The sequence below is a fragment of the Nonomuraea sp. NPDC003707 genome, from assembly GCF_053587055.1.
The window spans coordinates 1-110334 of sequence record NZ_JBSFNK010000009.1 but is presented as its reverse complement, the minus strand read 5'-3'; the positions used below and the strand labels follow the sequence as shown (position 1 = coordinate 110334).

Genomic DNA, 110334 nt, shown 5'->3' with positions numbered 1-110334 from the left:
GTGACGTTCGGGCCGTAGGCGGTCTTGGCCGTGACCTGGATGATGTTCTGCGACATCGACAGGTGGGCGTTGGTGCAGCCGGCGTCGCAGACGACACCCTGGGAGCCCGCCTGGGGCAGGTACACGGAGTTGTTGCGGAACACGGTGCCGAACACGGGTCCGTTCGGGTCGGGGTCCTCCCCGGGCTCCTGCGGGCCGCGGGTGACGAGGGCCGCGCCGGTCTTGGGGCCGGTGATCACGTTGTACTCGAAGACGTTGCCCGAGGTGCCGTCGGGGTCCTCGGGGTCGCCGTTCTCGTCGACGCCGTGGCTGGTGCCGAGCTCGGTGAAGGTCTCGTTGTCCACCGAGATGTTGTGGTGGATGCGGTTGTCAGAGCCGAGGAAGATCTCCACTGCCGCGCCGTCCAACCCGTAGTCGTAGCTGGTCGCGATCGAGCCGCGGAACTCGTTCCAGCCGATGTCGGAGTTGTCACCCTGGACGAGGATCGCGAACGCGCCCGAGTCGTCGTTGCCCGGCTCCTCGGTGTTCTTGCTCATGAAGTTGTTGTCGATGAAATCGTTGGCCGTCACCGCGTTACGCTGCGCCTTCGGCGCGATGTAGACCCCGGCCGCGGCGCCCGTGATGTAGTTGCGCTCGACGACGTTGTCGTTGCCCGTCACCTTGACGCCGGCCCACGAACAGCGGCCGTCGTCCTGAGGCACTCCCACCTGGAGGTTGTAGACCTCGATGTGGTCGCCGTCCAGGCTCACGCACGCCTCGTTGTCCCCGGAGACGATCGGTCTGGCGCTGCTCGTGCCGTAGGTGTCCACGACGATCGGGGCCGCCGCCGTGCCCGACTCGGTGATCGCGAGTTGCTGCCCCTTCCACCTGCTGCCGCGCTTCAAGAACAGCTTGGCGCCTTCGGGCAGATTCGCCGCCGTCGCCTTGGTGAGGGTCTTCCACGCGGTGGCCTCCGAGGTGCCCAAGGCGGAGTCGTTGCCGTTGACGGAGTCCACGTAGAAGACGGCGGCGTCCGCCGATGCGGTACCCGTGGCCACGGTCGTGGCGAGCGTGGTGGTGACGAGCGCGAGCGCTGCCGTCGACGCGCCGGTCCGCAAGTTCCAGCCTGACATTTCAGCCTCCAGAACTGCCGGGGCTCCGTCACGCAACGAAGATCATCCCCGGCTTGCGGCTGACACATTAACCGGATTTAGTCGGAAAGTCCCGATTTTTCCTGACTCAAATCGGAGGTTTAGGTCCCGGCCCTGATCGGCACCACGTTGCCGGGCGCCCCGCTCCGCGGCAGCGCGAACCAGGTGGCCTTGCCCACGAGATCGGGGTGGGTGACGTAGCGCTGGGGATGGCAGCCGTAGAACCCGTCGGAGAGCCTGGCGATGATCCGCAGCCCCCGCCCGTGTTCGGCCCGCTCGTCCGGCGGGGCGGGCTCCGGCAGCAGCGGACTGCTGTCCACGACCACGCACATGATCTCTTTTGCGTCGATGTGCAGGGCCAGTTCGTACGGGCCGTCACCGTACATCAGAGCATTGGTGATCAATTCGCTCACCATGAGGACGGCGTCGTCAACGAGATCCGAACAAAGGGAGAGTGCCGACAATTCTTCGCGGATGATCGCCCGTGCGTGGCCGACCGTCCGGACGTCCTCGCGCAGCGGCCACACGTACTGCATCCGGCTCCGACGAGCTGATCGCAGCGTGGTCATGGCATCTCTTTCCTGTGTTTGCCGGGCTTCCGGGACAGAGGGGCAGCGAATGCGCGTTTCACTCAACAAGAGAGCCTGCCTTTGGGTCGACGTACATGGCCGTCGAAACCTGTACGCACGGGGAGGCCTTTTGGGTCGAATCTTCGGTGAGAAATCGCAATTCTTTTTAACCGCCGCCCGAAACGACGGGTATGGGCCCGGGTATGGGCCCTGCCATGAGCACTGACGAGAACACACCCGAGATCGACTCCCAGCCCCCCGCCGCCGCCCGGCGGCCGGGCCGGCGTGGAGAGCCGCCGCCGAAGCCCAAGCCCGCGGGGATGCAAGCGCTGGAGCAGGCGCTGTCGCGGGCGGGCAAGGAGTTGAAGGACATCCTGTGGGTCCGGCCATGACCACTGGCTCCTGAGGGCCCTGTTCGCGTCGCCGCTGCCGAGGCCCGGCGACGCGACCGGCTCACGAGGTCTCGGCCACCCCCGCGAGCAGGGACCAGAGCGAGTACGGGGTCAAGGGGACGTCGGTGATCCGGCCGGCGATCTCCGGGAGGGCGGCGGCCACGGCGTTGGCGATGGCGGCCGGAGGGCCGATCGTGCCCGACTCCCCCACCCCCTTCATCCCGCCGGGCGTCAGCGGCGACGGCGTCTCCAGCATCACGACCTCGATGTCCGGCACCTCCCGCGTCGTCGGCAGGAAGTAGTCGGTGATGGGCTGGCCTTCGGGGGTGTAGACGATCTCCTCGGTGAGCGCCTGCCCGATCCCCTGGACCACGCCGCCGCGGATCTGGCCCTCCACGACGGCCGGGTTGACCAGCACCCCGGCGTCGTTGACGACCCAGTAGCGCTCCACCTCGACGGCCCCGGTCTCCGGGTCCACGGCCACGGCGGCCGCATGGGCCCCGTAGGCGAACGTGTAGGCGTCCGGGTCGTAGCTGACCCGTTCCTCCAGGCCCGGCTCGACCCCGTCGGGGAGGTCCCAGCCGCGCCACGCCGACGTGGCCAGCTCCCGCAGCGTGAGGGACGCCGCCGGGTCGCCCTTCACCCGCACCACGCCGTCGGCGATCTCCAGGTCGTCAGGGGCCGCCTCCAGGCGGTGCGCGGCCAGGGCCACGAGCTTGCCGCGCAGCCGCTCCGCGGCCCGGGTGAGCGCCCCGCCGCCGACCACGAGCGAGCGGCTGGCGATCGACCCGACCGACGAGTACGGCGTGGCCGCCGTGTCCCCCAGCACCACCCGTACCCGCTCGATCGGCACCCCGACCCGGTCGGCCGCGAGCTGGGCCAGCGCCGTCTCGATGCCCTGCCCTATCGACACCACCCCCGACGACACGACCACGGACGCGTCCTGCTCCATGCGCAGGAACACCGACTCGTAGCCGCCCGCCTGGATGCCGGCGTCCCTGAACTCCTTCGAGGGACCCATGCCGGTGGTCTCCACATGGCAGGAGTAGCCGATGCCGCGCCTGCGCCCGTCGGCCTTCTCGACCGGAGTGACCAGGTCGCGCAAAGTACGCAGGGCGTGCGGGTAGTCGCCGGAGTCGTAGCGCTGGTAGACGCGGTTCGTGTACGGCAGTTCGCCGGGCCCCAGCATGTTGCGCAGCCGCAGCTCGACCCGGTCGATCCCCAGCCTGCGGGCCGCCTCGTCGATCAGCCGCTCCCTGGTCAGGCTGCCCTCCGGCTGCCCGAACCCGCGGTAGGAGCCGGTCGGCGTGGTGTTCGTGACGACGCCGCGCACGCGTACCGCCACCCGGTCGAACCGGTACGGCCCCGGCAGCAGGGTGGCCGTCACCGCGAAGGTCGAGGCGCCCACGTTCGAGGGGTGCGCGCCGATGTCGCCGACCAGGTCCACGTACATCGCCACGAAGCGCCCGTCCCCGTCGAGCGCCAGCCGCCCCCGGTGCACGGCGGCCCGCGCCGGCAGCGTGGCGACCAACCGGTCGCCCGGCGACTCCGACCAGCTCACCGGCCGGCCCAGGCGCATCGAGGCCAGGCAGATGAGCGCCTCGTCCGGGTAGACGTGCTCCTTGCCGCCGAACCCGCCGCCCGTGTCGCGGCTGATGACGCGTACCCGGTCGTGGGAGAGCCCGAACGCCTCCGCCAGGTGCTCGCGCACCTGGTGCGGCGCCTGCGAGGAGGTGTGCACGGTCAGCTCGTCGTCGGCGTACGAGGCCACCACGCCGCGCGGCTCCATGGGGTGCGGCGAGACGCGGCCCATCGTGAACGTCAGCTCCACGACGTGCGCGGCCCCCTCGACGAAGGCGGCGCAGTCCTCGTCGCCCATCGTGAAGTCGGTGAGCACGTTCGTGCCCCACTCCGGATACAGCAGCGGGGCCCCGTCCCGCATCGCCCGCTCCGTCCCGACCACCGCCGGCAGCTCGTCCAGCGAGAGGTCGACGAGCTCGGCGGCGTCCCTGGCGGCCTCAGGGGTGCGGGCGACGACGAGCGCGAGCGGCTGGCCCGCGTACCTGATGGCGTCGTCCAGCACCCGGTAGGACTGCAGCCGCTGGCCGGGGGACAGGTGGACGCAGGGCAGGCGCAGGTCGGGGGCGTCGCCGGGGGTGATGACGTCGAGCACGCCCTCGACCGCCCAGGCCGCCTTGGCGTCGCAGCCGAGCAGCCGCCCGTGGGCGATGGGGCTGCGGACCACGTACGCGTGGACCGTTCCCGGCAGCCGCACCGCCCCGACGTACCTGCCTCGACCGGTCAGCAACCTGGCGTCTTCCCGCCGCGGCGTCCTGGCGCCGACATAAGGCTCACCCATGGTCCCGATTCTGAGCGCGCCCGCCCCGACTGTCGATGACCCCACCCCCTCCCGGTGGACCGCCGCGGGGTCATACCACCTCGAAAGCCGCCATCATCGCCATGTCCTCGTGTTCGAGGTTGTGGCAGTGCAGCACGTACCGCCCCCGATAGTCGGTGAACCTGGTGACGATCTCCACGGTCTGCGCCTCGCGCAGCTCGACGGTGTCCTTCCACTCGGGCGGCCCCTGAGGTCGCTCCCCGTTCACCGTCAGCACCTGGAAGTGGTCGAGATGCAGGTGCACGGGATGGGCGACGTCGCTGGTCAGCCGCCAGACCTCGATGTCCCCGAGCCTGGGCCTGGCCTCCATGCGCTTGGGGTCGAACGGCTTGCCGTTGATCAGCCACCCCATCCCCCCGCTGCTGAACTCGAACTCCCGCGTCACCTTCGCCTTCCCGGGATCGAGCGCCTCCACCGTGGACAGCCGCTCCGGCACGGACGACTCGTCCTTCTCGTCCCGATCCACGGCGAACCGCATGACCCTCGCCTGCGCGCCCTCCCCCGCCAGGTTCCGCAGCTCGACCTGCTGGCCCACCTTGTACGCGGAGAAGTCGACCACCACGTCGGCCCGCTCGCCGGGAGCCAGCCGGAGCTGCCGCACGGTACGCGGCTGAGCCAGCAGCCCGCCGTCGGAGCCGATCCGGACCAGCGGCCCGCCGGTCGCCAGCTCGTACGTCCGGGCGTTGGAGGCGTTGCACAGCCGCAGCCGGTATCGGGCCCTGGCCACCCGCAGCTCGGGCCACGGCGCCCCGTTCACCAGGATCACATCCCCGAGCACGCCCCCCATGTACGCCTCCCGCACCCCGGGCCGGCCCTCCAGCGCCGGATACAGCATCGTGCCGTCGGCGGCGAACGACCGGTCGCAGATCAGCAGCGGCAGGTCCCGTTCCCCGGCGGGCAGCGGCAGCGCCTCCTCCTCCGCGTCCCGCACCAGGAACATCCCGGCCAGCCCGCGCCAGACCTGCGGCCCCGTGTAGTCCATGCGATGGTCGTGGTACCAGAGCGTGGCGGCCCGCTGCTCCAGCGGGAACACGTACTCGCGGGACGCCCCCGGCGCCACCAGGTCGGTGGGGAAGCCGTCGGACTCGGGCGGGGTGTGTCCGCCGTGCAGGTGCAGGACGGTCGGCTCGCCGAGCTGGTTGACCAGCTTCACGACGGTCCGCCGCCCGGCGCGCGCCTCGATGGTCGGGCCGGGGAACGTGCCCCCGTACCCCCAGATCCCGGTACGCAGGCCCGGCAGCACCTCCACCTCGGCCGCCCGCTCGGTCAGCTCGTAGAAGTCGGCCCCGCCCGCGCTGCGCACCGGCTTGGCCGTCTCCGGGACCGGCAGCGGCACCGCGTACGGCCTGGGCAGCGGCGCCGCGCTCGTCAGGAGCTGTGGCTGCGGGGTTCCGGCGATCAGCGAGCAGCCCGGCACCCCGGCCACCGCCACCGCACCCAGTCCCAGCAGCCGCAGCACGTCGCGTCGTGTGGATGTCATCGCCGCGAGGTGACCCTGGCGAGCTGGGCGACCCCGCCGCCGAACATCATCACCCCGAGCGGCACATGCACGGCCTTCACGTGGGCCGCGCCGAGGATCGCCGCCACCACCGTGGCCACCAGCAGCGCCACGGCCGGAGCGATGAACTTCGCGGTCCCCCCGCCCGGCCACCGGACGAGGATCGCCACGACGACGTGCGCGAGCCCGACGGCGAGCAGGGCGATCGCCGAGGCCATGTGCAGCGCCCGGCCGCCGGGCATGGAGAGCAGCAGGCCCGCCGTCACCGCCTGCACCAGCAGCGCGACGACGTGCAGGCCCGCCACGGCCGTCAGCGCCCGCATGGGCCAGGTCACGGGCCGGACGGCAAGGGTGTGTTGCGCGGTCATGATCCATCTCCCGAGAGTGCTCGCGCGGGGAGGGCGTCCCCGTGCCCTGAGGCGGTGATCAAGGTCTCCATGCGTTCCATGGCCGAGGCGGCGCCGAACGCGCAGAGCCGTACCAGGTCCGCGTCCGGCCGCGAGCCGCGCCAGGCGGCCACGTCGGCGTCGGTCACCCGGTACGGCGCGAGCGCGGCGAGCAGGGCCAGCCGCGCCCCGGCGCGCTCCCCCGCCGGAACCTCGGCGAGCGGCGCGTCCAGCCAGGCGCCGCCCATGGGCGGGTGCTCCCCGTCCCAGGCCGCCACCGTGTCCGCCACGGCGGCGCCGGCGGCGTCCCCGAGCAGTTCCCCACCGGCGGCTCCGGCGGCCCGCAGCGCGGCGTAGGCGGCGCCGACGGCCTCGCCGGCGCCCCAGGCGGGCTCCGGCCGCGCGGGCAGGTCCGCGACCAGGGGCAGGCTCGCGCCCGGTGTCAGCCGCCTGCGCACGGTACGGGCCATCACCCGGCCGCCCACGCTCCTGACCAGGCGCGATTTCTGGAGGTTCGCGGGCAGGAGGTTCTCGGTGAGCAGCGCCGAGGCCATGCGGTTGATGAAGTGGAAGGTCAGCGCCGTGCCGATGTGCTCCGGTCCGATCTCCACCGCGCCGCGCCGCGACGTGGCCCAGGCCAGCAGCGCGGCGTGCTCGGGGTCGTCGGGGGTGCCGCCGGCGGCGATGGTCTCCGCCAGCCGGTGGTCGCCGGTCGCGTGCAGCAGCGTCGTGTGCGCGGCCACGCAGAACGGGCACCGGTTCGCCAACGACACGCCCAGCGCCACGACCTCCTTCCCGGTCCTGGACGCGGTCCCGGCCAGCAGCGACTCGCGCAGCGCGGCCCAGGTCGCGGCGAGCACGTCCGGCGCGGGCGACAGCGTCAGGAAGACCGCCATGCGCGCCATGCCGAAGTCGTCCGCGAGTTGCGCGTAGACCTGGGCCACCCGGCCGGTCGCCGCCTGCGGCTGCACCGGCGTGACATAACGGAACTGTGTCTCCATAGCCGGATATCGTGGTATTTCTCATGCCTCGTGGCGTCGTGCCGTGGTTGACTCATGCACCTACCGCCCCGGAAGCACCTTCGTGCGGAGTACTTCGCCGGGAGTAGTCCGGAATTACATCCAGGCGGCGAGGATTGTGCCCTGGTCAACGCTCTAATGTGCAGAGATGACCTTTCTGCGCGGATGGCACCCGCTCGCCGTGGACAGCGCGCTCGCCGCCGTCGTGGCCGTCATGCTGGCCGCCACCGTGCTGGTCACGCCGCAGGCGGGCGCCCTGGACCTGGCCGCCGTCCTGGCCGGCTCGCTCTCCCTCGTCGCGTGGCGCCGCGCGCCCCTGGTGCCGCTGGTCGTCGGCACGGTCAGCATGCTCGTCTTCTCCGTGCACGCCCAGCCGGGCCCGCCCGCCGCCTTCCCCGTGCTGATGGCGGTCTTCGCCGCGGTATGGGCCGGACACCGGCTGCTGCCCGCGCTGGCGAGCGCGGTGTTCCTGGGCGTCAGCCTGGCGATCAACCTGGCCACCGCGACCGGGCAGAGCCCCAAGGACATCGTCCAGGGAACGACGCTGCTGCTCGGCTGGTTCCTGGCGTCGGGGGTGACGGCGACGGTCACCCGGCAGCGGCAGGCGTACCTGGAGCAGGTCGAGCAGCGGGCCGTGGAGGCCGAGCGCACCCGCGAGGAGGTCGCGCGCCGGCGCGCGGGCGAGGAGCGGCTCAGGATCGCCAGGGAGCTGCACGACTCGCTCACGCACAGCATCTCGGTCATCAAGGTGCAGGCGGGCGTGGCTGTGCACCTGGCCCGCAAGCGCGGCGAGGACGTGCCAGGGGCGCTGCTGGCCATCCAGGAGGCCAGCGGGGACGCCATGCGCGAGCTGCGCGCCACGCTGGAGGTGCTGCGCGACACCGACGCCCCGGACGGCTCCGGCGCGCAGGACAGCCGGCTCGACCGGCTCGACGACCTGGTGGAGCGGGCCCGCTCGACCGGGCTGGCCGCCACGGTGACGATCTCGGGGGTACGGCACGAGCTGCCGCCCGAGGTCGACCGGGCCGCGTACCGGATCGTCCAGGAGGCGCTCACCAACGTCTCCAGGCACGCGGGCGGGGCGGCGGCGTCCGTACGCGTCGACTTCGGCGGCGACGAACTGGTCGTGCAGGTGGACGACGACGGCCTGGCGAGCAGGGACGCGCCGACCGTGCCCGGCGTGGGCCTGCTCGGCATGCGCGAGCGGGTCACGGCGCTCGGCGGCCGGCTGCGGGCCGAGCCCCGCCCGGAGGGCGGCTTCACCGTACGCGCAGAGCTTCCACTGGGGGAACCGACGTGATCCGCGTGCTGCTCGTGGACGACCAGGCACTCATCCGCGGCGGCTTCCGCGCCCTGCTGGAGGCCGAGGACGACATCGAGGTCGTGGCCGAGGCCGCCAACGGCGAGCAGGCCCTCGCCCTCGCCCTCGAACACCTGCCCGACGTGGCGCTCGTCGACGTCCAGATGCCGGTGATGGACGGCATCGAGGCGACCCGGCGCATCGCGGCCGACGAGCGGCTGAGCGAGGTCCACGTCGTGATCCTCACCAACTACGGCCTCGACGAGTACGTCGTCAACGCGCTCAGGGCGGGCGCGAGCGGGTTCCTGGTCAAGGACACCGAGCCCGCCGACCTGCTGCAGGGCGTCAGGGTCGCGGCCCGCGGCGACGCGCTGCTGTCCCCCGCCATCACCCGCCGCCTCATCGGCGAGTACGTGGCCCGCCGCCCCGAGCCGGACCCGCAGGGCCTGGAGGTGCTCACCAACCGCGAGCGCGAGGTGACCGCGCTGGTCGCCCGCGGCATGTCCAACGACGAGATCGCCGCGCACATGGTGATCAGCCCGACCACCGCGAAGACGCACGTCAGCAGGGCCATGACCAAGCTGCGGGCACGCGATCGGGCACAGCTCGTGGTCTTCGCGTACGAGTCGGGCCTGGTGACACCGCGTCAGAGCTGATCGCGTGATGAAATGAGGCGTGAACATCATTTCGCGCGGTTTCCGCGGACGGCACCGGCCGGACGGCGACCGGGTGCCGCCGGGGCAGTACCTCGTCGACGACTTCCCCGTGCTGTCGGCCGGGCCGACGCCGCGGGTGCCGCTGGACCGGTGGGAGTTCGCCATCGACACCGAGGCGGAGCAGACCCACCGCTGGTCGTGGCAGGAGTTCATGGCGCTGCCCAGTGAGACTCCCATGGTCGACATCCACTGCGTGACCAAGTGGACCAAGCTGGACACCACCTGGGAGGGCGTCTCGCTCGACGTGCTCTTCGAGGACGTCGAGACCGCCGCCGAATACGCGCTCATCTACTCGTACGGCGGCTACACCACGAACCTCCCGCTCGAGGACCTCCTCGACGGCAAGGCGTGGATCGTGCACCGCTTCGACGGCGAGGAGCTGGAGCCGCGGCACGGCGGCCCGGCCCGGCTGATCGTGCCGCACCTGTACTTCTGGAAGTCGGCCAAGTGGGTACGCGGCATCCGGCTGCTGAACGAGGACTGGCCCGGCTTCTGGGAGACCGCCGGCTACCACAACTACGGCGACCCGTGGCGCGAGCAGCGCTACGAGGGCGACTGAGGTGCGCCGCCTGGCCTGGCGGGCGGCCGAGCTCGCCGAGATCGTCACCGAGACCGCGACCGCGCGCACGCTGCGGTTCCGGGTGCCCGAATGGCCGGGGCACCTGGCGGGGCAGCACGTGGACGTGCGGCTGACGGCCGAGGACGGCTACACCGCGCAGCGCAGCTACTCGCTGGCCGGCCCCGCCGACGGCGACCTCGTCGATCTGACCGTGGAGACCGCCCCGGACGGCGAGGTGTCGCCGTACCTGACCGAGGTCATCGAGGTCGGCGACCAGGTCGAGCTGCGCGGCCCGGTGGGCGGCTGGTTCGTCTGGCGGCCGGAGAGCAAGGCGCCGGTCGTGCTGGTGGCCGGCGGGTCGGGGATCGTGCCGCTGATGGCGATGATCAGGGCGCGCAGGCAGGTGGGCAGCCGGGTGCCGTTCCGCCTGCTCTACTCGCTGCGCGACCCGGACCGCCGCTACTACGCCGAGGAGCTGCGCCGCCCCGACCCGGGGCTCGACATCTCCTACCTCTACACCAGGTCCGCGCCGTCCGGCGTGTCCCGCCCGGCGGGGCGGATCATGCTGGACGACCTGGCCGAGGGCGGCTGGCCCGCGACCTTCGAGCCCGACTGCTACGTGTGCGGGCCGACGGGGTTCGTGGAGGCGGCGGCCGACCTGCTGCTCGCGCTGGGGCACGCGCCCGAGCGCATCCGTACCGAACGCTTCGGATAGGGGGAGCTCACATGACCGCAGAACACCTCGACGGCAACGCGCTGGCGGGCCCGCTCGGAGAGATCTTCGCCGTGGACGTCACCGCCGCCACCGGCCGCTGCGCGAGCTGCGGCCTCGCGGGCCCGGTCGCCTCGCTCCGCGTGTACGGCCCCGACCCCGGGCTGGTGGCCCGGTGTCCCGGCTGCGAGGAGGTGATCCTCCGCCTGGTACGCGGCCCGGGCACGGCCTGGCTCGACCTGCGCGGCACGGTTTCACTGCGCGTTAACCTGCCCGACTGACGACGTTGGGGACAGATCGTTCCTCATGAAGGTGCCCGACTGAGTACACTCGGGCAGGTTCAACCGGCCGAGATCTGTACGGCGAGGCTCTTGGCCATGGGCGGCGACCCGCGGCCCCGTCCCTCTGGAGTCACGTGAGCAGCGGGCTAGTCGACGCGCCCCCGTCCGAACCGAGCGCGCCACCCCGGCGGCGGCGCCGCTGGCTGCGCTGGACGATCGCGGTCGCCGTGACCGTGGTCCTCCTGGTCGCGGGCGTGGCCGTCGGCGTCTACGCGAAGCTGACCGGCAACGTCAAGCACATCGACGTCACCGCCGACGACCTCGGCGCCACCCGGCCGCCCAAGGTCGCGGGCACCGCCATGAACGTCCTGGTCGTCGGATCGGACCAGCGCGACGGCAAGAACGCCAAGTACGGTCACCACATCGCGGGTGAGCGCACCGACACGATCATGCTCGTGCACGTGTCGTCCAAGCGCGACAACGCGATGGTCGTCAGCTTCCCGCGCGACTCGCTCGTCCAGCTCCCCGCCTGCCGCGCCACCGGCGGCCTGCCCGGCCAGCGGCCGCACCTGGGCATGATCAACGAGTCGTTCAACTCCGGCGGCATCGCCTGCACCTGGAAGACGATCGAGACGCTCACCCACATCCGCATCGACCACTTCGTGAAGGTCGACTTCACCGGCTTCAAGAGCATGGTCAACGCCATCGGCGGCGTCGAGATCTGCCTGCCCGAGCCGGTGAACGACAAGAAGGCCCTGCTCCACCTGCCCGCCGGGCGGCAGACGCTCACCGGCGAGCAGGCGCTCGGCTACGTACGCGCCCGCTACAGCATGGGCGACGGCTCGGACATCGGGCGCATCCAGCGGCAGCAGATGTTCATCGCGTCGATGGTCAAGAAGGTCATGAGCGGCGAGACGCTCACCGACCCCGCCAAGCTGCTGGGCATCCTCGACGCCGGCACCAAGGCGGTGACCACCGACCGCGGCCTGAACTTCGGCGTCATGAAGGACCTCGCGACCAGCCTCCAGGGCCTGAACGCCGGGCAGATCCGCTTCATCACCACCCCCTGGCACTACTCCCTCACCCAGCCCGGCCGGGTCGAGTGGGTGCAGCCGCAGGCCGGCCACCTGTTCCAGATCGTGGCCAAGGACCAGAGCGTCCAGGGCGTCAAGGGCGGCCAGGCCAAGGTGGGCCGTACCAAGATCCAGATCGAGCTCCGCAACGGCACCTGGCGCGGCGGCCTCGGCACCCAGGTGGCCGCCGCCCTGGAGCAGCGCGGCTACCACATCACCAAGATCGGCGACTCCGCCCGCAAGCCGCAGGCCAAGACCACCCTCCTGTACGGGCCCAACGGCGAGACCCGCGTCCCCACCCTCACCAACGACCTCCAGAACTCCACGCTGCGGAAGGTGGCGGGGGCGCAGACGAACCGGCTGGTGCTGGTGATCGGCTCGGACTGGACGGGGCTGAAGCCGTTGCGCGCGGACGACACGGAGTCGATCAAGGGCTTCGACGCCACCCACGACACCTGCGCCACCTGACCCCCCGCCCCACCCGGCACCGGGGACGGCGTCCCGCGCGTCGGCCCCAGGGGGCGCATCCCCGGCGCGCCACCGCACAAGAGCGCCAGGCCCCACCGCACCACGTCCCGCCGACGCGGCGCGCCAAGGGACCAGCGCCACCGCACGGCCGCCAAGCGCGCATTCGCCGACCTCGGCCCACACCCTCCGGCGCCGGGTCGGCGGGACGGTGGGCGGCGGCGCAATGCGCACGACGGCACCCGGGCGGCGATCAGCGCTGCGGGTGGGGCGTGTGGCGGGGCCGGGAGCGGAGGCGGTTCGCGGGTGGCCGGGTGTGTGGTGGGGGTCAGAGGGCGTCGGAGAGGCCGCCGCCGTCGATGGCGGTGAAGCCGGCGTCCTCGATCAGCGGCACCACCGCCTTCTTGGCCGCCTCGTCGTCCCCCCAGTAGGGCATGTCGGCCCGCGACCCGCCCCGCTGCCCCGCCGTCCCCAGCGTCAGCAGTTCCTTCGAGTACTTCGTGTTGAACGTCCGCACCAGCCGGACCTCCGCCCCGAGCACGTGCTGCTGGTACTGCGGGCTGGTGAGCCCGCCGGGGACGGCGACCACCACGGACAGGCCGTCCCGTTCGGCGATCGGGTTGCTGGGGTCGACGACGATCTTGCCGGAGAGCGCGCCGTCGAGTTCCGCCGACACGGCGCGGAACGCCTCCCACCCCACCGCCAGCACGATGACCTCGCCGAACCGCGCGGCCTCGCTCGGCGTGCCGCCTTGGGCCTGCCCGCCGGTCGCCGCCGTGGCCGCCTCCACGCGGCCGGGGTCGGCGTCGCTGAAGAACACCTCGTGTCCGCCCGTCGACAGCAGGCGGCCAAGAGGCACGCCGAGTCTTCCAGAACCCACGATTGACACACGCATGTCTTGATCACCTCGTCACCGAAAGGAACCCACCAGACCCCGCCGGTGACATTCCTCCCCAGGTCAGAGGCTTGCTACGCGATGAGCGACGAGAGAGCGGCGAGGGAATCGACGACCTGCCGGGCATTGGGCGTGGCGGCCGGGTCGAGCAGCCACTGCAGCAGCAGCCCGTCGGTGATGGCCACCAGCACCGACACGAGCACCTCGGGCGCCACCGGCAGCTCGATGTCGAACTGGGCGACGGCCCGGCGCACCATGTCGGCGCCCGCACGGCGGCAGCGGGCGTACGACTCGGCCAGCCGTTCCCGCAGCACGCTCTCGCGCAGCGCCGCCGGGTAGCCCTCGACGAAGACCACGAGCTGCGGCCGCAGCTCCTCGAACCTGTCGACCAGCTCCGTCATGGCGCGCTCCAGCATCTCCCGCGCGCTGCCCGGCTCCGAGCTGAACATCGCCCGCTCGACCTGGGCGATCCACTGGTCGAAGAACTCGGCGAGAGCCTCGTTCAGCAGCGCGTCCTTGCCGCCGAAGTGGTAGCCGATGGAGGCCAGGTTGGTGCCTGAGGCGGCTACCAGGTCCCGGGCCGTCGTACGGGCATAGCCCTTCTCCTGCAGGCAGCTCACCGCTCCCGCCAGCAGTCTCTCCCGGTATCCACCGGCCTCTGTTCGTGCCACGTGATCCATGCTACAGATATATACAAGCGTCTATGACGGACGTACGTATACAAGAAAAGGTCGGAAATGATTCCTCCAGGGCCGAGACTTCCCTCGGCGGTGCAGACGGCGTGGTTCATCCGGGACGCGCCCGGCATGCTCACCAGGCTCCGGCGCAAGTACGGGCCGATCTTCACGGTCCGCTTCACCGGCCTCCCGCCGGAGGTCTACGTGACCACCGGGGAGCTGGCCGAGCAGGTCTTCCGGACCGACCACGGCGGCGGGCGCGCGGGCGAGGCGAGACGCGAGTTCCTCGCGCACCTGGTGGGCGAGCACTCCGTCCTCACGCTCGACGGCGACCCGTGGTGGCGGCACCGCAAGCTGCTCAACCCGCCGCTGCGCGCCAAGCAGGTCGCCGGCTACCGCGACGACATCGCGGCCATAGCGGCGGAGCGGATCGCGACCTGGCCGCTGGGCAGGCCGTTCGCGCTGCGCGACCGCATGCAGGACATCACGCTGGAGATCATCATCCGGTTGATCTTCGGCATCCGGGACGCCGGGCGCGTCAGCCGGCTCCGCGCGCTGCTGCCCCACCTGATCGAGACCGGCGGGTCCCCGCTGATCCCCATGCTCCCGGAGAAGTTCCGCAGGATCCCGTTCGGGCCCTACCCCCGGTTCGTACGGGTGAGCGCCGAGGTGGACGCGATCCTGTTCGACGAGATCCGCCGCCGCCGGGCCGCGCCAGGAGGCACCGACGTGCTCGGCCGCCTGCTGGACACCGAGCTGGGCGACCATGAGATCCGCGACGAACTGATCACCATGCTCCTCGCCGGGCACGAGACCACCGCCACCGGCCTCGCCTGGGCCTTCGAACGGCTCCTGCGCATGCCCGAGATCCTCGACCGGCTCCCCGACGACGAGACCTACCTCGACGCGGTGGTCAAGGAGGTGCTGCGGGTCAGGCCGGTCGTCTACGAGGCGCCGAGAATGCTCGACGCCCCGCTACGGCTCGGCGAGTACGAGATCCCCGCCGGATGGTACGCCGGACCGTTCATCCCGCTCGTGCACCACGACCCCGCCGCCTTCCCCGAACCCGACGAGTTCCGCCCGGAGCGCTTCCTCGACGGGCCCCAGAGCAGGGCCTGGATGCCGTTCGGCGGCGGGCGGCGCTTCTGCGTCGGCGCGCAGCTGGCGCTGCTGGAGATGCGCGTCATCATCCGCGAGGTACTGCACCGCCTGGAGCTCACGGCACCCGATCAGGCACCGGAGGCCAGGCGGCTGAAGAACGTCACGCTCGCACCCGCGAACCTGACCCGCGTCACTGCGCGCGCTCGGACTCCTGCTCGGACGCCGTAGGCGGATAGATCTCCTCGCTACGCGCATCGGCTCCCAACTCCTCGCGAAGCCGGTCATAGTCGATGCTGTGGTTGGTGTACTTCAGCTGGCGAGCGACCTTCGTCTGCTTCGCCTTGGCTCTTCCTCGGCCCATGGCTACTCCCTAGTCCCCGCTGTCATGCTATCCAACAACGTTACGACTTGAAGAATTATGCAACTGCGCTGGATTAGTCTGGGCTATATGCACGTGGAGGTCCACCAGGCCAAGGCCGACTTCTTCAGAACGCTCGGCCACCCCGCTCGCATCCGAGTGTTGGAGCTACTCCAGGAAGGGCCGCTTCCCGTCCGGGATCTGCTGGCCCAGATCGACATCGAGGCCTCGAGCCTCTCCCAGCAGCTCGCCGTCCTGCGCAGAGCGGGGATCGTGAGCGCGATTCGCGAGGGCAGCACCGTCGTCTACACGCTGGCCACACCCGAGCTGGCCGACCTGCTCGGGGCTGCCCGCAGGATTCTCACCGACATGCTCGCCGACCAGGGCGAGCTGCTCGCGGAGCTGCGAGCGGAGGTCACTTAGCCGGCGCCTGCCGCACGCGCTTGGGATACCAGGCCGTGAAGACGGCGGGCAGAACGAATGTGAGCACCTTGATGGCGATGACGAGCGTCGTCGCGTGAGGTGAGACGGAAAGCACGAGCGTCAGGGAGGCCGCGGCGACGGTGAAGGCCGCCGCCCAGACCATGGTGATCAACGCGTTGACGCGGTAGAACCGCGGGGTCTCCCAGGCCTCCTTCGGCGCCATCGTGCGCGCGATGCCGAGCGTGAAGGGCCTGCGGATCGCCAGCGAGCCCCAGGCGGTGCCCGCCAGCCAGACGTTGACCAGCGCGGGGCCGTACGGAGTGAGCGGCGAGTGCGGGGCCACCAGCGACAGCGCCGTGAGGCAGGCGAAGAACAGCGCCGCGCTGCTCTCGATCACCATCTCGTCCCAGGCCTTGCCCGCCCTGCGGTCGATGACGACGAGGCCGAGGGCGATGACGAGCCCGGTGATGGCGCCCCAGCGCCACTCGTCGCTGGTCGCGATGACCGCGTAGACGATCCAGGGCAGGAAGCCGAGCAGGCCGCGCATGGTGGGGTGTCCTTCCACATTCCTAAAGTGACATGTCGAAGCTAGAACCTCCTGCGCTGATATGTCAACATAGGAATATGAGCCTTCGACACGCCGTGCTGGGACTGCTCTCCGAGGGGCCCGCGAGCGGATACGACCTGATGAAGATGTTCGACATCTCGTTGTCGAACGTGTGGCCCGCCACGCAGAGCCAGCTCTACGCGGAGCTGGGCAAACTGGCCGACGCGGGACTCGTGGACGTGTCGGCCGAGGGCCCGCGCGGCCGCAAGGAGTACGCGGTCACCGAAGCGGGCCTGGCCGAGCTGCGCCACTGGATCACCGAGGTCGAGCCGACCCGGGTCCTGCGCAGCGACATGCTGCTCCGCGTGTTCTTCCTGGCCCAGGTCGCGCCCGAGCAGGCCCGCGAATACCTCCGCCACCAGGCCGAACGCGTCCGCAAGCACGTGGAGCACCTGGAGGGCCTCCGCGAGTTCCTCGAGAACCGCGAGGACAACCTCTCGGCGTACGGCCGGATCAGCCTCGAATACGGCCTGCGACTGGGCAAGGCCCAGCAGGAGTGGGCCGAATGGGCCGAAGGTCAGATCCGTTAGGCTCTGGCGCATGGTCTCCGAGCTGTTCGATCCCAAGGCGTGGCAGGCGGTCGAGGGATTCGACTTCACCGACATCACCTACCACCGGGCAGTCGACCAGGGCACGGTGCGGATCGCGTTCAACCGCCCCGAGGTGCGCAACGCGTTCCGCCCACAGACCGTGGACGAGCTCTACCGCGCGCTCGACCACGCCAGGCAGACCACCGACGTCGGCTGCGTGCTGCTCACCGGCAACGGCCCCTCGCCCAAGGACGGCGGGTGGGCCTTCTGCTCCGGCGGCGACCAGCGCATCAGGGGCAAGGATGGCTACCAGTACGCCGACGGCTCGGCGGCCACCGGGCGGCTGCACATCCTGGAGGTGCAGCGGCTCATCCGGTTCATGCCCAAGATCGTGATCTGCGTGGTGCCCGGCTGGGCCGCGGGCGGCGGCCACAGCCTGCACGTCGTGGCGGATCTCACCCTGGCCAGCGCCGAGCACGCCCGCTTCAAGCAGACCGACGCCGACGTGGCCAGCTTCGACGGCGGCTTCGGCTCGGCCTACCTCGCGCGACAGGTCGGGCAGAAGTTCGCCCGCGAGATCTTCTTCCTCGGCGACACCTACACGGCGGCCGACGCGCACCGCATGGGCATGGTCAACGCCGTCGTCCCGCACGAGGAGCTGGAGCGCACAGCCCTGGAGTGGGGCCGCAAGATCAACGGCAAGTCGCCGACGGCGCAGCGCATGCTCAAGTTCGCCTTCAACGCGATCGACGACGGGCTCGTCGGGCAGCAGGTGTTCGCCGGTGAGGCGACGCGGCTGGCGTACATGACGGAGGAGGCCGCCGAGGGGCGCGACTCCTTCCTGCAGAAGCGCGAGCCCGACTGGTCGCCGTACCCCTGGCACTTCTGAACCGGCGTCCCCGGGCAGACTGGGGGCATGAAGATCAGGGTGCCGGAGGCGTTGACCGAGTCCCACGTGAAATGGGACGGGGAGGCCGGTCGCGCCTGGTCCGCGGGGCTGCCCGCGCTGGCCGAGCGTTACCTGGAGGAGTGGGCGCTGCGGCTGGACGGGGAGTCCAGGCACGGGGTGGTGTCCCTCGTGCTGCCCGTCGTACGCGAGGACGGCACGAAGGCGGCGCTCAAGCTCCAGCCCGTCAACGACGAGAACGCCACCGAGGCCCCCGGCCTGCGCACCTGGGCCGGTGACGCGTCGGTGCTGCTGCTCGACTCCGACCCCGGGACCGGCACCCTGCTGCTCGAACGGCTGGAGGCCGACCGCTCCCTGTCCGGCATGCCGGACGACATGAAGGCCCTGGGCATCCTTGCGGACCTCCTGGCCCGCCTGGTGTCCTACCGGGCGCCCGAGGGGATGCGCCGGTTGGGCGACATCGCCCGGGCCATGCTGGACGACGTGGACGGCGCCGTGGCGAAGCTGCCGCGCGAGAGCGACCGCCACTGGGTGCGCTACTGCGCGGGCGCCGTCGGCGAGCTCGTCCCCGAGCCGGGCGACCGGCTGCTGCACTGGGACCTGCACTACGACAACGTGCTGGCCGCCGACCGGGAGCCGTGGTTGAGCATCGACCCCAAGCCGCTGGCGGGCGACCCGGGGTTCGACCTGCTGCCCGCCCTGCACAACCGCTGGGACGACGTGGTCGCGACCGGCGACGTGCGGCGGGCCGTGCTGCGCCGCTTCGACCTCATGGTGGACCGGCTCGGCCTCGACCCCCGGCGGGCTGCCGGGTGGACGCTCGGCCGGGTGCTCCAGAACGCGCTGTGGGACGTCAAGGACGGGGAGACCGAGCTCAACGAGATCGGCCTCGCCGTCGCCGAGGCCGTACGTCAGCGGATCTGAAGGACGATCTTGCCCTGGCCGTGGCCGGTCTCGATCTCCCGGTGCGCCTCCGCCGCGTCCTCCAGCGGATACGTCCTGCGTACCGGGAACGTGAAGGCGCCCTCGGCGTACAGGCGGGCGTAGCGCCCGAGCCGCTCGGCGGAGCGCTGCCCCTGCACCACCCGGACGCCCAGCTCGGCCGCCTTGCCGTGCTCGACCAGCGTGACGATCCGGGCGCGGTCCTTGACCAGCTCGATCGAGACCTCCAGCGCGTGACCTCCGGCCCCGTCGAGCGCGGCGTCCACACCGTCCGGGGCGAGCGCGCGTACCCGGTCGGCGAGCCCCTCGCCGTAGACCACCGGGATGGCGCCGAGATCGCGCAGGTAGTCGTGGTTGGCCTCGCGGGCCGTGCCGATCACGGTGGCCCCGCGCCGCCGGGCGATCTGCACGGCCGCCGTGCCCACGGACCCGGCCGCGCCGTGTACGAGCAGCGTCTCGCCCTCCGCGAGGCCGAGCCCGTCGATCGCCAGCTCGGCGGTCTGCACGCCCGAGGTCAGCCCGCCGGCCACCTCCCACGGCACCCCCGCCGGCTTGGGCGCCACGTCCGTCCCCGGCACCACGATGTACTCGGCATAGGCGTACAGCGCCGAGAACCCGAGCACCTCGTCCCCCGCGGACACCCCGGTCACCCCGTCGCCCACCTGGTCCACCACGCCCGCGAACTCGTTGCCCGGAATGCGCGGGTAGGGGGCGGGTCCCATGTACGGCGGCAACCACCCCGCCCGTACGGCCGTGTCGAACGGCTGCACGCCGGCCGCGCGCACCCGCACCCTGACCTGGCCGGGACCCGCCTGCGGCGCGGGCAGCTCCATCACCTTCAGGACCTCCGGGCCGCCGGGCTCGGCGAAGGCCGCGGCTCTCATCACGTCAGTCATGAGCCCAACCCTGCAACCTCAACCTAAGTGGAGGTCAAGTAGGGAAAAGTCACCAGACTTTTCGGGAACTTTCCGCTTTAGTCGTGCTTTATCTGTATATAGTCCGTCAGGACATCAACGGGGGATGGGCACACGGGGCGGGATGATCGAGTTCTTAGACACCGTACTGAGCTTTCCGACTGTCATTTTCACTTTCCTTCTCGTGGTGGTCATCGGCTATTGGCTGACCGTGATCACCGGGCTGTTCGAACTGGAAGATGACGCCACCTGGTTGGGCCTCGGGGGAGTCCCGGCCGGGATCGTGCTTTCGCTGTTGATTGCCCTGGCCTGGTTGCTCTGCCTGATAGGCAGCGTGGTGGCGAGTGGCGGCCTGCTGATCGCCGTCCCCTTCGCCGCACCGGTCGGGGCCTGGCTGGCCATCCGTGGCCTGCTGGGTCCGCTACGCAGGCTGTTCCCTGCCGGGGACCGGCATTCGCGTGGTGATTTCGTCGGCCAGATGTGCGTGATCCGTACCGGCGCGGCCACCCCTGACTTCGGCCAGGCCGAGGTCACGGCCGCCGACGGCTCGTCCGCGATCGTGCAGGTACGCACGACCGGCGAGGACCGCCTCGCCCGCGGCGACGACGCACTCATCTTCGAATACGACAAAGACGGCGAATTCTTCTGGGTCATGCCCTACGAAAGTGAGCACTGATGGACGTCATCTCCACCGGCTTCGGCGTATTTCTCGCCGTCATCCTGGTCATCGTGATTGGCCTGCTCGTCGTCATCGGCCGCCTTTTCCGCAAGGTGGATCAGGGCAAGGCACTGATCATCTCCAAGGTCAACAAAGTGGACGTGACGTTCACCGGCGCCGTCGTCTTACCGGTCGTCCACAAGGCCGAGACCATGGACATCTCGGTCAAGACCATCGAGATCGAGCGGACCGGCCGCGAAGGGCTCATCTGCCAGGACAACATCAGGGCCGACATCAAGATCACGTTCTTCGTCCGCGTGAACAAGACCGCCGAGGACGTCATCAAGGTCGCCCAGGCCATCGGCACCGTCCGAGCCAGTGACGAGTCGACGCTGCAGGAGCTGTTCAGCGCGAAGTTCTCCGAGGCGCTCAAGACGGCCGGCAAGCAGCTCGACTTCGTGGACCTCTACACCAAGCGCGACGAGTTCAGGGACCAGATCATCCGGCTCATCGGCACGGACCTGAACGGCTACAGCCTCGAGGACGCCGCCATCGACTACCTCGAGCAGACCTCGCTCATGCAGCTCGACAAGAGCAACATCCTCGACGCGCAGGGCATCCGCAAGATCACCGAGCTGACGGCGATCGAGCACGTGCGCACGAACGAGTTCCAGCGCAACGAGGAGAAGGAGATCACCCGCCAGAACGTCGACGCCCGCGAGGCCATCCTGGAGCTGCAGCGCCGCCAGGCCGACGCCGAGCTCAAGCAGCGACGGGAGATCGAGACCGTCAAGGCCCGCGAGGAGGCGGAGATCGCCCGCGTGCAGGCCGAGGAGCGGCTGCGCGCCCAGAGCGCGAACATCAAGGCCGACGAGCAGCTCGGCGTGCAGAACGAGAACCGCGCCCGTGAGATCGCGGTCGCCGAGAAGAACCGCGAGCGCGTGATCGCGATCGAGTCCGAGCGGATCGAGAAGGACCGCGTGCTGGAGGTCATCGCCCGCGAGCGGGAGACCGAGCTGTCGCGCATCGCCAAGGACAAAGAGGTCGAGACCGAGAAGCGGACCATCGCCGAGGTCATCCGCGAGCGCATCGCGGTCGACAAGACCGTGGCCGAGCAGGAGGAGAGCATCAAGCGGCTGCGCGTGGTCGAGGAGGCCGAGCGCACCCGCCAGACCGTGATCATCGCCGCCGAGGCCGAGGCCCAGGAGAACCTGGTCAAGGACATCAAGGCGGCCGAGGCCGCGGAGGCCGCGTCCAAGTTCAAGGCCCGCGAGGAGCTGGTGCTCGCCGAGGCCAGGCAGCAGGCGGCCGAGCTGGAGACCAGGGCCAAGATCCGGCTGGCCGAGGGCATCCAGGCCGAGTCGGCCGCGGCCGGGCTGGCGGAGGTGCAGGTCAAGGAGCGCGACGCCGAGGCCATCGAGAAAGTGGGCCGCGCGGAGGCGCTGGTGCTGAAGGAGCGGCTGGCCGCCGAGGCCGACGGCGCCAGGTCCATGGCGCTGGTCGAGGGCGACCGGCTCAAGGCGCAGGCCGAGGGTGAGCAGGCGATGGCGCTGGCCGGGGCGGCCGCGGTCGGCGAGAAGCTCAAGGCCGAGGCCGAGGGTCTCACGCAGAAGGCGGCCGCGATGGCGGCGCTGGACGAGGCCAGCAGGGCGCACGAGGAGTACCGCCTGCGCCTGGAGGCCGACAAGGAGATCAGGCTCAAGCACATCGACGTGTCGCGGCAGGTGGCGGAGTCGCAGGCCAGCGTGCTGGCCGCCGGTCTCGCCAAGGCGAACATCGACATCGTCGGCGGCGACACGATGTTCTTCGACAAGGTGGTCGGCTCCATCACCGCGGGCAAGGTGGTCGACGGGTTCGTGGACCACTCGGAGGTCGCGGGGGCGCTGGTCTCGCCGTACGTGAACGGCTCGGCCAGCCTGGCGACCGACCTGGCGAACGTGATCGGCGGCGTGCGTACCGAGGACATCAAGAACCTGACCGTCTCCGCCCTCCTCCTGCGGCTCATCCAGGATGGTGGCCCGCAGGCGACGGCGCTCGGCGAGCTGCTGGAGACGGCCCGCAGGCTCGGCGTGGCCGACTCCCCCGTGGCGGCGCTCGCCGGGGCCGCTCGGTGACCCAGGTGACCCAGCTGGAGGCGGGGACTTACGAGGTCCTCAGGAACAGGCTCCAGGCCCAGGCCAAGACCCTGACGGCGGCGGCCGAGGCGCTCAACGGGGCGCGGCTGAAGGTGTTCGGGGGCGCGGAGCTGCGCCTGCTGGGCACCGAGCGGATCCGCACGGAGAACAACTGCGTCCCCAGGGACATCGTCTCCCTGGGCGACGTGATGCTCTTCGGCTACAACGTCTTCATCGGGCTGAAGCCGGAGACGGCGGTGGCGGACGTGTTCGCGGTGCACCGGTTCTCCAGGGACGGTGACGCGTTCAGGTTCGACGCCGACAAGCTGGAGACGCTGGACGATCCGGCGTTCAAGAAGGACTTCGCCGAGCTGTACCGGTACTACAAGGAGACCAGGCTGCAGCAGCTGCGGCGGGTCGAGGGCAAGCTGCTGGCGGTGTTCCAGACGGGGCCGGCGGACCTGCGGGTGCTGCGGTGGACGGTCGACAACGGCGGAGTCCCGAAATATGTGGACAACCGGGGGGAGCGGGATCACACCTTCCCCCCGTCCCACGACTTCGAGTGGACGCCGACCACGCGCGACGACCACGTGCTCGGACGGCACCCGCACATCTCGATCGAGGGCGAGGTGTTCGTCGAGACGGTCGGCGGCGACCTGACCATCAAGATCGAGAACAACACGGAGACCGGCGCCGGCATCTACGCCGAGCCGGTCGCCGAACCGCTGCAGAGCCTGGCGGACGCCGACGTCGAGTACGCCAGGGTCGGGCCGCTCGTCCTCATGCGGATCAGGCCGTACAAGGAGACCGAGTGGCGCCACCTGGTCTTCAACACCCGCACCAAGGCCGTCATCAGGCTCGACGGTCTCGGCCAGGCGTGCCAGCGCCTGCCCGAGGACCAGGGGCTGATCTTCCCCGGCGGCTACTACCTGGCGACCGGGGCCAGCAAGACGTTCGACACGGACGTGACGGACCTGGAGTTCGAACGGGTGGTCCGCTCGCCCAACGGCGAGGACGTCCTGTACGTCTTCCACGCCAGGGGTGACGGGCGCTCGCTGCTGCTGCCGTACAACGTGATCAGGAAGGAGGTCGCCAACCCCATCGTCTGTCACGGCTACTCGCTGTTCGACGACGGCACGATGGTGGTCTTCCGCGCGACCTCCGACGAGCCCACCCGGGTGCACCCGATGCAGGTCTGGCAGACGCCGTACGTCTCCGACACGTACGCCGCCGCCCAGCCCGCCGGGACGGGGCCCCTGGAGCGCATCGGCAACGCGGAGCTGGTGCGCGGCATCTCCGACTGCCTGTCCGTGTCGCGGATGGTCGAGGAGATGGCGGCGTCCGCGGGGACGTTCGAGGGGCTGATCGCGGCCTGCACGCGGACGTTCGACTCCTATCACTGGCTCGAGGAGCACGGCCTGAGCGGGCCGCTCGCCGACGTGCGCGCCACGGCCGAGCAGGTGCTGGACGAGTACGAGAACGTCGAGCAGCTCACCCGCCAGGCCGCCGAGGCCCTCGCCACCGCCTCCGAGGAGATCACCCACCTGGTACGCGAGGCGCGGGCGGACAGTCCCGTCACCGCGGACGCCTGGGTCGACACGCTGGCCACGCTGCGGCGGGCCCAGGGTCGCCTGGTGACGCTGCGCGAGACCCGCTACATCGACCTGACCGGCCTGGACGCGCTGTCCTCCTCCGTGACGGAGGAGCTGGCGTCCGTCGGCAGGCGGGCGGTCGAGTTCCTACAAGGTGTGGACGCGTTCACCGCCTACCACGCGGCCGTCGAGGAGCTCGCCGCCGGGGCGGCCGCGATCGGCACGGTCGCGGAGGCCGCCCCCGTGGCGGACCGGCTGGCCGCGCAGGCGGAAGGGCTGGAGGTGGTGACGGAGGTCGTCGGCTCGCTGGACATCGCCGACGCGACCGTACGCACCTCCATCCTGGGCCGGATCGCCGAGGTCCTCGGCGGGGTGAACCGGGCGCGCGCCATCCTGGACGGGCGTCGGCGCGAGCTGCTCGGGACGGAGGGGCGGGCCGCGTTCGCCGCCGAGTTCGCCCTGCTCGGCCAGGCCATCACGGGCGCGCTGGCGATGGCGGACACCCCGGCCAAGTGCGACGAACAGCTCGGGCGGCTGATGCTGCAGCTGGAGACCCTGGAGTCGCGATTCGGCGAGTTCGACGACTTCGCGGCGCAGCTGTCGGCCAAGCGGGAGGACGTCTACGAGGCGTTCTCGGCCCGCAAGCAGACCCAGCTCGACGACCTCGCCCGGCGCGCCGACCGCGTCTTCTCCTCCGCCGAACGCATCCTGGGCAGCATCACCCGCCGCCTCGGCGCCCTCGCCTCCCTGGACGATGTCAACACGTACTTCGCCACCGACCCGATGGTGGCCAAGGTCCGCTCGGCCGCCGTCGAGCTGCGCTCGCTCGGGGACGCCGTACGGGCCGAGGAGCTGGACGGGCGCGTCAAGTCCGCCCAGCAGGAGGCCGGCCGGGCCCTCCGGGATCGCCTCGACCTCTTCTCCGACGGCGGGGAGACGCTCCGGCTCGGCCGCCACCGCTTCGCCGTCAACACCCAGCCCATCGACCTGACGCTGGTGCCGCACGGAAGCGGCCGTGAGCATGAGCGCGTGTCCATGCACTTCGCGATCACCGGGACCGACTACCGCTCGCCGGTGCCCGCCTCCTTCGCCGACACCCGGCCCTTCTGGGACCAGCTGCTGGTGTCGGAGACGCCTGAGGTGTACCGGGGCGAGCACCTGGCCGCCTCGCTCCTGGACTCCCTCTCCCCCGGGGCCGCTCTTGAGGACGCGGTGCGGCAGGCGGTGGAGTCGCGCTATGACGAGGGGTACGAGCGCGGGGTCCACGACCACGACGCCGCTGCCATCCTGGACGTGCTGGTACGGCTGCGGTCGGGGGCGGGGTTGCTGCGGTACCCGGCCGAGGTGCGGGCGGCGGCGCAGCTGTTCTGGGCCTTCGGGTTGGACGAGGTTTCACGTAAAACATTCACCACGCGCGCCGTGTCGCTCGTCCGCGCCCGCGCCGTCTTCGGCCCCACCCCTGCCCTGGACTCGCTGGCGGTCGAGCTGGAGACGTTGATCGCGGACTTCGTCGGCGGCCTCCGCCCGAACCCGCCGGGCGCGCTGGCAGCGGGCCTCCGCACGCCGGCGCCCGACCCTACCGTCACGGGGGCCGGGCTTGCGGGGGAGTATCTCGTCGAGGAGCTGGGCAGCGGCCCGTTCGGGTTCGTGACCGGCAAGGCGGCGCGCGACCTCCTCGACGGCTTCCGCCAGACCCTGGGCCCGGCCAAGCTCCGGGAGTTCGAGGACGAGCTCAAGAGCGTCCCGCTCCCCGAGCGCCTGCAACTGGCCCACGCCTGGATGGCCGCCTACCACCAGGGTCCCGAGGTGGCGGAGGCCATCGCGGTGCAGCTGTGCGACGTCCCCCGCCACGACTCCAGCGCCGCCGTCCAGGAGACCGTGGACGGCCTCCTGGGCGCCCACCCCCGCATCAGGGACCGCAAACTCGACATCCGGCTGGACGAGCTCCTCACCAGAACACGTCGCTTCCGCCAGGAGCGCGTCCCGGCGTACCGGGCCTACCAGCGGCGCAGGAGCGAGCTGGTCGAGGCCGAGCGCCACCGCCTGCGCCTGGACGAGTACAGGCCCAAGGTCATGAGCGCCTTCGTGCGCAACCGCCTGCTCGACGAGGTGTACCTGCCGCTGATCGGCGACAACCTGGCCAAGCAGCTCGGCGCGGCGGGCGCGGGCAAGCGTACCGACCAGATGGGCCTCCTCCTGCTCATCTCACCGCCCGGCTACGGCAAGACGACCCTGATGGAGTACGTGGCCAGCCGCCTGGGCCTGGTGTTCGTCAAGGTGAACGGCCCGGCCCTGGGCCACGAGGTGACCTCGCTGGACCCGGCGGACGCGCCCGACGCGACGGCCAGGCAGGAGGTGGAGAAGATCTCGTTCGCGCTGGAGACGGGCAACAACACGCTGCTCTACCTCGACGACATCCAGCACACCTCGCCGGAGCTGCTGCAGAAGTTCATCTCGCTCTGTGACGCCCAGCGGCGCATCGAGGGCGTGTGGAACGGCCGCACCCGCACGTACGACCTGCGTGGCAAGCGGTTCGCAGTGTGCATGGCGGGCAACCCGTACACCGAGTCCGGGCAGCGTTTCCGCATTCCCGACATGCTGGCCAACCGCGCCGACGTCTGGAACCTGGGCGACGTCCTGTCGGGCAAGGACGACCTGTTCGCGCTGAGCTATGTGGATAACGCGCTGACCTCCAACCCGGTGCTCGCGCCGCTCTCCGGCCGCGACCGCGCGGACGTCGAGCTCCTCGTACGGCTCGCCAGGGGTGACACGACCGTCCAGCCCGACCAGCTCCGTCACCCGTACAGCAAGCCGGAGCTGGATCAGATCCTCAGCGTGCTGGCCAAGCTCGTACGCGTCCAGGAGGTCGTGCTGGCCAACAACCAGGCCTACATCGCCTCGGCCGCCCAGTCCGACGCGGCCCGCACCGAGCCCCCGTACCGGCTGCAGGGCTCGTACCGCAACATGAACAAGCTGGCCGAGCGCATCGTCCCCGCCATGAACGACGCCGAGCTGGAAGCGGTGATCGACGACCACTACCTGGGAGAGGCCCAGACCCTGACCACGGACGCCGAGGCCAACCTGCTCAAGTTAGCCGAACTGCGCGGCCGCCTCACCCCGGCCCAGGCCGGACGCTGGGCGGAGATCAAGACCGCCTACCTCAAGGCCAAGGCCCTGGGCGGCGCCGACGACGACCCGATGGCCCGGGCTGTGGGCGCCCTCGGCCTGCTGGCCGACCGCGTGAGCGAGGTCGGCACCGCCATCCGCGAAGCCGACCGCGTGGGCGAGGTGGACACGACCGTTCGCGAAGCCGACCGCTAGGCCACCAGCCCCGGCTCGCTCGCTCTGGTGCGGCGGCCCGTGATCCCACCCACCGGCCGCCGCACACCGCACCGGAGGCTGCGGGGCTATGTCGTCAGGTCGCGGGTGGCCGCGCGTTGGAGGGCCGTGGCGCGGGTGACGTAGTCGAGGATCAGCTCCAGCTCGTCATCCGTGTACCGCGCGTACAGCTCCCCCAACGCCGCCACGAACGGCTCGAACAGCTCGCTGAACCCGGCCAGCCGCTCGTAGTTGATCTCCACGATGACCCGCCGCCGGTCCCGCGTGTCGCGCACCCGCCGCACCAGCCACTTCGACTCCAGCCGGTCGATCAGCCCGCTGACGGTCGCCGGCGCCAGCCCCGCGTGCTGGCCGATCTCCCCCGCCGTCAGCGGCCCCATGCGCTGCAGCAGGTCGAGCGTCTTCTCCTCGGTCATGCCGAGCCCCAGCCGCTCGCCCATGGCGGTGTGGTACATCACGGCGGCGTTGCTGTTGTCCCGCCCCGCCATGCCGAGGGCCTCCAGCAAATTATTTCGCCGCTCCGAAATATCTCTGGACACAGGTAAAGCCTCCGCATATATTTCGTTCGACCGAACGAAAGGTTATCACTATGAAGGCTCTGATCATAGGCTGCGGCATCGCCGGACCCGTCACGGCGATGGCCCTGCGCGAAGTGGGTGTGGACGCCGAGATCTTCGAGGCGTACGGGCAGGGCGCGGAGGACGTGGGCTCGTTCCTGAACGTCGCCTCCAACGGCCTGGCCGCGCTCCGCGTGCTGGGCGCGCACCACAACGTATTGTCCCAGGCCATCCCCACCCCGCGCATGGTCATGTGGAGCGGATCGGGCAAGCGGCTGGGCGAGGTGGCCAACGGGCTGCGGCTCGACGACGGCACGGTGAGCCACACCGTCCTGCGCTCCGACCTCTACCGGACCATGCGTGACGAGGCCGCCCGGCGCGGCATCGAGGTCACGTACGGCAAGCGCCTGGTCTCCTACGACGAAAGCGCAAGGCAGGTGACGGCGAGGTTCGCGGACGGCACGGAGGCGACGGGCGACCTGCTGATCGCGTGCGACGGCGTGCACTCGAGCACCCGCACGATCCTCGACCCGCAGGCTCCCGCCGCCCGCTACAGCGGCCTCTACAGCTTCGGCGGGATCGTCAAGGACGCCGACTTCCCCGGCGAGCCGGGCGTCTACAACATGGTCTTCGGCAAGCGCGCGTTCTTTGGTTACGCGGTACCGGAGTCGGGCGAGACCTGGTGGTTCGCGAACCTGCCCAGGCGGCTCGGCGACGTTCCGAAGGACTGGAAGCCGGTGCTGGTCAGGGCGTTCGAGGACGACGCGAACTTCTCCGCCGAGCTCATCCGGCGCAGCGACGTTGAGCCGGGGTCGCCGATCTACGACCTGCCGCCGGTGCCCGTGTGGCACCGCGGCCGGGTCCTGCTGATCGGGGACGCCGCGCACGCCACCTCACCCAGCTCCGGCCAGGGCGCCTCGCTGGCCATCGAGGACGCGGTCGTGCTGGCCAGGTGCCTGCGCGACAGCGGGAGCCACACGAAGGCGTTCGAGCGCTTCGAGGCCGAACGGCGGCCCAGGGCGGAGCGGGTGGTGGCGTACTCGAGGACGATCAGCAACAGCAAGGCCGCGAGCCCGGTCGCCCGGGTCTTCCGCGACCTGATGCTGCCGTTCTTCCTGAAGAAGAGCGCGAGCCAGGAGTCACTCGCCTGGATGTACCGCTACCAGGCGAGCCTGTGAGACCGCCGCCTCCCCGGCCGGGACCAGCGGCAACCGCACGTCCGGAGTCGGGATCAGGCCCTGGGCGTGCAGCACTCCCTTGATCACGGTGGGGTTCGGCTCGGCGAAGAGCGCGGCCGAGAGCCTGGCCAGCCGGTGCCCGAGCGCCCTCGCCCTGGCCGCGTCGCCCGCGTTCCAGGCGTCCACCAGCTCGACGTAGCCGCGGGTCTGCAGATGCGCCGAGGCGAGGATCCCGCCGACGGCGCCCAGCGCGAGCAGCGGCGAGATGAACGCGTCGTCGCCCCCCACCACCTCGAACCCCTCGGGCAGATCCCCCAGCAGGTCCACCGCGTCCTGGTCGATCCCGCCCGCCGCGTACTTCATGCCCGCGATCATCGGGTGCGCGCCCAGGTGCCGGAAGGTCGCGGCGCCGACCGCCTGACCCGTCCGGTACGGGATGTGGTAGATCACCAGCGGCACCGGCGTCGCCTCCGCCAGCGCCTCGAAGTGCGCGATCACCCCGCGCTCGCCCGGCCGCAGGAAGTACGGCACCGTCACCAGCGCGGCGCCGACCTCCGAGGGCAGGCCCTGCAGGGCCCGGGCCGTCGAACGCGTGTCGTTCCCCGTCACCCCCACCGTCAGCAGCGCCTGCCGCTCCGCGCACACCCGCGCGCACGCCTCGATCACCAGCTCCCGCTCGCCGGGGTCGAGCGCGGCCACCTCGCCGGTCGTCCCCAGCGCGACCAGCCCGGCGGCGCCCTGGTCGAGGTAGTCCGACGCGAGCTTCTCGATCGCGTCCACGGCCACCTCTCCCGACGAGGTGAACGGGGTGACCAGCGGTACGTGTAGTCCTCTCAGCATGGTTCGAGCCTGTCCTGCCCGGACCCGTTAGGTCCAGCGCGGATTTCTTCGTTTGAGATTAAGCTCAGCTTATGCTCGACCCGCGCAAGCTCCACCTCCTCCGCGAACTCGCCCGGCGCGGCACCATCGCCGCGGTCGCGGAGGCGGTGACGTTCACGCCTTCGGCCGTCTCCCAGCAGCTCAGCGCGCTGGAGCGGGAGGCGGGCGTGCCGCTGCTGGAGCGCACCGGCCGTACGGTGGCGCTGACGCCCGCCGGGCACCTGCTGGTCGAGCACGCTCACGCCGTGCTGGAGCAGCTCGAACGCGCGTCGGCGGCGCTCGCCGCCGCACGTGGCGGGCCTTCGGGGCCGCTGCGGATCGGCGCGTTCCCGACGGCGGCCCGCGTGCTCCTGCCCCCGGCGCTCGTCGAGCTGACCGGGGCGCATCCCGGGCTGGTGCCGATGGTCTCCGAGATCGACCCCGCCGACGTCTCGGCCGCGCTGCGGGCGGGCGAGCTGGACGTGGCGCTCGTGCACGAGTACGACTTCGTGCCGCCCGTGACGGACGCGTCCATCGAGACGGAGCCGCTGTACAGCGAGCCCATGTACCTGACCGACCGGCCCTCCGTGGCCGACGCCCGCGCCGACGCGTGGATCACCGACAGGCCGGGCACCCTCTGCCACACCATGGCGATCCGGGCGTGCCAGGCGGCGGGGTTCGAGCCGCTCGTACGGCACCACATCGACGACTTCGACACCGTGCTCGCCTTCGTCGCCGCCGGGCAGGGGGTCGCGCTCGTACCGCACCTGGCGGCGATCGACCCGCCGGCCGGGGTGACGCTCACCCGCCTGCCGCTGAGCCGCCGCACGCTCGCGGCGTTCAGGAAGGGGAACGGCGGGCACCCGGCGATCAGGGCGGCCGTCGCCGCCTTCCACGCGGCGATCCCCCACCTGCCCCTCTAACGCAGCAGCCCTCTGACCAGGTCGGCGAAGCCGGCGGCGAGCCGTTCGTGCTGCCCGGCCCGCAGCTGGCTCGCGATCGGCTCCATGTGCAGCGTGCCGAGCAGCATGTGGGCGATCTGCTCGGCGTCCACGTCGGACCGCCCTTCGGCGATCAGCCGGGACACGTGCCGGTGCCAGGACCGGTAGATCGGGTTCTCCTCCCTGCGCTGCTCGCCGTGGGCCTTCGTGGTGACCCTGGCGTGCTCGATGGCGCTGACGAGGTTCCCGTTGCGCGCCGCCAGCACGGCCACGTCCGCGAAGAACGCGACCAGCCGCTCGACCGGCTCCGCGCCCGGCCCCAGCGGCGGCGGCCCCTCGGTGAACGCCTGCTCGAACTCGCGCGCCCGCTCGCTCATCAGCTCCAGCATGAGCCCCGTGCGGCTCCCGAACCGGTGGAACACCGTCCCCTTGCCCACGCCGGCGGCGACCGCCACCCGCTCGACCGAGACCTGCTCGGGCGGGTGCCGCCGCAGCAGCTCCTCGGCCGCCCGCAGGATGGCCTGCCTGTTGCGCGCGGCGTCGGCCCGCTCTCGACGTTCCATCCGGTCATTCTTTCCCATGGACAAACTTGACCAGTGGTCCATATATTAACTGGACCATCGGTTCAGTTAAAGGAGTTCAGGCATGCGCGCGATCGTCCTGTCGGAAAAGGGCGGCCCCGAACGGCTCGAAGTCACGGACCTGCCGCGCCCCGGCCCTGGCGAGGGCCAGGTCCTCATCCGCACCCAGGCCGTCGGCGTCAGCTACGCCGAGACGCAGATCCGGGCGGGGACGCTGCCGTTCCCGCTGCCGCTGCCCGCCGTGATCGGCGCGGAGGCGGCCGGCGAGGTGGTCGAGGTCGGCGAGGGGGTGGACGCGAAGCTGCTCGGGAGCACGGTCGTGGGGGTCACCGGCGGGCTCGGCTCGTACGCCGAGTACGCCGTGCTCCCGGCCGCTCTGACGGCCCCGGTGCCGGACGGCGTGCAGCCGGACCAGGCGCTGGCCGCGGGGGCGCCCGGCGCGCTGGCCCTCGCCCTGCTGCACAAGGCACGCCTCGCCGGCGGGGAGACCGTGCTGGTCGAGGCGGGCAGCAGCTCGGTGGGGACGTACCTGGTGCGGCACGCGAAGGAGTTCGGGGCCGGGCGGGTGATCGCCACCGCCGGCTCGGCCGCCAAGCGGGACCGGACCGCCGAGCTGGGCGCCGACCTCGTGCTCGACCACGGCCCGGCCGACTGGCCCGACGAGCTGCCCGAGGTGGACGTGGTGTTCGAGTCCATCGGCGGCACCACGGCCAGGCGGGTGCTCGACCACCTCACCCCCGGCACCGGCCGGATGCTGTTCTACGGGATGCTGACCGGGGAGCCCGCCGCCGTCACGGCCGCCGACCTCATGGAACGCGGGGTGACGCTCACCGGGTGCAGCGGGCCCGGCTGGGCCGGGGAGGTGTTCGGGACGCACTATCCGGCGATGCTCGACCGGCTCGCCTCCGGACGCAGCGTCGCCTACATCGACCGTACGCTGCCGCTGGAGGAGGCCGCACAGGCCCACCGCCTCCTGGAGAGCCGCGCGGTCACCGGCCGGATCCTGCTCATTCCGTAAGGAACCCTCAGGAGGCGAGGACCGCTTCGAGCACGGCCTTGGAGCTGTCCCCGCTCTGGTCGTAGTCGCCGGCCGTCAACGCCACGACCAGCTCCTCCTCGGGCAGGACGAGCAGGTGCTGACCGCCGTTCCCGAGGCCGCCGACCCAGTGACGGTCCTTGGTGTTCACGTACCACTGGTAGCCGTACTCGAACCCGTCCTCGATCACCACCCGCGACCGCACCAGCTCCTGGAGCCACTCGGCGGGCACGATGCCCCGGCCGCCGTCGAGCACCAGCTGCCCGACGGCGGCCAGGTCGACCGGCCGCAGCCGAAGGCCGGCCGCGGCGCTCACCGTGTCGTGGAATCCCTTGGACCACTCGAACGCGTCGATCCCGAGCGGGCGGAAGAGCGCGGTCGCGGCGTACTCCTCCAGCGGCCTGCCGGCCCCACGGGCGATCAGGCCGCCGAGCAGGGCGCTGGCTCCGCCGCAGTAGTGCCAGAGCTTTCCCGCCTCCTCGACGACGGGCCGCTCCAGCAGGTACCGGTACCGGTCGGGCGCCAGCTCCATCGCGATCTCGCTGTTGGCCGCGCTGGTGTAGGGGGCGCTCTCGTCCCATTCGAGGCCGAGGGTCATGGTCAGCGCGTGCTCGACGGTCAGATGAGCGCGCGCCGGATCCGCCACCAGATCCTGATATTCCGGAAACTGGGCTACCAAGGGCGCACTCGGCTCCGGCACGAGCCCTTCGCCCAGCGCGATGCCGTACAGCAGCGCCACCATGCTCTTGGACACGGAGCGCAGGTCATGCAGCGTGTCCCGGTCGAACTCGACGTGCCCCAGCGAGTCGCCCAGCCGGTGGTCCGGCCCCGCGCCGTAACGCTCCAGCACGATCTCCCCGCCCCGCATCACCACGAGACCATGGAAGTTCGGCGCCTTGCCCGTGCCCAGGATCTCATCGACCCGCTCAGCCATTGCCACGATGTTCCTCCTGAAAGTCGGCACATCCTGGCATACCGCCTCACACAGTGTCAGGTGCAAGCCCTCAAGACAGCTCCGACAGCGCGCGTTCCCAGGGGAAGCGGTGGGCGCCGGCGTCCGGCTCGTCCGTGGCGACCTGCCGTGGCAGGCCGAACACGACCCGGACGCCTTCGGCGCGCAGCTCGTCGATGCTGCGCAGGAAGGGCCGGCGGGCGGCCAGGGCGCTGTTGACGAAGGGCAGCACGACGACGGGGATGCCGAGCCCGGGCGCCTCGGCCAGCAGGCCCAGGGCATAGGTGTCGGCGATGCCCCCGGCGAACTTGTTGACCGTGTTGTACGTGGCCGGCGCGACGATGATCGCGCCCGGTCGAGGGGGTTTGGGCTCGTGCGGCTTGCGATAGCGGCTGCGGACTGGCCGGCCGGTCTGGGCTTCCAGGGTGGCCACGTCGATGAAGTCGAGAGCCGACGGAGTGGCGACGACCTGGACGGCCCAGCCCCGCTCCTGCGCCATGGCGACCAGCCGGCCGACGTCCGGGGCCGGCCCGGCGGCGCACACGATGATGTAGAGCTCGTCGCCCTGCGGTTCGGCCACGCGTCGGCTCCCGGGGGGTTCGGCGGTGCCGCGGCTGCCGGGCAGCCGCGGCCGTCTCCTCGTCAGTCGGTGCCGGACTCCATCGCGGCGTGGTCGAGCAGTTCGTCGTCGCCGGGGATCTCGCCGCGCTCGCCACGGTTGGCGATCGCCTCGGCGCCGCCCTCGGGCATCTCGCCGATCAGCTCGGTCGAGGCCGTCTGCGGCACGTCGGTCAGCATCGGGTGCTGGGGGCCGACGATGCCGAGCCCGGCGTACTGCTCCAGCTTGGCACGGGTGTCGGCGATGTCGAGGTTGCGCATGGTCAGCTGGCCGATGCGGTCGACCGGCCCGAAGGCGGAGTCCTCGGTGCGCTCCATGGACAGCTTGTCCGGGTGGTAGCTGAACGCCGGCCCGGACGTGTCCAGGATGGAGTAGTCCTCGCCGCGCCGCAGCCGCAGGGTCACCTCGCCGGTGACCGCCGTGCCGACCCAGCGCTGCAGCGACTCGCGCAGCATCAGCGCCTGCGGGTCCAGCCAGCGGCCCTCGTACAGCAGCCGGCCCAGCCGCCGCCCCTCGGCGTGGTAGTTGGCCAGGGTGTCCTCGTTGTGGATCGCGTTGACCAGCCGCTCGTAGGCGGCGTGCAGCAACGCCATGCCCGGCGCCTCGTAGATGCCCCGGCTCTTGGCCTCGATGATCCGGTTCTCGATCTGGTCGGACATGCCCATGCCGTGCCGGCCGCCGATGGCGTTGGCCTCCAGGACCAGGTCGACGGCAGAGGGGAACTCCTTGCCGTTGATGGTCACCGGCCGGCCCTGGTCGAAGCCGATCGTGACGTCCTCGGCGGCGATCTCGACGTCGGGGTCCCAGAACCGCACGCCCATGATCGGCTCGACGATCTCGATGCCCGCGTCGAGGTGCTCCAGCGCCTTGGCCTCGTGGGTCGCGCCCCAGATGTTCGCGTCGGTGGAGTACGCCTTCTCCGTGCTGTCCCGGTAGGGCAGCCTGTTGGCGAGCAGCCACTCGGACATCTCCTTGCGGCCGCCGAGCTCCGTGACGAAGTCGGCGTCCAGCCACGGCTTGTATATCCGCAGGGAGGGGTTGGCGAGCAGGCCGTAGCGGTAGAACCGCTCGATGTCGTTGCCCTTGAAGGTGGAGCCGTCTCCCCAGATCAGCACGTTGTCGTCGAGCATCGCGCGGACGAGCAGGGTGCCCGTGACGGCCCGCCCGAGGGGCGTGGTGTTGAAGTAGGTGCGCCCGCCGGAGCGGATGTGGAACGCCCCGCAGGCCAGGGCCGCGAGCCCCTCCTCCACGAGCGCCGCCCGGCAGTCGACCAGCCGGGCGACCTCGGCGCCGTACGCCGTGGCGCGGCCGGGCACCGAGGCGATGTCAGGCTCGTCGTACTGGCCGATGTCGGCGGTGTAGGTGCACGGCACCGCGCCCTTCTCGCGCATCCACGCGACCGCGACCGAGGTGTCGAGGCCACCGGAGAAGGCGATCCCGACACGTTCACCGACAGGCAGAGAGGTGAGCATCTTAGACACGAGTCGAAGTATATACACACCTATGCATGACCATGCAAACCCCCTCGCCGGATTTCCGCCGCGATGTGCATCGCCGGCTCAGGCCGCGGGTTTCCTGACCTCCAGGATGCCGGTGCTGAACCACGGTCCGCCGTACCAGAACCGCCAGCCCGCGTCGCGCCGCCGCACGTCCACCACGCCGAGCGAGCGCAGCGTGTCCTCGTACGCGGCCGTGTGCTGGAAGTCGGCGATCAGCATCAACCCTCCGGGCCGCAGCACCCGGTGCGCCTCGCGCACGGCCTGCGCGCGCCCTTCGGCGTCGGGGATGTTGTGGATGGCCAGGCTCGACACGATCGCGTCGAACGCGCCGTCGCCGAACGGCAGGTCGCGCATGTCGCCCGTCACCAGCTCGACGCGGTCGGCGACGCCCTCGGCGGCGGCGTTCGCCCTGGTCCTGGTCTCCCGGTTGCCCGACTGGTCCTTCGACTGCCACAGGTCGATGCCGGTCGCCTTGCCGTGTTCCAGCCGCCGGGCCGCCATCAGCAGCACCGCGCCCCGGCCGCAGCCGAGGTCGAGCAGGAGCTCGTCGCCGTTCAGCCGCTCGAGCTCACCGGCCCAGACCGCGAACTTGCCGCGCCGCGTCGTATAGAGGTAGCTGGCCGCGCTGGCCAGCGTGTAGAGCCCACCGAGCAGGAACGCGATGCCCGCCAGGAGGATGTCGAGCAGGAACGAGACCGACGCCAGGGCCAGGAGCACGAGCGCTCCGAACAACAAGCCGACCAGCGCCCAGGGAGCGTCGAATCCGTAGCTTCCGTGTCGCTTGCGCACACTCACGTTATATCTCAAGGTGGTCTTGACATGGAATTGACCTGACCCGTCCCTTCCTACCGTCTTTCCCGCACAGCGCATTACTAAGGTGGCGTGGATGGGCGCGCAAATGGGGGTTTGACCAGGCATGACGGAGAAAGAGCGGGGATTCGGCCTGGGGGCGAGCATGGCCCTGACACTGGCATCGTCCTTGTTGTGGGGAGTGGCACATCTGGCCGCGGAGCGCCGTAAGACGGGCTTGGCGCTCATGTTCGGATATGTCGTGATGCTGGCCGGCATCCTCATGGTGTTCACGGCGTACAGCACTCACCTGCTGTCGCTGGCGGTGCAGCCCCGCTGGCTCGTCGGGTTCACCGTGGTGCTGGTGGCGATCGCGATCGCCTGGACCGGCGTGGTCGTCTGGTCCTTCGTCCTGGTGCGCCCGCCGAGCTCCGACAGGATCGGCCGCTTCCTGACCACGGCGCTGACGCTCGCGCTCTGCGCGCTCATCATGACCCCGACGGTGTACGCCACCAGGCTCGCGTACCTGTCACGCGACGTCGTGAACACCCTGTTCCCCAGCACCACCGCCACCGCGCCCATCATGGCCCAGGACCCGTGGAACGGCGCCCGCCGGGTCAACTTCCTGCTCCTGGGCGGCGACGCCGCGCCGAACCGGCCCGGCGTGCGTACCGACAGCATGACCGTGGCCAGCGTGGACACCGAGACCGGCGCGACCACCCTGTTCGGCCTGCCGCGCAACCTCCAGCGCGTCGAATTTCGCGCGGGCCCGGCCAGGGACCAGTTCCCCTACGGCTTCACCGGCACCGGCCCCGACACGCCCGGCCTGCTCAACGAGATCTTCCAGTACGCCGAGGAGCACCCCGAGGTGGTGCCGGGCGTGGAGCGGCGCCAGCGCGGGCCGGCACTGATCAAACAGACGATCGGCGACATCCTCGGCCTCAACGTGGACTACTACGCCCTGGTGGACATGAAGGGGTTCGCGGAGATCATCGACGCCATGGGCGGCGTGAAGGTCACCATCAAGGAGCCCATCGTGTACGGCAAGTACCGCGAGGGCCTGCTGCCGGCCGGCACCCGCAGGCTGTCCGGCGAGGAGGCGCTCTGGTACGGCCGCTCGCGCACCGACAGCGACGACTACGTCCGCATGGGACGCCAGAAGTGCCTGCTCAACGCGCTCGCCAAGCAGGCCGACCCGATGACCGTGATCAACAGCTTCGAGCGGCTGGCCGTGGCGACCAAGCGGGCCATCTCCACCGACCTCCCGCAGGACCTGCTGCCGGCCGTCATCGACCTCGCGCAGCGGGTCAAGGACGCCAAGATCCGCAGCCTCAGCTTCGTGCCGCCGCTGATCAACACGGCGTACCCCGACTGGTCGTTCATCCGCCGCAAGGTCGCCGAGACCCTGGAGGCCGGTCCCGTGACCAGGGCCGGCACCGCCGCCGAGCGGACACCGGACCCGGAGAGCCCGGTCAACCTCGACGCCACCTGCACCTGAATCGCCCGCCCGAAAAGGCCACGTGGAAACCCGTCCACGTGGCCTTTTCGCGTTGCCCGCACACGCCCCGCACGGAGTGTGGCATGATGACAACGGAAACGGTTTTCATATCCACCTGGAGGGGCCGTGCGAGTGGCGTTCGTCGGAAAGGGCGGCAGTGGCAAGACGACGATGTCCGCGCTGTTCGCCAGACATGTGGCGAGCCAGGGCGGGCCGGTGGTGGCCGTGGACGCCGACATCAACCAGCACCTGGCCATGGTGCTCGGCCTCGACCGGCAGCCCGAGCCGCTCGGCGCCCACCTGACCGAGATCAAGGAGCGGCTGCGCGGCGACAACCCCCGCATCCCCTCCGCCGACGCCATGGTCAAGACCACCCCGCCCGGCCGGGGCTCCCGGCTGCTGAGCTTCGAGGACCTGGCCGCCGACCCGTACGCGCTGACCACCCTCGACGGGCTGCGCCTCCTCGCGACCGGCCCGTTCAGCGAGGACGACCTCGGCGTGGCCTGCTACCACTCGAAGGTCGGCGCGGTGGAGCTGCTGCTCAACCACCTCATCGACAGCCCCGGTGAGTACGTCGTGGTGGACATGACAGCGGGCGCCGACTCCTTCGCCTCGGGGCTGTTCACCCGGTTCGACCTGACGTTCCTCGTCGCGGAGCCGACCAGGCAGGGCGTGAGCGTCTACCGGCAGTACCGCGAGTACGCCGCCGCGTACGACGTCGCGCTGGCCGTCGTCGGCAACAAGGTCCACGGCCCGTCCGACGTCGACTTCCTGCGCGAGCACGTGGGCGACGACCTGCTCACCTGGATGGAGCACTCCGCCGCCGTCCGCGCCATGGAGCAGGGCCGCCACTTCACGCTCGACGACCTGGAGCCGGTCAACGCCGACGCGCTGGCCGTGCTCCGCAAGACCCTCGACGAGCAGGAGAAGGACTGGGCGCGCTTCGGCCGCCAGACCGTGGACTTCCACCTGCGCAACGCCCACGCGTGGGGCAACGACCGGACCGGGTCCGACCTGGCCTCACAGATAGACCCGGATTTCGTGTTCGGCCCCTGAGTGCCCCCCTCCAGGCATCTGGAGCGATCACGAATCCCCACCTAGCGTCAGATTGATCCCATTCGAGAGGAGACAGCATGTCGCTGACCGTTCCGAACGAACTGCTCGACCAGGCCAGAGCCGGTGAGGTGGACGACGCGGCCTTCATCGCGTGCGTCCGCGACTCGCTGCCGTACGCGTGGTCGCTGATCAGCGGGCTGGCCGAACAGCGCGAGCAGACCGGAGCCGAGTTCGCCGACAACCAGGTGCCACCGCCGTCCGAGGAAGCCCGCGGCCAGCTCCTTCGCTGCCTGGCGAGCGACGCGATGCGCGGAGCGCTGGAGCGCCACTTCGGAGTACGGCTGGCCTTCCAGAACTGCCACCGGGTCGCCGTCTTCGACCCGACGGCGACCAAGGCCCTGCACGAGTTCGTCACCCCGAGGGCCCAGATCCTCAACCAGAAGCCGGAGCTGGTCGACTGCTGACCGGCCGGCCCGGTGACCCGGCTCTGCCCGGGTCACCGGGCCCGCAGCAGCGGCAGCACCTCCGCCCCGAACCGCCGCACGTTCTCCACCGTCCGCCGGTGCTCGCCCAGCCCCTCGACCAGCAGGATGAACCGCTCGATCCCGGTGTTCTCGGCGGTACGCAGGATCGTCGCGGCACAATGCTCGGCCGACCCGACCGGATGAATCCGGGCCAACAAATCCACATATGCCGGGATATTTCGCATAGGTCGGGGGCGATCGTCCACCGGCACGTACCCCGCCAGCCCCGGCTCCAGCCACCGGGGCAGCGACTCCTTGATCTCCCGCACCGCCCCCGCCGTGGAGTCGGCCACGTAGGCCACCCCCGCCGCCACGTGATCGGTGGCGGTCCCGCCCCGGGCGACGTAGTCCTCGACCAGGGCGGCCTTCTCGGCGTCCCCGATGTGCATCCCGAGCAGCATCGGCAGCCCCCGCTCCGCCGCCACCCCCACGGTCGCCTCGGAGGTGCACGCGACCACCGGCCGCATGCTCGCGCCCGGCACCACCCGGACCTCCCTGAACCGGAAGAACTCCCCGTCACCGGCGACGGGACCGCCGGAGAGGCCGTCGAGCAGGAGGTCGAGCGACTCCCCGAACCCCCGCTCGAACCGCTCGGCCCCCGTCCCGAACACCTCCAGGTCCACCCACGGCCCGCCCCTGCCGACCCCCAGCGTGAACCGCCCGCCGGACAGATGGTGCAGCATGGCCGCCTGCTCGGCCAGCGCCACGGGATGCTGCGTGGACAGCACGCTGACGGCCGTGCCGAGCCCGATCCGCGAGGTCCTGCCGAGCGCGACCGCCGCCAGGGTGGTCGCGGAGGGGCACACGCCGTAGGACATGAAGTGATGCTCGGTGACCCACGCGTCGTCGAACCCCGCCTGCTCGGCGGCCACGATCACTTCGACGGCATCGGCCAGCACCTGCCCGGCCTCCTGGCCGGGGAACTGCGCCGCGATGACGAAGACGCCGATTCGCACCCATCCGATGATGCCCGATGGCCCTCGTTCAGCCGAACAGGCTGGCCTGGCCCTCTCCCACGAGCGGGTCCCGGTGGTGCTTGAGGTGCCGCCATCGAGGGAGGTCGTCCAGGTAGGACCACGAGAGCCGGTGGTGGGGCGTGGGGCCGAGCCGGGCCAGGGTCTCCTGGTGGAGGGGTGAGGGGTAGCCGGCGTTGTCGGCGAAGCCGTACTCCTCGCAGCCGATCGTCCCCATGTACGCGTCGCGCCGGACCTTGGCCAGGACGGACGCCGCCGCGACCGAAATGCTGGCCGCGTCGCCCTTGACCTCCAGGCGTACCGGCCAGGGCGGGCCGATGTAGTCGTGCTTGCCGTCGAGGATCACCGCGTCCGGGCGCACCGGCAGCGCCTCCAGCGCCCGCCTGGCGGCCCGGCGCAGGGCCTCGGTCATGCCCAGCTCGTCGATCTCCGTGTGGGTGGCCTCGCCGAAGCCGATGCCGGCCGCCCACGAGGTCAGCTCCTCGGCGAGCGGGGTGCGCCTGGCCGCCGAAACCTGCTTGGAGTCCGTGAGGCCGGACGGCGGCTCGGACAGGTCGGTGACGACGGCGCAGACCGTTACCGGCCCCGCCCACGCGCCACGGCCCACCTCGTCGATGCCCGCGACCGTGCAGGTGCTCGGCTGGGAGAGCAGGAGGTGCTCGATGTCGTACGTCGGCGCCATAACGGCAGACGCTATCGCCTCACCGGGCCGTTCACTGGGCCGTTCACTGGGCCGTTCACTGGGCCGCCTCGTCATCTTCCAGCGGATCGCCGGGCGGGCGGCGGTCCGCCGGACGCACCGGATCCAGGTCGGCGGCGAGGTAGCGGGCGGCCACGTGGATCGCGCGGAGCGTCACCGACACCGACGGCCGGTTGACGCTCGAGTTGCGGGCGACCGCGTGCACGTCGCGCCCCACCGGGTTTCCCGGGAACTGGCGCACCGCCAGCCCCCGCACCCCTGCCGCCAGCGCGAGCGCGGGCACGGCGGCGATGCCGATCCCCTTCGCCACCAGAGAAAGGATCGTTCCCAGCCCTTCGAACTCCCACGGCGTGGGCCGGGTCCCGCCCACGTCCACCAGGAGCCGGTCCACCGCCAGCCGGGACGGCTCCCCGTCGGGCGTCGCCATCCACGGCTCGTCGCGCAGCTCCCGCAGGTCCACCGGCACGTCGGGGTCGGCCAGACGGTGCTTGCGCGGCACCACCAGCACGAGGGGGTCGCGCAGCAGCGGGAACACCCGCAGGCTCTCGTTGTCGCGCACCCGCCCGTACCAGTCGTCCACGAGCGCGATGTCCACCTCCCCCGACTGCACCTCGCGCATGCCCCGGCCCGACCTGCTCTGCCCCAGCCGGAGCGTCAGCTCGGTGTGGCGGCGCAGCGAGCGGGCGAGCGCCGGGGCGAACGCGACCGCGGCCGTCGGGAAGGCGGTGACCACGACCCGCCCCGCGGGGGTCCCCGCATGGGCGGACAGGTCCGACTCCGCCTCCTCGACCATGGACAGGATGCGCTCCGCGTGCGCCACCAGCCGCCGCCCCGCGTCGGTCAGCTCGGCGCTGCGCGCGGTCCTGTCGATGAGGACCGTTCCGGTCTCACGTTCGAGCGCGACGAGTTGCTGCGACACGGCCGAAGGACTGTACCCCAGCGATGCTGCCGTCGCAGCGATACTTCCGCGACGAGCGAACTCGCAGATCAGGACCAAACGCCGCAATTCAAGCATCACTCTTCCTTATGCCTACCCACGAAAAGCCTCGCTTGTGCTGATGCCTTCATCAAACCACCCTGGGAACGTGACAAACATGACGGTGACGTTGTCCGCCACATTGGCGGCAAACGAGGACATCGACCGAAGACGGCACGCCGGGGAGCGAGTGCTTCACCTGGCCTTCGGCGAGGCAGGGCTGCCCGTCCACCCGGCACTGCGCGACAGGCTGGCCGGCGCGGCCGAGCGCAACGGCTACGGGCCGGTCGCGGGAGCGTCCGAGCTCAGGACGGCGGCGGCGGGCTACTGGACACGACGCGGGCTCCCCACCGACCCCGGGCTCGTCGTCTGCGGGCCTGGCAGCAAGTCCCTGCTGTACGGCCTCCTCCTGGCGATCGGCGGGGACATCGTCCTGCCCATGCCCAGCTGGGTCAGCTACGCCGCCCAGGCCGAGCTGGTCGGCTCCCGCCCCATCCTGGTGCCCGCACCGCCAGGAGGGGGCGGAGTGCCCGACCCCGACCTCGTGACCGGCGCGGTGCTCCGGGCCAGGGCCCAGGGCAGGACGGTCAACTCGCTGCTGGTGACGCTGCCCGACAACCCGACGGGCCGCCTGGCCGGTCCGGAGACCATCGCGCGGCTGGTGGAGATCGCCCGCGAGCTCGATCTGATGATCATCTCGGACGAGATCTACCGCGACGTCGTGCACGACCCTGCCCTGCCGTTCACCTCCCCCGCCGACCTCGCCCCCGAGCGCACGATCATCACCACCGGGCTGAGCAAGAGCCTGGCACTGGGCGGCTGGCGGATCGGTGTGGCCAGGCTGCCCGCGGGCAGCCACGCGCTGCACAGGAGCCTGCTCGCGGTGGCCAGCGAGATCTGGTCGGCGCCCGCGGCCCCGGTGCAGGAGGCGGCGGCGTACGCCTTCGACGAGCCCCAGGAGCTGCTGGCCCGCATCGAGCTCGCCCGGCGGCTGCACGGCACGGTCGCCAGGGCCGTGCACGAGAGGTTCACCGAGATCGGAGCCGACGTGCCCGTCCCGCAGGGCGGCTTCTACCTCTATCCCGATCTGAGCCACCTCCGGCTCGGCGGCTCCGCCGAGATCACCAAGATCCTGCTGGAGGAACATGGCATCGGCGTCCTGCCCGGACACGCCTTCGGCGACGACCCGGCGGCGGCGAGGGTGCGGGTCGCGGTGAGCCTCCTCTACGGCGAGACCGCCGAAGAGCGACTGACCGCTCTGAACAGCCCGAACCCCCTCCAACTCCCCTGGATCGCCGACAATCTGGACTATCTGTCGAAGGGTCTGAACGAGCTGGCCTCGGTGTCGCACGAAGCGGTGCGTGAACGGCGTCCCGCGCTCGTCCCGACACCATGTCACAGTTAGGCGAATCTTTCCCCAAGAGCGGGTTTACCATCGCTCAAAAGGGGCCGCTGACCTGCAGGAACACCCTGTCTGCAGAAAGCTGCAAAAGATCTTCCTAACTGCATGGTTACGTGCGCCCCCGCTTCCCCTCATCATGTGCTCATGCCCGCTCTTGTCACCTTGTCCGGGCGCTCCGTGCGCCTGGAACCTCTCAGCCTCGCGGCGATCGACGACCTCGTCGCCGCGGCGAGTGAAGACCGTTGCACTTACGCCTTCACTCGCGTCCCGGAAAGCCGGGACGAGATGGTCTCCTATGTGGAGGCCGCCATGGCTGAGCAGGCGGAGGGCCGCTCCATGCCCTTCGCCATCCGGTGGCTGAACACCGACCGCGTGGTCGGTGCCACCCGTCTCATGCACCTGGAGTACTGGCAGGGCCCCATGCCCTGGCCTCCGGGTACACGGGGTGCGGTGGGCGAGATCCCGTCCGTGGCGGACATCGGTTACACCTGGCTGGCCGCCAGTGCCCAGGGCACGGGTGTCAACCGTGAGAGCAAGTTCCTGATGCTCTCGCTCGCCTTCGAGACATGGAACGTCCACCGCATCACCCTCAAAGCAGATGTACGTAACACCAAGTCCCGGGCCGCCATCGAGGCCCTCGGCGCACACTTCGACGGGGTGCGGCGAGCGGATAGCCGAGGCGCCGACAACACGGTCCGAGATACCGCGTTCTACTCGATCCTGAGCTCCGAATGGCCGCTCGTACGCGAGCGGCTCGCCCTGCGGCTCGGACTGGTCGAGGCGGCCTGAGAACCTGTCCACCACGGCCCCGCCCCAAGAAAGTTTGGGCGGGGCCGTATTTTTTCCTGCCTACGAGTGCTCTACATGACACGCCCCCGCGGTGTGAGTCATGCCTAGCCGACCATCAGCATCCAGGGGCACGCTCAACACCGGATCAAAGACGGATCAACGGCACATTTAACGATCAGTCCGGAGTCTAGGTGACAAAGGACGTTGGATCTATCATTTGGTAACAAAACGATCCATTGGCTGGGAGACATTCGGCATGGCTGGTCAGAGCGTCGAGGGCGGGCTGAGGTTCGCCGTGCTCGGTCCTGTCCGCGCCTGGCGTGACGGCCAGGAGCTCGATCTGGGCACTCCGCTGCAGCGTTCCATCCTGGGCATGCTGCTGCTGCGTGAAGGCCATGCGGTCACCCCCAACGAGATGATCGACGCGGTCTGGGGAGAGGACGCGCCCCCGCGGGCCCTGGGCGCCCTGCGCACCTACGTCTCCCGGCTGCGTACGGTGCTGGAGCCGGACCGGCCCGCCCGTTCCCGCCCGGAGCTGCTGACGTCCATCGGGAGGGGCTACGCGCTGCGGCTGCCCGACGGCTCGCTCGACCTGGTCCGCTTCGAACGCGGCGTCCAGGACTCCGAGAGCGCGCGCAAGAGCGGCCGGCTGCGCGAGGCCGCCGAAGGGCTGCGCGAGGCGCTGTCGCTCTTCGAGGGCGAGCCGCTGGCCGGGACCGTCGGCCCCTACTCCGAGCACCAGCGCGACCGGCTGGTCGAGCGCCGCATCAGCGTCGTCGAGACGCTCATGGACGTGGACCTGGAGCTGGGCGACCACGCGAAGGTCGTCTCCGAGCTGATCGCGCTGACCGCCGACCACCCGCTGCGCGAGAAGCTGCGCGCCCAGCTCATGCTGGCCTACTACCGGTGCGGGCGGCAGGGCGACGCCCTCAACGTGTTCACCGAGACGCGCGAGGCCCTCGTCGAGGAGCTCGGCATCGAGCCGGGCCCCGAGCTGGCCGCGCTGCACCAGCGCATCCTGGCCGCCGACCCCACGCTGGCCGCCGCCGAGGTGCCCGCCGAGGAGCCGGTGGAGGAGCCGGTGGAGGAGCCGGAGCAGCGCCAGGCCCCGCAGTTGCCGCGCCCCGCGCAGCTCCCCGCCGCCGTCAACGACTTCACCGGCCGCAAGGAGGTCGCCGTACGGCTCCGCACGCTGCTGTCGGCCCAGTCGTCGGCGCAGTCGTCGGCCGAGGGCGTGCCCGTGATCGCGGTCTCCGGCATCGGCGGCGTGGGCAAGACCGCGCTGGCCGTGCACGTCGCGCACCTGGCCGAGGACCTGTTCCCCGACGGCCAGCTCTATGCCGACCTGCGCGGCTACACCGACGAGGCGACCGTGCCCGAGTCGGCGCTCGGCGGGTTCCTGCGGGCGCTCGGCATCCCGCCGGACATCGTCCCGGACGGGCTGCCGGAACGCGCCGCGCTCTACCGGTCGATCCTCGCCGACCGCCGCATCCTCGTGCTGCTCGACAACGCCCGCGACGCCGAGCAGGTCAGCCAGCTGCTGCCGGGTTCGCCCGGGTGCGCGGCCATCGTGACGAGCCGCGGCAAGCTGGCCGACCTGCCCTCCGCACGGCTCATCGACCTCGACGTGATGGAGCCGGGCGAGGCGCTGTCGCTGTTCGCGTCGGTGGCCGGGGCCGAGCGCGTGTCGGCCGAGCACGGCGCGGCCATGGACGTGGTGGCCGCCTGCGGGTTCCTGCCGCTGGCGGTACGCATCGTGGCCGCCAGGCTGGCCGCGCGCCCCTCCTGGACGGTCGCCTCGCTCGTGCCCAGGCTGGCCGACGAGCAGCGCCGCCTCGACGAGCTGCGTGTGGGCAACCTGGCCGTCGAGGCCACGTTCGCGCTCGGGTACGGCCAGCTCGCGCCGGCCCAGGCGCGTGCCTTCCGCCTGCTCTCGCTGTCCAAGGGGCCCGACATCTCCACGGGGGCGGCGGCCGCCGTGCTGTCGGTGAGCCAGTTCGAGGCGGAGTCCGTACTGGAGTCCCTTGTGGACGCGAGCCTGCTCGAGGCGCCCGCGCCCGGCCGCTACCGCTTCCACGACCTGCTCAAGCTGTTCGCCAGGCGCCAGCTGGACAAGACCGAGCCGCCCGAGGCCAAGGCGCGGGCGCTGCACCGGCTGCTCGGCTTCTACCTGGCCTCGGCCCAGTCCGCGCACAGCCTGGCCTACGAGGGCAGCATGATCCCGGCCAACATCGTGACGATCAGCGAGGGGCTGTCGTTCACCAGCGTGGACGAGGCCGTGGCCTGGCTGATCGCCGAGGGCGACTCGCTGTTCGCGGCCATCAACCAGGCCGCCGCGTCGGCCGTCGCCGGCGAGCAGCTGCTGCCCGCCGGAGACCTGCTGGTGGCGATGGAGCCGCTGCTGGAGGCGGGCACGCACACGCGGGAGTTCGCCCAGGGCACGCGCGCCGTGCTGAGCGCCGCGCAGCGGCTCGGCGACCAGGGCAGCGAGCTGCGCAGCCGGTACGTGCTCGGCCGGGTGCTGTTCGCCGACAACCAGCTGAAGGCGGCCGAGGGCCACTTCAGGGTCGTCCACGAGCTGTCCACGGCCCGCGGCGAGAAGATCGTCACCGGCGAGGTGCTGAACGCCCTGGCCGTCGTCGTCGGCAGGCAGCGCCGCCACATCGAGGCGCTGGAGCTGTTCGACGCGGCGATGCGGTTCTACCGGGCGAACGACGTGCCGGCCGGCGAGGCGCTGGTGCTCAGCTACTCGGCCCGCGACCACCTGGGGCTCGGCCGGCCCGCGGACGCGATCGCGGCGGCGGAGAAGGGCCTGGCCCTGTTCACCGAGATCGGCAGCGGCGCCGGGACCGCCCGCGCCCGCTACCACCTCGGCATCGTGCTGTCCCGGGTCGGCCGGCTCACCGAGGCCGTCCACCACCACGCCGAGTGCCTGGCCTTCTTCCGGGCCAGCAAGCAGCGCGTCTGGGAGCAGCGGGTCTGCTCCAGGCTGGCCGAGACGTTCATCGCCGCCGGACGCCACCCCGAGGCCGTGCGCCACGCGGAACAGGCGCTGGTGGTCTCCCGCGAGATCGGCCACCCGTACGGCGAGGCGCTGTCCCTCACGGTGCTCGGCAAGGCGCTGCGCGGTCTGGGCAGCACGACCAGGAGCCTGGAATGTCTACGGCAGGCGTTCGAGATCTTCTCCCGGCTCGGCGCCCCTGAGGCCGGGGACCTCAAGGCCCTGATCGATGCCATCCCCGCCGAAGGGGCCGTCGTCGAGTCCTGAGTACAGCTCATCGTCCAGACGTGTCATCCACACATGGTTGATCAAGGCTGTCCTTAGGCCGTCACGAATATGTCGTGATGCAGCCCGGCCGGTCATCTGTCGCCACCACGCGTCGCTAGGGGGCCCGGTTATCCGGATGCTCCGCGTAGTGGCTAGCCGCCTCACCTTAGACGACCGGCCGGACCTGACACGGCCCTCGAACCCCCCGGGGTCCGTGTCTTGGCCATGAGCCTCCACCCGGGCGCTCAACGTCCAATTGACGGGCGATTAAAGCAGGAAGTAACCCTCCGCGATCAGCGGCCTGACCGCGTCGGAGTCGAGGATCTCACCGTCGCCGACCAGCTCGGCGATCACGTTGAGCAGGGGGCCGAGCGCCAGCTCGCCGTCGCAGACCCCGGCCAGCGCGGCCTCCACCGTGCCGACCTCCCTGCTGCGGCGCAGGCCCTGCGTCTGGCGCAGCACGATGCGGATGGGGTCCTCCGCGCCCGGCAGGCCGATGCGCTCGTCGAGCAGGCCGTCAGCGGTGCGCAGGAGCGCCGTGTCCAGCTCCTTGACGCGGTGCGCGGTGGCGACGGCGTCGAGCACGGAGTCCACGTAGTCGCCGACCGGGAGCGAGACCAGGTGGTCCAGGTGCTCGACGCGGACGACCGGGTCGAGCGTGCCGGAGTTGCGCATGGTGATCCAGCCGAACCCGATGCCCTCGACCTTCCGCTCGTCGAACCAGGCCAGCCAGCGGTCGTAGTGCTCGGCGTACGCCTTCGTGCCCTGCTCGGCGGCGTCCCTGAGCCAGAGCTCGACGTACTCGGCCGGGTCCTGCACGTCGCGCTGGACCACCCAGGCGTCGCAGCCGGTCTCGCGCAGCCAGCCGCCCACGCGGTCGTGCCAGTCCTCGCCCTCGACGTGCAGCCAGTTGGCCAGGAAGTGGGCCTGGCCGCCGGGGTTGAGGTGGCCGGGCGTGCGGCGTACGAGGTCGCGGCAGAAGCCGTCGCCGCCGGCCTCGCGGTAGGTCAGGCCGTCCCCGGGGCCGATGACGAACGGGGGGTTGCTCACGATCAGGTCGAACAGCTCGTCCTCGACCGGCTCGAACATCGACCCCGTACGTGCCTCCACGCTGGAGATGCCGGACAGCTCCCAGCTAAGCCTGGCCAGCTCGACGGCCCGCGGGTTCACGTCGGTGGCCACGATGTGCTCGGCCCGCCCGGCCAGGTGCAGCACCTGCACGCCGCAGCCGGTGCCGAGGTCGAGCGCGCGCCCCACCGGGCGGCGGGTGGCGAGCTGGGCCAGGTTGGCCGAGGCGCCGCCGGCCCCGACCACGTGGTCAGGACGCAGCGCCGGGTCGCCGGGGCGCACCTTGCGGTCGGAGACGAGGTAGCCGCCGGTCTCCCAGGGCTGCAGGTGCACGGTCGCGCTCACCTGGTCGCCGTCGGCCCTGACCAGCCCCGAGTCGAAGACCTCCGGGGCGAGGGACGCGGCGGGGACGGGAACGCCCAGCCACCACAGCCTGATCGACGCCGCCAGCGGATCGAGGTCGGCGGTGGCGCGCAGGGCCGGCACCAGCTCCTCCCTGGCCAGGGCCGAGGCCGCCATGCTGCCCAGCCGCTCACGTACGCCGTCGATCGTGTAGTCGGTCTCCAGGAGGTGATGGCGCAGTCGTTCCACAAGTCCATCCTTTCACCACGGACACTCCCGCATAGCCCGATACCATCGGCGCTCGCACTGTTTCGGGATAGCGCGCCGATGGTCGCACTCGCGAGGGCTCCCCACCCCGGGCTCGCAATCGTCGCTCCCTGTGCTCATACTGTTACTTAAGCACCCAAGCGTTCTGCAAGCGGCGGACAAGTAGTGAGCGGTATCTCTAGGGAAGTCGCCACGTCGCCCCGAGGAGCGGACCCATGCTGATTCCTTGCTTGGCCTGCGAGTCCCGGTTCGGACCTGACGAATACTTCCGCGCCTGCTCCGACTACAACCGCGGCATGGACCTGGTGTCCTGGACGTGCCCGCGCTGCGGCAACCGCGACGACCTGCGGGTGCTGCCCGGCGAGCTGGGGTTCGGCTATCCGCATCGGGGCAGGTTCGACGTGCACGACCGGGTCCGCGTGCCCGGCCTGCGCAGGCACCGCGGCGACCTGCGGCTGGACATCTCGCTCGACCGGGCGAGCTGGCGCGTCCACACCCGCCTCCGCCAGCCCGCATGACGGCCCAGGCGGATCAGGCGAACGGCAGGGCGGGCACGCAGGCGTGGGCGGGCCGCTCGCCGCGCAGCAGCCGGGCGATGTCCTCCACCAGCATCCCGGCCAGCTCCTCCCGGCTCTCCCCCGTGGCCCCGCCCAGGCGGGGTGTCAGCACCACGTTCGGCAGGCGCGTCAGGGGGTGGGCCGGATCGAGCCACTCGCCCTCGAAGTGGTCGAGCCCCGCGCCGCCCACCTGGCCCTGGCGCAGCGCGTCGACCAGCGCCGTCAGGTCGTGCAGCGCGCCGCGCGAGGTGTTGAGATAGATGGAGCCCGGCCGCATCGCGCCGAACTCGGGGTAGGCGAAAAAGCCCCGCGTCTCCCCGGTCAGCGGCACGTGCAGCGACACCACGTCCGCCTCCGCCAGCAGGGCGGGCAGCGTGTGGGTGGCCTCGGGGACGAACGGATCGCAGATGATCACTCGCATCCCCAGGCCCTCGCAGCGCCAGCGCACGGCCCTGCCGACGCGGCCCAGGCCCACGACGCCGAGCGTCCTGCCGCTCAGCCGCCTGCCGCGGTGGCGCTGGGCGGGCGGCACCTTGCCGACGCGCCCCTGGCGCACCTCCCGGTCCGCGGCCACGATGTTCCGGCTGACGGCGAACATCAGCGCGAGCGTGAGCTCGGCCACCGACTCGGGGTCGCGGTCGGCGGCGTGCAGGACGGTCACCCCGTACTCGGCGGCCAGCGCCAGGTCCACGCTGGTGGTCGGGCCCATGACGGCCACCACGTCGAGGGGCAGGGCGAGCACCGACGTGCGAACCTGGTCGCCGTCGGTGATGAGCACGGTCGCGCCGGTCTCGATGACCAGGTCGGCGAGCTGCTCGTCGGTGAAGCCGAGGCTGGGACGCGCGGGAACCTCGGCCAGGTCGGCTACCTCGCCCAAGCGGGCGAGCGCGCTCTCCGGCATAGCGGGCAGTGCCAGCGCCCGAGGTCGAGTCACAAGTGGACAATAACACCACAGACGGTGCCCGGATCATCGCTCCCCGCGCTGGTCAGGCCCCTTGCGGGGGCCTGTCATTGCTGGCGGAGGCTCTGCCACGCGGCGGCGCCCAGCCCCTTGATCTCCTCTTCCGTGGGCGTGTGGGCGCCCGCGAACCACAGGCGGCACATCTCCTGCGCGGGCCCCAGCCACAGCACGTAGCACATGGTCGGGTGGACGGTCTGGAGCAGGCCGTTCTTCATGTGCGGCCGCCACCAGTCGGAGACCTGGCGGAAGAACCCGCGCCGGGCCTCGGCCACCTCCGCGCCGCCCGGCTCGTGCTTGCGCGGCGGTCGCTCGCTGACCAGCAGCCTGGCCCTCTCCGGGTGCTCGCCGGCCCACCGCATGTGGAGGGCCACGACGGCCTCGATGCCGTCGCGGGCCTCCTCGTGGCTGACCAGCTCGGCGAGGAAGGCGGCCTGGTAGGCGGTCAGGATCTCCGCGTACAGCACGCCGAAGACATGCTCTTTGCTGGCGAAGTGGTGGTAGAAGCTGCCGACGCTGACGCCGCTCTCCTCGCGGAGGCTGGCCAGCGTGGTGGCCGAGACCCCGTCCTGACTGAAGCGGCGGAGGGCACCCTCGATGATGCGGGTACGGCCGTCGCGTCCGTTCTTGGCACTCTTCACGCTGTCAATGGTGTGCCAACAGAACCTTGTTCCGCAAATAGGCCGAGTGGATCGATCATAGCGGTCACCTCCACCGATCCGGAAGTCACCTTCATCTCGGCGTCCGGCCAGAGCCTGCGGACGAGTCTCAGGACGCGCCGGTTCTCCCCCAGCACGTCCATGCCCACGGTCCGCGCACCCCGTACGGAGGCCCTGAGCAGCAGCACGTCGATCAACCTGGGCCCGATCCCCCGGCCCTGCCACTGGTCGGCCACGACCACGGCGACCTCCACGTCGGCGCAGCCGCCCCTGAAGCTCATGGCGTGGCCGACGATCTCGCCGCCCTCGGTGATCGCGACGAGCGCGTCGCGGCGCTCGTCCAGCGCGAGCAGCGTGCGCACCAGCCCCGCGGCGGGGGTGCTGACGCCGGTGAAGAAGCGCAGCGTCTGCGTGTGGAGCGACAGCCCCGCCAGGAAGCGTCTGATCCGTTCCTCGTCGTCCGGGCGCGCGGGGCGGATCTGGGTTCCCTGCATAGACTCAGCCTGCCCGCGAGCGCTGAGTCTGTCAAATGAACTCAGATATAATGTGGGAATGAACGTTCCCTTCCGGGTGGACAACTGCTCGATCGAGCGCACCCTGGACATCGTCGGGGAGAAGTGGACCTTCCTGGTGCTGCGCGAGGCGTTCAACGGCGTGCGGAGGTTCGCCGACATGCAGGCGATCACCGGCGCCCCCCGCCAGGTGCTCAGCGCCCGGCTCGCCCGGCTGGTCGACGAGGGCCTGCTGCGCAAGGAGCCCTACCGCGAGCCCGGCCAGCGGCAGCGCGACGAATACCGGCTCACGGACAAGGGCCGCGACCTCTATCCCCTCCTGGTCGCGCTCATGCACTGGGGTGACAAATACCTGGCGGACGAGGACGGGCCGGCGGTGCTGCTGACCCACCGCGACTGCGGGGCCCCCATCGAGCAGCATTTCCGGTGCGCGGACGGCCACGAGGTGAGCGGGCCGCGCGAGGTGACCGCGGTGCCCGGGTCGGGGGCCCAGCTCAGAAGCGCCTAGGCGCGTGAGGGGGCACCCCCTCCGGTGCCTACCCTTGAAGCGTGTACCGGTTCCTGCTGACGCCCCGATGGCTCGCGCTCCACGTGGTGGTGCTGCTGGTCATCCCCGCCTTCGTGTTCCTCGGGCGGTGGCAGTTCGGGCGCTTCGAGGAGCGCTCGGCCAACAGCGAGCGGGTCACGGCCAACATCGAGGCCGCGCCGGTGCCGCTGGAGCGGCTGGCGGTCCCGGGGCGGCAGGTCCGCGCGGACGACCGGTACAGGAAGGTCACGGTCTCGGGCACGTACGACCCGTCCCACGCCCTCCTCGTACGCAGGCGACCCCAGGAGGGCCAGAACGGCTTCTACGTCCTGACGCCCCTCGTCACCGGCAACGGCACGGCGGTGATCGTCAACAGGGGCTGGGTCAAGGCAGGCGCCACCGCCGACGCCACGCCCGAGGTGCCCGCTCCGCCCACAGGACAGGTAAATGTCACCGGGCGGCTACGGCTCAGCGAGACCGAGGACTCCAGCGGCATCCGGGAGCGCGCCGGGCTGCCGGCCGGGCAGGTCCTGCTGATCAACGCCGACAAGATCGGCAAGGGGCTGCCGTACCGGCTGGTGGGCGGCTACGTGGAGCTGACCGAGCAGACTCCCCCGCCGGCCACGGCGCCGGCCCCGGTGCCCGAGCCTGACGTGGGCGCGGGAGGCGGACTCAACCTGGCCTACGGAGTCCAGTGGTGGCTGTTCATCGGCATCGCCCTGGCCGGCTGGGTCCTGCTGATCCGCCGCGAGGTGGCCGAGCGGAAGGCCGGCGATTCGTCCAAGGAGTCCGTCACCGCCGCCAATTAAGGTGTTGAGCGTGATCCGCCACATTGAGTTCGCCAACATCTTCAACTTCCGCGACGTAGGTGGATATGCGACCCATGACGGGCGCACAGTCCAATGGCAGCGGCTCTACCGGGCCGACGCGCTCGGCTGGCTGGCCGGAGACGATCTCAGGATCTTCCGAGAACTACGCGTGCGTACGGTCATCGACCTGCGGCACGCGTCCGAGATCGAGAAGGTGGGCCGCGTCCCGGACGCCGAGGGGCAGAGCTACCACAACCTGCCCATCGAGGGCCGCCGCTGGGACATCACGACCTACAAGGAGGAGAGCGGGATCCCGAGATTCTTCGCCGACCGCTACCTGGAGCTGACCGAGGACGGCGTCGACAACCTCAGGACCGCCCTGGAGACGATCGCACGGGCCGACAACGCCCCCGTGGTGATCCACTGCGCGGCCGGCAAGGACCGTACCGGAGTGCTCGCCGCGCTCGTCCTGTCGCTGGCGGGCGTGGGCGAGGACGACATCGTGGCGGACTACGCGCTCACCGGGCTGGCCACCGAGCACTTCATCGGTAGTTGGCGCGCCAGGCACCCCGACGCGGCCATGTGGGCGGGGTTCGGCCTGGCGCCCGCGGAGGCCATGCGCCTGTTCATCGACGACCTCAAGGCGCGGCACGGCTCGATCGAGACGTATGTCACAAAAGTCCTGAACATTTCCCCGGCCACCATTTCCGAATTACGCGGCCACCTGCTGACTGAACCGGACTCCGAGGGGTAGTGGCAGGCCGGGTCCCACCTGCTGCGTCCAGGTGAGCGGCCCATCCCTGGCCTGGGACCGCCCGTCGGCCCCCCTCCCGGCGGTCCCGGGTCGAAGATCTCGGATACCCAACGGATACGTCGCAGCTTGTTCGACGTTATCCCGCCGTCGTACGGTTACCTGCGTGACTACGCCGCTGCTCCCCGACCCTGACCCGAGGCGGCGCGACTACGTGATCATCTCCGCCGACGATCACCTGATCGAGCCTCCCGACCTGTTCGAAGGGCGGCTGCCGGAGAAATATGCCGATGTCGCGCCCAAGGTCGTGGATACGGAGGCGGGCCACCAGGTCTGGCGCTACGGCGGGGCGACATACCCGTGCGCCGGCATCGACGTGGGCGCCGGGCTGCCCCGCGAGCAGCGCACGCTCGACCCCATCAGGTTCGAGAACATGCGCCCCGGCTGCCACGACATCGAGGCCCGCGTCGAGGACATGGACCTGGCGGGCATCTGGGCCGCGCTGTGCTTCCCCGGCATGCTGGCCGGGCAGTCCGGCATGCCGTTCGCCAGGACCCGCGACCAGGAGCTCGGTCTGGCCCTGGTCAAGGCGTGGAACGACTGGCACATCGACGTCTGGGCCGGCACCTACCCCGAGCGCATCATCGGCCTGCAGCTCCCGTGGTTGCCCGATCCCGACGTGGCCGCCAAGGAGATCCGCGCCAACGCCGCCCGCGGCTTCAAGGCCGTGGTCTTCCCCGAGTTCCCGACCCGGCTGCGGCTGCCGTCGATCCACTCCGGCCACTGGGACCCGTTCTTCGCCGCCTGCGAGGAGACCGGCACGGTGGTCGCCCTGCACACGGGCGACTCGTCGTGGTCCCCGGTGCCCTCGCCCGACACGCCCATCGAGGCCATCACCACGCTGATGCCGACCAGCGCGATGTTCGCCTGCGCCGACTGGCTCTGGTCGGGCGTGCCGCTGCGCTTCCCCTCGCTGCGCCTCCTCATCGTCGAGGGCGGCGTGGGCTGGCTGCCCATGCTGGCCGAGCGCGCCGACTACGCCCTCGACCACCCGGTCGCGAGCGAGGCGTCGTGGGAGGGCGGGCTCAAGCCCAGCGAGGTGCTGCGCCGCAACTTCTTCTTCGGCACGCTCGATGACCACGCGCTGTCCGGCGTGCGGCTCGCGGTCGGGCTCGACCACGTGCTGCAGGAGAGCGGCTACCCGCACTCCGACTCGACCTGGCCCGACACGCAGAAGTCCGTGGCGCGCAATCTCGGAACGCTCCCGCCCGCCGACATCGCCAGGGTCGCCTACGGCAACGCCGCCCGCCTCTTCGGCCACCCGCTGCCCTCGCGCGCCTGGCTGCGGATGGAGGAGATCTAACCCTCTTCCTCGACCAGCCTGGCCTGGATGACGTTGCGCTCGTGCTCGACGTAGCGGCCGCTCTCGCCGAGCAGCGTCGCGGCGAGCCACAGGAACACGCCGAAGTCGTCGACCACGCCGACCATCACCAGGAAGTCGGGCACCACGTCGACGGGTGACAGGATGTAGACCACGCCGAGTCCGAGCATGGCGAGCTTGCTCTTGCCCATGCCCGCGTACTGTCCGCGCATGACCGCGCCGACCATCCGCGGGATCGCCCGGACCCTGGTCATCAGGCCGGGCGACCCCGGCTTGGTCACGTCGCGGTAAGTCCGCCAGGCCGCCGCTGCCCGTGCTGCCTTCGCCATCATGAGGAACCCCCTACCCCCGGCTTCTCACGACATAACGCGTCGGAACCGCCACGAGTTCCTGGCCTGCTCCCAGAAGGGGTCAGCGCAGCGCCGCGTGCTCGAACGGTCTGGCCCGCTCGATCTGCGCGGCCACCCGGACGAGCAGGTCCTCCCTCCCGGCCGCCGCCACGAGCTGCACGCCCACAGGCAGGCCGGCCGCGTTCGTGTGCAGCGGCAGCGAGATGGCGGGCTGGCCGGTCGCGTTGATCGGCGAGGTGTAGGCCACGGCATGCGCCGTGCGGCCGAACGCGACGCTGAGGTCCTCCGGCGGGATCCAGCCCAGCGGGAACGGCGCGACGCCCAGCGAGGGCATCAGCAGCAGGTCGTGGCCCGCGCTCCACCAGGCGGCCATGCGGCGGCGGTAGCCGTCGATCCACTGGGTGGCCAGGATGTGGTCGGCCGCGCTGTGCGTGCGCGCCGCGCCGAGCATGGCGGCGTTGCGCGGCTCCAGCTCCTCCGGCCGCACGGGCGCGCCGCGCAGCTCGCCCAGGCTCTCCACGTGCGCGGCGAGGTTGTCGGCCACGATGGCGCCGAAGTGCTGGGCGAAGCCGGGCTCGGCGAGCGCCCCTGGGCCGCCGGGCACGACGTCGTGACCGAGCGACTCCAGCAGCACGGCGGCCCTGGTCACGGCCTCCGTCAACGCGGGCACCTCGGGCACGGACCCGTTGGGATGCCTCGTGACGAACCCCACCCGCAGCCGCCCCGGCTCCCTGCCGACCTCGTCGGCCAGCGGACCGGGCAGCGCGGGGGCGTCGTACGGGTCACCGGGCCGCAGGCCGGACACGACGTCGAGGGCCGCCGCCGTGTCGCGCACGGTCCTGGTGACGAATCCCGGGCACGAGAACCCGCTCCACCCCTCCCCCATGACCGGACCCAGGCTCACGCGCCCGCGCGTCGGCTTGAGCCCCACCAGGCCGCACAGGGACGCGGGGATGCGGATCGAGCCGCCGCCGTCGCTGGCGGTGGCCAGCGCCACCATCCCGGCCGCCACCGCCGCCGCGGACCCCCCGCTGGAGCCGCCCGCCGAGTACGCCGGGTCGTACGGGTTGCGCGTGGGCCCGAACGCCACCGACTCAGTGGTGATCGTGCTGCCGAACTCCGGGGTGTTCGTCCGCCCGAGCAGGACGAACCCGGCCTCGCGCAGGCTCACCACGCCGTAGCCGTCGACGCCGGGCTCGACGCCGTCGCGTACGTTCGAGCCCCCGCTGTACGGCTCGTCCGACTCGCGCCACCCGAGGTCCTTCAGCAGGATCGGCACGCCCCGGAAGGGCGCTTCCTTGGGGATGGAGTCGATCTCCGCCAGCGCCCGCTCGAACCGGCGGTGGATGACCGCGTTCAGCTCGCCGTCGTGGACCTCGATGCGAGCGATGGCGGCCTCGGCCAGCTCCCTCGCCGTCACCTGCCCGTCCCTGACCGCCTGCGCCTGACCGACCGCGTCCAGCCTGAGTACGTCGTCCATGCACCCTCCTACGCTCGGGGAGCTATCTCTTGGGGGCCAGCTCGCGCACGGCCTGCTCTATGGAGATCTCACCGCCCGGGACGGGCGCGAGGACAGGGGTGTCGAGGCCGTTGTCCACGTACTCCTGGATCCTGGCCCGGCAGGTGGCCGCGTCGCCGTGCACGATCAGGGCGTCGACCACCTCGTCGGGGATCGCCTTGAGCGCCGCCTGGCGGTCGCCGGCCTGCCACGCCTCGTGCATGGGCCGCAGCACCTCGCCCCGGCCCAGCCAGTCGTGGAAGGCGGCGTACACCGGGACGGTCAGGTAGGTGGCCAGCATCCACCTGGCCATCTCGCGCACGCGGTCGACGTCCTCGCTGACGCAGACGAACAGGCGGGCGATCAGCTCGGTGCCCTCGCCGATCTCGGCGCGCACCTTGCGCACGTCGTCGGGCGAGAGCCAGTTGGTGATCGCGCCGTCGGCCTCCGCCGCGGCCAGGTGGAGCATCCTGGGCCGCAGCGCGGCCAGCACGATCTTCGGCGGGAGCTCGGGGGCCCGCTCCAGCTTGAACCCCTTGATCTCGAACGTCTCGTACGTCTCCGAGACCTTCTCCCCGGCCAGCGCCTTCTTCAGGAAGCGCAGCGTGTCGCGCGTGCGCGCGTAGGGCTTGTCGAACCGCCCCGCGTTCCACCGCTCGACGATCACCGGCGACGAGGCGCCGATGCCCAGCACGAAGCGCTCAGGCGCCAGGTCGGCCAGCGTGGCCGCGGACATGGCCAGCAGCCCCGGGCCGCGCGTCGAGACGGGCACGATGGCGCTGCCCAGCCTGATCCCCGGCGCCCACTGCGCGGCCATCGCCAGCGGCACGAACCCGTCGGCCCCGTTGACCTCGGCGGACCACGCGTCGGTGTAGCCCAGCTCGGGCAGCTCCGCGATCAGCTCCTGCGATTTCGACAGCGGGCGATCGTAGAAGGGGATGGTCATGCCCCAGTTGCGACTCATTCACGGCCTCCAAGCGCGTCCGCAGCGGCCGCTCCACCCTACCAACCGACCGGTATGGCGTCCTAGGCCCGCAACTCGTGGACCGCCGCGATGAAGTCCTTCGTGATCCCCCTCAACCCGGGCAGATGCGACAGCCCGACCAGCCGGTCCACCAGCGGCACCGTCACCTCGATCAGCCGGTACGTACGCGCGCAGCCCGGCGAGGTGTCGTGCACCCAGAACAGCACCATGCCCATGGACAGCAGCCAGAGCAGCTCGGGCAGCTCCTCACGCAGCTCGGCGTTCATGCGGTCCCGCGACCCCTCGACGACCTGGCGGTAGATCTCGATGGAGGCCTCACGGGCCGGGGACGACTGCTTGCTGAACGGGCTCAGCGGGTTGGTGGGCTCGGCCGCGTGCTTGAAGAACTTCACGGCGAACTCGTGGTAAGGCTCGGAGACGCGTACCCACTCGCGTAGCACCCCGCTCAGCCTGGCCGCGAACGACGTCTCGGTGGCCAGGAACTCCCTGCAGGCCGCCTCGTGCTCGGCCTGGGCGCGGTCGTAGTACGCCTGGATCAACGCCTCCTTGCTCTCGAAGTAGTAGTAGGCGTTGCCCACGGACACCCCGGCCTCGGCGGCGATGGCACGCATCGTGGTCGCGTCGAAACCGCGCTCCCTGAACAACCGCAATGCCGTCTCGACGATGACGTCTCGGGTGCTCTCCGATCCTCGGTTTCGGGCTTCGGACACGTTCGTCACTTTACGTCGTGATCGGGCGTCGGGCAGAAAACCCGCTCATCAGGCTGCTGTCCCTCTGTTGTGTCTGGTCAGGGCCATAGCAGCAGTCCAACCTAGCAGGTTTTGCAGTCCAAGGTCATGTAGCCGCACGGTGATCACCGCCACAAGGCAAAGTTGCACCTGCGGCATGAGTTATCTCCTGCGAAAGGTGGGATTGTCGTTTCAGGCGGAAGGGCTATTTCCGCGAAAAGGCATCGACATGTGGATACGTGGAACAGTGCGCCTCGCAGTAGTCGCACTCCTCGGCATTGAGATAACCATAATCGCGCTGGCCTCGGCCGCTTCAGCCGCCACCCACCCCGAAGGGTCGGCTGCGCCGGACAGCCAAAAATCGGCCGAGTCCGAGGGCTCGGAGCAGGAGGCCGGGTCGGACCCGGGCCGGACCTGGGCGTTCGATCGGCTCATGGCGGCCGGTGAGGACATCACCGCCACGCCGGGCTGGCCCTTCAACGACTCGGCCGACGAACAGGAGGGACCGCCCGACGACTGGACGCCGCCCCGCATGCACGGGCCCGCGCAGCTGACGGTCATCGACCCGCCGGCGATGGCACCGCGATCTCCGGCCACCAGATCCGCCAAGAGCCGCGTACGCACCAGAGTGGCCCGGATGCCCCGGGTACGGCCGCGCGCGGCGCTCAGGCGCTCTGAAGTCGATCTGACGCGTGTCCTGCCGCGCTTCGGGGCCATGCACATGTCCCACGGCCTGGCCACCGGTTGGCTGAGGAGCGGGGGCGTGCGGATGAAGTCGACCGGCAACTGCTCCAGCAAGCACGTGCACCACTGCACGTCGCTCGACTCGGTGCGGACCGGGACCATCGCCCGGATGATCGAGCTGAAGCGCGAGAGCGGGTGCCCGATCATGGTGACGGGTGGCACGGAAGCGGGCCACGCTTCTGGGCAGTACAGCCACGGCAACGGCTACAAGCTCGACATCTCTCACAACACCTGCATCGACCGGCACATCACGCGTTACCACGCGAAGGCCGGCGTGCGCAGCGACGGCGCCCGGCTCTACCGTTCCGGCTCAGGCACCGTCTTCGCCGACGAGAGCGACCACTGGGACATCCTCTTCCGGTGACAGAGCCCGGGTGAGGGTACGCCGTGCGGGGAGCGCACGGCGTCACACCACCTGGACAGCACCGGACGGCGGACGCCGTGCGAAATGCACGGCGTCACACCATCCGGATGAGGTTACAGCTCGCCCGCGACCAGCTCGGCGATCTCCGCCGCGTTGAGCGCCGCGCCCTTGCGCAGGTTGTCACCGCACACGAACAGGTCGAGCGTGTTGGGGAAGTCGATCGCCTGACGGATGCGGCCCACGTAGGTCGGGTCGTTGCCCACCACGTCGAGAGGCGTCGGGTAGACCCCGTTGGCCGGGTCGTCCATGAGGACCACCGTCGGCGCCGCCTCCAGGACACGGTGCGCGTCGGCGACCGTGATCTCACGCTCGAACCGCGCGTGCACGGCCAGCGAGTGAGTCGTGATCACCGGCACGCGCACGCAGGTCGAGGAGACCTTGAGGTCGGGGATGCCGAGGATCTTGCGGGACTCGTTGCGGAGCTTGAGCTCCTCGGAGGCCCAGCCGCCGTCCTTGTAGGAGCCGGCCCACGGCACCACGTTGAACGCGATGGGCGCGGGGAACGGCGAGTCGTCGGGCAGCTTGTTGGCCAGCACCTTGCGTACGTCACCGGCCGCCTGGCCCACCGTACGGTCGCCCGCCAGCGCCTCGACCTCGTCGTAGAGCCGCGCCGAACCCGCCACGCCGGCGCCCGACACCGCCTGGTAGGAGGCGACGACCAGCTCCGTGAGCGTGAACTCGGCGTGCAGCGCCCCCATGGCCGCCATCATCGACAGCGTCGTGCAGTTGGGGGTCGAGATGATGTTGCGCGGCCGGTTGCGGGCGTCGAGCGGGTTGACCTCGGGCACGACCAGCGGCACGTCCGGCTCCATCCGGAACGTCCCCGACTTGTCGATCACGATCGCGCCGCGCTCGGCCGCGATCGGCACCCATACCGCCGACACCTCGTCCGGCACGTCGAAGATCGCGATGTCGATGCCGTCGAACACCTCGGGCGCGAGGGCCTGCACCACGACTTCCTCGCCGCGCACCTGGAGCACCTTGCCCGCCGAACGAGGCGAGGCGACGAGACGGATCTCGCCCCAGATGTCCTCACGCGACGACACGATGTCGCGCATGACGGTGCCCACGGCGCCGGTGGCCCCGATCAGGGCGAGACTGGGCCTGCTCATCGTCCACTACCTCCGTACACCGTGGCTTCGACCTGGTCGGCATCGAGCGAGAACGCGCGGTGGGCGGCCTGCACGGCCGTGTCGACACCGTCCTGCTCGACGACCACCGAGATGCGGATCTCCGAGGTGGAGATCATCTCGATGTTGACCCCCGCGTCGGCGAGGGCCGCGAAGAACGTCGCCGTGACGCCGGGGTGCGAGCGCATGCCCGCGCCGATCAGCGACACCTTCCCGATCTGGTCGTCGAAGAGCAGCGACTCGTAACCGATCTGACCCTGGATCTTCTTCAGCGACGCCAGCGCCGTCTGGGCGTCGGTCGTCGGCAGCGTGAAGGAGATGTCCGTGCGGCCCGTGGCCGCGGCCGAGACGTTCTGCACGATCATGTCGATGTTGATCTCGGCGTCGGCCAGCGTTTTGAAGATCGAGGCAGCCTCTCCGACCTTGTCGGGGACCCCGACAACTGTGATCTTGGCCTCGCTCCGGTCGTGTGCGACGCCGGAGATGATCGGCTGCTCCATCTCGGTTCCTTCGGTGTAAGGGTCGGAGACGACCCAGGTGCCTTCCTTGGTGCTGAACGAGCTGCGTACGTGAATCGGCAGGTCGAACCGGCGAGCGTATTCGACGCAGCGCAGATGCAGGATCTTCGAGCCGCACGCGGCCATCTCCATCATCTCGTCGTACGAGATCCTGGGGATCTGCCGCGCCGCCGGCACGATGCGGGGGTCGGCGGTGAACACGCCGTCGACGTCGGTGTAGATCTCGCACACGTCGGCCTGCAGAGCCGCCGCCAGCGCCACCGCCGTGGTGTCGGACCCGCCGCGGCCCAGCGTGGTGATGTCCTTGGTGTCCTGCGAGACGCCCTGGAAGCCGGCCACGATCGCGATGTTGCCCAGGTCGATCGCCTCACGGATGCGGCTGGGCGTCACGTCGATGATGCGCGCCTTGCCGTGGATGGAATTGGTGATCACACCTGCCTGCGAGCCGGTGAACGAACGGGCCTCGTGGCCGAGGTTGGCGATCGCCATCGCCAGCAGGGCCATCGAGATGCGCTCGCCCGAGGTCAGCAGCATGTCGAGCTCGCGGCCCGGGGGCAGCGGCGAAACCTGCTCGGCCAGGTCGAGCAGCTCGTCCGTCGTGTCGCCCATGGCGGAGACGATCACGACCACGTCGTTGCCGGCTTTTTTCGTCGCGACGATCCGCTGCGCGACCCGCTTGATGCAGGACGCGTCGGCGACGGACGAACCACCGTACTTTTGCACAACGAGCGCCACGAGAGTCTCCCGGTTTGGACTGTGAGCTGCCAGTCTACTGGGGGCTTCTCATGAACCCGATGAGCTGTACCACTATCTGGACGATCAGACGGTCGTCTCCTCGGCGACGTCCAGACGCGAGTGCGCGGCCAGGGCCTGGAGGGCACGCATCGCGGCGCCCGCGTGGTTGCCCCAGGTGTTGAAGTAGGAGTACTGCCACCACCAGAGCGCCTCGTGGGGCCGCCCCGCGTGGTAGTGGCGCAGGCCGTGGATGAGATCGGCGGCGACCGCGGTCAGGTCGTCCGAGAGCCGGTAGGGCGTGACACCGGTGTCCTTGTACGGGTCGAACACCTCGGCGTAGTCGTCGACCGGCCGCAGCCGCTCGGCCAGCGCGGTGCGGACGCCGTCGATGTCGGGGTCCTCGCTCATGGCCGGCTCGTAGTTGCCCGCGAGGATCACGTCGCGGTTGGCCCCGAGCTTGGCGCCGGCCAGGCTGACCTGCGCGACCTCCACCAGCAGCAGCGACCAGATGGCGTCGCCGCCCTCGCCGCCGGCGACCCTGGTCAGGCCGTCGACGTAGTCCTGCGCGTGCCCGGAGATCTCTTCGGCCAGCGCATTCCACTGGTCAGACATCCAGCAGCCTCCGTCCTTCGAAAGCGCGGCCCAAGGTCACCTCGTCGGCGTACTCGAGGTCACCGCCCACAGGCAGACCGCTGGCCAGTCGTGTCACTTTGATGCCCATCGGCTTGACCAGACGGGCGAGGTAGGTAGCCGTCGCCTCGCCCTCGAGGTTGGGATCGGTGGCGAGGATGAGCTCGGTGACCCGGCCATCCGCCAGACGTGTCATGAGCTCGCGGATGCGCAGGTCGTCGGGGCCGACGCCGTCGATCGGGCTGATCGCGCCGCCGAGCACGTGGTACGTGCCACGGAACTCGCGCGTCTTCTCGATCGCGACGACGTCCTTCGACTCCTCCACCACACATATCACGTGGGTGTCGCGGCGCGGGTCACGACAGATCCGACACTCCTCTTCGGCGGCCACGTTTCCGCAGACGCGGCAGAAACGGACCTTCTCCTTGACCTCCAGCAGCGCGTGCGCGAGCCGCTTGACGTCGGCCGGATCGGCCGCCAGCAGGTGGAACGCGATCCGCTGCGCGCTCTTGGGACCGACGCCGGGCAGCAGGCCCAGCTCGTCGATCAGGTTCTGGACGACCCCCTCGTACATGCCTAGAACCCTGGCAACTGTCCGAGGCCGCCGCCACCCAGCCCCTGGGCCAGCGGGCCGAGCTTCTCCTGCTGCAGATCGGCCGCGGCGCGGACGGCGTCGCGGACGGCCGCGATCACCAGGTCGGCGATCGTGTCCGCGGTGTCCTGCGCGTCCCCGGCGTCGATCACGCTCGGGTCGATCCTGAGCTCCAGCAGCTCACCTGAGCCGTTGACCACGGCCGTGACAAGGCCACCGCCCGATGAGCCCTCGATCTGCGCGTCGTTGAGCTCCTGCTGGGCGCTCACAAGCTGCTGCTGCATGAGCTGGGCCTGCTCCAGCAGCTGCTGCAGGTTGACATCCCCTGGGTTCACCGTCGTGCGCTCCTCGTGGCTCCGGTTCTTGACTGCCACGAGCCTACGGGGTTTGGGCGTCGTCCTGTACTGGTGCAGCCCTACCTGGGATGTTTTTTGGCCGGATCTCGGCCCCCCTCCAGCGTCCGAGACCCGGCCACCACGTCGGCGGAGCGGCCGCACCACGCCGACGCGTTGCCACAGGAAGTTAGCGACCCTGACGTTGCACACACGTTGCGTTCATTCAATCACCCTGTGCAATCCCCCCCTTAGGGCTTGCGCGGACCGCCCGCAGGGCGGATGCTCTTTGTTGACTACTTGGAGTGACCGATGAGTTACGCAGACCTCGACGCGTACTCGCGCCTGCTACGCGGAGCGCACGAAGCGGCGGCGGCCGGCCGTGTGCCTCCGGAGCTGCCCCGCCGCCTGATCACCGCCTCCTGGGAGCGGTCGCTGGAGGCCGGGATCGACCCGGAGGGCAAGAGCGCGCCCCTGGTCTACGACCTTTCCCACATCAAGGACGTCCGCCAGGCGCACCCGTTGCAGCCGTTGCTGCCCCTCATCGCCCAGACGCTGTCCAGCCTGGCCGACGAGGTCCTGATCGTCACCGACGGCGGCGGACGGGTGCTGTGGCGCGAGGGCAACCACGCGATCATGCGCCGGGCAGACCAGATCGGTCTGGCCGACGGGCACCAGTGGGCCGAGGGCACGGTCGGCACCAACGGCATCGGCACCGCGCTCGAAGCGGGCCGGCCCGTGCACGTCTACTCGGAGGAGCACCTCATGCGGGTGCTGCACATCTGGTCGTGCAGCGCCGCCCCGATCACCGACCCGGACTCGGGCCAGATCGTCGGCTGCGTCGACGTCAGCGGCACCTCGCGCAGCCTGCACCCCGCGACCGTCGCGCTGGTCGCGGCCACGGCCAAGCTCACCGAGACCCAGCTCGCGCTGCGCATGCACGAACGCGACGAGCGCCTGCGCCGCCGCTTCGAGTCCCTGCGCGGGCGGCCCGGGGTCCTGCTGTCGGCCACCGGCCGCGTGCTCTCCGGCGACCCGGCCGGCTCCCTGGGCGAGCGCATCCGCCTGTCCGGCCGGCGGGTGATACTCCAGGACGGTTCCGCCGCCGTGCTGGAGCCGTTCTCCGACGGCTTCCTCCTGCGTCTCACGCCGTCCGCGGCGCCTCCCACGCTCGTCCTGTCCTTCCTCGGCGAGGGGCAGCCGGTGGCCACGTTCGGCGAGCTCGACCGGCCGCTCTCGCTCCGGCACGCCGAGATCCTGGCCCTGCTCGCATTGCATCCGCACGGGCTGACGGCCGAACAGCTCTCGTTCCACCTCTACGGCGACGACGGCAACCCGGTGACCATCAGGGCGGAGATCCACCGGCTGCGGGCCCAGCTCGGGGAGGCCATCGCGGCCAAGCCGTACCGGCTGACCTGCCCGCTGGAGGCCGACTTCCTGGAGGTACGCCGCCACCTGTCGGCCAACGACTCCCGCGCGCTGGCCCGCGCGTACCGGGGCCCGCTGCTGCTCCGCTCGGAGTCGCCGGAGATCCGCCGCGAGCGGGACGAGCTGGAGGCGCAGGTACGCGTGTGCCTGCTGCGGCACGGGTCGCCGGACGAGCTGTGGACGTACGCGCAGACCTGCAGCGGCCGGGACGACTACGAGGTCCTGGAGCGCCTGGCCGCCCTTCCCTCCACCGACCCCCGCTCCGCGGCCGCCCGCTCCCGGCTCTGCCCCTGACGCTCAGGCGCTGCCTCAGGCGCGGTCTTCCAGCGCGGCCTTCAGCGTGGTCTCAGGCGTGATCGATCTCGCCGATCACCCGGGCGCCGAGCTCGCGCTCCAGCAAAGCCATGCCGGAGACCGCGTCCACGTCGGCGTCGACGTCGTTCAGGGGGTCGACGTCGTCCGACTCCGGGCCCTTGTTGCGGCTGGGGACGCTCTCCGGCCAGGCCGCGGCGCTGCCACGGGCGGCCGGCACGCGCGGACCCGCCTGGGCCGCGGCCCGCGCCGCCGACTTCGCGGCGGCCATCCCGCTGCCGACCGCGACGACGGAGACGGTGTTCGTGGGGTCGGGGGCCGGCGGTGAGCCGGGGCTGAGGTCGTCAGGAGCGTCGGGCCAGGACTCGTCCGTGGTCTGACGTCCGGTGGACCCGGCCGCGGGGTGGCCTGGGCCGGCCTCCTGGGAGTCCCCGTCCTCGTGGGACCCGCCGTGGGAGGCCGTACGCCCCTGGGAAACGTGAGCCCCCGGCTGGGCGCCCGCCCCACCCTGGGCACCGGCAGGTCCAGGCACGCCGGAGGGGGCGGAAGGCGGACCGGCCGAGCCGGAGGCGGCGTGCGGACCGGTCGAGCCGGAGGAGGCAGCGTGCGGGCCGGCCGAGCCGGGCGCCGCGCCGTGACCTCCCGCTGGGCCGTTACCTCCCGCCGCGCCGTGGCCGCCCGCCGGGCCGCCGGGCGCGGGCGGGCGGGGAGCGCCCCGGGACGCGGAGCCACCGCCGGGGGCCGGGGAGCCGCCGACGACCGCCTCGACGCGCCACGTGCCGCCGAGCACGTCGCCGAGCGCACCGGCCACGACGGCGTCCTTGCCGCCGCCCGTGAAGTTCTTCATCGCGCCGACCTGGGTGAAGCCCAGTGTGACGACGTTGCCTTCCACACCCACGACCTGGGCGTTGGTGCTCACGTTCGCCCAGACGACGATGCTGCGCTGCTTGAGCGAGGCCAGCACGGCGGCCCACTGCGCCTGCAGGGCCCCCGCCCCGCTCACGGTGGGAGCGCCGCCACCGGGCTGTCCGCCGCCGGCCGTCTGGGGCGCGCCGCCTGCCGCTGGGGCCGCCTGTGTCACGGAAGGCGAACCGGGACGAGCCGGCTCAGGCCAGTCGTCACCTCCCGCCGCACCGGAACCGGCGGCAGCCGGACCCTGGCCACCCACCGCCGCTTCACCCACGCTCCCAGCACCCACCGGGGCCGGCGCGCCACCCTGCCCGGACGAGACACCCGGTCGAGGAATGGACACCGAAGCGGGACCGGCCGTACCGGCTGGACCGGAAACGGGCGGGGCGGAGACAGGCGGGACAGAAGCCACGGAAGGGACGGGTGGGGCGGCGACCCTGGCGGCGGCCATCTGAGCAACAGCCCCACCACGCTCCAGCCGCTCGATACGGGCGAGCAACGCCTCCTCACCCTGCGCGGCCCCCGGAAGCAGGACGCGCGCGCACATCAGCTCCAGCAGCAGCCGAGGCGAGGTGGCCCCGCGCATCTCGGTGAGACCGGCGTTGAAGACCTCGGCCGCGCGCGTGAGCTCCGCCGGGCCCATCGAAGCGGCCTGTTGAACCAGGCGCTCCAACTCATCGGCGGGCCGGTCGAGCAGCCCGCTCGACGCCGCCTCGGGGACGTTCGCCAGGATGACCAGGTCACGGAAGCGTTCGAGCAGGTCGGAGGCGAAGCGGCGGGGGTCGTGGCCGCCCTCGATGACCCGGTTGACCGCGTGGAACACCTGCCCGCCGGCACGCGCCGCGAACGCGTTGACGACCTCGTCGAGCAGGTCGCCGTCGGTGTAGCCGAGCAGGGAGACGGCCTTGGCATAGGTGATGCCGTCCTCCTCGGCCCCGGCGAGGAGCTGGTCGAGGATCGACAGCGAGTCACGCGCCGAGCCCGCGCCCGCCCGTACGACGAGGGGCAGCGCGGTGGGCTCGAAGGGCACGCTCTCGGAGGTGAGGATCTCCTCCAGCAGCGCGCGGAGCGTCGCGGGCGGCATCAGCCTGAACGGGTAGTGGTGGGTACGCGACTTGATCGTGCCGATGACCTTTTCCGGCTCGGTCGTCGCGAAGATGAACTTCAGGTGCGGCGGGGGCTCCTCGACGAGCTTGAGCAGCGCGTTGAAACCCTCCCGGGTCACCATGTGCGCCTCGTCGATGATGTAGATCTTGTAGCGCGCGGAGACGGGGGCGAAGAACGCCCGCTCACGCAGGTCGCGCGCGTCGTCCACGCCACCGTGCGAGGCGGCGTCGATCTCGATGACGTCGAGGTGGCCAGGACCGGTGGGGGCGAGCGCGACACACGACTCGCAGACACCGCACGGGTCGGGCGTCGGCCCCTGCTGGCAGTTGAGAGAGCGCGCCAGGATGCGCGCGCTGGAGGTCTTGCCGCACCCGCGAGGGCCGCTGAACAGGTAGGCGTGGTTGATCCGCCCCGTACGCAACGCCTGCCGCAGCGGGTCTGTGACGTGCTCCTGACCCTTGACCTCGGCGAACGTCCCGGGCCGGTACTTGCGGTAAAGCGCAAGGCTCATGCGACCATCCCGCCTGCGAGGGGGCTCTCAACGAAGAGACCCCTCGCACACCCGCCAGAGCCCGCTTATCCTTGCTGCCTTCCGGCCCTGGGGAGGTTCACAGGATGACGCCGCGCGAGGGGTCCCTGGACAGTCTAGCCGGATGACGCAGTGCTCGCTCCACACCGGAAAAGGTGGTCTGCACACGCCCAGAAGTCCGGTAAGCTCGTCGGCGGAGGATTCGCCTAGTGGCCGAGGGCGCACGCTTGGAAAGCGTGTATAGGGCAACCTATCAGGGGTTCAAATCCCCTATCCTCCGCGCCTGGTTGAGGCAGTAAACGCGAAGGGGCCGACCCCATCCAAGTCGGCCCCTTTCGCTATTCCGGGCCTTCCCGCCTCCCAGATGAGACTCCCGACTTGCTTGGCCACGGTCTGCCGGATGTCGTCGGTGACGTGCTGGTAACGCGGACTCACGGTCTGGCTGGTCGCCATTAGGTGTGACGTCGGAGGCGGTTTTGTCGAGATTCTGTGCACTGAGCGGTCGACGGCATCGCGGCGCTGTCATGATCTCGGAGGCGCCTCACCGATGGGATCCGCGATGCCTACTCGCTCGCTCGTGCTGCTGGCCGCCTCGCTCCTCACGGGCTGCCTCGCAGTTCTGGTGCTCGTCCAGGACTCCGACCTGGTGCTCCTGAGGGAGCACCTGAACCATCCGTTCGCGCTCGGCGTGCTGGCCTGCGCGTTGATGACGTTGGGTGCCCTCGGGCTGCGGTGGAGGTGGGTACGGACCACGATCATCATCCTCGCCGGGCTGGGTGCGAGTGCCGCGCTGTTCGTGGGGTTGATCGCCACCTCACTCACCGCTACCGAGGAGGTCGGCTTCGTCGACGGACCGGCACCGTACCGGGTCCGGCTTCAGCAGTCGGCCTTGGACCCCATCTCAGGCCGGCCCCGGACCACCGCCTCCGTCAACTGCTGAGAGGTGTCCCGTCCGTGGAGGATCTGTTCGGCGGGGCTGCGCCGTACTACGCGAGATACCGTCCGGGCTACGGCCGGGCGGCGATGGAGCACCTGGCGAAGACGTTCGGCGAGGACGGGCGGGTGCTGGATCTCGGCTGTGGTCCCGGGACGATCGCGATCCCGCTGGCCCGGCGGGTGAGGGCGGTGCTCGCGGTGGATCCGGCGCGGGAGATGCTCGCCGAAGGGAGGCGGCTGGCCAAGGGTGTCGCCAACATCACCTGGGTGCGGGGCGACTCGACCGTTCTGCGGGGGTTGCCGCCGTTCGAGCAGGTGGTGATGGGTCGGTCGTTCCACTGGATGGATCGTATGTCCGTGCTGACGGAGCTGGACGAGCTGCTGCCGGCCGGCGGCGCGGTGGCGCTGGTCGGCCCGGCGAGGCAGCGGGGAGAGCCGTGGCAGCCGGACTCGCAACCGTGGCAGCCGGTCGAGAGGCGGGTGTGCGAGGAGTTCGGCCTCGACATCCGCACGGCCGCCAACTCCTTCCACGCGACCGGCGAGCACCACCACGAGGTGCTGGCCGCCTCGCCCTTCAGCAGGGTGGAGTCCCAGGTGTTCAGCCGGCGGCTGGTCTGGGACGTGGATGGACTGGTCGGGCTTCAGCTCTCCTATTCCTACAGCTCGCCCGCCAGGCTGGGCGACCGTCTGCCCGCGTTCGTCGAGACGCTGCGACGGGCGTTGCTCGCCGACAACCCGGCAGGCCGGTGGGAGCAGGAGCTGGCGAGCGAGGTGCTGGTCGCCAGGCGGCCCTGAGGCGCATGCGAAATCTAGGGTTTCACCCGGCCGGCCCGGGACTCCAGGTACCGCTGCTCGGCGAGGCTGGCCGTGGACTTCGCGGCGCGCCGGTAGTGCTCGTACGCCCCAGCCGTGTCGCCGGTCTTCTCCAGCAGATGCGCCCGTACGGACAGCAGCCGGTGATGCCCGGCCATCCGCTCGTCGCTGTCCAACGTGGACAGCAGGGCCAGGCCGGCCGACGGGCCCTCGGTCTCGGCGAGCGCGATCGCGCGGTTGAGGGTGACCATCGGGTTGGGCGCGATCCGTTCGAGGATCAGGTAGAGGGCGTGCACCTGCGGCCAGTCGGTCTCCTCGGCCGTGGCCGCGTCGGCGTGCGTGGCGGCGATGGCGGCCTGCAACTGGTAGGGCCCCAGCGCCGGGCCGGCCAGCGACGCCTTGACCAGCTCGATGCCCTCGTCGATCAGACCCCGGTCCCACTTCGTACGGTCCTGCTCGTCCAGCGGTATCAGGTCGCCGGCCGCCGTCGTACGTGCCTGCCGGCGAGCGTCGGTCAGCAGCATCAGCGCGAGCAGCCCGGTCACCTCGCCGTCCTCGGGCAGTTGCGCGTGCACCATCCTGGCCAGCCGGATCGCCTCGTGCGCGAGGTCGGAGCGGTGCAACTCGCTGCCCGAGGAGGCGGTGTAGCCCTCGTTGAAGATCAGGTAGAGCACGTGCAGGACGACCTGCAGCCGCTCCTCACGTTCCGGGCCCTCCGGCAGGCCGAACGAGCTGCCGGCGGCCTTGATGCGCTGCTTGGCCCGGCTGATCCTGGCCGCCATCGTGGCCTCCGGCACCAGGAACGCGCGGGCGATCTCAGCAGTGGTGAGGCCACCGACGGCTCGCAGCGTCAGAGCGGTCTGGGAGGCCGCGGTCAGGGTCGGATGGCAGCACAGGAACAGCAGGACGAGCGTGTCGTCGGTGTCCGGCACGTCTTCGGGCTTCACCTCGGTGGCCGTGGCCGACTCGCGCTCGCGGCGCGCATGGTCGCTGCGCATCTGGTCGATGAGCCGCCGGGAAGCGACGGTCACCAGCCAGCCGCGCGGGTTGTCCGGCAGTCCCTCGGACGGCCACTGCACGGTGGCGGCGAGGACGGCCTCCTGCACGGCGTCCTCACACTCCTCGAACTGGCCGTGCCGGCGTACCAACGCGCCGAGGACCTGCGGCGTGAGCTCACGCAGCAGGTCCTCGATGGCTGATGTCGTCATGCCTCCAATTGTCCGTCAGCGAACATCACCTGCCGCACCTCCACCCCCAGCCCCTGGATCGCGGTGTCCGGGATCTGCGCCGCCAGCTCGATCGCCCGCTCCTTGTTCTCGCAGTCGATCAGGTAGAAGCCGCCCAGGTACTCCTTCGCCTCCAGGAAAGGGCCGTCGGTCACCACCGGCTGGCCGTTGCGTACGGACACCACAGCCGCCTGTGACGGGTCGACCAGCGCCTGCGTGGTGATCAGCTCGCCCGATTCCTTCAGCGCCTCGATGAACCTGCCGTGGCCGTCGCCGATCGCCGCCTTCTCCTCGTCGGTCAGCGCGTCCAGCACGGCCGGATTGATGTGCAGGCTGATCAGGAACTTCATCGTGTCCTCCTTGTGGTTCGCGAGCCCCGGCCGGGGCCTTCGACCGGTTGGTCGGAGCCGCTGCCGCCGTCTTGACATCCCCCGGCAGAACATTCGCACGAGTTTTCGCCGCCCCACCGTGGCGGCAGTCGCGCGAGGTCTCCCCCGTGTCGATGTCAAGAAACTCTCGACCGCTCCGACCAACCGGCGAAACGTCGAGAGAACAGGGAGTTCCGGATATGAGAGTCAACCGGGCATGGCTGGGACTGGCCGTCCTCATGCTGCCGACATTGCTCGTCGCGATGGACATGACGGCGTTGCTCCTCGCGCTTCCCCAGCTGAGCGCCGACCTGGGTGCCACCAACGTCGAGCAGCTGTGGATCAGTGACAGCTACGGGTTCATGGTGGCCGGCATGGTCATCACGATGGGGACGCTCGGCGACCGGATCGGCCGCCGGCGGCTGCTGATGATCGGCGCGGCGGCGTTCGCGGTGCTGTCGGTCGTGGCCGCCTTCGCGGCCGGCCCGCTGCTGCTGATCGTCGCACGTGCGCTCCTGGGCATCGCCGGCGCGACCCTGGCACCGTCCACGCTTGCCTTGATCACCAACATGTTCCGCGACGAACGGCAGCGCGGGCAGGCCATCGCGATCTGGGCGACCTGCCAGTTCACCGGCGGCGCGCTCGGACCCGTGCTCGCCGGATTCCTGCTCCAGCACTTCTGGTGGGGATCGGTGTTCCTGGTCGCCGTGCCGGCGATGGCGCTGCTGCTGCTCACCGGGCCGGTCCTGCTGCCGGAGTTCCGCAGCGACCGGGCCGGCCGGCTGGACCTGGCCAGCGTCGGACTGTCGCTCGTGGCGGTGCTTCTGATGGTCTACGGCCTCAAGCAGTTGACCGTCGAGAGCGTGCCGGTCGTGCCGGCGGCGGCCCTCGTCGTCGGCGCGGTCGTCGGATCGCTGTTCGTACGCCGGCAGCTGCGGCTGGAGACGCCGCTGCTGGACCTGCGGCTGCTCCGCAACCGGCCGCTCACGGCCGTGATCGTCGCGCTGGTCTTCGCCGGCATCGCCATGGCCGGCACGGGCCTGCTGGTGACCCAGTACCTGCAGAGCGTGCTGGGCTTCTCGCCGGTCGCGTCGGCGGTGCTGTTCGCGCCCATGGGCCTGGGCGTGGCGGTCGGCACCATGGCCGCGCCGGCGCTGGCCCGGCGGATGAAGCAGACGACCGCGATCGCCGGCGGGCTGGTGGGGTCGGCGCTGGGCAGCCTGCTCCTGGTCGCCGTCGACGGTCCTAGCGCCCTGCCGCTGGTGATGATCGGCATCACCGTACTGGCGCTGGGCACCGGCCCGCTGTTCGCGCTGGGCACCGGCCTGGTCGTCGGGTCCGTGCCGCCGGAGCGCGCCGGCTCGGCGGCGTCGATGTCGGAGACCGGCAACTACTTCGGCGGTTCGCTCGGCTTCGCGCTGCTCGGCGTGGTTGCCGCGGTGGTCTACCGCAGCCGGATGGACGGCACGTCCGACTCGCTGGCCGGTGCGGTCGCCGCCAGCCGGCACCTTCCCGCGAGCCAGGGGGCGGAACTGCTGCACGCCGCGCGGGAGGCCTTCACGGCCGGCCTGCACGTCACGGGCGGTGTCGCCACGGTCATCTTCGCCGGGATGGCCGTACTGGTCCTGGCCATGCGCCCGGCAACCCGGGCCGCCTCGGCCCCGCTTCCCGAGGCCGCTCGCTCATGAGCCGGTGATCGCCGTTGTCAGCCGCGCCGACACTAGGCGGGCACCAGGGCCTTCGATCGGTCGGTGGCCATGTGGATGGCGAAGGCGCCGAGGATCGTGCCGGTGACGTAGCGCTGGACGCGGAGCCAGAGGGGGCGGCTGCCCAGGAAGGCGGCCAGCGCGCCGGCCGAGATGGCGATCAGGCCGTTGACCGTGGTGGCGACGACGATCTGGACCGAGCCGAGCGCCAGGCTCTGCAGCAGTACGTGGCCCATCGAAGGGTCGATGAACTGCGGGAGCAGCGACAGGTACAGGATGGCGATCTTGGGGTTGAGCAGGCAGGTCAGCAGGCCCATGCCGAACAGCTTGCGCGGGGGTTCGGGGGTGAGCGTGCGCGGCTGGAAGGCCGAGGTGCCGCCCGGCTTGACGGCGTTCCAGGCCAGCCAGAGCAGGTACGCGGCGCCGGCGAGCTTGAGTGCCGTGTAGGCGGCCGGTACGTACGCGAAGACCGCCGTCAGCCCCAGGCACGTCGCGGTCAGGTAGAGCGTGAAGCCGAGGAAGACGCCGGTGAGGGAGATCAGGCCGGCCCGGCGGCCCTGGGAGATCGATCGTGAGATCAGATAGACCATGTTCGGCCCGGGCGTGAGAACCATGCCCAGCGACACCAGTGCGATTCCGATCAAGCCAGCCGTCATATCGGCAGATTAGCGGACATATCCGGTCGCGCGCATCTCCGTTTGTCGCGCTGCGTATTCGACCCGTTGCTGGGGAGTAGGGAGGCATGCAGTTCGACGACGACGCGCAACTCGATCCGTCGCAGGTCGAGGACGTACGGGCCTCCGGTCCGCAGCCGGGCGGGGGCGGGATGCCGGGCGGGTGCATGCTGCCCATCGGCGGCCGAGGAGGCTGCGGCGGCTGCCTGCTGCTCATCCTGGCGGCGGCCGGGCTGTTCCTGTTCGGGGTCATCCCCTCGCCGTTCAGCGGCCAGGGAGGCGGGCCGCAGGGCGGCGGGCGGCAGCCGAGCGCCCCGGCCGTGCCCGCCCAGACCGGCAACCTGGCGGCGCGGTGCCGGACCGGCGCCGATGCCGAGCAGTCCGAGGACTGCCGCGTCGTCGGCACGGTCAACAGCATCCAGACGTACTGGCGGCAGGCGTTCCAGGAGCGCGGGCGCACGTACAAGCCCGCCAGGACCGTGCTGTTCTCCAACGCGGTCAACACCGGCTGCGGCACGGCCGACGCCGCCGTGGGCCCGTTCTACTGCCCCGTCGATCGCAAGGTCTACCTCGACCTGTCGTTCTTCAACACGCTCCAGCGCGACTTCGGCGCCGAAGGCGGTCCGTTCGCGCAGGCGTACGTGGTCGCCCACGAGTACGGCCACCACGTCCAGAACCTGCTCGGCACCATGAACAGGGTCGGCCCCGACAGCAGGCCCGGCGCAGGCAGCCCGTCGGTGCGACTGGAGCTGCAGGCCGACTGCTACGCGGGCGTCTGGGCGCACAACGCGGTCAAGACCGGCTTCTTCCGGGAGCCGTTCTCCCAGACGGACATCGACCAGGCGCTCAGCGCGGCCGCGGCGGTCGGCGACGACAGCATCCAGCGCCGCACGCAGGGCCGGGTGACCCCCGACGCCTTCACCCACGGCACGTCGCGGCAGCGGGAGAGCTGGTTCAGCGTCGGGTACGACAGCGGGGACCCCAAGCGGTGCGACACGTTCTCCGGAGGTATTTGATACGGCTCTGTGGGGAAGCTGTCATGCGGGCGGCACCCCCGGAAGGGACGTCAGCATGGACTTCAGGGACGACGTCGAGCTCGACTCCTCGCAGGTCGAGGATGCCGGCGGCGGTTATTCGGGCGGTGGTGGCGGTGGCTTCCCCGGCGGCATGATCATCGGTGGTGGCGGCATCGTCAGCCTGATCGTGCTCGTGCTGGTCGTCGTGCTGAACAACGTGGGCGGTGGCGGCGGCGCCGAGCCCGCCCAGCGGCGGTCCCCGTCCAACCTGTCCGGGCAGTGCCGGACGGGCAAGGACGCCGACCAGTCGGAGCGGTGCCGGGTGGTGGGTGTGGTCAACAGCATCCAGGACTACTGGAAGCAGGAAATTTCGGGATATCGGGCGGCGAAGACCATCCTCTACTCCGGTCGCTTACGTACGGGCTGCGGCACGGCCAGCTCGGCGGTCGGCCCCTTCTACTGCCCCGGCGACCAGCGCGTCTACCTCGACCTGAGCTTCTTCGACCAGCTCCACACCCAGTTCGGCGCCAAGGGCGGGCCGTTCGCGCAGGCGTACGTGATCGCCCACGAGTACGGCCACCACGTGCAGGACCTGCTCGGCGCGCTCGACACGGGCGGCTCCTCCGTCTCCACCGAACTCCAGGCGGACTGCTACGCCGGCGTCTGGGCGCACAACGCGGTCAAGACCGGCTTCTACGAGAAGCCGTTCACCCGGACGGATATCTCCGAGGCCCTGGACGCCGCCGCGGCGGTCGGCGACGACAGAATCCAGCAACGCACCCAAGGCAGAATCGATCCTGAATCGTTCACGCACGGCAGCTCCAAGCAACGCGTCAACGCCTTCCAACGCGGCTACGAAAAGGGCGCGGCCGACTCCTGCGAACCGGGCGACCTGCGCTGATGCTCCCGGACAACGCAAGGAATCGGATTCTCTCCTAAAATCGGGGGGGTGATCTTCAAGCTTGTCGGCGACGGACGCCCTTATCCCGACCACGGTCTCTCTAACCGAGAGTGGGCGCAGATCCCTCCACGGCAGGTCCGGCTCGACTCGTTGATCACCACGAAAGCCGTACTGGACCTGCATTCGCTGCTCGCCGCCGACTCCACCTTCTACGGCGACCTTTTCCCGCACGTGGTGCAGTGGCAGGGCGAGCTCTATCTGGAGGACGGTCTGCACCGCGCGTTGCGCGCGGCCCTGCACCAAAGATCGATCCTGCACGCCAGGGTCCTCGAGCTGCCCAACTGAGAAAGGAAAAGGGAGCCGCGGGATTCGCGGCTCCCTTTTCGCATGCGCTCCATAAATGATGTTGGAAAGGCTCGGGAGCGCCCCGCCTCATGACGAAGGGCCCCCGACCCGTAGGTCGGAGGCCCTTCTCGTGGCGGTGGTGGTGGGATTTGAACCCACGGATGAGTTGCCCCATCACACGCTTTCGAGGCGTGCGCCCTCGGCCACTAGGCGACACCACCGCGCATGAGCTTACCGGATCCGGCGAGTAGCGAAGAACCGCTTTAGTACCGACGAGCACTCGTCCGCCAACACTCCCATGACGACCTCGGGCCGATGGTTGAGCCGGCGGTCGCGTACGACGTCCCAGAGCGAGCCCACGGCCCCGCCCTTCTCGTCCACCGCGCCGTACACGATCCGGTCGACTCGGGCCAGTACAGCGGCGCCCGCGCACATCGTGCAGGGCTCCAGGGTCACCACGAGCGTGCAGCCGGCCAGCCGCCACTGCCCGCGCCGCACGGCCGCCTGCCGGAGCGCGAGAACCTCGGCGTGGGCCGTCGGGTCGGCGGAGGACTCGCGGTCGTTGCCCGCCGCGGACAGGACCTCGCCGAGCGCGTCGAGCACCACCGCGCCCACGGGGATCTCTCCCCTGGACCCCGCTGCGTCCGCCTCCGCCAGCGCCAGGCGCATGGCCTCCTCGTACGTCACAGCGAGAGCCGGGTCACCGCAGCCGGTCGAGCTCGTCGGCGAAGGCCAGCCGCTCGGCGATCACCGACAGGATGTCGGCCGGCAGCATGCCCTCCTCCATGCTCAGCTCCAGCAGCTCCTCGGAGCTGACCCCGAGGTCGCTCAGCAGCTCGTAGTCACCGGCCGGGCGCACGCCGAGGCCGTTGGCCTCCTTGTCGGGCGCCACGCCGGCGAACTCGGCGAACAGCTCCCCGAGCGGGTCGGACAGGATCGCGTGCGCGTCCGACAGGAACACGCGCGGCTCCTCCTCGCCCCGGTAGCGGGCGATCGCGAACCACTCGTCCTCGACCTCGACGCAGAGCAGGGCCAGCTCGTCGCCGGAGAGGCTCAGCGTCTCCGTGACCGCGTCACCGAGGTCGTCGACGATCTCGGCCGCGCTCAGATCGACCTCGGCGCCGCTCCAACCGTCCGAGGTCCTGACGAAAGCCGCAGAGAAGGTGTTGGACGCCATGTCCGAGCTCCAGGGGGTCAGCCGAAGACCGATTCGATGGCACGCTCGAACGGCTCGGAGAAGCCGAGCCGCGCGGCGATGCTGGACAGCACATCTTCGGGCAGCAAGTCGATGTCGCCGGAGAGGATGCCCAGCTCCATCTCGTCCAACCCGAGATCGGCGAAGATCGACAGATCTCCGGCGGGGAGCACGGTCTCCTCGTCCTGGAGGATCTCGTCGAGCTCCTCCTCGTCCGGCACCGGCACGTCGAGGTACTCGAGAACCTGGCGGGCCAGCGGGAAGTCCCAGGAGGCCGCGATGTCGGACAGGAACACGTCCACCCGCTCGCCCAGGACCCGCAGCGCCACGAAGAACTCGTCACCCACGGCGACCAGTCCGATCGTCCCGCTCTCGCTCGGCTGCTGCCGCAGGGCATGGATCAACCCCTGCAGGTCGGACGTGAGCACGACCGGCAGGAGCTCGGCATCCCAGCACCCGTCCTCGCGATAGACCACGATGGCGAAGTCCAGAGCGTCATCTTCGTCTGCCATCGCCATCCCCACCCGACTTCTGACACGACAGGTATTACCAGCACCCAATCGTTCCAGACCCGCGCACGAGGCGTGTGCCTCTCGGACTAAATTGTGATCAAAACCCATGGCCTGAGGGGCCGCCGGGGGTGGGCGCGGTCAGGGGGCCACCGCAGGTGGCGGGGGTCCCCATGCACGTTCGCCAGCGGATAGCCTTGCCGTTTATGGAAACCCTCGTCGTCGACCATCCGCTCGTGGCCCACAAGCTCACCACGCTGCGCGATGTCCGCACCGACTCGCCGACCTTCCGCAGGCTCGCGGATGAGCTGGTGACGCTGCTCGCGTACGAGGCCACCCGCGACGTGCGGATCAACGACGTCACGGTTGCGACGCCCGTGGCCCCCGCCCACGGCGTGCGACTGGCCAAGCCGTACCCCCTGGTGGTGCCCATCCTTCGCGCCGGGCTCGGCATGCTCGACGGCATGACCAGGCTGCTGCCCACGGCCGAGGTCGGGTTCCTCGGCATGATCAGGAACGAGTCCACCCTCCAGGCCGAGACGTACGCCACGCGGCTGCCCGACGACCTGTCCGGGCGCCAGTGCTACGTCGTCGACCCGATGCTGGCCACCGGCGGCACGCTGGCGGCGGCCGTGCAGTTCCTGTTCGACAGGGGCGCTGTCGACGTCACGGCCATCTGCCTGCTGGCCGCCCCCGAGGGCCTGGCGTACATGGACAAGGTGTTCGCCAACTCGGGCAAGCCCATCCGCGTGGTGACCGCCGCGCTCGACGAGCGGCTCAACGAGAACGGCTACATCGTGCCCGGCCTCGGCGACGCGGGCGACCGCCTCTACGGCGTGGTCTGACGCCACGACGGCTGAAAAGCACCTTTCCCGTCACACGCAGTCATCTCTTCGTTACATACTGTTGTTTCGTGGGTACGAAGAGGCAGGAAGGCAACTTCCGCATGCGCGTGGGGGAGCACGATGAGCGATCACAGCGAGGCGGAGCCGGCTCCGTACGCGGAGGTGGAAACTGTGCTGTGCGACGAGTTCGCCGGCATCCACGCCGCGACCACCGTAACGCGCTGCGTTGAAGCTGCGCACTACGGCGCGCTGGAGGTCACCGGTTACGCCCATCCAAGCCTTGTAGAGCGCATCGCACGCAAGCACCTTCACGTCCTGGCCCTGGTGGCCAGCGAACGCGGCTGACAAGATCAAAACTATCCCGCGAAGGCATCTTTACCCGGGCATCCGGGTGGGTAATGTATAGGGCGGGTGGAGTGGGTAAGGGCACGGAGGCGACGGTGCAGGTCAAAAAAGTCCTCACATACGGTGGTATCGCATTTGTCGCGTACTACCTGTTCGCGCGACCATCTGACGCCGCGGACGCGGTGAGAGGAGCGTTCGACACGGTGTTCAACGCGGCCGACTCGCTGGCTCAATTTGTGAACAGCCTGTCATGAGACTTGTGACCCACGGGGACTCCGCCCCGTCGTCGGTCAACCGATACCTTCTCCCCCAAGAACAACAGTTCATCATGGTCCGGCGGCACCCTGCGATCTTGCTACGCCCGGTTGCCGAGGTGCTCGCCGGCCTGATCGTCGCGGGCTTGCTCAGCAAGTTCTTCGGAGGCAGCGATCAGGGTGGCACGGCGCTCGTCGTCGTGTGGTGGTTGTGGCTCCTGCTTCTGGTGCGTTTCGTGTGGAAAGTCGCGGAGTGGTCGGTCGATTACTTTGTGGTGACTTCGAAGCGCATGCTGCTGACAACGGGCTTGATCACCCGTAAGGTCGCGATGATGCCTTTGGGCAAGGTCACCGACATGAGCTTCCAAAGAAGTCTGCTTGGGCGCATGCTCGGTTACGGTGAGTTCATCCTCGAGTCAGCAGGTCAGGACCAGGCACTCTCGACCGTGGAGTACATTCCGTACCCCGAGACGCTGTACCTCGAGGTCTGCGGGATGCTTTTTCCCAGCAAGGACGAGAGCGACGATTAATCTCCTCGCGGGGAATTCTTCACTCGGGGATACCCGATTCGGCTACTTCATGCAATCATTGCGTGTTGTTGACCCTTCCCCGCCTTGAGAGATGAGATGCCGAGTCAGGGAACCATCGGTGACCGCGTCCGCGGACTGCGGCTGAACAGGCGGATGTCCCAGGCCCAACTGGCCGGACCCGACCTGTCTGACAGTTATGTCTCGCTCATTGAGTCGGGCAAGCGCACGCCGACTCCTGTCGTGGCCCGGCTGCTGGCCGAGCGGCTGGGGTGCACGACCGAGTTCCTCCTTCACGGGATCGAACCTCGGCAGCGCATCGACACGGAGCTCGGCCTGCGTCACGCCGAGCTCGAGCTGCAGCATGGCGACCCGTCCGTCGCCGCCGACCGCTTCACGGAGATCGTGAAGGCGGCCGACGAGGAAAACGCCATGCTGACCGCGCACGCCCGGTTCGGCAGGGCGCGCGCGCTCGAGGCCCAGGGTCGCCTCGGCCAGGCGGTGGAGGCGTTCGAGCGCCTGCGCAGGGAGGCCGCGGCTCACCCCGAGCGGCTGGCCGACCTTCCGCTCACGATCGCACTGAGCCGCTGCTACCAGCGGGCGGGCGACCGCCTGCGGGCCCGCGACCTGGCCACCGCCGCCCTCCAGCAGGCCGAGCGGCTGTCCATCACGCAGGGCGAGATCGCCGTCGACCTGGCAGCCGCTCTGGTCGAGGCGCGCAGCGAGCGCGAGAGCGAGTCCCGCGAGCTGGGATACGTCCAGCGGGTGCTGGCTCTGACCGGCGTTCCTCAAGTTGTGGACCGTTCCGGAGAGATCCAGGCGCTGTGGCACGCGAGCGCCGCCGCCGCTGCCGGCGAGGACTCGGCGCTGGCCGTGCGCCTCGCCGACGACGCCATCATGGCCGGCCGTCAGGCCCGGCTGTCGCTGCAGCTGGCCAGGACCGCCATGCACTGGTCCAGGCTGACCACGGTGCCGGCCGACGAGGCCGAGCGCCTCATCTCGGCCGCCGCCGAGGCGTTCGCCACGTTCCCCGGTACGGCGCGCGAGCACGGCGAGAGCCTCATCGTGCACGCGCGGGTCGTGCTGCGGACCGGCGCCTCGGCGCGGGCGAGCGAGCTGGCGAACGCGGCTCTGAGCCTGTCGCACGACCGCGCCGGCACCACGCCCGCCGAGGCCCACCTCGTGCTGGCCACCGTCGCGTTCGACGAGGGGGGCGACGCCTCCGCGCACCTGCGCGACGCCCACCGGGCGCTCGACACGCTCGACCGGCCGGTGTTCGGCTCCGATCGGCAGGCCGCGCGTTGCTGGCGTGAGCTGGGCGACCTCTACGGCAGGGCCGGGTCCAGAACACAACAGACCGCCGCATATCGTAAGGCCCTCGAAGCCGCTGGAGTCCGTTCGGCCATGGCGGGGGTGACCGTCGACGCCACAGTTTCGCGCTGATCCTCCAGGAGCTCCAGATTTGGCGTTTTGAGTCTGGAATAATTAGGGTCTACCAGTCATTGACTCATAGGATGATTGGTTTCCCCGGAGGAGGCGGACTGTGAGTCTGCGTACGGCGCAGCGGGCCTCGCTCGTCGACCAGGTGATCGATCAGCTCAAGGAGCAGATCACCTCAGGGTCGTGGCCGATGAACGGCAAGATCCCGACCGAGACCGTGCTCGCCGAGCAGCTCGGGGTGGGTCGCAACACCGTTCGGGAGGCCGTACGCGCGCTCACGCACGCCGGGCTGCTCGAGTGCCGTCAGGGGGACGGCACTTACGTCCGCGCGACCAGCGAGCTGTCCGGCGCGATGCTGCGGCGGCTCAAGCAGGCCGAGCAGCTCGAGATCCTCGAGGTACGTCGTGCGCTGGAGGTCGAGTCCGCGCGCCTGGCCGCCACCCGGCGCACGGACGACGACATCAAGCGCATCGAGGCGGCCCTGGCCGAGCGGGACCGGGCTTGGGAGCTGGACGACCCCGACTACTTCGTCGAGGCCGACCTGGCCTTCCACATGGCCGTGGCGCACGCGACGCACAACCTGGTGCTGATCGACCTGTACGAGGACTTCTCGGCGGCTCTGCGCGCCAGCATCACGGCCGCGGGAACCTCGCTCGACAAGAGCTACATCCCCCACGACGCCATCGCCCGCGCCATCGCGGCGGGGGACGCGGCGGCGGCCGAGCGGGCGGGGCACGCCTGCATGGAACACATCCTCATCGCCCTCACCGAGTCCTGACCCCTTCCCCGGGGTGTGACAAAGGAGACAGCCGGCTCTGGAATGGCGCCTGATCGCTTCGGTGCTTTAGCAGAAGAGTGAAGCGAAAGGAAGAACGCCATGACCATCCTTGTCGCCTACGACGGCTCGGCCGACTCGCGGACCGCGATCGAGTTCGCGGCCAAGCATCTCGCCGCCGAGCCCACCGTCGTCGTCACGGTGTGGGAGCCGCTGCTCGTGCAGCTCAAGAAGTATCCGCTGGCCGCGGGTGCCCTCGACCAGAGCACCGAGGACGAGTCGCACGCGCAGGCGGAGCAGCATGCCCGGGAGGGGGCCGAGCTGGCCATCGCGGCCGGGCTCTCGGACGTCACCTATCGGGCGGTGGCTGACAACGAGTCGATCTGGAAGACGATTGTCGATGTGGCGGATGAGGTGGATGCCTCGCTGATCGTCACGGGGTCGCGGGGGTTGGCGGGGGTGCGGTCGGTGCTGCTGGGGAGCGTGTCCAACCACGTGCTCCATCACGCGCACCGGCCTACGCTCATCGTCCCGCCGGCCAAGCCCGCCCGCTGAGAGAGCTCAGGACCTCAGCCGAAGCGCGCCACCGCACTTCGGCTGGGGTCCTTTTGCGTTAGGAGGACTCGGCCGCCGTGGAGCCCGTCGCGACCGAAGGGTCCTTCGGGTGAGGGCCGGGCTCGACCATGACGACGGCGAGGGCCAGCCCCGGGGTGGAGCGTCAGGAGGCCGTGGGGAGGGGCGTTTCCGTGAAGGGGGCGCAGCCGGGTGAAGGGGCGCAGGACTGGGGTGGGGGGCAGAGGCGGGTGTCGATGCGGCGCGCGCCCGGGCCCTCGTCGCCGAGCCGGTCGTGGGGGTTGGCCACCGGGCACCGGTCGAGCGACAGGCAGCCGCACCCGATGCAGTCCGTGAGATCGTCGCGCAGCCGCTGAAGCTGCTCGATCCGGTCGTCCAGCTCCCCGCGCCAGGCGGCCGACAGCCGGGCCCAGTCGTCCCGGTTGGGCGTGCGCTCGTCCGGCAGTTCGGCGAGGGCGTCCTTGATGGTCTTCAGGGGGATGCCGATGCGCTGGGCCAGCCTGATGAACGCGACCCTGCGCAGGCTGTCGCGGGTGTACCGGCGCTGGTTGCCGGCCGTACGGCGGCTCTTGATCAGGCCCTTGGTCTCGTAGAAGTGCAGGGCGGACACGGCGACCCCGCTGCGCTCGGCGAGCTCGCCGACGGTGAGCTCTTTGGTGTTCCAGGCGACCTTCGTCATACCTGGAGATTACTTGAGGGTTCGCTCGAACAGGGTCTCGAGGACCACGATGGTCTGCGTCCCGGTGACCCCGTCCACCCCGAACACCCGGCGCAGCACGTCCTGCAGCTCCACCGTCCCGGCCGTACGGACCTTGAGCAGCACCGACGCGGGACCCGCGATGACGTGCGCCTCCTCGACCTCCGGGATCGCCGCCAGCCGCTCGGCGCTGTCGCCCATCCAGGTGCTCCCGTCCACCAGCACGTACGCCGTCACCGCACGCCCGAGCGCCGCCTGGTCCACCTCGATCGTCGTCCGCCTGATCACCCCGCGCTCGCGCAGCTTGCGCACCCGTTCGTGCGCGGCCCCGCTGGACAGCCCCACCGCCTTGCCCAGCACCGCGTACGACCGCGTCGCGTCCTCCTGCAGCAGGCCGATCAGCATCCTGTCGATATCATCCACAACCGAATGCTATCCAGTGATATGCCTGAGATGTCGAACAGCATATTGTGGACGGCATGACGGACACGATCCCCACTGAGTTCGAGGTGCTCGACGAGCGGTTCGCCGCGGTAGGCGGAGACGACTATGTCGAACGCCTCCACACCGGCACCCGCTGGGCGGAGGGCCCTGTTTACTTCCCGGCCGGCCGGTTCCTGGTCTGGAGCGACATCCCCAACGAGCGGATGCTGCGCTGGGACGAGATGACGGGCGCGGTCGGCCTGTTCCGCCAGCCGTCCGGCTACACCAACGGCAACACCCTCGACCGCGAGGGCCGTCTGATCTCCTGCGAACACGGCAACCGCCGCGTCACCCGCACCGAGCACGACGGCTCGATCACGGTCATCGCCGACCGCTGGGAGGGCAAGCGGCTCAACAGCCCCAACGACGTCGTGGTCCGCTCCGACGGGTCGATCTGGTTCACCGACCCGCCGTACGGGATCCTCAGCAACTACGAGGGCTACGCCGCCGCGCAGGAGATCGACGGCTGTCACGTCTACCGCGCCGACCCGGTGACGGGCGAGGTCCGTGTCGTGGCCGACGACTTCGCCCGCCCCAACGGCCTGGCGTTCTCGCTCGACGAGAGCCGGCTCTACGTCGCCGACACGCGGATGAAGCACCTGCGCGTGTTCGAGGTGCGCGAGGACGGCACGCTCGCGGGCGGCAAGGTCTTCGCCGAGGGGACGGAGCAGGACATCTTCGACGGCCTGCGGCTCGACGACACGGGCCGCGTCTGGGCCGCGGCAGGCAGGGCGCTGCTCTGCTACGACCCGGACGGCACGCTGATCGGCCGGCTGAAGCTCCCTGAGCCCACGGCCAACCTGGTGTTCGGCGGGCTCAAGCGCAACCGGATGTTCATCACGGCCTCGTCCTCGCTCTACTCCCTGATGACCAACGTCACCGGCGCGCGCCCGGTCTGGGCCGGGCGCTAGCCTCACTCCCACCTGAACAGCCGCACGGCCAGCCCGCTGAAGATCAGCAGCCCGGCGCCCACCACCACGAGGTGCGCGGTCTGCGGCGCGTGGCCCGCCCAGGTGTCCTTGAGCGCCTGGGCGAACGGCCCCGCGACGGAGTAGTCGCTGACCGTCCGCAGCGCGTCCGGCATGAGGTCGCGCGGCACCCACATGCCCCCCAGGAACATCAGCGGGAACATCACCGCGGACCCGATCCCCGGCGCGACCTTCGCGTTGGGCGCCAGCGCGGCGATCACCAGCCCGATGGCCTGCAACGCGGCGCTGCCGAGCAGGAAGACCAGGATGAATCCCACCCACTGCCGCGGCGCCGCCGACCCGAACACGAGCGAGCCCGTCACGATCAGCAGGGCCGTGGTGACCGCTCCGACCACCAGGTTGATCAGGAGCTGCACCCCCAGCAGCCGTGCCGGGTGCACGGGCGTGGTGGACATCCGCCTGAGCACCCCTTGCTCGCGGTAGCCGGTCATCACCGCGGGCACCACGCTGCAGGCCAGGGTCAGCAGCGAGAGCAGCGTCATCAGGCTCGGCATCTGCGTGTCCACGGCCCGCTCCCCCGACGCCCCGGGCCGGGTCATGTCCGGGATGCTGAGGCCCAGCACGAGCAGGAGCGCGACCGGCAGCCCGATCGTGAAGAGCAGGAACGGCCATTCGCGCAGGTGCAGCTTGGTCTCCACGAGGAGCAGCTTCATGACAGCTTCCTTCCGGTGAGTGCGAGGAACGCGTCGTCGAGCGTGGTCTGCTCGATCCGCAGGTCTCCTGGAACGACCCCGTGCTGGGCCAGGGCGAGCGTGACCGCCGGCGCGAGGTTGCCCGTGCCGCTCACCACGAGCTGCTCGCCGCTCCTCGTGACCTCGCGTACCTCCGGCAGCGCCAGGAGCACCGCGTCGTCGACGGGAGCCGACGGCCGGAACCTCAGCCGCTGCTCCCCGCCCACCTGCGCGATGAGCCCGGCAGGCGTGTCCGTGGCCGCCACCTTGCCCGCGTCGATGAGCGCGAGCCGGTCGCAGAGCCGCTCGGCCTCCTCCATGAAGTGGGTGACGAGCACGATCGTCACGCCGGAGTCGCGTACCTGCTCGACCAGCTCCCAGGTGTCCCTGCGGGCCTGCGGGTCGAGCCCGGTGGTCAGTTCGTCCAGCACCGCCACGCGCGGCCTGCCGACCAGGGCCAGCGCGACCGAGAGCCGCTGGCGCTGCCCGCCGGAGAGCTTCTTGAACGCCGTGTCGCGCTTGCCGCCGAGGCCGACCCGTTCGAGCAGCTCGGACCAGTCGGCGGGGTCGGGGTAGAAGGAGGCGTACAGGTCCATGGCCTCCCACACCTTGATCTTCTCGGGCAGCGCCGCGCTCTGCAGCTGCATGCCCAGCACGTGTCGCAGCTCGCCCCTGTTGAGCTGCGGGTCCAGCCCGGCCACCCGTACGGTGCCGCCGTCGGGCACGCGCAGGCCGGCCACGCACTCGACAGTGGTGGTCTTGCCCGCGCCGTTCGGGCCGAGGATGCCGAAGATCTCACCCTCCGCGACCTCGAACGACACGTCGTCGACCGCCAGGTGGTTCGGGTATTGCTTGCGCAGGTTCCTGACTTCGATGACCTTCATGCAGACGACGCTAGGAACACGGCCTTCGCCGGGGAATCCGGCTGGATGTCGGGCAAGGGTGTACCTAGGTGCAATGGTCCGGTCGCGCCCGTTGGACCAGACTGGGGGCATGCTGCTCCGAAGGTTCGGTCAGGCCGCGGCGCTGCTCGCGCTCCTCCTCGTCGAGGTGCCGGCGATCGTGCTCAGCCTCACCATGCTGCTGCTGTCGTTCGGGATGGGCATGGTGTTCCTGTATTCGCCTCAGGTCCAGCTGGTCAGGAGGCTGGCCGAGCTCAACCGGCGGCTGATGCGGAGCTGGGCCGATGTCCGCATCGAGTCCCCGTACCTGCCCAAGCCCCCGCCGCCGGAGCCGCAGGCGGACGGCCTCTACCGCTCCGACCGGACCCTCTACAAGACGCCGCGGATCCCCGCGTGGAACAACCGGTGGAAGTGGCTGACCTCCGACCCGGCGACCTGGCGCGACATGATCTGGCTGGTGCTCGAACCGGTGGTGAAGGCGGCGCTGCTGCCGGTGTTCGTCACGCTCCCCGAGCGTGGCCTGCGGATCTACGCCCTCTGGAGCGACCTGATGCTCCGCGCGACCGTCGCCAGCCGCCTGGCGAGCCAGGTGAGCCACCTCAAGCGGACGCGTAACCTGGCCGCCGACTCGCAGGCGGCCGAGATGCGCCGGATCGAGCGGGACCTGCACGACGGCACGCAGGCCCGGCTGGTGGCGATCGGCATGACGCTGGGCGCGGTCGAACAGCTCGTCGACGACGATCCCGCGGCGGCCAAGGCGCTGCTGTCGAAGGCCCGGGACACCTCTTCCGAGACGCTGACCGAGCTGCGCCGGGTCATCCGCGGCATCCACCCTCCGGTGCTGGCCGAGCGCGGGCTGGCCGACGCCGTACGCGCGCTGGCCATGGACAGCCCGTTGCAGGTCACGGTGGACGTCGACCTGCCGCACCGGCCGGAGGCGCCGGTGGAGGCGGCGGTGTACTTCGCGGTCAGCGAGCTGCTCTCCAACGCCGCCCGGCACGGCGACGCGCACGCGGTGACGGTGGACCTCAGCACCGACGGCCCCAACCTGCGGGTCACGGTCACCGACGACGGCCTGGGCGGCGCCGACCCGGCCAAGGGCAGCGGCCTGTCCGGGATCGAGCGGCGACTGGCCGCCTTCGACGGGCTGCTCGCCCTGAACAGCCCGCCGGGCGGCCCCACCACCGTGGCGATGGAGCTGCCCCGGGTGCTGCCCGAGCACTGGGCGGGCAGCCTGCCCCGGCTGCCGCGCTGGAAGGCGGCCATCGTCGTGTTCCTCTGGGCCACGGCCTGGTGCCCGACCTTCCCTCAGGGCATCGTGGCCGGCGTCATGAAGACGATCGGCGTCGAGGAGAAGAGCTGGTTCCTCGCCCTGTACCTGCCCGGGCCCTGGCAGTGGCCGGTCATCCTCGGCATGATCACCCTGGGCCTGTGCATGCACATCCTGGCCATCTGGATACCCTCCAACCACAACCGCGACCTCTGGGTCGCGCGTGCCACGCCGATCAAACCCTGGTGCTGATGAAGAACCGCGTACTCGTCGCCGAGGACCTCTACCTGCTCAGAGACGGGCTGGTGCACCTGCTCCAGGCCCATGGCTTCTCGGTCGTGGCGGCCGTGGAGAGCGGGCCCGAGCTGCTGCGGGGCCTGCTGGAGCTGCGGCCCGACGTCTCGATCGTGGACGTGCGGCTGCCGCCCACGTTCACGGACGAGGGGCTGCAGGCGGCGCTCGCGGCCAGGAAGCAGGTGCCCGGGCTGCCCGTCCTCGTGCTGTCCCAGCACGTCGAGCAGCTCTACGCGCGCGAGCTGCTGGCCGACGGCTCGGGCGCGATCGGCTATCTGCTCAAGGACCGGGTCTTCAACGCCGAGCAGTTCATCGACGCCGTACGCAGGGTCGCCGAGGGCGGCACGGCCATGGATCCCGAGGTCATCGCCAAGCTGCTGGCCAGCAACGCCAGGCACGAGCCGCTGGCCGCGCTCACGCCGCGCGAGCGGGAGGTGCTGGAGGCCATGGCGGAAGGACGCTCCAACACGGCCATCTGCCAGCGGCTCTATCTGAGCGAGAGCGCCGTGGCCAAGCACACGGCCTCCATTTTCGCCAAGCTGGGGCTCGCGCCGTCGGATGACGACAACCGCCGCGTGCTGGCCGTCCTCGCCTATCTCAACAGCCGCTAGGAACCCTCCACCTGGGGTTGGCCATCCGGAGACTGCCCCGACTTGTCGGTCGCACCGGCTATTTTCATAAGGGCATGGCGACGAAGGGGTGGTAGCAGGTGAAAATCCGGGTTAACCGCGATGTTCTGGCAGATGCGGTGGCGTGGGCTGCCCGAGTCCTGCCCTCCCGCCCCGTGGTGCCCGTCCTGTCCGGGCTGCTGCTGGAGGCGAGCGACGAGCTGGTCCTGTCCGCGTTCGACTACGACGTCTCGGCCAGGGCCTCGGTCGACGCCGACGTGGCCGAGACGGGCAGCGTGCTGATTCCCGGTCGGCTGCTGGCCGAGATCAGCAGGAGCCTGCCCGCCGACGACGTGGAGATCGTCACCGAGGGCGCCGAGGCGGTGCTGACCTGCGGGAGCGCGGAGTTCGGGCTGATCACGATGCCGGTCGAGGACTTCCCGACCATGCCCACGATGCCGCCGAGCATCGGCGCCGTCGGCGGCGGCGTGTTCGCCTCGGCGGTCGGCCAGGTCGCGCCCGCCGCCAGCCGCGACGACACGCTGCCCATGCTCACTGGCATCAGGGTCGACATCGAGGGCGAGTCCGTGGCCATGGCGGCGACCGACCGCTACCGCATCGCCGCCCGCGACTTCGCCTGGCGCCCGGCCGGCCCCGACCTCGCGGTCTCGGCCATGGTCCCGGCGAAGGTGCTGGTCGAGGTGGCCAAGTCGCTGCGCGGCGGCGAGGTGTCGATCGCGATGGGCGACGGGGTGGCGGGGTTCGAGAGCGTCGGGCGGAGCACGACCGTGCGGCTGCTCGACGAGCAGTTCATCGACTATCGCGCCCGGCTGACCTCCGACTGGTCGATCAGGGCCGACGTGGCGGTGGCGCCGTTCGTCAACGCCATCAAGCGGGTCGCCCTGGTGGCCGAGCGCAACACCGCGATCCGGCTGTCGTTCAGCCAGGGGCAGGTGCTCATCCAGGCGGGCGGCGGCGACATCGGGCGCGGCGCCGAGGTGGTCGACTGCGAGCTGCGCGGCGACGACATCCAGATCGCCTTCCAGTCGCAGTTCCTGCTCGACGGGCTGACCGGGATCGAGAGCGAGCTGGCCCGCATCAACATGGAGTCGCCGACCAGGCCCGCCCTGATCCAGGACGTGCCCGGCGACGCCGAGCCCGCCTTCCGCTACCTCGTCATGTCACTCCGCCAGGGCTGAGCCGCCGGTCTGGCGCTCGGCGACCAGCTTGAACACCCTCTTGAACTCCGTGTACGCCTCCTCGCCCACGGCCTCGGCATGCTCCGCCTCCATGGCGGCGAGGATGGCGTCCGACTTGACCATGTGATCGCGGCCCTTCTCGGTGGGCACGATCAGCTTGGCCCGCCGGTCGGCCGGGTCCGGCTGGCGCTCCACGTAGCCCAGCTCGACCAGCTCGTCCACCAGCGTGCCGATCACCTGCTTGTGCTGGCCCGACTGCGCGGCCAGGTCCGTGGCCCTGCTGCCCTCCTCGTCCAGGTACGCCAGCACCGCCCCGTGCCGGGGCCTGAGCCCGGGATGGCCCTGCTGGGCCAGCGTCTCGAACAGCTGCCGCTGCAGGCTGAAAAGAGTCCTGCTGGACAGGATGCCGAGATCGGGCTCTTCCTGCTTGCGCCGGCTCCTGCGCACGGTCACGCCCTCCATTTAGTCACCAATCTTGATTGTCACTGAATCTTACTATATCGTCGACGGCATGAGCATCTTGATCACGGGTGCCAACGGCACCGTTTCCAGCGCTGTCCTCCGCTCCCTGTCCGGCACCCTGTCCGGCATAGGGGACGTGCGGGTCCTCGTGCGTGACGCGGCCAAGGCGCCGGCGGGGGTGGCGGTCACGGTCGGCGATCTGGACGACCCCGCCACGCTCGACCAGGCCTTCCAGGGCGTGGACACGTTGTGGCTGCTGACCGCCATGGGCCCGCAGGCGCCGCACGCGAGCATGAACGCCGTCTGGGCCGCCCGGCAGGCCGGCGTGAGCCACGTCGTACGCATGTCGGCCATCGGCGCGGCCCACGACGCGCCGACCCGCAACGGCCGCCTGCACGCCCTGTCGGACGCCGAGCTCGCGGCCTCGGGCCTCGACTGGACCGTCATCCGCCCGGCCTTCTTCATGCAGAACCTTTTCGGCTCGGTCAACGGCGACACCTTGTACGGCGGGCTCGGCGAGGGGCGGCTCGGCATGATCGACGTACGCGACATCGGCGACTTCGCCGCCGCGGTCCTGCGCGCTCCCGCACAGCACAGGGGCAGCACCTACACTCTCACGGGCCCGGCCGGCGTCTCACTGCGGGACGTGGCCGCCGTGCTGGGCGAGGTGTACGGCACTCCGATCGCCTATCAGCCGATGGCGCCGGACGACGTTCGACGGTCGATGGTGGACGCCGGGCTGTCCCCGTGGATCGCGGCGGTCACCAAGGAGTACCTGACGGCGTACTCGGCGGGGTGGGGTGACTACACGACGCCGGACTTCGAGAAGGTGATGGGACGGCCGGCCCGGTCGTTCGCCGACTTCGCCCGCGCCCACGCCGCCGTGCTCCGCCCGTGACCGTCACTCCGGGAGCAGGGCGGGGCCTCCGTGGTCACGCAGCCGGCGCAGGACCGTCAGGACGCCGGCCTCTACACGCTGCAGGCCAGCGCCCACAGGTTGTAGGGTCCGGGGAACTTGATTTGTTACCAGGGTGTTCGACCGGTGAGAAGATCGAGGGTGCTCCGAATAGCAAAAGCAGTACTCGCAAGATTGCCGGAACCACTGCACGCACTTGCGTTGAAGCACCGTGAACTGCTGAAGTTCGCGGTGGTGGGTGGAACAACGTTCTTAGTGGACAACACGGTGTTCTACGGGTTGAAGCTGACCATTTTGGAACCGAAGCCGGTGACCGCGAAGATCATCGCGGTGCTCGTGGCGACGATCGTGTCCTACGTGTTGAACCGCGAATGGTCGTTCCGGACCAGGGGCGGCCGCGAGCGCCGTCACGAGGCGGCGCTGTTCTTCCTGGTCAGTGGTGTCGGTCTCGTGCTCAGCTCCGCGCCGCTATGGATCTCCCGGTACGTATTTCACCTGGAGACCCCGGATGCGAGCCTGGTGACCCAGGAGATCGCCGACTTCATGAGCGCGCAGATCATCGGCACGCTGATCGCCATGGTGTTCCGCTTCTGGGCGCTCCGGAAGTGGGTCTTCCCCGATGAGAAGGGCCAGTCCGGCAGCGTGCGACTGGCTCTCGCTCCCGATTCCACGGACGAGGCGGCTTGATTGCAGCGAATCCAGAAGCCATTTCGGCGATCGGACTGCTTCATGCCGCTGCCGCGCCCGTCAGTGCTGCGCCATGTCCACGAACCGGCTGTAGTGGCCCTGGAATGCCACCGTCACCGTCGCCGTGGGGCCGTTACGGTGCTTGGCCACGATCAGGTCCGCCTCACCCGCCCGCGGTGACTCCCGCTCGTACGCGTCCTCCCGGTGCAGCAGGATGACCATGTCGGCGTCCTGCTCGATGGACCCGGACTCACGCAGGTCGCTCACCGCGGGGCGCTTGTCCGTGCGCTGCTCCGGGCCACGGTTGAGCTGGGAGATCGCGATGACCGGCACCTCCAGCTCCTTGGCCAGCAGCTTGATCGCACGGGAGATCTCCGAGACCTCGTTCTGCCGGCTCTCGGTCTTCTTCGGCGAGCTCATCAGCTGGAGGTAGTCGATGACGACGAACCGCAGGTCGTTACGCTGCTTGAGCCGCCGGCACTTGGCCCGGATCTCCATCATCGACATGTTGGGCGAGTCGTCGATGAACAGCGGCGCCTCCGCCACCTCGCTCATCCGCCGGGCCAGGCGCGTCCAGTCGTCGTCGCCCATCATGCCCGAGCGCATGGCGTGGAGGGCGACCCGGGCCTCGGCGGACAGCAGACGCATGGTGATCTCGTTGCGCGACATCTCCAGCGAGAAGATGACCGTGGTCATCCCATGCTTGATAGCCGCAGACCGGGCGAAATCCAGACCTAGCGTGCTTTTACCGATGGCAGGCCGGGCAGCCACAACGATCATCTGGCCCGGGTGGAGGCCGTTGGTGAGCTGGTCGAGGTCCTGGAAGCCGGTCGGCACGCCGACCATCTGGCCGCCGCGGCTGCCGATGGCCTCCAGCTCGTCGAGGGCGCCGGGCATGATGTCGGCCAGGGGCGCGTAGTCCTCCGAGGTGCGGCGCTCGGTGACCTTGTAGATCTCCGCCTGGGCGCGGTCGACGAGGTCGTCGACCTCTTCGTTCTGCCCGCCGTAGCCGAAGGAGACGATGCGGGTGCCGGCCTCGATGAGGCGGCGCAGGATGGCCTGCTCCCTGACGATCTTGGCGTAGTAGCCGGCGTTGGCCGCGGTGGGGACGACGGCCGTGAGGGTGTGGAGGTAGGCGGCCCCGCCCACCCTGGCCATCTCGCCGCGCTTCTGCAGCTCGTCGAAGACGGTGACCGCGTCGGCGGGCTCGCCCCTTCCGTAGAGGTCGGTGATGACCTCGTAGACCATCTGGTGGGCGGGCCGGTAGAAGTCGTCGGACCGCAGGATCTCGACGACGTCGGCGATGGCGTCCTTGGACAGCAGCATGCCGCCCAGGACGGACTGCTCCGCCTCGATGTTGTTCGGGGGGGTGCGCTCGAAACCAGGGCCCGCGCCCGTCTCGTCGTCAATACTCACCGCGCCCCCTCGAACACTTGCAGGCGGTCGCACCACCCCCACTTGTAGCCGACCGGTCTGACAGTTTCTCGGAGTCGCGAGCCGACGGCAACGCGACCTGTGGACAACCCTGTGGCCAAGCTGTGCACTACCGCGCCCAGGGTGTGAAAGGCCTGTGGACAGTTGCTGTGGATAACTCTCTCGGATATCCACCGAACAGCCTCTGACCTGGGCGAACGATATCCACCGGCTGTGGAGAAAAGAAAGTTTCGCCGACACGCCGTGTAATGGCCATAATGGACAAATGCTCATTACCCCCAGGGATCGGGAGATACTCCGCTTAGCCGTACCGGCGTTCGGCGCGCTGGTGGCCGAGCCGCTCTTCCTCCTCGCCGACTACGCCATCGTGGGTCACGGGCTGGGCACCACGGCGGTGGGGGCGCTGGGGGTGGCGGGCACGGTTCTCGCGACCCTGGTGAACCTGTGCGTCTTCCTCGCGTACGGCACCACGGCCTCCGTGGCCCGGCAGACGGGCGCCGGGAACCACGCGCGGGCCATGCGCAGCGGTGTGGACGGGATCTGGCTGGCCCTGGCCATCGGCGCGCTCCTGATCGCCGTGTGCTGGCCGCTGGCCCCCGCGATCGTGGAGCTGTTCGGGGCGGGCGAGGGGCAGGGCGCGCAGGCCGTGACGTACCTGCGGATCAGCCTGCTCGGCGCGCCCGGCATGCTGGTCGTGCTGGCTGGGACGGGGGTGCTGCGCGGTCTGCAGGACACCGTCACGCCGCTGGCCGTCGCCATCGGCTCCTTCGTGCTGAACGCGGTCCTGAACGCCTGGTTCGTGCTGGGGCTGGGGTGGGGCATCGCCGGGTCCGCCTGGGGCACGGTGATCGCGCAGACGCTGGGCGCGGCCGTCTACCTCGCCGTCGTGGCGCGGGGCGCGCGGCGGCTGGGGACGCCGCTCACGCCCGGTCTGGCGGGGGTCAAGGAGGCGGGCACGGCCGGGTTCGCGCTGCTCGTCCGTACCCTCTGCCTGCGGGTGGTGCTGCTCGCGGCCACCGTGATCGCCACCAGGATGGGCGAGGCCGAGCTGGCCGCGTACGCCATCGCCACCCAGGTATGGACGCTGCTCGCGTTCGCGCTGGACGCCATCGCCATCGCCGGGCAGGCCATCACGGGACGCTCGCTCGGCGCGGGGGACGTCGCGTCCACCAGGGCCGCGACCAGGCGGATGGTGCAGTGGGGCAGCTGGTCGGGCGTGCTGCTCGGCCTGCTGGTCGTGGCCGCCAGGCCGCTGCTGCCCGGGCTGTTCGACACGGACCCGCAGGTCACCGATCTGTTGCTGGCGCTGATGTGGCCGGTGGCGGCGTTCCAGCCGGTGTGCGGGGTCGTGTTCGTGCTCGACGGCGTGCTGATCGGCGCGGGCGACCAGCGCTACCTGGCGTGGGCGGGGGTGTGGACGACGCTGGCGTACCTCCCCGCCGCCCTCCTCGCCTCCGGCTTCGGGATCGTCGCCCTGTGGTGCGCGCTCGGGGTGTGGATGCTCGCCCGCCTGGTCAGCCTCGTACGCCGGGCCGCCGGCACCGCCTGGCTGGTGACCGGAGCGTAGGCGGTCTCACTTTGGGCACAGGCCCCGCTACCTGCAGTGATCTGCGGAAACACTGTGACCGTCCTGTGCTTGCTGTTGTCCGAGTGGTGAGACATTGTGGGCGCGTTCCCTGAGCGGGGTGTTCCTTGTCCACGATTCTGCGGCGACTGCCACCCACCGAGGCGACCGGATTACGCACGGGCGCCCGCCACAGCCTGGCCGAGCTCTACCGCCCGGCCGACCTGGTGGTGCTCGGACTCGGTGTGATCATCGGCGCCGGCATCTTCTCCATCGCCGGGCGGCAGGCGGCCACCACGGCGGGTCCCGGTGTCATCCTGTCCTTCATGATCGCGGGCATCGCCTGCCTGCTCGCCTGCCTGTGCTACGCCGAGCTGTCGTCCACGATGCCGACCTCGGGCAGCGCCTATTCCTTCACGTACGTCATCTTCGGCGAGGTCTGGGCGTGGATCATCGGCTGGGCGCTGATCCTGGAGCTGCAGTTCGCCGCCGCCGTCGTGGCCAGAGCGTGGGCCGCGATCACGGTCGGGGCGATCTCCAACTTCGGGGTACGCGTGCCGCATCAGGAGCTCGTCGGCGACGTCCTCGTGTTCGTGATCCTGGTGCTGCTCACCGGCGTGGTGGCGCTCGGCGCGCGGATCGGGCTGCGGGCCCTGTGGATCATGGTGGCGGCCAAGCTGCTGGCCATCGGGGCGGTCATCGTCGTGGGCCTGCCCCACATCGACGTGCGGAACTTCGGCGAGTTCCACGTGCCGTCCAAGATCCTGCCGAAGCCGCCCACGACCGTGCTGGAGATCCTGTTCGGCCAGAGCCACGCGTTCGGCTGGTTCGGGATCTTCGCGGCGGCCTCGGCCATCGCGTTCGCGTACATCGGGTTCGACATCGTGGCCACCTCCGCCGAGGAGACCGTGAACGCGCCCGCCGCCGTGCCCAAGGGCATGATCCGCAGCCTGATCATCGCCACCGTCCTCTACATCGCGGTGGCCCTGGTCATGGTGGGCATGGTCCCGTACACGAAGATCTCCGAGGACGCGCCGCTGACCGGGGCGTTCCGGGCAGTCGGCGTGGACTGGATGGTGCACGTCATCGACGTGGGCGCGGTGCTCGGGCTGACGACGGTGATCCTGGTGCTGATCGTGGGGCAGACACGGGTGCTGTTCTCGATGGCCCGCGACGGGCTGATCCCCCGCGGCCTGGCCACGGTCAGCCGGAAATATCACACTCCGACCCGGGTGACGCTGGTGATCGGGGTCGTGGCGATCGTGCTGGCCGAGTTCGTGCCGGTGCTCACGATGCAGGAGCTCGTGGTGATCGGGACGCTGTTCGCGTTCGCGTTCGTGGCGGCCGGGGTGATCGTGATGCGGCGGCGCATGCCGTACCTGGAGCGGGGGTTCAGGGTGCCGCTCTCGCCGCTGCTGCCGGGGCTGTCGCTGGTGGCCACGCTCTGGCTGATGGTGAACCTGCAGTTGCTCACCTGGGCGTGGTTCGCCCTGTGGATGGCCTTCGGCCTGCTGGTCTACCTCGTGTACGGCCGCCGCCACAGCCTGCTGGCCCGCCCGCACACCCCGATCGAGCCGGCACGCGGCCGCCATCGCCGCTAGAGCCGGCCCGACTCCCCACCGCCGAGCTGGTACGCGGCCCGCCACCGGCCCTAGAGCCGGCCCGACTCCAGGACGCTGCGCAGGAACTCCCTGGTGCGGGGGTTCTCCGGCTCGGTGAAGATCTGCTCGGCCGGGCCCTTCTCCAGGAGCACACCGCCGTCGAGGAAGCACACCGTGTCCGAAATATCGCGACAAAAGCTCATCTCGTGGGTCGTGAGGATCATCGTCATGCCCGACTCCTTGAGCTCCTTGATGACCCCCAGTACCTCCAGCACCAGCTCGGGGTCGAGCGCCGAGGTGACCTCGTCCAGCAGCATCAGCCTGGGCTGCGTGGCCAGCGCCCTGATGATGGCCACCCGCTGCTGCTGCCCGCCCGAGAGCTGGTCGGGGTAGGCCCGCGCCTTGTCCGCCAGCCCGAACCTGGCCAGCAGGCCGTGCGCCTGCTCCTCGGCCTCCCCCTTGGCCACCTTGTGCACCTGGCGCGGCGCGAGCGTGACGTTGTCCAGCACGGTCATGTGCGGGAACAGGTTGAACGCCTGAAACACGATGCCGAGCCGCTTGCGCACGTCGTCCACGTTCACGCGCGGGTCGGTGATGTCCTCGCCGTCGAGGAGGATCACGCCGTCGTCCACGGTCTCCAGCAGGTTGACGCAGCGCAGGAGCGTGGACTTGCCCGAGCCGGAGGCCCCGATGAGGCTCACCACCTCGTGCGGGCGCACCTCGAGGTCGATGCCGCGCAGCACGCTGTGGCCGCGGAAGTTCTTCCACACCCCGTCAATAGTGAGAAGGCTCATGCGCCACGCCTCCTGCGCGTGCGTGCCGCCAGGTGATCGGTGAACCTGGCCAGGGGGATGGTGAGCAGGATGAACAGCAGCGCCGCCACCAGGTAGGGCGTGTAGTTGAAGGTGCTGGCCACGTGGATCTGCGCCTGCCTGAGCGCCTCCAGCGGCCCGATGGTCGACACGAGCGCGGTGTCCTTCTGCAGCGAGACGAAGTCGTTGAGCAGCGGCGGCACGACCCTGCGGGTGGCCTGGGGCAGCACCACGAACCGCATGGTCTTGATGTGGCTCAGCCCCAGCGAGCGGGCCGCCGCGACCTGGCTCGGGTGGATGGACTCGATGCCCGAGCGGAACACCTCGGCCACGTACGCGCCGTACGAGAGCGTCAGCGCGATGATGGCCAGCGTCACCAGGTCGGTCGGGATGCCCTGCAGCCGGAGCGCGGGCAACCCGAACCCGATCAGGTAGATCACCAGGATCGTCGGCACGCCGCGGAAGACGTCGGTGTAGAGCGTGGCCAGCGCCCGGATCGGGAAGAACGCGGGCTTCCTGATCCCCCTGGCCAGCGCCACCAGCAGCCCGACGACCAGGATCAGCGGCTCGGCGATCAGGAAGATCTTGATGTTGAGCAGGAAGCCCTTCAGCACGTCGGGCAGCGCCTTGACGAACTCGTCGGTATTGAAGAACGTCTCCTGCACCCGGGGCCAGCCGGGTGAGTTCGTGACGATCGAGACGACCAGCACGATGAAGACGATCGTCGAAACCGTCGCGATCGAGGCCGAGCGGCGGGCGTGCGACCGGCGCACCCGCTCCCGCTCGACCTGCCGCTCCGACTTGACCCACGCGCCCGCCGCCGGCTTGCCAGGTCCACCGGGCTCGCCCACCGCGACCTTGCCGGGTTCGCCGGATTTACCCGCTACGGTCTTGCCGGGTTCGTCGAACTCGCTCATCGCAGCTCTGGCGCGCCCGCCGCCGAGCCGAACCACGCCTGCTCGATCTTGGCCAGCTCGCCCTTCGACTTCAGCGCCTCAACGGCCTTGTCGACGCACGGCTTGAGCGCGCTGCCCTTCTCCATGACCAGCCCGAACTCCTCGGGCGTGCCGCCCGTCGAGCTGAACTGCCCTACGATCTTGGACTTCTCGACCTGCGCGGCCGTCACGTAGAACGCCGTCGGCAGGTCCACGACCAGCGCGTCCACCTGCTTGTTCTTCAGCGCGTTGACGGCGTCGATCTGCTCGTTGTAGACGTTGGGGTCGTCGGCGGGCTTGATGACGTTCTTGACCGCGTCGAGCGAGGTCGTACCCACCTGTACGCCGATCTTCGCGCTCTGCAGCTCGGCCAGGCTCTTCGCCCCGGCGAACTTGCTCCCGTCGATCGCCACAATGGCCTGCTTGACGGTGTAGTAGCCCTTGCTGAAGTCGACCGCCTTGGCCCGGTCGGGCGTGATGGACACCTGGTTGACGTCGAAGTCGAACTGCTTGACGCCAGGGGCGAACGCCGAGTCGAACTTGATCGTGCTCCACTGCACCTCGGTGCGGTCGAAGCCGAGCTCCCCCGCCACGGCGAAGGCCACCGCGCTCTCGAAGCCCTGCCCGTTGCTCGGGTCGTCGTCCTTGAACCAGGGCTCGAAGGCGGGCTTGTCGGTGCCGATGGTCAGCTTGCCCGCGTTGACCAGCTTGAGCTGGTCCTTGGTGCACGCGGTGGACGTTGACGCGATCGGGCTCGCCGAGCTCGACGTGTTGTCGACCGGCGCGCAGCCGACGAGCGCCACGGCCAGCGCGAGCAGCATAAGGGGACGGGCCATGGCTGCAGCCTCCAGGGGGAACATGCGAAAGAACGAACGCATTCTACGCTGACCGAATAGGAAATTACGCCCGGCGGTGCCCCTGACCATGGAGTTGGCCAAGATGGGCTCGCGTAACGGCGGCCCGCCGGTGAAGGGTCAGCGGGCGTTTCCTGGAAGGCGCTCACTAGGGCAGGAAACGTGAAAGCCCCCTCCGGGCGGAGGGGGCTTTCACAGCAGGACTCAGCCCGCGACGACCTCGACGTCCACAGAGGCCGAAACCTCGGGGTGGAGCTTGATGGTGACGCGGTGCGAGCCGACGCTCTTGATCGGGTTGACGATCTCGATGCGGCGGCGGTCGACGATCGGGCCACCGGCGGCCTTGACGGCGTCGGCGATGTCGCCCGTCGTGATCGAGCCGAACAGGCGGCCGGACTCGCCGGCGCGCGTGGTCAGGCGGACGCGCAGCGCGCCGATCTGACCGGCGACCTCCTTGGCGGTGCCGAGGTCGCGGATCTCGCGAGCGTCGCGAGCCTTCCTGATCGTCTCGATCTGCTTCTCGGCGCCCCGCGTCCAGCGCATGGCGTAGCCGCGCGGGATGAGGTAGTTACGGCCGTAGCCGTCCTTGACCTCGACGACGTCGCCAGGGGTGCCGAGGCCGGAGACCTCGTTGGTGAGGATGAGCTTCATATCGACAGGCCTCCTTAGCGCGCGGTGCTCGTGTAAGGCAGCAGGGCCACCTCACGCGCGTTCTTGATCGCGGTCGCCACGTCGCGCTGGTGCTGGGTGCAGTTGCCCGTCACCCGGCGCGCACGGATCTTGCCGCGGTCGGAGATGAACTTCCGCAGCAGCGCCGTGTCCTTGTAGTCGACGTAGGAGATCTTGTCGTGGCAGAACAGGCAAACCTTCTTCTTCGGCTTGCGCAGTGCCGGCTTAGCCATCGTGGTGCTCCTTTCAGAGCCCCGCCTTCACGGGCGGGAATGGACTCGGGCTTGTGGACAGGTTTTAGAAAGGCGGTTCGTCGCTGAAGTCGCCGCCGCCGCCTCCGAAGCCGCCGCCGCCCTGCTGGCCGCCGCCGCCTCCGAAGCCGCCACCACCGCCGCCGCCGCCGTAATTGCCGCCGCCCTGGGGCGGGGCGGGCGAGGCGGAGGCCCACGGGTCGTCGGCGGGGCCGCCGAAGCCGCCCCCGCCGCCTCCACCACCCTGGCGGGAGGTGCGGTTGACCTTGGCGGTCGCGTTACGCAGGGACGGGCCGACCTCGTCGACCTCGACCTCGTAAACGGTGCGCTTCTCGCCTTCCTTGGTCTCGTAGGACCGCTGCTTGAGCCGCCCCTGCACGATGACCCGCATCCCGCGCTGCAGGCTCTCGGCGGCGTTCTCCGCCGCCTGCCGCCACACGTTGCAGGTCAGGAAGAGGCTTTCGCCATCTTTCCACTCGTTGGTCTGACGATCCATGAACCGCGGAGTGGACGCGATGCGGAATCGAGCCACCGCTTGCCCCGTCGGGGTGAAGCGCAGCTCCGGGTCGTCGACGAGGTTGCCGACGATGGTGATTACGGTGTCGCCTGCTGCCATGGCTAGCGCTCGCCTTCCTGCACGCCTTCGCTTGGGTTACGGCTCAGAGTACGGGGCTTCCCCGACAAAAACCGGGGGTTAGTGCACGTCCGGACGCAGGACCTTGGTGCGCAGGATGCCCTCGTTGAGGTTCATCTGCCGGTCGAGCTCCTTGACCGTCGCGGGCTCCGCGGACAGGTCGATGACGGCGTAGATGCCTTCCGACTTCTTGTCGATGTCGTAGGCGAGACGGCGACGGCCCCAGACGTCGACCTTCTCCACGGTGCCGCCGTCGTTGCGGACCACGGAGAGGAACTGGTCGAGGGACGGCGCGACAGTGCGCTCATCGAGCGAAGGGTCCAGGATGACCATTACTTCGTAACGACGCATGCGGACTCCAACCTCCTCTGGACTCTTGCGGTCACGACACTCTGCCGTGACAGGAGGACGCTGACGTCTGTGCCCGAGCGCCCCTTTCGGCACCCCGGGGCGATGGTTCAACCATCACAACGCAGCTTGCCCAGGTTACCAGCCGCGGGAAGGTGGGAAGGCCTTTAGGAAACCTAGGGGGTGGTGGCCGTGCCACATGTGCTTCAGCCCTCCGAGAGGGAGCGGTTCAGGCTCACACTCAACAGCGACGGGCATGCGCATCCGGTGGAGAACGCCCTGGCGGTGGGAGCGCTCGTTTGCGGTCTCATTGCCTTCGTCTCCACATTCTGGGTCTCCGCGCATGCGATCTCCTCGTGGGCCGGCACGCTGGGCTTCGGGGTCGGGTTGTATTCCCAGTACGTCTCGGCGACCACGCCGCAGCGTGCGCTCAACATCGTCGGCATCGTGGGATCGTTCGTGGGAGCCGCGCTGGGCATCGCCCACGGGGGCTTTCTCCCCCACTGAACTTCATTGAGCCGATGAGGAACGGCCCCGGCGCCCGGGGCCGTTCCGGAATGCCGCTCACCCGCCGATGTGCAGATCTATACCGAGCAGGACCAGGAACCAGAGGAACACCGCGAGCAGCGCTTCCGCGAGGTCCCTGAGCAGTCCGGGGGTGATGTAGTGGTACACCCAGCCCACGTAGATCCCGATCACGACGTAAACGAATAAGATCAGCGCTCGCCAGCGCCAGCGTGCCATGTCGTTTCTCCTCGATTAGGGGGCGCATGGCGACTTCCCGAGCGCGCGTCCGGCAAACCGATCGGTCCCCCGGCTGCCGCCCTGCTCTCCGGCGTAAGCTCGGGAGCTATGGTGCGCATCGGAGCTCATGTCGATCAGGACGATCCCGCCGCCCACGCCGAGGCGGTGGGGGCCGAGGTGGTGCAGTTCTTCCTCGGAGACCCGCAGGGGTACGACAAGCCGGTGCTGCCCGCCAAACCGGTCGAGGGCGTCGACATCTACATCCACGCCCCCTACCTGGTCAACGTCGCCACCACGAACAACCGCATCAGGATCCCTAGCCGCAAGCTGCTGGAGCAGCACCTCAAGGCCGCCGCCGGGCTCGGCGCCAAGGGCCTGATCGTGCACGGCGGCCACGTCAACAAGAGCGACGATCCACAGGCCGGCTTCGACAACTGGCGCAAGGTGTTCGAGCGCATGGAGTGCCCCATCCCCGTGCTGATCGAGAACACCGCGGGCGGCGGCAACGCGATGGCCCGCAAGCTGGAGCGCATCGCCCGGCTGTGGGAGGCGCTCGACGGGTTCGACGTGGGCTTCTGCCTCGACACCTGCCACGCCCACGCGGGCGGCGAGGAGCTGGTCGACCTGGTCGAGCGGGTCAAGGCCATCACCGGCCGGATCGACCTCGTCCACTGCAACGACTCGCGTGACGACTTCGACTCCGGCGCCGACCGCCACGCCAGCCTGGGCAAGGGGAAGATCGACCCCGAGCTGATCCTGGCGGTCTGCCGCGCGGCCGACGCGCCGATCGTGGTGGAGACGCCCGCCGACGGCCAGGCGGACGACATCGCGTTCCTGCGCAAGAACCTCTAGGAAATACACACAGCCTGTGGATAACTTCCCTGGATTACCAAGACGAAGAAGTGGGTAGAGAGATCACCCCGCCCACGCGCCGCTCAGGAAACGTTCCGCGTTGAGCAGCATGAGCGGCCCGAAGATCAGGGCGTACACGACCATCACCCACGGCCTCCTGGTCGCGATCTTCGCGACCAGGATCCACAGGGGGAACCACAGCAGCAGCGAGCGCGGGATCGACAGGTAGTACGCCGAGGTCATCAGCGCCGCCGCCTGCAGCCCCGTGTAGACCAGCTCGCTCCACCGGCGCAGCGCGAGCAGCCAGATCAGCGCCGCCAACGCCACGACCACCCCGGTGATCTCCATCCGGAACGCCACCGCGAAGTCGTCGGAGCCCATGGCCGAGCGCCAGGTCGTCTTCCACGCCTCCCACGGCCAGGCGAAGTCCCGCCCCCACCCGGCCTCCTGCGCGTGCTTCCACGCCAGCCAGTCACCCGACCTGCGGTAGTGGTAGTACGAGTACGTCGCCAGCGGCACGAACGGCACGACCAGCCACCCCGCCTGCCGGATGCGCTGCCGGATCGGCTCGCGCCGGGTGAAGAACTCCACGACGAGCGCGACCGCGAGAAACAGCCCCGTGATCCGCACGCACGAGGCGCCCGCGGCGAGGGACGCCGCCAAGGACCATTGCCCCTGCCTGGCGGCCAGCCAGGCCGGGATCGCGAAGGCCAGGAAGAGGGACTCGCTGTAACCCGCCGCCAGGAACACCGCCATCGGGTAGAGCAGCAGCGCCAGCACCGCCATCCAGCCGGAGGCGCCTTCCAGCTCGGCCAGCCGGGCCAGCGCCACCATGGCCACCGCCCCGGCGGCGAGCGAGATGAGCAGCCCGGCCGCCGCCCAGTCCGGCACGACGAGGTGCACCACCCGCAGCAGCATCGGAAAGCCGGGGAAGAACGCGGGCAGCCCGTCGTCCACAGGCTTGCCGGGCTCGCCGTCATAGCCGTACTGGGCAATGGTGATGAACAGCCCGGCATCCCACTTGCGCCACTTGTCGGCGTACGCGCCGAGGGCCGTCCCCAGCAGCGTCATCACCAGCAGCCCCGCCCGCGAGCCGAACCAGAGCAGTAACGCGTCCCGGCCGGCCGAGCGGGTGATCATCGAACGGCTGGTGTCAGCGTGAACCGGTCACGAGCGTCGTCGAAGACGCCGCCACCCTGGTCGTCGACGTCGCCCTGGCGGACCACGTCCTTGTCGGGACGGAGGATGTCCCGCACCACGAACGCCATCATGATCCCGATCGTGATGACCCGTCCCCAGACGGCGGTGAAGTACGTGTCGTCACCGATGCCCAGGTCGTTCCTGCTGAAGGGCGCTTGCGCGACCAGGTAGAGCCAGATGGCGACGAAGTACCAGATCTCGGCGAGCTGCCACAACACCAGCGGCTTCCAGTTCGGCCTGGCCAGCACGGCGAACGGCACGAGCCAGAGCACGAACTGCGGCGACCACACCTTGTTCGTCATCATGAACGCGGCCAGCGCCAGGAAGCAGATCTGCGCCAGCCTGGGCCGCCGCGGCGCGGCCAGCGCGAGTACGGCGATGCCCAGGCACAGGATGGCCAGGGACGCCATGCCCAGCTTGCTGACGTCGCCGTCCCCCAGGATGGGGATCCCCTTGTTCTGGAAGAACAGCCACGGCGAGCCCCAGTCGACCCCGCGTTCCTGGGAGAAGACGTAGAACCTGCGCCATCCCTCCCACGCGAAGATCATGAACGGCGCGTTGACCACGATCCACGCGCCGGCCGTGGCGCCCAGGGTGACCAGGAACGGCCGCCATCGCGCGGTGCGCAACGTGAGCAGGAACAGCGCCCCCAAGAACATCAGGGGATAGAACTTGGTCGCGATGGCCAGCCCCAGCAGCACCCCGGCCAGCACCTGCCGGCGCCGCGCCCAGGCCAGCAGCATGCCCATCGACAGCGCGCCGGCGACCAGGTCCCAGTTGATGTACGCGGCCAGCACGACGGCGGGCGAGATGGCGTACCAGAGCGCGTCCCACCGCCGCGTGGGCCCGGCCACCGCAGCCATCAGCAGGACACCCACGACCAGGCAGATGCCGAGCAGGATGACCGTCAGGTCGTAGAACCTGACGGCCTGCGCGCCCACGTCGGCTCCGACCGCCCTGGCGAACCAGCTGATCACCTGCATGACCTCGCCCAGCACGACCGGGTACTCGACCTGCTTGTCGAACGGCACGGCGGCGAAGTAGGGATCCTGGGTCGACAGCGCCCTGTCGAAGTACAGGGGGTAGATGTCGGTGTAGCAGAAGTTCGTGTACGTCGTGACCTGGTCGTTCCAGCCGCCGGTGCGGCAGGGCAGGCGCACGACGTAGGCGAGGGTCGCCCCCAGGGCCGCGAACAGCCCCAGGGGAAGGTACGGAACGGCACGCGCCACGAAGGGGACGCGTACCTCCGTGCTCGTCACCGGTCCTCGGGTCTGGACATCGGCGACCATCCCGAGGGTCTCGGTTCGGGCGCCTGCCCGCCGCCGGGCCCGCCGACGTCGCCGGTCTGCGGGATGCCGCCGTCGCCGTTGTTGCCGTTGTTGCCGTGGTTGCCGTTGTTGCCCGGGTCGTCGATGGTGACGTCGTCGTCGGGGGTGGCGTTGTCGTCACACGGGTTGACGAGGCAGTCCTGGTTGCCCTGGTCGTCGAAGGGGTTGTCCCCGCTGTCGAACGGGTTGTCGGGGGTCTTCGTCGGCTTGGGCTCGGGGCTCGGCACGATGTTCTCGGCCAACCCCACATCGGCCTTCTGGGGGAACTGCTCGACCGGCAGGTTCTCGTGAGCCGCCAGCATGAACCTCTGCCACGTGAGCGTGGGCGCGTCAGCACCCTCGAAGCCCAGACCCCGCTCGTACGGCAAGCTCCAGGGATTCTGGTCGTTGTACTTCGTGCTCTTCTTGTTGTTGGGCGTCACCGGGCAGGTGCGGTTCGGGTTGGGCGGGACGACCTTGCCCGTCTTCGTCTTGCACTCCTCGCGGTAGAACCCGACCGCGGCGGAGATCTGCGGCGTGTAGCCGACGAACCAGGCGCCGTTCTCGTCGTTGTTCGTGCCGGTCTTGCCGGCGGCCGGCCGGTTGCCCAGGCCCTTGCCCCGCGCGGTGCCGTTCCGCAGCACTTCCTCCATGGCGACCGTGGCGTCGGCGGCGACACCGGGGTCGATGACCCGCTTGGAGGCCAGCTGCTCGCCGTAGACGACCTGCTTGCCGAGCTTGACTTCCTGCACCACGTGATACTTGGTGTACTTGCCCGCGTTGGCGAAGATGGAGTAGCCGGCGGCCTGCTCGACCGGTGTCACCGGGGCGCTGCCGATGGCGAACTGGTAGTGGTGCTCCTTGACGTCGTCTTCCATGCGCTGCGGGTTGAACCCGGCCGCCTCGACGAGGTTCTTCACGTCGTCGATCTTGCCGGGCAGCGCGAACGCCATCGACACGTACGCCGTGTTGACCGACTGGGCGGTGGCCTTGATCACATCGACGGCCTGGCCGACGTTGTGGCTGTTCTTGAATCCGCCCCGCGCCTGGCCCGGCAGCTCCTTCGGCACCGTCTCGTTGCCCGGCACGTAGCTCTTCAGCGAGTAACCGGCCTGCAGCCAGGCCGCCAGCACGTACGGCTTGAACGCGGACGCGGCCTGCTTCTTGGCGTCGAAGGGCTCGTTGAACGGGTCGGTGACGTAGTTGTTCCCGCCGTTGAACGCCAGAACGCGGCCGTTCCTCGGGTCCACCGCGGCAAGGCCCGCGTGGAACTCCTTGGTCATGCCGTCCGTCGTGCTCTTCACCGCGACCTGCGCGGCCTTCATGAGCCTCTTGTCGAAGGTGGAGATGATGTGGTAGCCGCCGCTCCTGACCGCGTCGGGGGTGAGGCCGCGCCGCTCCTTCAGCTCCTGGAGGACCTGCGTCACCATGTAGCCCCGGAGACCGCCGAGCTCGTTGCTGTCGCTGTCCTTGCGGAGCTTGGGGAACTTCGCGGTCTCCGGCAGCTTGCCGTATTTGTCCGGCCACTGCTCGGCCATGTACTGGATGACGGTCTTCCAGCGGGCCTTGAGCTCGGGAGCGTCGGGCTCCCAGTTGGGCTGCTGGATGCGCGCGGCGAGGTAGGCGCCCTGCTCGGGCGTCAGCTTGGCGGCGGTGGCCTTCTCGTCGAAATACGCCTGCGCGGCGGCCTGGACGCCATAAGCCTTGCCGAAGTTGACGGTGTTCAGGTAGGTCTTCAGGATGTCGTCCTTGGACAACTCCTCGTCGAGCTTGACCGCGACGAAGATCTCCATGACCTTGCGCTTGACGGACACTTCCTGGCTGAGGCCGTCGTAGTAGTTACGGGCCATCTGCTGGGTGATCGTCGAGGCGCCCTGGAGCTGCTGTCCGGTCACGGTCATGTACAGCGAGCGGAACATGCCGGAGATGGAGACGCCGGAGTCCTCGTAGAACGTCTTGTTCTCGATGGCCACCGCGGCGTCCCGGACGCTCGGGGACATCTTGGAGATGTCATCGAGGATCTCGCGCTTCGTACCGAGCTTGGCGATCTCGGTCTTGCCGTCCCGGTAGTAGATGGTGCTCTGCTGCGCGAGCGCGTCGGACTTGGCCTGGTCGGCGGTCGGCACCGGCGTGTTGGCGTACGCGACCATGACCATGCCGAAGAGGCCGGCCGCGAGCACCACGAACCCGGCCACGACGATCTTCCAGCTGGGCACGAACCTGCGCCAGCCGCCCTTGCCGTCGCCGCCGCCCTTCTTGGTCGGCGGCCCGGGAGGCCCGGGCGGCCCGCCGTCGCCCTTCCTGCGCGAGCGCCGCGGCGCGTCGCTGACGATCGTCTCCTGGTTGCTCATCCCCCGCGCCTCCTGCCGGGCGCGCGTGCGCGGCCCCGGCTGGTCACCGCGCGTAGCCGGCCCGTCGCCACGCATGGGAGGCCCGTCGCCACGCATGGGAGGGCCGTCACCGCGTCTGGAAGGCTCGTCGTACAGCTGCGCGGCCATGGCGCCGGTCTGCTCGTAAGCGGCTTCCGGACGACGCTGCGACTGCGCCGGACCACTCCAGCCCGACTCACCGGTTTGCGGAGGAGAACCCTGGGGCACAGAACGGGATGAGCTGGAACGACGGCGCCTTCCTGGGCGGGCCGTCCCCTCATTCATGCTGTTACTCACACGTCCTCGCATCGTCGTCGGAAACATAAACGGCGGTGGGCGTGAGATTTCTCGCCGCCCTCGGTCTTCACAGTTGGCTGACGAGGTCAGGCGGTCCGTTTCCGAGGACGTATGAGACCGTCAGGTGGTTCCAGGAACAACCTTGGCAGACCTCGACAACGTACACGCGGAACTCATCGTAATCATGAGCCATTGCGACGAGTTCCGATGTGACCTTTGCCTGTCCGGCCTGCCTACCGAGCGCATCGCCGTAGACGTAGGTCACATTGGTGACGTTCTCCCTTTCGCATACCGGGCAGAGGCGTTCGGTCGGCTCGCCGAGGTGGCGCGCCGCGCGAAGGAGGTAGGGCTGTGCGTCACACACGTCGCCCCGCGAGGTGCGCCCCATGCGCAGGGAGCGGACCACCGCCCGTTTTGCAAGGCCGTAATCCACCACCCTTCGCTGTGACCACATGAGCGCCAGACTACGGCGTTTTGCGGCTACATCCCAACGACTTGGCAGATTCACAGATTGCCGCCATATAGCGACCCGACGTATCCTGGGGATGTATCGGCTCGATACATCGACGCGAGAGGGGGCGGGTTCCGATGGGCGGCGGACAGGGCAGGGTCTTGGAACTGGCCGTGCTCGGGTCGCTGCACGAGACACCACTACACGGCTATGAGCTGCGCAAACGGCTCAACGCCCTGCTGGGGATGTTCCGTGCGTTCTCCTACGGATCGCTGTACCCCTGTTTGCGATCACTCCTGGCTCAGGGCCTCATCGTGGAGGAGCAACCCGCTCCCACCACGATCGTCGGCGGCAGATCGAAGATCGTTTACAAGCTGACGGCCGAGGGCAAGGAACGGCTACAGGACATGCTGACGCAGGCCGGCCCCTCCGCTTGGGAGGACGAGAGCTTCGGCGTGCACTTCGCGTTCTTCCGCCACACCGAGGCGGAAGTACGGCTGCGCATTCTCGAAGGTCGCCGTAGCCGGCTGGAGGAGCGGCTCGACGCGGTGCGCACAGCTCTGGCGCGCACCAGGGAGCGCCTCGACAGTTACACGCTCGAGCTGCAGCGGCATGGGCTCGAGTCGGTCGAGCGCGAGGTGCGCTGGCTCAACGAGCTGATCGCTACAGAGCGTCGGGCCTCGTCGGAAGAGGGGCCCGCAAGAGATACCACGTCAACTGATGAGTAAGGGAGCGAATGCGATGGGTTCGGTTCGCGTGGCCATTGTCGGTGTCGGAAACTGCGCGTCATCGCTGGTCCAGGGCGTCCATTACTACAGGGACGCCGACCCGGACACTCGGGTCCCGGGCCTCATGCACGTGAAGTTCGGCGAATATCACGTCGGTGACGTCGAGTTCGTCGCCGCGTTCGACGTCGACGCCAAGAAGGTCGGCCGTGATCTGGCGGAGGCGATCGTCGCCAGCGAGAACAACACGATCAAGATCTGCGACGTGCCGCCCACGGGGGTGACCGTCCAGCGCGGCCATACCTTCGACGGTCTGGGTGAGTACTACCGGGAGATCATCGAGGAGTCCGACGAGGCGCCCGTCGATGTCGTCCAGGTGCTCCGTGACAACCAGGTCGACGTCCTGGTCTCCTACCTGCCGGTGGGCTCGGAGGACGCGGACCGCTTCTACGCCCAGTGCGCCATCGACGCCGGCGTGGCGTTCGTGAACGCGCTGCCGGTGTTCATCGCCTCCGACCCGGTGTGGGCGGAGAAGTTCACCAAGGCCGGCGTGCCGATCGTCGGCGACGACATCAAGTCGCAGGTCGGCGCCACCATCACGCACCGCGTGATGGCCAAGCTGTTCGAGGACCGCGGGGTGGAGCTGCTGCGCACGTACCAGCTCAACGTCGGCGGCAACATGGACTTCATGAACATGCTGGAGCGCAAGCGGCTCCAGTCCAAGAAGATCTCGAAGACGCAGGCGGTCACCTCGCAGATCCCGCACGAGATGGGCAAGGCCGACGTACACATCGGGCCGTCGGACCACGTGCCGTGGCTGGACGACCGGAAGCTGGCGTTCGTGCGGCTCGAGGGCCGCTCGTTCGGCGACACGCCGCTCAACCTCGAGTACAAGCTGGAGGTCTGGGACTCGCCGAACTCGGCGGGGATCATCATCGACGCGGTACGGGCCGCCAAGATCGCCCTCGACCGTGGGATCGGGGGCCCGATCCTGTCGGCGTCCTCATACTTCATGAAGTCGCCGCCCAAGCAGTTCTCGGACGACGAGGCCAGGGACTACGTCGAGAAGTTCATCCGGGGTGAGGTCGAGCGCTGACCCCCCGTCGGCGCCGCACCCGTGTCTACGGG

115 protein-coding genes, 2 tRNA genes and 1 other RNA gene (1 of these 118 only partly in view) are annotated in these 110334 nt (G+C 70.1%); 57 read left to right on the top strand and 61 right to left on the bottom strand.

The annotated features are described in order from the left end of the window. On the bottom strand, positions 1 to 1112 hold the 5' portion of the coding sequence (locus tag ACWDRB_RS24515) for a hypothetical protein (RefSeq protein WP_449897140.1). It extends 238 nt beyond the left edge of the window; only the first 1112 of its 1350 coding nucleotides appear in the window; it begins with the start codon at positions 1110 to 1112; its stop codon lies off the left edge, out of view. Between the two features lie 119 nt (positions 1113 to 1231). Next, entirely contained in the window at positions 1232 to 1699 is a 468-nt protein-coding gene (locus tag ACWDRB_RS24510; protein WP_350723981.1) for an ATP-binding protein, read from the bottom strand. 215 nt (positions 1700 to 1914) lie between these two features. On the opposite strand from ACWDRB_RS24510, the gene ACWDRB_RS24505 reads away from it, so the two are divergent. Next, on the top strand, positions 1915 to 2091 hold the full coding sequence (locus ACWDRB_RS24505; RefSeq protein ID WP_364251678.1) for a hypothetical protein: 177 nt from the start codon (positions 1915 to 1917) through the stop codon (positions 2089 to 2091). A gap of 61 nt (positions 2092 to 2152) precedes the next feature. Here the strand turns inward: ACWDRB_RS24505 and ACWDRB_RS24500 are convergent, their stop codons facing one another. The 4 genes from ACWDRB_RS24500 to ACWDRB_RS24485 form a co-directional block, all read right to left on the bottom strand. Next, complete coding sequence (locus ACWDRB_RS24500) at positions 2153 to 4450, bottom strand: xanthine dehydrogenase family protein molybdopterin-binding subunit (protein ID WP_449897137.1); 2298 nt, start codon at positions 4448 to 4450, stop codon at positions 2153 to 2155. 70 nt (positions 4451 to 4520) lie between these two features. Beyond that, positions 4521 to 5969: a multicopper oxidase family protein gene (locus ACWDRB_RS24495; RefSeq protein WP_449897135.1), complete on the bottom strand. Its 1449-nt coding sequence runs from the start codon at positions 5967 to 5969 to the stop codon at positions 4521 to 4523. Further along, a complete protein-coding gene (locus ACWDRB_RS24490; RefSeq protein WP_350723988.1) occupies positions 5966 to 6355 on the bottom strand; it encodes a hypothetical protein in 390 nt (129 codons plus the stop codon). Before ACWDRB_RS24490 ends, ACWDRB_RS24495 begins: the two co-directional genes overlap by 4 nt. Further along, complete coding sequence (locus ACWDRB_RS24485) at positions 6352 to 7374, bottom strand: carboxymuconolactone decarboxylase family protein (protein ID WP_449897133.1); 1023 nt, start codon at positions 7372 to 7374, stop codon at positions 6352 to 6354. Before ACWDRB_RS24485 ends, ACWDRB_RS24490 begins: the two co-directional genes overlap by 4 nt. A 166-nt stretch (positions 7375 to 7540) precedes the next feature. Between ACWDRB_RS24485 and ACWDRB_RS24480 the strand changes: the two genes are divergently transcribed. The 6 genes from ACWDRB_RS24480 to ACWDRB_RS24455 all read left to right on the top strand — a co-directional run bounded on the left by ACWDRB_RS24480 (position 7541) and on the right by ACWDRB_RS24455 (position 12501). Next, complete coding sequence (locus tag ACWDRB_RS24480) at positions 7541 to 8692, top strand: sensor histidine kinase (protein WP_449897131.1); 1152 nt, start codon at positions 7541 to 7543, stop codon at positions 8690 to 8692. Next, positions 8689 to 9348: a response regulator gene (locus tag ACWDRB_RS24475; RefSeq protein ID WP_449897129.1), complete on the top strand. Its 660-nt coding sequence runs from the start codon at positions 8689 to 8691 to the stop codon at positions 9346 to 9348. Before ACWDRB_RS24480 ends, ACWDRB_RS24475 begins: the two co-directional genes overlap by 4 nt. Positions 9349 to 9367: 19 nt before the next feature. Next, on the top strand, positions 9368 to 9967 hold the full coding sequence (locus ACWDRB_RS24470; protein ID WP_363979053.1) for a sulfite oxidase-like oxidoreductase: 600 nt from the start codon (positions 9368 to 9370) through the stop codon (positions 9965 to 9967). Position 9968: 1 nt separating this feature from the next. Next, on the top strand, positions 9969 to 10682 hold the full coding sequence (locus tag ACWDRB_RS24465) for a ferredoxin reductase (RefSeq protein ID WP_449897126.1): 714 nt from the start codon (positions 9969 to 9971) through the stop codon (positions 10680 to 10682). Between the two features lie 11 nt (positions 10683 to 10693). Then, the gene (locus tag ACWDRB_RS24460; RefSeq protein WP_185069447.1) at positions 10694 to 10960 is read left to right on the top strand and encodes a DUF6510 family protein; all 267 of its coding nucleotides are present in this window, start codon (positions 10694 to 10696) and stop codon (positions 10958 to 10960) included. Positions 10961 to 11094: 134 nt separating this feature from the next. After that, complete coding sequence (locus ACWDRB_RS24455) at positions 11095 to 12501, top strand: LCP family protein (RefSeq protein ID WP_449897124.1); 1407 nt, start codon at positions 11095 to 11097, stop codon at positions 12499 to 12501. Positions 12502 to 12826: 325 nt separating this feature from the next. Here ACWDRB_RS24455 and ACWDRB_RS24450 read toward each other — a convergent pair whose 3' ends face one another. Both ACWDRB_RS24450 and ACWDRB_RS24445 read right to left on the bottom strand, forming a co-directional pair. Beyond that, positions 12827 to 13393, bottom strand: coding sequence for an NADPH-dependent F420 reductase (locus ACWDRB_RS24450; protein WP_449897122.1), 567 nt, complete (start codon positions 13391 to 13393; stop codon positions 12827 to 12829). A 74-nt stretch (positions 13394 to 13467) separates the two neighbouring features. Continuing rightward, positions 13468 to 14064, bottom strand: a complete 597-nt coding sequence (locus ACWDRB_RS24445) for a TetR family transcriptional regulator C-terminal domain-containing protein (RefSeq protein WP_350724003.1) — start codon at positions 14062 to 14064, stop codon at positions 13468 to 13470. 66 nt (positions 14065 to 14130) lie between these two features. Here ACWDRB_RS24445 and ACWDRB_RS24440 point away from each other — a divergent pair, with 66 nt between their 5' ends. Continuing rightward, positions 14131 to 15399, top strand: coding sequence for a cytochrome P450 (locus ACWDRB_RS24440; RefSeq protein ID WP_449897120.1), 1269 nt, complete (start codon positions 14131 to 14133; stop codon positions 15397 to 15399). Here the strand turns inward: ACWDRB_RS24440 and ACWDRB_RS24435 are convergent. Continuing rightward, complete coding sequence (locus ACWDRB_RS24435; protein WP_350724005.1) at positions 15362 to 15532, bottom strand: DUF3073 family protein; 171 nt, start codon at positions 15530 to 15532, stop codon at positions 15362 to 15364. The two genes, ACWDRB_RS24440 and ACWDRB_RS24435, sit on opposite strands and share 38 nt — an antisense overlap. 87 nt (positions 15533 to 15619) lie before the next feature. Here ACWDRB_RS24435 and ACWDRB_RS24430 point away from each other — a divergent pair, with 87 nt between their 5' ends. Beyond that, the gene (locus ACWDRB_RS24430) at positions 15620 to 15952 is read left to right on the top strand and encodes an ArsR/SmtB family transcription factor (protein ID WP_090938046.1); all 333 of its coding nucleotides are present in this window, start codon (positions 15620 to 15622) and stop codon (positions 15950 to 15952) included. Here ACWDRB_RS24430 and ACWDRB_RS24425 read toward each other — a convergent pair. After that, the gene (locus ACWDRB_RS24425; RefSeq protein ID WP_449897116.1) at positions 15945 to 16517 is read right to left on the bottom strand and encodes a hypothetical protein; all 573 of its coding nucleotides are present in this window, start codon (positions 16515 to 16517) and stop codon (positions 15945 to 15947) included. The genes ACWDRB_RS24430 and ACWDRB_RS24425 overlap by 8 nt on opposite strands. A gap of 59 nt (positions 16518 to 16576) precedes the next feature. Here ACWDRB_RS24425 and ACWDRB_RS24420 point away from each other — a divergent pair, with 59 nt between their 5' ends. From ACWDRB_RS24420 to ACWDRB_RS24410, 3 genes are read left to right on the top strand one after another with little or no spacing between them, the layout of a single operon-like run. After that, on the top strand, positions 16577 to 17089 hold the full coding sequence (locus ACWDRB_RS24420; RefSeq protein ID WP_449897114.1) for a PadR family transcriptional regulator: 513 nt from the start codon (positions 16577 to 16579) through the stop codon (positions 17087 to 17089). 10 nt (positions 17090 to 17099) lie between these two features. Then, positions 17100 to 17978 carry a 1,4-dihydroxy-2-naphthoyl-CoA synthase gene (locus ACWDRB_RS24415; RefSeq protein WP_355193061.1) on the top strand — a complete coding sequence of 293 codons (879 nt, stop codon included), beginning with the start codon at positions 17100 to 17102 and terminating at the stop codon, positions 17976 to 17978. A 27-nt stretch (positions 17979 to 18005) separates the two neighbouring features. Continuing rightward, positions 18006 to 18920 carry an aminoglycoside phosphotransferase family protein gene (locus ACWDRB_RS24410; RefSeq protein WP_449897111.1) on the top strand — a complete coding sequence of 305 codons (915 nt, stop codon included), beginning with the start codon at positions 18006 to 18008 and terminating at the stop codon, positions 18918 to 18920. Here the strand turns inward: ACWDRB_RS24410 and ACWDRB_RS24405 are convergent. Beyond that, positions 18908 to 19822, bottom strand: coding sequence for an NADP-dependent oxidoreductase (locus tag ACWDRB_RS24405; RefSeq protein ID WP_449897650.1), 915 nt, complete (start codon positions 19820 to 19822; stop codon positions 18908 to 18910). The two genes, ACWDRB_RS24410 and ACWDRB_RS24405, sit on opposite strands and share 13 nt — an antisense overlap. Before the next feature lie 154 nt (positions 19823 to 19976). Here ACWDRB_RS24405 and ACWDRB_RS24400 point away from each other — a divergent pair, with 154 nt between their 5' ends. Genes ACWDRB_RS24400 through ACWDRB_RS24390 form a run of 3 tightly spaced genes read left to right on the top strand, consistent with a single transcriptional unit; the run spans position 19977 to position 27537 of the window. Next, positions 19977 to 20528, top strand: a complete 552-nt coding sequence (locus ACWDRB_RS24400; RefSeq protein ID WP_350724016.1) for a hypothetical protein — start codon at positions 19977 to 19979, stop codon at positions 20526 to 20528. Beyond that, positions 20528 to 22624: a flotillin family protein gene (locus tag ACWDRB_RS24395; RefSeq protein ID WP_449897109.1), complete on the top strand. Its 2097-nt coding sequence runs from the start codon at positions 20528 to 20530 to the stop codon at positions 22622 to 22624. The genes ACWDRB_RS24400 and ACWDRB_RS24395 overlap by 1 nt, the downstream gene beginning before the upstream one ends. Beyond that, positions 22621 to 27537 carry a DNA repair ATPase gene (locus ACWDRB_RS24390; RefSeq protein WP_449897107.1) on the top strand — a complete coding sequence of 1639 codons (4917 nt, stop codon included), beginning with the start codon at positions 22621 to 22623 and terminating at the stop codon, positions 27535 to 27537. Before ACWDRB_RS24395 ends, ACWDRB_RS24390 begins: the two co-directional genes overlap by 4 nt. Positions 27538 to 27623: 86 nt before the next feature. Here ACWDRB_RS24390 and ACWDRB_RS24385 read toward each other — a convergent pair whose 3' ends face one another. Then, the gene (locus ACWDRB_RS24385; RefSeq protein ID WP_449897105.1) at positions 27624 to 28094 is read right to left on the bottom strand and encodes a MarR family winged helix-turn-helix transcriptional regulator; all 471 of its coding nucleotides are present in this window, start codon (positions 28092 to 28094) and stop codon (positions 27624 to 27626) included. A gap of 50 nt (positions 28095 to 28144) precedes the next feature. Between ACWDRB_RS24385 and ACWDRB_RS24380 the strand changes: the two genes are divergently transcribed. Further along, positions 28145 to 29290: an FAD-dependent oxidoreductase gene (locus ACWDRB_RS24380; protein WP_449897103.1), complete on the top strand. Its 1146-nt coding sequence runs from the start codon at positions 28145 to 28147 to the stop codon at positions 29288 to 29290. Here the strand turns inward: ACWDRB_RS24380 and ACWDRB_RS24375 are convergent. Next, positions 29252 to 30130, bottom strand: a complete 879-nt coding sequence (locus ACWDRB_RS24375; RefSeq protein ID WP_397372167.1) for a 4-hydroxy-tetrahydrodipicolinate synthase family protein — start codon at positions 30128 to 30130, stop codon at positions 29252 to 29254. The two genes, ACWDRB_RS24380 and ACWDRB_RS24375, sit on opposite strands and share 39 nt — an antisense overlap. A 71-nt stretch (positions 30131 to 30201) precedes the next feature. On the opposite strand from ACWDRB_RS24375, the gene ACWDRB_RS24370 reads away from it, so the two are divergent. Further along, positions 30202 to 31071, top strand: a complete 870-nt coding sequence (locus ACWDRB_RS24370) for a LysR family transcriptional regulator (protein ID WP_364251746.1) — start codon at positions 30202 to 30204, stop codon at positions 31069 to 31071. On the opposite strand, the gene ACWDRB_RS24365 is transcribed toward ACWDRB_RS24370, so the two are convergent. Next, on the bottom strand, positions 31068 to 31652 hold the full coding sequence (locus ACWDRB_RS24365) for a TetR/AcrR family transcriptional regulator (protein WP_350724028.1): 585 nt from the start codon (positions 31650 to 31652) through the stop codon (positions 31068 to 31070). The genes ACWDRB_RS24370 and ACWDRB_RS24365 overlap by 4 nt on opposite strands. An 82-nt stretch (positions 31653 to 31734) precedes the next feature. Between ACWDRB_RS24365 and ACWDRB_RS24360 the strand changes: the two genes are divergently transcribed. Next, positions 31735 to 32688 carry a quinone oxidoreductase family protein gene (locus ACWDRB_RS24360; RefSeq protein WP_449897100.1) on the top strand — a complete coding sequence of 318 codons (954 nt, stop codon included), beginning with the start codon at positions 31735 to 31737 and terminating at the stop codon, positions 32686 to 32688. 7 nt (positions 32689 to 32695) lie between these two features. On the opposite strand, the gene ACWDRB_RS24355 is transcribed toward ACWDRB_RS24360, so the two are convergent. From ACWDRB_RS24355 to ACWDRB_RS24340, 4 genes are all read right to left on the bottom strand, one after another. Further along, the gene (locus ACWDRB_RS24355) at positions 32696 to 33640 is read right to left on the bottom strand and encodes a serine hydrolase domain-containing protein (RefSeq protein WP_449897647.1); all 945 of its coding nucleotides are present in this window, start codon (positions 33638 to 33640) and stop codon (positions 32696 to 32698) included. 70 nt (positions 33641 to 33710) lie between these two features. After that, entirely contained in the window at positions 33711 to 34238 is a 528-nt protein-coding gene (locus ACWDRB_RS24350; protein WP_449897098.1) for a flavoprotein, read from the bottom strand. A 62-nt stretch (positions 34239 to 34300) separates the two neighbouring features. Beyond that, positions 34301 to 35758, bottom strand: coding sequence for an argininosuccinate synthase (argG, locus tag ACWDRB_RS24345; protein WP_449897096.1), 1458 nt, complete (start codon positions 35756 to 35758; stop codon positions 34301 to 34303). A 78-nt stretch (positions 35759 to 35836) separates the two neighbouring features. Beyond that, on the bottom strand, positions 35837 to 36565 hold the full coding sequence (locus ACWDRB_RS24340; RefSeq protein WP_449897094.1) for a class I SAM-dependent methyltransferase: 729 nt from the start codon (positions 36563 to 36565) through the stop codon (positions 35837 to 35839). A 127-nt stretch (positions 36566 to 36692) separates the two neighbouring features. On the opposite strand from ACWDRB_RS24340, the gene ACWDRB_RS24335 reads away from it, so the two are divergent. The 3 genes from ACWDRB_RS24335 to ACWDRB_RS24325 all read left to right on the top strand — a co-directional run bounded on the left by ACWDRB_RS24335 (position 36693) and on the right by ACWDRB_RS24325 (position 39583). After that, positions 36693 to 38063: an LCP family protein gene (locus ACWDRB_RS24335; protein WP_449897092.1), complete on the top strand. Its 1371-nt coding sequence runs from the start codon at positions 36693 to 36695 to the stop codon at positions 38061 to 38063. A gap of 126 nt (positions 38064 to 38189) precedes the next feature. After that, complete coding sequence (locus tag ACWDRB_RS24330) at positions 38190 to 39119, top strand: ATP-binding protein (protein ID WP_449897090.1); 930 nt, start codon at positions 38190 to 38192, stop codon at positions 39117 to 39119. Positions 39120 to 39196: 77 nt separating this feature from the next. Then, entirely contained in the window at positions 39197 to 39583 is a 387-nt protein-coding gene (locus ACWDRB_RS24325) for an SCO5389 family protein (protein WP_350724043.1), read from the top strand. 32 nt (positions 39584 to 39615) lie between these two features. Here the strand turns inward: ACWDRB_RS24325 and ACWDRB_RS24320 are convergent, their stop codons facing one another. Genes ACWDRB_RS24320 through ACWDRB_RS24310 form a run of 3 tightly spaced genes read right to left on the bottom strand, consistent with a single transcriptional unit; the run spans position 39616 to position 42332 of the window. Beyond that, entirely contained in the window at positions 39616 to 40599 is a 984-nt protein-coding gene (locus ACWDRB_RS24320; protein WP_449897088.1) for an LLM class flavin-dependent oxidoreductase, read from the bottom strand. Positions 40600 to 40627: 28 nt separating this feature from the next. After that, entirely contained in the window at positions 40628 to 41299 is a 672-nt protein-coding gene (locus ACWDRB_RS24315) for a ribonuclease HII (RefSeq protein ID WP_449897086.1), read from the bottom strand. Between the two features lie 55 nt (positions 41300 to 41354). Further along, positions 41355 to 42332: a LysR family transcriptional regulator gene (locus ACWDRB_RS24310; RefSeq protein WP_350724049.1), complete on the bottom strand. Its 978-nt coding sequence runs from the start codon at positions 42330 to 42332 to the stop codon at positions 41355 to 41357. A gap of 79 nt (positions 42333 to 42411) precedes the next feature. Here ACWDRB_RS24310 and ACWDRB_RS24305 point away from each other — a divergent pair, with 79 nt between their 5' ends. The 3 genes from ACWDRB_RS24305 to ACWDRB_RS24295 all read left to right on the top strand — a co-directional run bounded on the left by ACWDRB_RS24305 (position 42412) and on the right by ACWDRB_RS24295 (position 47752). Then, positions 42412 to 43698, top strand: coding sequence for a pyridoxal phosphate-dependent aminotransferase (locus ACWDRB_RS24305; protein ID WP_449897644.1), 1287 nt, complete (start codon positions 42412 to 42414; stop codon positions 43696 to 43698). Positions 43699 to 43839: 141 nt separating this feature from the next. Further along, a complete protein-coding gene (locus ACWDRB_RS24300; protein ID WP_350724051.1) occupies positions 43840 to 44484 on the top strand; it encodes a GNAT family N-acetyltransferase in 645 nt (214 codons plus the stop codon). Between the two features lie 256 nt (positions 44485 to 44740). Then, entirely contained in the window at positions 44741 to 47752 is a 3012-nt protein-coding gene (locus tag ACWDRB_RS24295; RefSeq protein WP_449897083.1) for an AfsR/SARP family transcriptional regulator, read from the top strand. Between the two features lie 267 nt (positions 47753 to 48019). Here the strand turns inward: ACWDRB_RS24295 and ACWDRB_RS24290 are convergent, their stop codons facing one another. Then, positions 48020 to 49411, bottom strand: a complete 1392-nt coding sequence (locus ACWDRB_RS24290; RefSeq protein ID WP_449897081.1) for a DUF7059 domain-containing protein — start codon at positions 49409 to 49411, stop codon at positions 48020 to 48022. Between the two features lie 233 nt (positions 49412 to 49644). Between ACWDRB_RS24290 and ACWDRB_RS24285 the strand changes: the two genes are divergently transcribed. Further along, positions 49645 to 49947, top strand: coding sequence for a hypothetical protein (locus ACWDRB_RS24285; RefSeq protein ID WP_192788942.1), 303 nt, complete (start codon positions 49645 to 49647; stop codon positions 49945 to 49947). A gap of 13 nt (positions 49948 to 49960) precedes the next feature. Here ACWDRB_RS24285 and ACWDRB_RS24280 read toward each other — a convergent pair whose 3' ends face one another. The 3 genes from ACWDRB_RS24280 to ACWDRB_RS24270 form a co-directional block, all read right to left on the bottom strand. Beyond that, positions 49961 to 50920 carry an NAD(P)-dependent oxidoreductase gene (locus ACWDRB_RS24280; RefSeq protein WP_449897078.1) on the bottom strand — a complete coding sequence of 320 codons (960 nt, stop codon included), beginning with the start codon at positions 50918 to 50920 and terminating at the stop codon, positions 49961 to 49963. Positions 50921 to 50994: 74 nt separating this feature from the next. Beyond that, positions 50995 to 51585 (bottom strand): TetR/AcrR family transcriptional regulator, encoded by a 591-nt coding sequence (locus ACWDRB_RS24275; RefSeq protein WP_449897076.1) that lies wholly within the window; start codon positions 51583 to 51585, stop codon positions 50995 to 50997. Continuing rightward, positions 51582 to 52097: an N-acetyltransferase family protein gene (locus tag ACWDRB_RS24270; protein ID WP_449897074.1), complete on the bottom strand. Its 516-nt coding sequence runs from the start codon at positions 52095 to 52097 to the stop codon at positions 51582 to 51584. The genes ACWDRB_RS24275 and ACWDRB_RS24270 overlap by 4 nt, the downstream gene beginning before the upstream one ends. Positions 52098 to 52155: 58 nt before the next feature. Between ACWDRB_RS24270 and ACWDRB_RS24265 the strand changes: the two genes are divergently transcribed. The 4 genes from ACWDRB_RS24265 to ACWDRB_RS24250 all read left to right on the top strand — a co-directional run bounded on the left by ACWDRB_RS24265 (position 52156) and on the right by ACWDRB_RS24250 (position 55564). Then, complete coding sequence (locus tag ACWDRB_RS24265; RefSeq protein ID WP_350724063.1) at positions 52156 to 52623, top strand: winged helix-turn-helix transcriptional regulator; 468 nt, start codon at positions 52156 to 52158, stop codon at positions 52621 to 52623. A gap of 41 nt (positions 52624 to 52664) precedes the next feature. Beyond that, positions 52665 to 53450: an SURF1 family cytochrome oxidase biogenesis protein gene (locus ACWDRB_RS24260; RefSeq protein WP_449897072.1), complete on the top strand. Its 786-nt coding sequence runs from the start codon at positions 52665 to 52667 to the stop codon at positions 53448 to 53450. A gap of 10 nt (positions 53451 to 53460) precedes the next feature. Beyond that, the gene (locus ACWDRB_RS24255; protein WP_449897070.1) at positions 53461 to 54204 is read left to right on the top strand and encodes a tyrosine-protein phosphatase; all 744 of its coding nucleotides are present in this window, start codon (positions 53461 to 53463) and stop codon (positions 54202 to 54204) included. 163 nt (positions 54205 to 54367) lie between these two features. Continuing rightward, entirely contained in the window at positions 54368 to 55564 is a 1197-nt protein-coding gene (locus ACWDRB_RS24250) for an amidohydrolase family protein (RefSeq protein ID WP_350724068.1), read from the top strand. Here the strand turns inward: ACWDRB_RS24250 and ACWDRB_RS24245 are convergent. The 4 genes from ACWDRB_RS24245 to ACWDRB_RS24230 form a co-directional block, all read right to left on the bottom strand. Then, positions 55561 to 55914, bottom strand: coding sequence for a YkvA family protein (locus ACWDRB_RS24245; RefSeq protein ID WP_350724070.1), 354 nt, complete (start codon positions 55912 to 55914; stop codon positions 55561 to 55563). The genes ACWDRB_RS24250 and ACWDRB_RS24245 overlap by 4 nt on opposite strands. A 79-nt stretch (positions 55915 to 55993) precedes the next feature. After that, complete coding sequence (locus ACWDRB_RS24240; RefSeq protein ID WP_449897067.1) at positions 55994 to 57412, bottom strand: amidase; 1419 nt, start codon at positions 57410 to 57412, stop codon at positions 55994 to 55996. A 22-nt stretch (positions 57413 to 57434) separates the two neighbouring features. Then, entirely contained in the window at positions 57435 to 58394 is a 960-nt protein-coding gene (locus tag ACWDRB_RS24235; protein WP_449897065.1) for an LLM class F420-dependent oxidoreductase, read from the bottom strand. A 62-nt stretch (positions 58395 to 58456) separates the two neighbouring features. Next, a complete protein-coding gene (locus ACWDRB_RS24230) occupies positions 58457 to 59125 on the bottom strand; it encodes a TetR family transcriptional regulator (protein WP_449897063.1) in 669 nt (222 codons plus the stop codon). A gap of 451 nt (positions 59126 to 59576) precedes the next feature. Here ACWDRB_RS24230 and ACWDRB_RS24225 point away from each other — a divergent pair, with 451 nt between their 5' ends. Further along, positions 59577 to 60251, top strand: a complete 675-nt coding sequence (locus tag ACWDRB_RS24225; RefSeq protein WP_449897061.1) for a hypothetical protein — start codon at positions 59577 to 59579, stop codon at positions 60249 to 60251. A gap of 113 nt (positions 60252 to 60364) precedes the next feature. On the opposite strand, the gene ACWDRB_RS24220 is transcribed toward ACWDRB_RS24225, so the two are convergent. The 5 genes from ACWDRB_RS24220 to ACWDRB_RS24200 all read right to left on the bottom strand — a co-directional run bounded on the left by ACWDRB_RS24220 (position 60365) and on the right by ACWDRB_RS24200 (position 64251). After that, complete coding sequence (locus ACWDRB_RS24220) at positions 60365 to 61423, bottom strand: aspartate-semialdehyde dehydrogenase (RefSeq protein WP_449897059.1); 1059 nt, start codon at positions 61421 to 61423, stop codon at positions 60365 to 60367. Next, the gene (locus tag ACWDRB_RS24215; protein WP_449897057.1) at positions 61420 to 62694 is read right to left on the bottom strand and encodes an aspartate kinase; all 1275 of its coding nucleotides are present in this window, start codon (positions 62692 to 62694) and stop codon (positions 61420 to 61422) included. The genes ACWDRB_RS24220 and ACWDRB_RS24215 overlap by 4 nt, the downstream gene beginning before the upstream one ends. A gap of 84 nt (positions 62695 to 62778) precedes the next feature. Then, positions 62779 to 63306 carry a DUF5063 domain-containing protein gene (locus tag ACWDRB_RS24210; protein ID WP_350724082.1) on the bottom strand — a complete coding sequence of 176 codons (528 nt, stop codon included), beginning with the start codon at positions 63304 to 63306 and terminating at the stop codon, positions 62779 to 62781. Then, on the bottom strand, positions 63299 to 63898 hold the full coding sequence (gene recR / locus ACWDRB_RS24205; protein WP_449897054.1) for a recombination mediator RecR: 600 nt from the start codon (positions 63896 to 63898) through the stop codon (positions 63299 to 63301). Before recR ends, ACWDRB_RS24210 begins: the two co-directional genes overlap by 8 nt. 2 nt (positions 63899 to 63900) lie before the next feature. Further along, positions 63901 to 64251 (bottom strand): YbaB/EbfC family nucleoid-associated protein, encoded by a 351-nt coding sequence (locus tag ACWDRB_RS24200; protein ID WP_350724084.1) that lies wholly within the window; start codon positions 64249 to 64251, stop codon positions 63901 to 63903. Between the two features lie 309 nt (positions 64252 to 64560). Between ACWDRB_RS24200 and ACWDRB_RS24195 the strand changes: the two genes are divergently transcribed. Further along, the gene (locus ACWDRB_RS24195) at positions 64561 to 65970 is read left to right on the top strand and encodes a GAF domain-containing protein (protein WP_449897051.1); all 1410 of its coding nucleotides are present in this window, start codon (positions 64561 to 64563) and stop codon (positions 65968 to 65970) included. A gap of 52 nt (positions 65971 to 66022) precedes the next feature. Here ACWDRB_RS24195 and ACWDRB_RS24190 read toward each other — a convergent pair whose 3' ends face one another. Together ACWDRB_RS24190 and ffs are read right to left on the bottom strand one after the other, a co-directional pair. After that, positions 66023 to 68515 (bottom strand): DNA polymerase III subunit gamma and tau, encoded by a 2493-nt coding sequence (locus ACWDRB_RS24190; protein WP_449897049.1) that lies wholly within the window; start codon positions 68513 to 68515, stop codon positions 66023 to 66025. A 31-nt stretch (positions 68516 to 68546) separates the two neighbouring features. Beyond that, an RNA gene (ffs, locus tag ACWDRB_RS24185) (signal recognition particle sRNA small type) lies at positions 68547 to 68642 on the bottom strand. Positions 68643 to 68728: 86 nt separating this feature from the next. Here ffs and ACWDRB_RS24180 point away from each other — a divergent pair. The 3 genes from ACWDRB_RS24180 to ACWDRB_RS24170 all read left to right on the top strand — a co-directional run bounded on the left by ACWDRB_RS24180 (position 68729) and on the right by ACWDRB_RS24170 (position 70264). Then, a tRNA-Ser gene (locus tag ACWDRB_RS24180) sits at positions 68729 to 68813 on the top strand. A 279-nt stretch (positions 68814 to 69092) separates the two neighbouring features. Then, entirely contained in the window at positions 69093 to 69473 is a 381-nt protein-coding gene (locus tag ACWDRB_RS24175) for a hypothetical protein (protein WP_449897047.1), read from the top strand. A 14-nt stretch (positions 69474 to 69487) separates the two neighbouring features. Continuing rightward, positions 69488 to 70264 carry a class I SAM-dependent methyltransferase gene (locus ACWDRB_RS24170; protein ID WP_449897045.1) on the top strand — a complete coding sequence of 259 codons (777 nt, stop codon included), beginning with the start codon at positions 69488 to 69490 and terminating at the stop codon, positions 70262 to 70264. A 14-nt stretch (positions 70265 to 70278) separates the two neighbouring features. Here ACWDRB_RS24170 and ACWDRB_RS24165 read toward each other — a convergent pair whose 3' ends face one another. Both ACWDRB_RS24165 and ACWDRB_RS24160 read right to left on the bottom strand, forming a co-directional pair. After that, positions 70279 to 71490 (bottom strand): RNA polymerase sigma factor, encoded by a 1212-nt coding sequence (locus tag ACWDRB_RS24165; protein WP_449897043.1) that lies wholly within the window; start codon positions 71488 to 71490, stop codon positions 70279 to 70281. Continuing rightward, the gene (locus tag ACWDRB_RS24160) at positions 71487 to 71858 is read right to left on the bottom strand and encodes a YciI family protein (protein WP_449897041.1); all 372 of its coding nucleotides are present in this window, start codon (positions 71856 to 71858) and stop codon (positions 71487 to 71489) included. The genes ACWDRB_RS24165 and ACWDRB_RS24160 overlap by 4 nt, the downstream gene beginning before the upstream one ends. A 218-nt stretch (positions 71859 to 72076) precedes the next feature. On the opposite strand from ACWDRB_RS24160, the gene ACWDRB_RS24155 reads away from it, so the two are divergent. Further along, positions 72077 to 73564, top strand: a complete 1488-nt coding sequence (locus ACWDRB_RS24155; RefSeq protein ID WP_449897039.1) for an MFS transporter — start codon at positions 72077 to 72079, stop codon at positions 73562 to 73564. Between the two features lie 32 nt (positions 73565 to 73596). On the opposite strand, the gene ACWDRB_RS24150 is transcribed toward ACWDRB_RS24155, so the two are convergent. Further along, complete coding sequence (locus ACWDRB_RS24150; protein WP_449897037.1) at positions 73597 to 74226, bottom strand: LysE family translocator; 630 nt, start codon at positions 74224 to 74226, stop codon at positions 73597 to 73599. A 98-nt stretch (positions 74227 to 74324) separates the two neighbouring features. Here ACWDRB_RS24150 and ypfJ (ACWDRB_RS24145) point away from each other — a divergent pair, with 98 nt between their 5' ends. Genes ypfJ (ACWDRB_RS24145) through ACWDRB_RS24135 form a run of 3 tightly spaced genes read left to right on the top strand, consistent with a single transcriptional unit; the run spans position 74325 to position 76518 of the window. Beyond that, positions 74325 to 75272 (top strand): KPN_02809 family neutral zinc metallopeptidase, encoded by a 948-nt coding sequence (ypfJ, locus tag ACWDRB_RS24145; protein WP_449897035.1) that lies wholly within the window; start codon positions 74325 to 74327, stop codon positions 75270 to 75272. Between the two features lie 55 nt (positions 75273 to 75327). Next, positions 75328 to 76173: a KPN_02809 family neutral zinc metallopeptidase gene (gene ypfJ / locus ACWDRB_RS24140; protein ID WP_449897033.1), complete on the top strand. Its 846-nt coding sequence runs from the start codon at positions 75328 to 75330 to the stop codon at positions 76171 to 76173. Positions 76174 to 76221: 48 nt separating this feature from the next. Continuing rightward, positions 76222 to 76518, top strand: coding sequence for a type II toxin-antitoxin system VapB family antitoxin (locus ACWDRB_RS24135; protein WP_185069514.1), 297 nt, complete (start codon positions 76222 to 76224; stop codon positions 76516 to 76518). A gap of 131 nt (positions 76519 to 76649) precedes the next feature. Here ACWDRB_RS24135 and ACWDRB_RS24130 read toward each other — a convergent pair. From ACWDRB_RS24130 to ACWDRB_RS24115, 4 genes are all read right to left on the bottom strand, one after another. Beyond that, positions 76650 to 76739, bottom strand: a tRNA-Ser gene (locus ACWDRB_RS24130). Between the two features lie 10 nt (positions 76740 to 76749). Then, positions 76750 to 77187 (bottom strand): tRNA adenosine(34) deaminase TadA, encoded by a 438-nt coding sequence (tadA, locus tag ACWDRB_RS24125; protein ID WP_350724347.1) that lies wholly within the window; start codon positions 77185 to 77187, stop codon positions 76750 to 76752. 31 nt (positions 77188 to 77218) lie between these two features. Next, a complete protein-coding gene (locus tag ACWDRB_RS24120; RefSeq protein ID WP_350724125.1) occupies positions 77219 to 77695 on the bottom strand; it encodes a tRNA adenosine deaminase-associated protein in 477 nt (158 codons plus the stop codon). Positions 77696 to 77712: 17 nt separating this feature from the next. After that, positions 77713 to 78225 (bottom strand): tRNA adenosine deaminase-associated protein, encoded by a 513-nt coding sequence (locus ACWDRB_RS24115; protein ID WP_449897029.1) that lies wholly within the window; start codon positions 78223 to 78225, stop codon positions 77713 to 77715. A gap of 203 nt (positions 78226 to 78428) precedes the next feature. Between ACWDRB_RS24115 and upp the strand changes: the two genes are divergently transcribed. The 7 genes from upp to ACWDRB_RS24080 all read left to right on the top strand — a co-directional run bounded on the left by upp (position 78429) and on the right by ACWDRB_RS24080 (position 82963). Next, positions 78429 to 79067 (top strand): uracil phosphoribosyltransferase, encoded by a 639-nt coding sequence (upp, locus tag ACWDRB_RS24110; RefSeq protein ID WP_449897027.1) that lies wholly within the window; start codon positions 78429 to 78431, stop codon positions 79065 to 79067. Between the two features lie 120 nt (positions 79068 to 79187). After that, positions 79188 to 79412, top strand: a complete 225-nt coding sequence (locus ACWDRB_RS24105) for a hypothetical protein (RefSeq protein WP_449897025.1) — start codon at positions 79188 to 79190, stop codon at positions 79410 to 79412. 71 nt (positions 79413 to 79483) lie between these two features. Then, positions 79484 to 79666, top strand: a complete 183-nt coding sequence (locus ACWDRB_RS24100) for a hypothetical protein (RefSeq protein ID WP_192794450.1) — start codon at positions 79484 to 79486, stop codon at positions 79664 to 79666. Further along, a complete protein-coding gene (locus ACWDRB_RS24095) occupies positions 79663 to 80196 on the top strand; it encodes a PH domain-containing protein (RefSeq protein ID WP_192788987.1) in 534 nt (177 codons plus the stop codon). The genes ACWDRB_RS24100 and ACWDRB_RS24095 overlap by 4 nt, the downstream gene beginning before the upstream one ends. 96 nt (positions 80197 to 80292) lie before the next feature. Then, positions 80293 to 81636, top strand: a complete 1344-nt coding sequence (locus tag ACWDRB_RS24090) for a helix-turn-helix domain-containing protein (RefSeq protein WP_449897022.1) — start codon at positions 80293 to 80295, stop codon at positions 81634 to 81636. A gap of 100 nt (positions 81637 to 81736) precedes the next feature. Then, positions 81737 to 82411, top strand: coding sequence for a FadR/GntR family transcriptional regulator (locus ACWDRB_RS24085; protein ID WP_350724133.1), 675 nt, complete (start codon positions 81737 to 81739; stop codon positions 82409 to 82411). A 99-nt stretch (positions 82412 to 82510) separates the two neighbouring features. Next, positions 82511 to 82963: a universal stress protein gene (locus ACWDRB_RS24080; protein ID WP_449897019.1), complete on the top strand. Its 453-nt coding sequence runs from the start codon at positions 82511 to 82513 to the stop codon at positions 82961 to 82963. Positions 82964 to 83126: 163 nt separating this feature from the next. Here ACWDRB_RS24080 and soxR read toward each other — a convergent pair whose 3' ends face one another. Together soxR and ACWDRB_RS24070 are read right to left on the bottom strand one after the other, a co-directional pair. After that, positions 83127 to 83660 (bottom strand): redox-sensitive transcriptional activator SoxR, encoded by a 534-nt coding sequence (gene soxR, locus ACWDRB_RS24075; RefSeq protein ID WP_363978887.1) that lies wholly within the window; start codon positions 83658 to 83660, stop codon positions 83127 to 83129. A gap of 9 nt (positions 83661 to 83669) precedes the next feature. Beyond that, positions 83670 to 84101, bottom strand: coding sequence for an Lrp/AsnC family transcriptional regulator (locus tag ACWDRB_RS24070; RefSeq protein WP_449897016.1), 432 nt, complete (start codon positions 84099 to 84101; stop codon positions 83670 to 83672). A 56-nt stretch (positions 84102 to 84157) separates the two neighbouring features. Here ACWDRB_RS24070 and ACWDRB_RS24065 point away from each other — a divergent pair, with 56 nt between their 5' ends. Beyond that, positions 84158 to 85072, top strand: coding sequence for an SMP-30/gluconolactonase/LRE family protein (locus ACWDRB_RS24065; protein WP_355192935.1), 915 nt, complete (start codon positions 84158 to 84160; stop codon positions 85070 to 85072). A gap of 2 nt (positions 85073 to 85074) precedes the next feature. On the opposite strand, the gene ACWDRB_RS24060 is transcribed toward ACWDRB_RS24065, so the two are convergent. Further along, a complete protein-coding gene (locus tag ACWDRB_RS24060) occupies positions 85075 to 85803 on the bottom strand; it encodes an ABC transporter permease (RefSeq protein WP_355192933.1) in 729 nt (242 codons plus the stop codon). Next, on the bottom strand, positions 85800 to 86705 hold the full coding sequence (locus tag ACWDRB_RS24055; protein ID WP_449897013.1) for an ABC transporter ATP-binding protein: 906 nt from the start codon (positions 86703 to 86705) through the stop codon (positions 85800 to 85802). Before ACWDRB_RS24055 ends, ACWDRB_RS24060 begins: the two co-directional genes overlap by 4 nt. 109 nt (positions 86706 to 86814) lie before the next feature. On the opposite strand from ACWDRB_RS24055, the gene ACWDRB_RS24050 reads away from it, so the two are divergent. The 3 genes from ACWDRB_RS24050 to dnaN all read left to right on the top strand — a co-directional run bounded on the left by ACWDRB_RS24050 (position 86815) and on the right by dnaN (position 90094). Then, positions 86815 to 88245: a sensor histidine kinase gene (locus ACWDRB_RS24050; RefSeq protein WP_449897011.1), complete on the top strand. Its 1431-nt coding sequence runs from the start codon at positions 86815 to 86817 to the stop codon at positions 88243 to 88245. Beyond that, complete coding sequence (locus tag ACWDRB_RS24045; protein ID WP_350724149.1) at positions 88245 to 88898, top strand: response regulator transcription factor; 654 nt, start codon at positions 88245 to 88247, stop codon at positions 88896 to 88898. Before ACWDRB_RS24050 ends, ACWDRB_RS24045 begins: the two co-directional genes overlap by 1 nt. Positions 88899 to 88996: 98 nt before the next feature. Next, a complete protein-coding gene (gene dnaN / locus ACWDRB_RS24040; RefSeq protein WP_397372212.1) occupies positions 88997 to 90094 on the top strand; it encodes a DNA polymerase III subunit beta in 1098 nt (365 codons plus the stop codon). Here dnaN and ACWDRB_RS24035 read toward each other — a convergent pair. After that, positions 90077 to 90556, bottom strand: a complete 480-nt coding sequence (locus tag ACWDRB_RS24035; RefSeq protein WP_449897008.1) for a MarR family winged helix-turn-helix transcriptional regulator — start codon at positions 90554 to 90556, stop codon at positions 90077 to 90079. The two genes, dnaN and ACWDRB_RS24035, sit on opposite strands and share 18 nt — an antisense overlap. Before the next feature lie 49 nt (positions 90557 to 90605). Here ACWDRB_RS24035 and ACWDRB_RS24030 point away from each other — a divergent pair, with 49 nt between their 5' ends. After that, complete coding sequence (locus ACWDRB_RS24030) at positions 90606 to 91454, top strand: SDR family oxidoreductase (RefSeq protein ID WP_449897006.1); 849 nt, start codon at positions 90606 to 90608, stop codon at positions 91452 to 91454. 219 nt (positions 91455 to 91673) lie between these two features. Further along, the gene (locus ACWDRB_RS24025) at positions 91674 to 92159 is read left to right on the top strand and encodes a GtrA family protein (RefSeq protein WP_449897004.1); all 486 of its coding nucleotides are present in this window, start codon (positions 91674 to 91676) and stop codon (positions 92157 to 92159) included. Between the two features lie 60 nt (positions 92160 to 92219). Here ACWDRB_RS24025 and dnaB read toward each other — a convergent pair whose 3' ends face one another. Continuing rightward, the gene (dnaB, locus tag ACWDRB_RS24020) at positions 92220 to 93575 is read right to left on the bottom strand and encodes a replicative DNA helicase (protein ID WP_350724159.1); all 1356 of its coding nucleotides are present in this window, start codon (positions 93573 to 93575) and stop codon (positions 92220 to 92222) included. A 283-nt stretch (positions 93576 to 93858) separates the two neighbouring features. Between dnaB and ACWDRB_RS24015 the strand changes: the two genes are divergently transcribed. Together ACWDRB_RS24015 and ACWDRB_RS24010 are read left to right on the top strand one after the other, a co-directional pair. Next, complete coding sequence (locus ACWDRB_RS24015; RefSeq protein ID WP_449897002.1) at positions 93859 to 95160, top strand: MATE family efflux transporter; 1302 nt, start codon at positions 93859 to 93861, stop codon at positions 95158 to 95160. Between the two features lie 125 nt (positions 95161 to 95285). Continuing rightward, on the top strand, positions 95286 to 96758 hold the full coding sequence (locus tag ACWDRB_RS24010) for an APC family permease (protein ID WP_449897000.1): 1473 nt from the start codon (positions 95286 to 95288) through the stop codon (positions 96756 to 96758). Between the two features lie 50 nt (positions 96759 to 96808). Here the strand turns inward: ACWDRB_RS24010 and ACWDRB_RS24005 are convergent, their stop codons facing one another. The 7 genes from ACWDRB_RS24005 to rpsF all read right to left on the bottom strand — a co-directional run bounded on the left by ACWDRB_RS24005 (position 96809) and on the right by rpsF (position 101264). Further along, on the bottom strand, positions 96809 to 97552 hold the full coding sequence (locus ACWDRB_RS24005; protein ID WP_350724165.1) for an amino acid ABC transporter ATP-binding protein: 744 nt from the start codon (positions 97550 to 97552) through the stop codon (positions 96809 to 96811). Next, positions 97549 to 98487, bottom strand: a complete 939-nt coding sequence (locus ACWDRB_RS24000; RefSeq protein ID WP_449896998.1) for an amino acid ABC transporter permease — start codon at positions 98485 to 98487, stop codon at positions 97549 to 97551. Before ACWDRB_RS24000 ends, ACWDRB_RS24005 begins: the two co-directional genes overlap by 4 nt. Continuing rightward, the gene (locus ACWDRB_RS23995; RefSeq protein WP_449896996.1) at positions 98484 to 99341 is read right to left on the bottom strand and encodes an ABC transporter substrate-binding protein; all 858 of its coding nucleotides are present in this window, start codon (positions 99339 to 99341) and stop codon (positions 98484 to 98486) included. The genes ACWDRB_RS24000 and ACWDRB_RS23995 overlap by 4 nt, the downstream gene beginning before the upstream one ends. A gap of 222 nt (positions 99342 to 99563) precedes the next feature. Then, entirely contained in the window at positions 99564 to 100010 is a 447-nt protein-coding gene (rplI, locus tag ACWDRB_RS23990; RefSeq protein WP_185069541.1) for a 50S ribosomal protein L9, read from the bottom strand. A gap of 14 nt (positions 100011 to 100024) precedes the next feature. Next, positions 100025 to 100261: a 30S ribosomal protein S18 gene (gene rpsR / locus ACWDRB_RS23985; protein WP_020543048.1), complete on the bottom strand. Its 237-nt coding sequence runs from the start codon at positions 100259 to 100261 to the stop codon at positions 100025 to 100027. 64 nt (positions 100262 to 100325) lie between these two features. After that, entirely contained in the window at positions 100326 to 100895 is a 570-nt protein-coding gene (locus tag ACWDRB_RS23980) for a single-stranded DNA-binding protein (protein WP_449896993.1), read from the bottom strand. Between the two features lie 78 nt (positions 100896 to 100973). Beyond that, entirely contained in the window at positions 100974 to 101264 is a 291-nt protein-coding gene (rpsF, locus tag ACWDRB_RS23975; RefSeq protein WP_080044189.1) for a 30S ribosomal protein S6, read from the bottom strand. A 189-nt stretch (positions 101265 to 101453) separates the two neighbouring features. Between rpsF and ACWDRB_RS23970 the strand changes: the two genes are divergently transcribed. Further along, the gene (locus ACWDRB_RS23970) at positions 101454 to 101768 is read left to right on the top strand and encodes a hypothetical protein (RefSeq protein ID WP_397372221.1); all 315 of its coding nucleotides are present in this window, start codon (positions 101454 to 101456) and stop codon (positions 101766 to 101768) included. Between the two features lie 57 nt (positions 101769 to 101825). Here ACWDRB_RS23970 and ACWDRB_RS23965 read toward each other — a convergent pair whose 3' ends face one another. Beyond that, positions 101826 to 102005, bottom strand: coding sequence for a hypothetical protein (locus tag ACWDRB_RS23965; protein WP_449896991.1), 180 nt, complete (start codon positions 102003 to 102005; stop codon positions 101826 to 101828). A gap of 108 nt (positions 102006 to 102113) precedes the next feature. Between ACWDRB_RS23965 and ACWDRB_RS23960 the strand changes: the two genes are divergently transcribed. After that, positions 102114 to 102857: a deoxyribonuclease IV gene (locus ACWDRB_RS23960; protein WP_449896989.1), complete on the top strand. Its 744-nt coding sequence runs from the start codon at positions 102114 to 102116 to the stop codon at positions 102855 to 102857. A 63-nt stretch (positions 102858 to 102920) separates the two neighbouring features. Here ACWDRB_RS23960 and ACWDRB_RS23955 read toward each other — a convergent pair whose 3' ends face one another. The 4 genes from ACWDRB_RS23955 to ACWDRB_RS23940 form a co-directional block, all read right to left on the bottom strand. Beyond that, positions 102921 to 103997 (bottom strand): mannosyltransferase family protein, encoded by a 1077-nt coding sequence (locus ACWDRB_RS23955; protein WP_449896987.1) that lies wholly within the window; start codon positions 103995 to 103997, stop codon positions 102921 to 102923. After that, positions 103994 to 105316, bottom strand: a complete 1323-nt coding sequence (locus ACWDRB_RS23950) for a glycosyltransferase family 87 protein (RefSeq protein ID WP_350724179.1) — start codon at positions 105314 to 105316, stop codon at positions 103994 to 103996. Before ACWDRB_RS23950 ends, ACWDRB_RS23955 begins: the two co-directional genes overlap by 4 nt. Further along, entirely contained in the window at positions 105313 to 107715 is a 2403-nt protein-coding gene (locus tag ACWDRB_RS23945) for a transglycosylase domain-containing protein (RefSeq protein WP_449896984.1), read from the bottom strand. The genes ACWDRB_RS23950 and ACWDRB_RS23945 overlap by 4 nt, the downstream gene beginning before the upstream one ends. Positions 107716 to 108097: 382 nt before the next feature. Next, the gene (locus ACWDRB_RS23940; protein WP_449896982.1) at positions 108098 to 108484 is read right to left on the bottom strand and encodes a DUF5318 family protein; all 387 of its coding nucleotides are present in this window, start codon (positions 108482 to 108484) and stop codon (positions 108098 to 108100) included. A 134-nt stretch (positions 108485 to 108618) separates the two neighbouring features. On the opposite strand from ACWDRB_RS23940, the gene ACWDRB_RS23935 reads away from it, so the two are divergent. After that, positions 108619 to 109209: a PadR family transcriptional regulator gene (locus tag ACWDRB_RS23935; RefSeq protein ID WP_350724184.1), complete on the top strand. Its 591-nt coding sequence runs from the start codon at positions 108619 to 108621 to the stop codon at positions 109207 to 109209. 13 nt (positions 109210 to 109222) lie between these two features. Continuing rightward, positions 109223 to 110302, top strand: a complete 1080-nt coding sequence (locus ACWDRB_RS23930) for an inositol-3-phosphate synthase (protein ID WP_355192897.1) — start codon at positions 109223 to 109225, stop codon at positions 110300 to 110302. Positions 110303 to 110334: the final 32 nt, after the last annotated feature.

Coding starts and splice junctions, on each gene's coding strand:
- ACWDRB_RS24510 (WP_350723981.1), bottom strand. CDS start 1,699: ATGACCACGCTGCGATCAGCTCGTCGGAGCCGGATGCAGTACGTGTGG.
- ACWDRB_RS24505 (WP_364251678.1), top strand. CDS start 1,915: ATGAGCACTGACGAGAACACACCCGAGATCGACTCCCAGCCCCCCGCC.
- ACWDRB_RS24500 (WP_449897137.1), bottom strand. CDS start 4,450: ATGGGTGAGCCTTATGTCGGCGCCAGGACGCCGCGGCGGGAAGACGCC.
- ACWDRB_RS24495 (WP_449897135.1), bottom strand. CDS start 5,969: ATGACATCCACACGACGCGACGTGCTGCGGCTGCTGGGACTGGGTGCG.
- ACWDRB_RS24490 (WP_350723988.1), bottom strand. CDS start 6,355: ATGACCGCGCAACACACCCTTGCCGTCCGGCCCGTGACCTGGCCCATG.
- ACWDRB_RS24485 (WP_449897133.1), bottom strand. CDS start 7,374: ATGGAGACACAGTTCCGTTATGTCACGCCGGTGCAGCCGCAGGCGGCG.
- ACWDRB_RS24480 (WP_449897131.1), top strand. CDS start 7,541: ATGACCTTTCTGCGCGGATGGCACCCGCTCGCCGTGGACAGCGCGCTC.
- ACWDRB_RS24460 (WP_185069447.1), top strand. CDS start 10,694: ATGACCGCAGAACACCTCGACGGCAACGCGCTGGCGGGCCCGCTCGGA.
- ACWDRB_RS24450 (WP_449897122.1), bottom strand. CDS start 13,393: ATGCGTGTGTCAATCGTGGGTTCTGGAAGACTCGGCGTGCCTCTTGGC.
- ACWDRB_RS24440 (WP_449897120.1), top strand. CDS start 14,131: ATGATTCCTCCAGGGCCGAGACTTCCCTCGGCGGTGCAGACGGCGTGG.
- ACWDRB_RS24435 (WP_350724005.1), bottom strand. CDS start 15,532: ATGGGCCGAGGAAGAGCCAAGGCGAAGCAGACGAAGGTCGCTCGCCAG.
- ACWDRB_RS24430 (WP_090938046.1), top strand. CDS start 15,620: ATGCACGTGGAGGTCCACCAGGCCAAGGCCGACTTCTTCAGAACGCTC.
- ACWDRB_RS24420 (WP_449897114.1), top strand. CDS start 16,577: ATGAGCCTTCGACACGCCGTGCTGGGACTGCTCTCCGAGGGGCCCGCG.
- ACWDRB_RS24415 (WP_355193061.1), top strand. CDS start 17,100: ATGGTCTCCGAGCTGTTCGATCCCAAGGCGTGGCAGGCGGTCGAGGGA.
- ACWDRB_RS24410 (WP_449897111.1), top strand. CDS start 18,006: ATGAAGATCAGGGTGCCGGAGGCGTTGACCGAGTCCCACGTGAAATGG.
- ACWDRB_RS24405 (WP_449897650.1), bottom strand. CDS start 19,822: ATGAGAGCCGCGGCCTTCGCCGAGCCCGGCGGCCCGGAGGTCCTGAAG.
- ACWDRB_RS24400 (WP_350724016.1), top strand. CDS start 19,977: ATGATCGAGTTCTTAGACACCGTACTGAGCTTTCCGACTGTCATTTTC.
- ACWDRB_RS24395 (WP_449897109.1), top strand. CDS start 20,528: ATGGACGTCATCTCCACCGGCTTCGGCGTATTTCTCGCCGTCATCCTG.
- ACWDRB_RS24380 (WP_449897103.1), top strand. CDS start 28,145: ATGAAGGCTCTGATCATAGGCTGCGGCATCGCCGGACCCGTCACGGCG.
- ACWDRB_RS24375 (WP_397372167.1), bottom strand. CDS start 30,130: ATGCTGAGAGGACTACACGTACCGCTGGTCACCCCGTTCACCTCGTCG.
- ACWDRB_RS24370 (WP_364251746.1), top strand. CDS start 30,202: ATGCTCGACCCGCGCAAGCTCCACCTCCTCCGCGAACTCGCCCGGCGC.
- ACWDRB_RS24365 (WP_350724028.1), bottom strand. CDS start 31,652: ATGGAACGTCGAGAGCGGGCCGACGCCGCGCGCAACAGGCAGGCCATC.
- ACWDRB_RS24360 (WP_449897100.1), top strand. CDS start 31,735: ATGCGCGCGATCGTCCTGTCGGAAAAGGGCGGCCCCGAACGGCTCGAA.
- ACWDRB_RS24355 (WP_449897647.1), bottom strand. CDS start 33,640: ATGGCTGAGCGGGTCGATGAGATCCTGGGCACGGGCAAGGCGCCGAAC.
- ACWDRB_RS24335 (WP_449897092.1), top strand. CDS start 36,693: ATGACGGAGAAAGAGCGGGGATTCGGCCTGGGGGCGAGCATGGCCCTG.
- ACWDRB_RS24325 (WP_350724043.1), top strand. CDS start 39,197: ATGTCGCTGACCGTTCCGAACGAACTGCTCGACCAGGCCAGAGCCGGT.
- ACWDRB_RS24315 (WP_449897086.1), bottom strand. CDS start 41,299: ATGGCGCCGACGTACGACATCGAGCACCTCCTGCTCTCCCAGCCGAGC.
- ACWDRB_RS24310 (WP_350724049.1), bottom strand. CDS start 42,332: ATGCTTGAATTGCGGCGTTTGGTCCTGATCTGCGAGTTCGCTCGTCGC.
- ACWDRB_RS24305 (WP_449897644.1), top strand. CDS start 42,412: ATGACGGTGACGTTGTCCGCCACATTGGCGGCAAACGAGGACATCGAC.
- ACWDRB_RS24300 (WP_350724051.1), top strand. CDS start 43,840: ATGCCCGCTCTTGTCACCTTGTCCGGGCGCTCCGTGCGCCTGGAACCT.
- ACWDRB_RS24295 (WP_449897083.1), top strand. CDS start 44,741: ATGGCTGGTCAGAGCGTCGAGGGCGGGCTGAGGTTCGCCGTGCTCGGT.
- ACWDRB_RS24285 (WP_192788942.1), top strand. CDS start 49,645: ATGCTGATTCCTTGCTTGGCCTGCGAGTCCCGGTTCGGACCTGACGAA.
- ACWDRB_RS24270 (WP_449897074.1), bottom strand. CDS start 52,097: ATGCAGGGAACCCAGATCCGCCCCGCGCGCCCGGACGACGAGGAACGG.
- ACWDRB_RS24265 (WP_350724063.1), top strand. CDS start 52,156: ATGAACGTTCCCTTCCGGGTGGACAACTGCTCGATCGAGCGCACCCTG.
- ACWDRB_RS24245 (WP_350724070.1), bottom strand. CDS start 55,914: ATGATGGCGAAGGCAGCACGGGCAGCGGCGGCCTGGCGGACTTACCGC.
- ACWDRB_RS24240 (WP_449897067.1), bottom strand. CDS start 57,412: ATGGACGACGTACTCAGGCTGGACGCGGTCGGTCAGGCGCAGGCGGTC.
- ACWDRB_RS24235 (WP_449897065.1), bottom strand. CDS start 58,394: ATGAGTCGCAACTGGGGCATGACCATCCCCTTCTACGATCGCCCGCTG.
- ACWDRB_RS24225 (WP_449897061.1), top strand. CDS start 59,577: ATGGCGGCCGGTGAGGACATCACCGCCACGCCGGGCTGGCCCTTCAAC.
- ACWDRB_RS24220 (WP_449897059.1), bottom strand. CDS start 61,423: ATGAGCAGGCCCAGTCTCGCCCTGATCGGGGCCACCGGCGCCGTGGGC.
- ACWDRB_RS24210 (WP_350724082.1), bottom strand. CDS start 63,306: ATGTCTGACCAGTGGAATGCGCTGGCCGAAGAGATCTCCGGGCACGCG.
- recR (WP_449897054.1), bottom strand. CDS start 63,898: ATGTACGAGGGGGTCGTCCAGAACCTGATCGACGAGCTGGGCCTGCTG.
- ACWDRB_RS24195 (WP_449897051.1), top strand. CDS start 64,561: ATGAGTTACGCAGACCTCGACGCGTACTCGCGCCTGCTACGCGGAGCG.
- ACWDRB_RS24190 (WP_449897049.1), bottom strand. CDS start 68,515: ATGAGCCTTGCGCTTTACCGCAAGTACCGGCCCGGGACGTTCGCCGAG.
- ACWDRB_RS24175 (WP_449897047.1), top strand. CDS start 69,093: ATGCCTACTCGCTCGCTCGTGCTGCTGGCCGCCTCGCTCCTCACGGGC.
- ACWDRB_RS24165 (WP_449897043.1), bottom strand. CDS start 71,490: ATGACGACATCAGCCATCGAGGACCTGCTGCGTGAGCTCACGCCGCAG.
- ACWDRB_RS24160 (WP_449897041.1), bottom strand. CDS start 71,858: ATGAAGTTCCTGATCAGCCTGCACATCAATCCGGCCGTGCTGGACGCG.
- ACWDRB_RS24155 (WP_449897039.1), top strand. CDS start 72,077: ATGAGAGTCAACCGGGCATGGCTGGGACTGGCCGTCCTCATGCTGCCG.
- ypfJ (WP_449897035.1), top strand. CDS start 74,325: ATGCAGTTCGACGACGACGCGCAACTCGATCCGTCGCAGGTCGAGGAC.
- ypfJ (WP_449897033.1), top strand. CDS start 75,328: ATGGACTTCAGGGACGACGTCGAGCTCGACTCCTCGCAGGTCGAGGAT.
- tadA (WP_350724347.1), bottom strand. CDS start 77,187: ATGCGCCTGGCGCTGGCGGAGGCGGACGCAGCGGGGTCCAGGGGAGAG.
- ACWDRB_RS24120 (WP_350724125.1), bottom strand. CDS start 77,695: ATGGCGTCCAACACCTTCTCTGCGGCTTTCGTCAGGACCTCGGACGGT.
- ACWDRB_RS24115 (WP_449897029.1), bottom strand. CDS start 78,225: ATGGCAGACGAAGATGACGCTCTGGACTTCGCCATCGTGGTCTATCGC.
- upp (WP_449897027.1), top strand. CDS start 78,429: ATGGAAACCCTCGTCGTCGACCATCCGCTCGTGGCCCACAAGCTCACC.
- ACWDRB_RS24105 (WP_449897025.1), top strand. CDS start 79,188: ATGAGCGATCACAGCGAGGCGGAGCCGGCTCCGTACGCGGAGGTGGAA.
- ACWDRB_RS24095 (WP_192788987.1), top strand. CDS start 79,663: ATGAGACTTGTGACCCACGGGGACTCCGCCCCGTCGTCGGTCAACCGA.
- ACWDRB_RS24090 (WP_449897022.1), top strand. CDS start 80,293: ATGCCGAGTCAGGGAACCATCGGTGACCGCGTCCGCGGACTGCGGCTG.
- ACWDRB_RS24080 (WP_449897019.1), top strand. CDS start 82,511: ATGACCATCCTTGTCGCCTACGACGGCTCGGCCGACTCGCGGACCGCG.
- soxR (WP_363978887.1), bottom strand. CDS start 83,660: ATGACGAAGGTCGCCTGGAACACCAAAGAGCTCACCGTCGGCGAGCTC.
- ACWDRB_RS24065 (WP_355192935.1), top strand. CDS start 84,158: ATGACGGACACGATCCCCACTGAGTTCGAGGTGCTCGACGAGCGGTTC.
- ACWDRB_RS24060 (WP_355192933.1), bottom strand. CDS start 85,803: ATGAAGCTGCTCCTCGTGGAGACCAAGCTGCACCTGCGCGAATGGCCG.
- ACWDRB_RS24055 (WP_449897013.1), bottom strand. CDS start 86,705: ATGAAGGTCATCGAAGTCAGGAACCTGCGCAAGCAATACCCGAACCAC.
- ACWDRB_RS24050 (WP_449897011.1), top strand. CDS start 86,815: ATGCTGCTCCGAAGGTTCGGTCAGGCCGCGGCGCTGCTCGCGCTCCTC.
- ACWDRB_RS24045 (WP_350724149.1), top strand. CDS start 88,245: ATGAAGAACCGCGTACTCGTCGCCGAGGACCTCTACCTGCTCAGAGAC.
- ACWDRB_RS24035 (WP_449897008.1), bottom strand. CDS start 90,556: ATGGAGGGCGTGACCGTGCGCAGGAGCCGGCGCAAGCAGGAAGAGCCC.
- ACWDRB_RS24030 (WP_449897006.1), top strand. CDS start 90,606: ATGAGCATCTTGATCACGGGTGCCAACGGCACCGTTTCCAGCGCTGTC.
- ACWDRB_RS24015 (WP_449897002.1), top strand. CDS start 93,859: ATGCTCATTACCCCCAGGGATCGGGAGATACTCCGCTTAGCCGTACCG.
- ACWDRB_RS24005 (WP_350724165.1), bottom strand. CDS start 97,552: ATGAGCCTTCTCACTATTGACGGGGTGTGGAAGAACTTCCGCGGCCAC.
- ACWDRB_RS24000 (WP_449896998.1), bottom strand. CDS start 98,487: ATGAGCGAGTTCGACGAACCCGGCAAGACCGTAGCGGGTAAATCCGGC.
- ACWDRB_RS23995 (WP_449896996.1), bottom strand. CDS start 99,341: ATGGCCCGTCCCCTTATGCTGCTCGCGCTGGCCGTGGCGCTCGTCGGC.
- rplI (WP_185069541.1), bottom strand. CDS start 100,010: ATGAAGCTCATCCTCACCAACGAGGTCTCCGGCCTCGGCACCCCTGGC.
- rpsR (WP_020543048.1), bottom strand. CDS start 100,261: ATGGCTAAGCCGGCACTGCGCAAGCCGAAGAAGAAGGTTTGCCTGTTC.
- ACWDRB_RS23980 (WP_449896993.1), bottom strand. CDS start 100,895: ATGGCAGCAGGCGACACCGTAATCACCATCGTCGGCAACCTCGTCGAC.
- rpsF (WP_080044189.1), bottom strand. CDS start 101,264: ATGCGTCGTTACGAAGTAATGGTCATCCTGGACCCTTCGCTCGATGAG.
- ACWDRB_RS23965 (WP_449896991.1), bottom strand. CDS start 102,005: ATGGCACGCTGGCGCTGGCGAGCGCTGATCTTATTCGTTTACGTCGTG.
- ACWDRB_RS23960 (WP_449896989.1), top strand. CDS start 102,114: ATGGTGCGCATCGGAGCTCATGTCGATCAGGACGATCCCGCCGCCCAC.
- ACWDRB_RS23955 (WP_449896987.1), bottom strand. CDS start 103,997: ATGATCACCCGCTCGGCCGGCCGGGACGCGTTACTGCTCTGGTTCGGC.
- ACWDRB_RS23945 (WP_449896984.1), bottom strand. CDS start 107,715: ATGAGCAACCAGGAGACGATCGTCAGCGACGCGCCGCGGCGCTCGCGC.
- ACWDRB_RS23940 (WP_449896982.1), bottom strand. CDS start 108,484: ATGTGGTCACAGCGAAGGGTGGTGGATTACGGCCTTGCAAAACGGGCG.
- ACWDRB_RS23935 (WP_350724184.1), top strand. CDS start 108,619: ATGGGCGGCGGACAGGGCAGGGTCTTGGAACTGGCCGTGCTCGGGTCG.
- ACWDRB_RS23930 (WP_355192897.1), top strand. CDS start 109,223: ATGGGTTCGGTTCGCGTGGCCATTGTCGGTGTCGGAAACTGCGCGTCA.